The organism is Amycolatopsis acidicola (assembly GCF_007713735.2).
Classification (GTDB): Bacteria; Actinomycetota; Actinomycetes; order Mycobacteriales; family Pseudonocardiaceae; genus Amycolatopsis_E; species Amycolatopsis_E acidicola.
Genome location: NZ_VMNW02000004.1, coordinates 1 through 115,343, shown reverse-complemented (window position 1 = coordinate 115,343; position 115,343 = coordinate 1). Strand labels below are relative to the sequence as shown.

Below are 115,343 nucleotides of genomic sequence, written 5' to 3'. Positions count from 1 at the left end.
CCGCGGTGGCGCGCGGCGTGCTGCGCGAGGCCGATCGCAACGGCCTGCTCGTCATGCTGGCGAACACGTTCCGCGACCGGGAGCGCGAGCTGGAGTACGTCTCGATGCTGCGGGCGCAGCGCGCTTCGGCGATCCTCCTCGTCGGCTCCGGTTACGAGGACAAGGAGTGGGCGCGCGCGATGACGACCGAGCTGGAGCCGTACCGGCGCGGCGGCGGGCAGGTCGCCGTCGTGGGCAGGCATCGCAACCTCAAGGCCGACTCCGCGCAGCCGGAGAACAGGGCGGGCGCGAAAGCGCTTGCGGCGGCGCTGGTCGAACAGGGGCATCGGCGGTTCGCCGTGCTGGCGGGCCCCCTGAACCTGACCACGGTGCTGGACAGGCTGGGCGGGTTCGAGGAGGGCCTCGCCGAAGCCGGGATAGCGCTGTCCGAACGCGATGTGTTCGAGTCCTCCTTCGACCGCGACGGCGGGTACGCGGCGGCGAACGAGCTGCTCGCGGCGAAGCACAAGGCAACCTGTGTGTTCGCTGTGACCGATCTGATGGCGCTCGGCGCGATGACGGCGTTGCGCGAGGCGGGTCGCGCGGTGCCGGAAAACATTTCCGTCGCGGGCTTCGACGACATCCCCCTCGCGAGCGATTTGGCGCCGGCACTCACCACTGTCGCGCTGCCGCTGGAAGAATTGGGCGCGCAGGCGATGGAACTCGCGCTCACGGGTACACGGGGCGGGCGCAGTCGCGTGCGCCGGCTCTCGGGCGAGGTCGTACTTCGGGAAAGCACGGCGAAACCGCGCCGCCGACGCTGACCGGTTTGCACCCGGATTGGCCCAGACCTTTCGCCTCGAGCGGGTTCCTCCGCTTCGCTGAACGAAATTCGGCCATCCGGCGGAAAAAGGTTCTCGCGGAACGAGCAGATGCACGTGCGCGGGAAACCGGATGCGTCCGATCGACTGACAGTGTGCACAGGGTGTCGTAAAACGAAGCAGGGAACTGCTCTTCCGTGCCAACATGTCCGGCATGACTACGGCCTCCGAACCCCGCTGGCGAAGACTCGAGCCCGACGAGCGCAGGGAGCAGATCTTCGTCCGCGCCGCGCGCCTGTTCGGCGAACGCCCCTACGCTGATGTGTCCACTTCGGACATTGCCGCGAAGGCCGGGGTGGCACGTGGTCTGATCAACCACTACTTCGGCACCAAACGGGAGCTCTACCTCGCGGTCATCCGCCGGGCGGTCACGCTGCCCGCGCTCGAACTGCCCAGCCCGCAGGGCTCGGTGTCCGACCGGGCCGACGTCGCCGTCGGCTGGTTCCTCGACATGGTGCTCAGCCAGGGCAAGATGTGGCTGGTCGCCACCTCCGAGGGCATCGGCCACGACGCCGAGGTCGAGCAGATCCTGTTCGAGGCGGAGCGGAAGTCCGCCGACCGCCTCCTCGACGCCTTCGACGTCCCGCGCGACGAACCCGGATGGGACGAACTCAACGCCTTCGTCCGCTCCTTCGCCGGCATGGTGAAGACGGCCGGACGCGAATGGCTGCACCGCGGTGAGCTCAACCGCGACCAGGTGCACACTCTGCTCCACAAATCTCTGGTGACCCTCATCACCGATGTGTTCCCGACGGTCGAAAAGGCCGCGAGCACTCCCGGCTGAGCCGGAATCCCACGCCGGATGTGAGAGGGTTTCTGCCGTCCCGGTACCCCAGCGACGGCGAAACGCGATCATGGAGCAGGAGAAGCAGAGTTTCTCGGGCACGCTCGACCTCGGCCCGCCCCAGGGCCGCCTGCGTCGTCGGCTGCTGCCCGCGCTGCTCGTGGCCGCCTGGCTGGTCCTCGGTTTCCTCACGTTGCCGTTCCTGGGAAAGCTGAGCGAGGTCACGAGCAACGACTCCGCGTCGTTCCTGCCCGGCGGCGCCGAATCCACCGCGGTGCAGCAGCTGCAGGAGAAGTTCGCGCAGAACAAGTTGCTGCCCACGGTGATCGTGTTCGCCCGTGACGGCGGGCTCACGCAGGCCGATTCCGCGGCCATCGCGGCGAAGGCGGCGGAGCTCGCGCACGCGCCGGGCCTGGACGGGCAGGCCACGCCACCGATCCCGGCCGGGGACGGCCAGGCGGCGCAGGTGATCCTGCCGATTTCGGGTCAGGACCCGTTCCGTGCGGGCGAAGACGTCAAGCAGATCCGGCAGACGCTCCACACCGGGCTGCCCGACGGCCTGCGGGCGTACGCGACGGGGCCAGGCGGGTACAACGCGGACTTCGCCGAGGTGTTCGGCGGGATCGACGGGATGCTGCTGCTCGTCACGGCCGGGGTCGTCGCGCTGATCCTGGTGCTGGTGTACCGGAGTCCCCTGCTGCCGTTGGTGGTGCTGATTTCGGCCGGGCTGGCGCTGGGTTCGGCGGCCGCGCTGATCTACTGGCTCACCCGCCAGGGTGTGCTGACGCTGAACGGGCAGACCCAGGGCATCCTGCTGATCCTGGTGTTCGGCGCGGCCACCGACTACGCGCTGCTGCTCGTCGCCCGATACCGGGAAGAACTGCTGCGCACCAAGAGTTCCTGGGACGCCATGAAGATCGCGTGGCGGGCCTCGCTGGAGCCGGTCGGCGCGTCCGGTGGCACCGTGATCCTGGGGATGCTGTGCCTGTTGTTCAGCGAGCTCACGTCGAACCGCAGCCTGGGGCCGGTCGCGTCGATCGGTATCGCCGGCGCGCTGCTGGCCTCGCTGACCTTCCTGCCCGCGGCGCTGGTGCTGCTGGGCCGCGCGGCTTTCTGGCCGTCGAAACCGGTGCCGGTGAAACACCGCCGCGCCTCGCACGGGATCTTCGACGGCATCGCCTCGCTGGTCCGCGGAAAGCCCCGATGGACGTGGATCGTGACGACGCTCGTGCTGGCCGCCGGATTCGCGAACATCGGCGGGCTGTCGGCGAGCGGGACCTCACAGGAAGCCTTGTTCCTCAACGAGGTCGAGGCGGTCACCGGGCAGCACGTGCTCGCCGCGCACTTCCCCGGCGGCACCGGCAGCCCGGCCGTGATCACCGCGAACGCCACTTCGCTGCCGCAGGTCCTCGCGGCCACCACGGGCACCAGCGGGGTCGTGGTCGCCGCGCCCACAATGGACGGCGACCGGGTCAAGACCGTCGACGGAAAGGTGGAAATCTCAGCCACTTTGCGGGATCCGGCGGACTCGGCCGAGGCGTTGTCGGTGGTCGGGAAGCTGCGGGACACCCTGCACGCGATCCCGGGCGCGGACGCCAAAGTGGGCGGGCAGACGGCGCAGCAGGAGGATCTGCTCGCCGCGGCGACCCGTGACCGCGACACGATCATTCCCATCGTGCTGGTCGCGATCTTCGTGATCCTCGCGCTGCTGCTGCGTTCGCTGGTGGCGCCGGTGCTGCTGATGGCCACCGTGGTGCTCTCGTTCGGCGCCACGCTCGGCGTGGGCGCGATCATGTTCGACCACGTCTTCCACTTCCCCGGCGCCGATCCCGCGATTCCCTTGTACGCCTTCGTGTTCCTGGTCGCGCTGGGGATCGACTACAACATCTTCCTGATGACCAGGGCCAGGGAAGAGGCCGAGCGGGCCGGCACCGCCACCGGCACGCTGACCGCGCTGAAGGTGACCGGCGGGGTCATCACGTCGGCCGGCGTCGTACTGGCCGCGACGTTCGCCGCGCTGTCGGTGATCCCGGTGTTGTTCCTGGCGCAGATCGCTTTCCTGGTCGCGTTCGGGGTGCTGCTGGACACCTTCATCGTGCGCTCGCTGCTGGTGCCCGCGCTGGCCGTGGACACCGGCCGGTTCATCTGGTGGCCGGGGAAGCTGGCTCGGCGGCCGGAACCTCCGGAGCCGCCGAGGCAGCGGGCCGCCGCAGGAACAATGCCGCGCCGGCGCCCAGCAGGCTCACACACGCCGCGACGAGCAGCGCGGCCCCCATCCCGTCGAGGAAGGTGAGTTTGCTCAGCACGGAAACGGCGTGCGCCACGGCCGAGCCGACGCTGCCCTCGTCGAATCCGGGCGGAACCAGGCCCTGCGCAAGGAAATCCCGGCCCGACTCCACGTGCTGACCGAACGTCTCCGGCAGCCGGGCTTGTTCGATGCGCGCGGGCAGCGACGAGGAAATCTGCCACGACATGACAATTCCGACGCCCGCGACGCCGAGCACCCCGCCGAGCTGGGAAGCGATCTGCTGCAGGGCCGACGCGGTGCCCGCGGCTTCGTCCGGCACCGCGCCGATGATCGCTTCGGTGGCCGCGATCGTGCACAGTCCCGTGCCGGCGCCGACAAGGGCGCCCGGGTAGAGCAGATCGGTGAAAGTGGAATCGACGTCGAGCAGTGTGAGGCTGGTGAGCCCCGCCGCGACCAGTGCCAGGCCGCCGGAAACCGGCCAGCGCGGCCCGAACCGCTGCGCCAGCAGGCCGCCGACCGGCGCGGCGAGCACCACGACGCAGGTGGGCGCGAGCATCCACGCGCCCGCGGTGACCGGCGGCATGCCGTGCACGTTCTGCAGGTACAGCGTCAGCAGGAACAGCAGGCCGAACACACCGAAGGAACTGACGGCCACCATCGTCGCGCCCAGCCAGACCGGCCTTTTCGCCAGCAGCCCCCGGACGACGCCCTTCGTCCGCTTCGCGGGCCCACGGGATTCGGCGACCGCGAAGTACGTCAGCGCGATGGTGATCACCGCTACCGGAACGTTCAGCGCGAACACCGCGGGCCAGTCCAGGCTCTGCACGATGACGCCGCCGATCACCGGGCCGAGCCCGATGGCGAGCGCGTTCGCCCCGCCCCAGACGCCCAGCGGCAGCCCCAGTTTCTCGACCGGGAAAGCGTTGCGCAGCACGGCGAGCGCGGACGGCTGCAGCAGCGCGCCCGCGATTCCCTGCACGGTACGGAAAATCACGAGCGCCCACACGCTGTGCGACAGGGCGAGCGCCAGCGACGCGGCACCGAACAGGCCGACGCCGAGCACGAACGTGCGGCGGCGCCCGAAGCGGTCGGCCAGTCTCCCCGCCGGCAGGAGAACGATCGCCAGCGCGACGAGATACGCGTTCGCGATCAATTCCAGCTGACCGAGCGAAGCGCCGACGGATTTCGCGATGTAGGGCGCCGCGATGGTGGTGACGGTGCCGTCGAGGCCGACCATCGCGCCGCCGAGCACCGCGGCGAGCAGTGTCGGCCACGGCCGCCCGGTCGTTCCTGGTGCGGATTTCATCCGGCCAAGCATGACAAGGCTTTATACAAGACTCACGGCGGGCTGGGCTAGGCTGCCCCCGCGCACCTTCCACCCCAGTCGAATATTTGTCACTTTCCTGACCGTTCAGCGCTCGCTCGCACGAGGTATGTGGCCAGATCTCCACGGTTGCGAGACAGAGCGTGAGAACACCTTGCGCGCTGTTGCCAGCCTGGCTACCGTAAGGCCCGCTCGTCAGCCGATCGCGTGAGCGCACTAGCCTCACGGACGCTGTCGCCGGGGTTACGCCGATGGTTTCCCCGGTGCAACAAGGCTTCTACGGCAACGGCGCCCGACGCTCCCACGAGCAGTTCCGTGTCGTGAGCACCGCAGGCTCCAACTACTCATTGTGTGGGTGAAAAGCAGATGTCGCTGGTAGAGCGCCGTCCGGGTCAGACGGCGGTTCCGGCCGGGCTCCGGCCGTTGACCACCTATCTGTTCGAGCGCGCGGAGTCCACTCGCCCCGCCTTCACCTTTCTCGACTATGCAACGGATCGTGACGGCACCGAGCACACGCTGACCTGGGCGGAACTCGCCGCGCGGGTGAATTCGGTCGCCGCCGAGCTGAGCCGCGTGACGGCGCGTGGCGCGCGTGTTGCCGTTCTGGCACCGCAGGATCTCACCTATGTGACAGCCTTCCTCGGCGCGTTACACGCGGGATGTGTTGCGGTGCCGCTGTTTGCGCCCGAGGTGAGCCAGCACGGCGGGCGGCTGGTGAATGTACTCGCGGACTGCGCGGCCGAGGTGTGGCTTACGTCACGCGGCGCGCTGGAGGACGTGCGCGCGCTCGCGGAGCAGAACCCGGTGCCGATGCCGAAGCAGATCATCGCGGTGGACGAACTCCCTCAGGCGGAGGATTTCCAGGCGCCGCAAGTGGATCTCGACGATCCGGCGTACCTGCAGTACACCTCGGGCTCCACCAGGGACCCGGCCGGGGCGGTGATCACGCACCGCGGGATCACCGCGAACGCCTGGCAGGCCAAGGCCGGGTTCGGGCTCGACGAGAGCTGGACGTTCGCCGGCTGGATCCCGTTCTTCCACGACATGGGACTGGTCCAGCTGCTGGCCGAGCCGCTCTTCTCCGGCGGGCGCTCGGTGTTCATGACGCCGTTCAGCTTCATCATGCGGCCCGTCCGCTGGCTGCGGCAGATGTCGAATGTCCAAAATGTCCTCTCGGCCGCGCCCAATTTCGCCTTCGACTACGTGGTCAAGAAGGTGAAGGAAGAGGAGCGCGCGGGACTGGACCTCTCCGGCGTGCGCGTCGTCATCAACGGCAGCGAGCCGGTGCGCGACACCACGATCGCCGAGTTCGCCGAGGCTTTCGGGCCGTACGGGTTCGCGCCGGAGGCGCACCGCCCGTCGTTCGGGCTCGCCGAAGCCACCGTGTTCGTCACGAACACCGGTGAAGAAGGCCCCACCGTCACGAGCTTCGACCGCGCCGCGCTGGCCGAGGACAGGGGCGTGACGGTGGAGCCGGGGACGCCGGGCGAGCTGAGGCTTGTCGCGGCGGGCCGTCCGGTCGGTCAGACCGTCCACATAGTTCACCCGATCGAGTGCACTCCGCGCGGCGAGGGTGAGGTCGGCGAAATCTGGGTGAGCGGGCCGAACGTGGCGACCGGCTACTGGCGCCAGCCGGAGCGCACCGAAGAGACCTTCGGCGGCACCCTCGCGGGTGAGGCGGGTACCTTCCTGCGCACCGGTGATCTCGGCCTGGTGCACGACGGCCTGCTCTACATCACCGGCCGGATCAAGGACCTGATCATCATCGACGGCAAGAACCACTACCCGCAGGACATCGAGGCCACGGTGCAGGAAGCGCATCCGGCGATCCGCCGCGACCACGTCGCCGCGTTCGCGATCCGCGACGAGTCCGGTGTGGAGGGTGCCGCGGTGGTGGCGGAGTACTCCCGCAAGGCCGGCGAGGGCGAACTGGACGAAAAGGAGATCTCGCGCGCGGTGCGGCGCGCGGTCTCGGCCACGCACGACGTGAAACTGCGCGGGTTCAAGCTCGTGCCGCCAGGCGGCGTGCTGCGCACATCGAGCGGCAAGGTGGCGAGAGCCGCCACGAAGCAGAAGCATTGGGACGAACCGTGACCGGCGCCGACGAGCTGCGGGACTGGCTCGTCGGGCAGGTGGCCGAAGCCTGCTTCCTCGACGAGGACGAGATCGACCCGGCGCGCCCCCTCGACGAGTACGGACTGTCCTCACGCGACGCCGTGGAGATTTCCGGGGCGCTGGAAGAGTTCCTCGACACCACCCTGCCGACCACGCTGCTGTGGGACCACCCCACCATCGAACGGCTCGTCACCGCGCTGACCGAAGAGTCCCCTGTGGACGAAAAGCCGGAATCGCCCGCCGACGAGTCCGATCCGATCGCCGTGGTCGGCCTCGGCTGCCGGCTGCCCGGCGGCGTGCGCGGCCCGGAGCAGCTCTGGCAGCTGCTCACCGAAGGCAGGCACGCCATCAGCGAGGTGCCGGCGGAACGCTGGGCGGAGTACGGCGACGTGCCCGATGGCACCACCCGCTGGGGCGGCTTCCTCGACGACGTCGCCGGTTTCGACGCGGAGTTCTTCGGGATCGCGCCCCGTGAAGCGGCGCGGATGGACCCGCAGCAGCGGATGCTGCTCGAGGTCGCGTGGGAGGCGCTGGAACACGCCGGAATCCCGCCGGAGTCGCTGCGCGGCAGCGAGACAGGCGTCTTCGTCGGCGTCAGCGGCACCGAGTACGGTGCCCGTTCCATCGCCGATCTGTCCGCTGTGGACCCTTGGGTCGGCACGGGCGCCGCGCTCTCGATAACTGCGAACAGGCTGTCCTACGTGCTGGACCTGCGCGGGCCGAGCATGGCGATCGACACCGCGTGCTCGTCCTCGCTCACGGCCGTGCACCTCGCCGCGCAGAGCCTGCGCTCGGGCGAGAGCGAAGTGGCGCTCGTGGGCGGCGCGAACCTGCTGCTCGGCCCCGGCGTCACGGCCAGCTTCGACGAGATGGGCATCAGCTCGGCCGACGGGCGCTGCAAACCGTTCTCCGCCGACGCGGACGGCATCGCGCGCGCGGAGGGCGCGGGCGTCGTCGTGCTCAAGCGGCTGTCCGACGCGCAGGCGGCGGGCGACCGCGTGCTGGCGCTGATCCGCGGCTCCGCCGGGAACTCCGACGGCCGCTCGAACGGGCTCACCGCGCCGAACTCGGAGGCGCAGCAGGCGCTGCTGCGCACGGCGTACCGCCAGGCCGGAGTCGCTCCGTCCGATGTGGACTACGTCGAGGCGCACGGCACCGGCACCCTGCTCGGCGACCCGATCGAAGCCAGGGCGCTCGGCGCGGTGCTCGGCGCCGGCCGGGAGCGCCCGCTGCTGATCGGTTCGGTCAAGTCCAACCTCGGTCACCTGGAGGCCGCGGCCGGCATCGTCGGGCTGATCAAGACCGTGCTCGCCCTGTGCCACGGCGAGATCCCCGCTTCGATCAACTACACCGCGCCGAACCCGCACATCCCGTTCGAAGACCTGGGGCTGGCGGTCGCGGCCCGGCCGACGCCGTGGCCGGAGAAGGCGCGCCCCTCCATCGCGGGCGTCTCCGGCTTCGGCTTCGGCGGCACCAACGCCCACGTCGTGCTTTCCCAGGCTGCTTCCGAGTCCACTGTGGATTCCCCGGATGGCATCCACCGGTTCCTCCTCGGTGCCGAAAGCGACGAGCGCCTGCACGAGTACGCGGAGCAGCTGGCGAGCTGGGCCGGGACCGGCGCCGGACGACTGGCCGACATCGACGCGACGCTCCGGCGGAGGCTCGGCGGGCGCCGCCGGACGGCCGTGGTGGCGCGCAGCCACGAGGAGCTGGCCCAGGGGCTTCGCGACCTCAAGCCCACGGGCGTGTCCGAAAGTGGCACCGGGACGGTGTTCGTGTTCTCCGGCCACGGTTCGCAGTGGGCGGGAATGGGCCGAAGGCTGCTGGGCGAGGAGCCGGTCTTCGCCGCCGCGATCGACCGCCTCGACCCGCTGATCAAGGCCGAAGCCGGGTTCTCCTTGCGCGCCGATCTCGAAGCCGGGGTCGAGGCGTCCACAATGGACCACGTCCAGCCGCTCGTGTTCGGCATCCAGCTGGCGCTGGCCGATTTGTGGGCGCAGCACGGCGTCCGGCCGGACGCGGTCATCGGGCATTCGTTCGGCGAGGTGGCCGCGGCCGTCGTCGCCGGCGCGCTCACCGAGGCCGACGGCGCCCGCGTGGTCGCGTTGCGCTCGCGGCTGCTGGCTTCGCTGGCGGGCGACGGCGCGATGGCGTTGCTCGAAGTCGGCGCCGAGGAGGCCGCCGCACTGGTCGCGAATCTGTCCGAAGTGGACGTCGCGGTGCTCACCTCCCCCGGCCAGACGGTGATCGCGGGTAACGCCGAGCAGGTCCGCCGAGTCGTGTCCGTTGTGGACTCTCGCGGCAAGCTGGCGAAGCTGATCAAACTCGACGTGGCCGCGCACTCGCCGATCGTCGACGGGGTCACCGGTACGCTCGCCGAGGGACTGGCCGGGCTGAGCGCGAAGCCGCCTTCGATCACGTTCTACAGCACGGTGCTTGACGGCGTTCCCTCCTTCGATCCGGAGTACTGGGCCAAGAACCTGCGGAACCCGGTGCGTTTCTCCGCTGCCGTGGACGCCGCGAAGCACGACGGCTACCGGACTTTCGTCGAGCTGTCGCCGCATCCCGTGCTGCGGCACGCGTTGCACGACAACGTCGCCGGTGCGCTGGTCCTGTCCAGCCTGCGCAACTGCCCGGACGAGACGGCGCATTTCCACGGCCAGCTCGCGGCGTTCGAACTCGCGGGCCAGGCGGACGCGCCACGCACGGGCAAAATCATCGACCTGCCGACAACGCCCTGGCGTCACGTCCGGCATTGGCTCCAGGCGCCGGCCCCCGTCGCCGCCGGGGAACACCCGCTGCTGGGCACGCACGCCGAGCTGCCGGACGACGGAAAGCACCTGTGGCGGGCGGAACTCGGCACGGCCGCGCATCCGTGGCTCGCCGACCATCGCCTCGACGGACGCCCGGTGCTGCCCAGCTCCGCGTACCTGGAAATGGCGTCGGCGGCAGCGCACAGGGTGTTCGAGACAGAGCAGGTCACGCTGCGCGGCGTCACGCTGCACCGGCCGCTGACCCTGCGCGAGCAGACCTCGGTCACCACCACTTTCACCCCGGGCGAGCCCGGCCGTGGCAGCATCCGCGTGCACACCAAGGCGCCCGACGGCACGTGGCAGTTGCACGCCACGGCCGAGGCGGAGGCCGCGCACCCGGTCGGGGCCGAGGACTGTGTGTCCGAAGTGGACGAGGACGAGTTCGCCCCGGTGTCGACCACGGACGTGCACAGCCAGCTCGCCTCGCTCGGCCTGAGCTACGGCCCGGCCTTCTCCGGCATGCGCAACGCGCGCGCCAGCACGCGCGCGGGCGACCACCGGCTGCGCGCGGTCGCCGAGGTGTCTCTGCCGGAGGCGGCGCCGAAGCTTTCGCGGCTGCGGCTGCACCCGGCGTTCGTCGAGTCCTGCCTGCAGGTGTTCGCCGCGGCGCTGTTCGACCCCGATGCCACCGAGGTGCGCATCCCCGTCGAGTACGGCACGGTCCGCTGCGGCGGTGATCCCGCGCGCGGCGTGCTGGTGCACGTGTCGGCCATCGAGCACCCGGATCGCGCCGGCTGGATCGGCGAACTGCACCTCGTCGACGAGCAGGGCCTGGTGCTGCTGGAGATCAACGACGTGTTCGTCCGCGCGGCGGGCCACGACGAGATCGCCGCGCCGCTGACCGGAAAACTCCTCGAAGCGGCCTGGCGCCCGACCCCGCTTCGGGCCGGGGGCAAGCCCACCGGCCCGTTGCTCGTGCTCTCCGAGCAGACCACCCCGCTCGCGGCGGCGCTCGGCGCCATGCAGGGCGGGTACGACGCGGAGATCGGCGCCGAGACGGTGCTGTTCGTGTTGCCCCGGCGCGGAAGTCTCGCCGACGCCGAGCGTGCTGTCCTGGCGGTCGCGAACGCGGTGCGGCGGATGGTCGAAGCCAGGCCGCCGCGCCTACTGCTGGTCACCACCGGCGCGTTTTCGGTCAGTCCTGGCGAAGTCGCCGAACCCGCTTTCGCTTCGCTGCGCGGTCTGGTGCGGGTGCTCGCCTGTGAACACCCCGAACTGCGCGCGGGCATCGTCGATCTCGATCCACTGTGGACGCCCGAAGAGGCCGCCGCCGCGCTGCGGCAGGAGGTCGCCGCCGGCACCGAGGACGAGGTGGCCTGGCGCTCGGGCACCCGGCACGCGCGCCGGCTCGACTGGGTCCCCGAAGCCGCCGCGGGTCCGGCGGTGGTCCGCCCGGACGGCGGGTACGTGATCACCGGCGGCCTCGGCGGGCTGGGGATTTTCCTGGCGGGCTGGCTCGCCGAGCGCGGCGCGGGCAAGATCGTCCTCAATGGACGGTCCGAGCCGAAACCCGCCGCGCGCGAAGCGATCGAGGCCATCACCGGGACCAGGATCGAGGTCGTGCTCGGCGACATCGCCGAGCCGGGCGTGGCCGAAAGGCTCATCGAAGCGGCCGGTCCGAACGTGCGCGGGGTCATCCACGCCGCCGCGGTGCTCGACGACAGGACGACCACCCGGCTCGACGCCGATACCCTGCACAAATCCTGGCTGCCCAAGGCTTACGGCGCCTGGCGGCTGCACGAGGCCACCCGTGACCTCGACCTGGACTGGTGGATCGGCTTCTCCTCCGCCGCCGCGCTGCACGGCTCCCCCGGACAGCCCTCGTACGCGGCAGGGAACGCCTACCTGGACGCGCTCGTGGAAATGCGGCGCGCGCAGGGCCTGCCCGCCACGTCGATCGCCTGGGGCACGTGGGCCGAGATCGGCGCGGCGGCCGCGCTGGACATCCCGTGGCTGCACCCGATCCGCCCGGCCGAGGGCATCGAGGTGCTGACCGCCGCGATGGGCCGTGACCTCGTGCACGTCGGCGCGCTCCGGCTCAACATCCCGCGCCTGGTCACCGCTTTCCCCCAGCTGACGACGATCCCGTTCTTCAGCTCGCTGCTCGGCGACCACGCGCCGGCCACGGACGACTGGCCCGGCGTCGCCCGGCTGCGCAAGCTCCAGCCGGAGGCGGCGCGGGCCACGGCGTCCGCGCAGCTGCGGTCCCGGGTCGCGTCGGTGCTCGGGTTCAGCAAGGAGCGGCTCGACGTCACCTCGCCGCTGTCCGGGCTCGGCGTCGATTCCCTGCTGGCGGTGCGGATTCGCAACGCCGTGCAGCACGACTTCGAGCTCTCCCTGCCGGTTTCGTTGCTGTTGCGCGGCGCGAGCGTGGCGGAGACGGAGCAGTGGCTGTTCGACGAGCTGGGGGTCGGCGGCGGCAGTGTGCCGGTGTCCCCGGCGAAGGTCGGGCCACGCGACGCGGCCGAGCGGCTCGTGGCGAGCGCCTGGCGGGACGTGCTGGGCGAGGAAGTCGGGGTGACACAGGACTTCTACGGTGTCGGCGGTGATCGTAAACGCGCCGAGCGGGTCACCGCGCTGCTGACCGAACGCAGCGGCCGCGAGCTGACGATCTCCGAGCTGTTCGAGCATCCGACCATCGAGCGGATGGCCGCGCACCTGCGCGAGGACGAACACGGCGGCTCGCCGCTGCGCGTGCTGCGCGGACAGGGCAGCAAGGCTCCGCTGTTCTTCTTCCACCCCGGAGGCGGCGACACGGGGGTGTACGCGCAGCTCACCCAGCTGCTCGACCCGGCCGTCCCGGTGTACGGATTCGATCGCCTGGAAGGAATTTCCGCGGTCGAGGACAGGGTGCGCGCGTATCTGCCCGAGCTACGGGAGGTGCAACCGCACGGGCCGTACCGGCTGGCCGGCTGGTCCTTCGGCGGGTTCCTGGCGTTCGAGATGGCGCAGCAGCTGCGCGCGGCGGGCGAGCAGGTCGAAGTGCTGGCGCTGATCGACTCGATCATCCCGCTGCCGAACGAAACCGGACTGTCCGATGTGGAGTTGACCGAACTGCGTTTCGAGCGGTTCGGCGATTTCCTCGAAGCCAGCTACGGGCGCAAGATCGAGCTGCCGTACCAGCTGCTGGCCAGGATGGACGACGAGGGCCAGGTACAGGTCGTCGTGGACACCATGCGCGCCGAGGGGCTGGTGAACGGCGCGGTCAGCGACGCGATCCTGAACCACCAGCGAACGTCGCTTTTGGACACTCGTTCGCTGGAACGGTACACGCCTCGCCGCTACGACGGCCCGGTGTCGTTCTTCAGCGCCGCCGAGCAGACGCCGGGCGGGCTGCGGGACCACCGCTTCGACCGGCGTGACGAGGCCAGGGGCTGGGACGAGGTGTGCCCGGACCTGGATGTGATGTCGGTGCCGGGGCACCATCTGTCGCTGCTCGACCCGCCGCACGTGGACGAGATCGGCAAGCGGCTCAACGGGATCCTGGCCGGTACGAGGCTCGGCGTGGCACGGTGAAGGTGCTCGCCGAGCAGGTCGAGGGACGGCTCCGCGAGCTGCGCCTGCACTCCCCGGCGCTGGGACGCGAGGTCTCGGTTTCGATCTTGACGCCGAGCGGCTGGCGGCCCGAACTGCGGTACCCGGTGCTGTACCTGCTGCACGGTTCCTCGGACGACAACCAATGCTGGACAAAGCACACGGACATCGTCGAGCGGACGGCCGACGCCGGTTTCCTGGTGGTGATGCCCGACGGCGGGCGTCTCGGCTTCTACCACGATTGGCAGGTGCCGGACCGCCAAGGCACCGTGCCGCACTGGGAACGGTTCCACCTCGACGAGCTGATGCCGCACGTGGAAAGCGCTTACCGCGCCTCCGACGTGCGGATGGCGCTCGGCATCTCGATGGGCGGTTTCGGCGCCCTGCGGTACGCGATCCGGCGTCCCGGCCTGTTCCGTGCCGTGGCGTCGTTGAGCGGGCTGGTGCACCTGACGCGGCCCGGGATCGGCGGCCTGCTGGCGCTGCTGTCGATCCGCGAGGGGCTGCTCCCGGGGCGGATCTGGGGCTCCCGCAGGCGGAACTTCGCCAACTGGGAGGCGAACGACCCGTTCCTGCACGCCGCGGAGCTGCGCGGCACGCCGGTGTTCCTGTCGGCGGGCGACGGGAAGAAGCAGCCGGGCGAGGAGACGGTGCCCGGGATGGGGCGGATCGAGCGGAACTCCCGCGCCGCCAATGAGGAGTTCGCGGAGCGGCTGCGCGCGGAAGGTGTGCGGGTGACCACGAACTTCACCGGTGGCACGCATTTCTGGGACACCTGGCGCAGCCATCTCGACACGGTGTGGCCGCACGTGCGGACGGTGCTCAGCGAACCGACCGGATAGGCAGCACCAGCACCGCTCCGGCGAGTGCGATCGCCGCGGCGACGAGGTACAGCACGGTGTAGCTGTGCAGCAAGGAAATCAGCCCGCCCGCGATCAACGGCGCCAGCGCCTGCGACGCCGTGTTCGCCACGTTCAGCACGCCGAGGTCCTTGCCGCGATCGGTCGCCTTGGGCAGCACCTGCGTGATGAGGGCGGCGTCGATCGCCGCGTATACGCCGAAGCCGAGGCCCAGCACGGCCGCGGCGGCGATGGCGGCAGGCCAGGACGGCCAGATCGCGAGAATGAGCATCGCCACCGCGATCACCGCCGAAGCGGTGACGACAAAGGGCTTCCGCCGCCCGCTGCGATCCGACCACCGTCCGGAAAGGACACTCGTGACCAGGATGCCCACGGTGTAGACGACTGTCAGCACGAACACGCCGTCCTCCGGTTTCCCGAGATGCACGGCGTCGCGGAGGAAGTACAGCAGGTACAGGGTGGCGATCGCGTTCGCCAGCTGGATCGCCAGCCGGGAGATCGCGGCCCAGGCGAAATCCGGGTAGCGGCGCGGGCTGATCCAGAATCCGGCGAAGAACCGCTTGAGCCGCAACGGCTCCCGCTCGCTTATCCGAGTGTCCTTTGTGGTCAGGAAGGGCAGCGTGAGCACCACCAGCAGCACCGCGAGCGTCACGTAGCCCGCTGTCTGCCCCGGCACCACCTGCGTCACCAGGAGCACGCCGAGCACCAGCCCGAGCGGCCCGGTCAGCCCGACGAACCCCGAGACCACCCCTCGCTGCCGCACCGGAACCTGGTCCGGCACCGAGGCCGTCAGGCCCGCGAACATCGCGTTCTGCGCCGCCTGCGCGACCATCCAGCACAGCGCGACGCCGAGCACGCTGCCCTGCGCCGCCTGCACGCACAGCACCACCGCGCACACGAGCGAGCCGCCGAGGATCCACGGCTGCCGCCGCCCCAGCCGGGCCGTGGTGCGATCGGAGAACGCGCCCGCGAGCGGGGCGGCCAATACCGAGACGATCGCGGCCGCCGCGGTGACCAGGGCGAGGCTGGATTCCTTGTGCGCCGGGTCGATCCGCTCGATCTGCACGGGCAGCAGCACCTGCACCGGGGCGAGCACGACCACCCAGAAACCCAACACCGCCAGGGAAATCCGCGCGATCCAGCCGCCGCCGACCGGGCTGTCCGGCTCGGCCACCACGCCCGTCGTCATGCGCCAGGAGGGTACCCGGCCGACGACGCACGGGCGACCGCGCCCGGCGCGCACCTTTTCCCGGGGATGGCAGGAAAGGTGCGCGCCACGGTATTTCCTTGTCCTGGAGGGACAATCCCGGACGGCCGGCTCGCGCCCCCCGGGCCAGCCGGACGTCCGGGAAGCTTCAGCGGTAGGTGAGCAACCGGGCCGCACCGCCCTCGAAGTGCGGATGCTCGTTGAACGACAACAGGGTCACCCCGCCGCGGCCGGTGACCAGCTTCGTGATGCCCGCGTTCACGGTCACGCGGTTGAGCTTCAGCAGGCCGGCCTCCGGGGTGCCGAGCAGCACCCCGGCGAGCGTCCCGATGACGCCGCCGGAGGTGAACACCACCGCGTTCTCTCCCTTGCGCAGCACCGAAACCAGCTCGTCCAGCGCGCCGCGCACCCGGCCGAGGAACGCCGGCCAGGTCTCCGCGCAAGGGCTGTCCTCCCCCGCGCCGACCCAGTCCGTGAGCGCCTTGTCCAGCACGGTCTGGTAGCTGCGCGAGTCCATGGCGCTCTGCGGGACGCCGCCGCCATGGTGTCCCACCACGTCGACGTGGTCGTACTCGTTCCAGCGCGGGTCTTCTTTGGCCGGGGTTTCGGTGCCCAGCCAGTCGAGCACCGTCTCGGCCGTCTTGCGCTGCCGGGCCAACGACCCGGAACGCGCTTCGGTGAAGCGGACTCCGCGGCGCAACAGCTCCGCTCCGACCACCGCGCCCTGCTCGACACCGAGCCCGGACAGGCGGTCGTAGTCCGCTTCACCGAAGGAAGCCTGACCGTGTCTGATCAGGTAGATCGCACCCATTCCCGCAGGTTATCCCGCCGAGCCCGTGAAAAGGAGCTTGTTCGGAGTGCCCTCGGTCGCATTCGAGATCTTGTCGGGCGTCGCCGACGAGGTGAGCGCGTCCGAAACCTGCGCGGGCGTGGCGTCCGGGTGGTCGGCCAGGTACAGCGCGGCCGCGCCGGTCACGTGCGGGGTGGCCATCGAGGTACCGCTGATGGTGTTGGTCGCGGTGTCCCCGGTGCCCCAGGACGAGGTGATGTCCACGCCCGGCGCGTACAGGTCCACGACGCTGCCGTAGTTGGAGAAGCTGGCCTGCTTGTCCGTCTTGTCGCTGGCGGCGACGGTGATCGCCTCCGGCACGCGGGCCGGCGAGGAGGTGTCGGCGTCGGCGCCCTCGTTGCCCGCCGCGACGGCGAAGGTGACGCCCTTCGCGATCGCCCCGGACACGGCCTGGTCGAGCGCGTCGTCCTGGCTGCCACCGAGGCTCATGTTGGCGACGGAGGGGCCGCTGTGGTTGTCGGCGACCCAGTCGATGCCGGACACGACCTGCTCGGTGGTGCCGCTGCCGTCGGCGTCGAGCACGCGCACCGGGACGATCTTCACGCCCTTGGCGAGGCCGTACTCGCTGCCGCCGATGGTGCCCGCGACGTGCGTGCCGTGGCCGTTCTCGTCGTTGGGGTCGTCGTCGTTGTCGATGAAGTCCTTGCCACCGGAGACGCGGCCGCCGAAGGTCTCGTGCGTCGAGCGGACGCCGGTGTCGATCACGTACGCGGTGACGTTGTCGGCCTTGGTGCTGTAGGTGTACGACGAGTCGAGCGGCAGGTCGGCCTGGTCGACCCGGTCCTCGCCCCAGGACGGCGGGTTCTGCTGCGTGTCGGAGACGTGGAAGATGTGGTTCTGCACCACGTACGCGACGTTGCTGTCCGCGGCGAGGCGCTTGGCCTCCTGCTCGTCCGCGTGGATCGAGAAGCCGTGCAGCGCGCTGGAGAAGGTCTTCGACAGCTGGGCGCCGTACTTGCCGACCAGGTTCTGCGCCGCGGAGAGGATGTCCGCCTTGACCTCGCTCTTGGGCGTGAAGTCGCGGTTGGTGCCGGTGTCCTTCAGCACGACGAGGTAGCTGTCGGTAACAGCTCCGGCCGTGCCGGCGTCGCGGATCTGGCCCTCCTGGGCCTGCGCGACGGCGGTGCTCGCCCCGGCGATGGCCGCGGCGGCCGCGCCGATCGCGAACAGCTTGCGTGAGTTCCCCATGGACTGTCCTCCCCACACGATCTGGTGACAACAGCTATGCAAACCCGCCGGTAACCAGGGGAGCAATGATTCACAGTTACCAGTACTCACCCAAATGGGCGAGTGGTGACCGGCCTGATCAACTGGCGGCGGACCGCGCGAGACGGGTGGCCGTGACTGGCGGCCGGGTCGGCCATGGTCAACGCAGTATCCTTGTCCGCAGTGGACGGCACCGCTTTCTCCCAGGCTCTCCGTGCCTCGATCGCCCGCAGCGGGCTCAGCCTCGACAGGCTGCAGGCGCGGCTCCAGGCCAACGGCATCCCGATCAGTGTCACGGCCCTGAGCTACTGGCAGTCCGGGAAGCGCCAGCCGGAGCGGCGGAGTTCGCTGTCCGCGGTGCGTGTTCTCGAAGATGTCCTCGGTCTCGCGCCAGGCGAACTGCTCAGCCTCCTGCCTCCACCCAAACCGCGCGGCGCCTCGCGTCGGCGCCCTGGACCCGGCACCGTGAATTTCCCGGCCGAAGCGCTGCAGGCCCTACTGGAGAAAGTAGGCGCCCCGCACGCGCTGGAACAGCAGCACCGGCTGAACCTCATGAGCCTGCACGACTGCTGCGAAATCGCCGACGGCGGCGGGCAGCGCGCGATGACGGCGCGCGCGGTCTTCCAGTCCACTGCGGACGGTCAGGACCGGTGGCTGCTGGTGTACGACCACGGCGGCGCCGAGGCGGGGCCGCCCCGGCTGCACGGGCTGCGCAACTGCCGGACGGGCCGGGTGGAGATCGACACCAAGCACGGGCTGACCGCCGCGGAACTGGTGTTCGACCGGACCCTCGACCGCGGCGAGACGCAGCTGATCGAGTACACGCTGACCAACGGCGGCCCGCCGTACCCGGACAGCGCGAACACCTACTACCGCGAATTCCGCCGCCCGGTGCGGGAATACCTGCTGGAGATCCGGTTCGACAGCACGCCGCAGCGGTGCTGGCAGTACACGCGCACCGGCCCGGAGGCCGGCGAGGACCGGCGCGATCTCCAGCTCGACACGACGGGCGGGGTGCACTCGGTGGCGCTCGACTTCGGGCCCGGCGTCTTCGGCATCGCCTGGGACTGACGTCAGCGGCGAGTGCGGCACAGGTCGTCGAGCACCTTGGCGACGATGAGCACCAGGATCGACACCGCGGTCAGCCACAGCGCGCCGATGGCCGCGAACAACGCCATCGAGACCGCGGCCATCGCGATCACCACCCGCCACGCCCACGGCCGCCTGCCCATCCGCACGGCCAGCCGCGCCGGCGGGACGACCAGCTTCCGCACCGAGGGCGGGGTGAGCCGCTCGGCCTCGGCGAAGAAGTTTTCGTTCAGCACCACCGGCAACCGCGATCCGGGAGTGGCGGCGTCCGAAGGCAGATCGGGTGTCATGGGTGGAGCCACCTCTCTCCGCATGGGTCCGGGTGATCGCCCGCGACATGGGGTGGCCGCGGCTCGGGGCGCAGCGGGGCAGGCCGCGCCCCACCGCGTTCGACGGCATTCTGGCGCGACGCGAGTGTGCGGGGCACGGTGATTCCGGCTTTCAGCGCCGACCGGTCGGAATCGAGCGCCCAACGGTTTTCGGCCGCGATTTCCGCATCGTCTTCGTTCGACAGAACAGCCGCGATCAGGGGTTTTGCCGGGGAACCTCGGCACACTGAGCCACGGATTCAGTCACCGCTCACTCTTTCGAGTGAATGGGTGAATTCCGCTGTTCGATCCCTTTCGCACGGCTCAGGTGAGCTCGTTGCGGAGCACCTTCCCGGTGGCATTGCGGGGCAGCTCGTCGACGAACTCGACATCGCGGGGCACCTTGTAGCGGGCGGTGTGCGCCTTCACGTACGCGCGGACGCCGTCCTCGTCCAGGTCCGAACCCTTGGCCCGCACGACGAACGCCTTCAGCCGCTGCCCGAACTCCTTGTCCGGCACGCCGATCACCGCGGCCTCGAGCACGTCCGGCCGCTCCACGAGGAGGTTCTCCACCTCGATGGGATAGACGTTCTCGCCGCCGGAAACGATCATCTCGTCGTCCCTGCCGTCGATGAACAGCAGGCCGTTCTCGTCGAAATGGCCGACGTCGCCGCTGGAGAGCAGGCCGTCGATGATCTCCTTGTGCCTGCCGTCGGTGTAGCCCTCGAAGCTCAGCCCGCTGCCGACGAACACCCGCCCGGTCACGCCGGGCCGGGTGATCTTGGTGCCGTCCTTGTCGTACAACGCGACCTTGCAGCCGACCGGCGGGCGGCCGACGGTGCCCGGCGCCTTGCGCCAGTCCTCCGGCGTGGCCACGGTCGCGACGGCGACCTCCGTCGAGCCGTACAGGTTGTGGATCACGTCGCCGAACAGCTCCGTGGCGCGGTTGCCGAGGTCAGGGGAAAGGGCCGAGCCCGCGACGAAGATGATCCGCAAGGACGAGGTGTCGTAGCGCCTGATCACCTCGGGATCGAGGTCGACGATGCGCTGCAGCATCGTCGGCACGAGCACCAGCGCCGTGCACCGGTTCTCCTCCACGCCGCGCAGGGTGGCCTCCGGGTCGAAGCGGCGGCGCATCACCACCCGGCTGCCCAGCGCGTAGGACAGGATGAACTGCGAGACGCCGGTGCCGTGGAAGATCGGCGCGCCAAGAAAAGTGGCCTCGCCCGAGCGCAGCGGGACGCGGTCGAGGAACTGCGCGGAGGACATCAGCGAGGTGTGGTCACGCGGCGCACCCTTCGGCGTGCCGGTGGTGCCGCTGGTCAGCAGGACGAACCCGCCGCGACGGGACGGGTACGGCACCGGGCGGTCGTCGCTGCTGGCGATCAGCTCGTCCAGCACCGGGATTTCGTGTCCCGCCAGCGCGTCCTCGTCGTCCACCCAGGCCAGGTAACGCTCGACGGTCCCGGGGATCTTCGAGAGCAGGCCGGTGAACTCCTGGTCGTAGACCAGCACCCGGACCTTCTCCCGCTCGGCCACGTCGGCGAGCTGCGGGGCGCTGAAGCCGGTGTTCATCAGCAGGAGCCGCGCGCCGAGCTTGCCCGCGGCCGACATCGCGACGACCAGGTTGCGGTGGTCGCGGCACATCACGGCGATGACCGTGCCCTGCCCGACCCCGCGCCCCTGCCACCCGCGCACGAGCGCGTTGGACCGCAGGTCGAGCTGTTTGAAGGTGAGCGGGCCGCGCTCGTCGACCAGGCCGACGTCCTTCGGGTGCCTGCGGGCGGCGATCAGGGCGGAGGCGGCGAAGGGGCCGATCCGGCGCATGGCGTAGAGCGCGTGCAGCCCGTCGTCGATGCGCGGAAACGGGATCATCCCCGACTTCCACAGCACCTCCACGCTGCGGACCGTCTCCGTCACCTTGCCGACGAGCATGGCACCTCCGTTGGCCCCGACGTACCGAGGGTATGGATGTTACCGAAGGGTAAGACACCGGTGCCACGCGCGGCCAGGGCCGCACCGGAATTGTCGGTACCAGGAAGCAGAATCAGGGGGTGCACATCTTCGTCGGCCAGGAGGAGGACGGCACCTACGCGCTGCTCGACGAGTCGGGGCGCCGCGGGGTCGGCCTGTCCGAGCTGGCGGAACTGGAGCGGGAGCGGCGGCCGCGCTGGGTGTTCGCCGCCACCGAGCGGATCTACCCGAAGCTGCTGGAGGCGGGCGTCCGGGTGAGCCGCTGCCACGACCTCGCGCTCGCGGAGGGGCTGCTGCTCGCGTACGAGGGGCGCATCGGCGAGCCGCGGGCGCTGGCGGCGGCGCTCGCGCGGGCGCACGGACTCGAGCCCCCGCCCGACGAGCCGACGCACGCCGACGCGCAGCCGGCGTTGTTCACCACGCGCGGCTCGGGTCTGCCGCCTGGGATTTCGGTGGTGGACGCGGCGAAAACCGTGCTGGCGGAACAGGAACGCCGGGTGAAGGCCACCGAGCATCCGGAGCGGATGCGGTTGCTCATCGCGGCGGAGTCGGCGAGTGCGCTGGTCGCGGCGGAGATGGCGCGTGACGGGTTGCCGTGGCGGGCCGACATCCACGACCAGCTGCTGACGGAGCTGCTCGGGCCGCGCGTGCCGGTCGGGCAGCGGCCGAAGAAGCTGGTCGAGCTGGCGGCGAAGGTGAGCGAGGCGTTCGGCGGCAAACCGGTCAACCCGGACAGCCCGGCGACGATCGTGCGCGCGTTCGGCCGGGAGGGGATTTCGGTGCCCTCGGCGCGGGCGCACGTGCTGAAGAAGGTCGACCACCCCGCGGTCGCGCCGCTGGTGGAGTACCGCGAGCTGTCCCGGCTGCATTCCGCGAACGGCTGGGCGTGGCTGGACGAATGGGTTTCCGAAGGGCGGTTCCGGCCGGCGTGGGTCGTGGGCGGGGTGGTGTCCGGGCGGTGGGCGAGTTCCGGTGGCGGGGCGCTGCAGATCCCGAAGACGCTGCGGGTGTGCGTGCGGGCGGACCCGGGCTGGAAGCTCGTGGTGGCGGACGCGGCGCAGCTGGAGCCGCGCGTGCTGACGGCCCTGTCCGGGGACAGACGGCTGGCCGAGGTGTCGGCGTCGACGGACCTGTATGCGCGACTGTCCGAGGCCATGTTCGGGAAGCTGGACGACGAGTCCCGTGGCCGCGCGAAGATCGCCATGTTGTCGGCGATGTACGGCGGCACCGCGGGCGAGGCGGCCTCGCTGCTCGCCTTGCTGCGTCAGCGTTTCCCGGATGCGGTGTCCTATGTGGAGCGTGCGGCGCAGGCCGGTGAACGGGGTGAGCGGGTGCGCTCGCGGCTCGGCCGCACGTCACCCCCGCCGTCGGAGGCGTGGCGCGCCCTGACGGGAGCTTCGGAAGGCGATGATTCGCGTGCGCGGCAGGCTTCGCGGAACTGGGGGCGTTTCACCAGGAACTTCGTCGTGCAGGCGAGCGCGGCGGACTTCACGGCGGTCATGCTGGCCACGCTCCGACAGCGCCTGCCCGAGCGCGCGCAGCTGGTGTTCTTCCAGCACGACGAGGTGATCGTGCACGCGCCGGAGGAGCTGGCGGGCGAGGTACCCGCGCTCATCGAGTCCTCGGTTTCGGAGGCGTCGGCGTTGTTGTTCGGGCCTTCGTGTCCGGTGCACTTTCCGATGCACACAGCGGTGGCCGACACGTACGCGGACGCGAAGTGACGCTCAGCGCACGGGCATCAGCGGCATCGTGGGCGGGTCGAGGCGGTCTCCGTAGAGCGCGCGGTACTCGCCCCGGGCGAGCACGAGTTGGTGGTGCGTACCGACTTCCGCGACGCGGCCATGGCTGAGCACCACGATCTGGTCGGCGTCGGTGGCCAGGTGCAGGTCGTGCGTGATCAGGATCGTGGTGCGCCCGGCCATCAGCCTGCGCAGCGGCCCGAGCACGCGTGACGCGGTCTCGCCGTCGAGGCCCGCGGTCGGTTCGTCGAGCACCAGTACCGGGGTGTCGCGGAGCATGGCCCGGGCGATCGCGATGCGCTGGCGTTGTCCGCCGGAGAGGTTGAGGCCGCGCTGGCTCAGCTCGGTGTCGTAGCCCTCGGGCAGTGCCATGATGAACTTGTGCGCGTCGGCGGCGTATGCGGCAGCTTTGATCTCTTCGTCGGTGGCGTCGGGGCGGCCGTAGCGCAGATTGTCGCGGACGGTGCCGGTGAAGATCGCGGTCTCCTGCGGGAGCAGGGTTATGTTGTCCCGCAACAGGTTCAGGCTGACGTTGCGGATGTCCACACCGTCGAGGCGGATCGTCCCGGCGGCTGGGTCGTAGAAGCGCAGCAGCAGACGGGCGATCGTCGATTTGCCTGCCCCGCTCGCCCCGGTCACCATCACGAACTGGCCTGGCCGCACAACGAACGACACGTCACGCAACGCGGGTTTGCCCTTGGTATAATCGAAACTGACGCGCTGCAGCTCGACCAGCCCGTCCGCGCGACCGGCGACGAGCTGCCTCTTCGGGTCCTGCACGGCGATGGGGGCGTCGAGGAGCTCGGCGATGCGTTCCGCGCTGGCTGTGGCCTGGTTGACGGTGAGCTGGAGTTGGCCCAGCTCCTGCACGTGCGGGTAGAGGTAGCCGAGGTAGCCGGTCAGCGCGATGAGCCCGCCGAGCGTCACCCGCCCCGCCTCGATCTCCCACGCGCCGAACGCGAGCACGCCGAGAGTGCCGATGACCTCGGTGACTCCGACGAGTGGCGTGTACGCGGCGCTCACCCTGGCCTCGGCGAGTTTGGCGCGCAGCCAGGAAACCCCGCGCTCGTGGATGCGATGCTGGTCGAACGATTGCTGGTTGTACGCCTGGACTACGGTGAAATTGGCCAGCCCTTCCTCGACGGCAGAGCTGATCTCCCCGTTCACGTTGCGCTCGTCGCGCGCCGCGACCCGGAGCTTGCCGGAGAACCACTTCGCGACGACGAGGAACAACGGAGCGATGGCGAACGCGGCGAGTGCCAGTTCCCAGCTCATCCACAATGCCGCGGCGGCGAACGCGATCGCGCTCATCAGGGCGACGAAGGTCTCGACCACCCCCGATGCGACGAGGTGTTCCACGGCGTCGATGTCGCCCGAATGCCTGGCCACGAGGTCACCGACCCCGTACCGCTGATGAAAGTCGGGGGCGAGTCGCTGTACATGGGCGTAGACCGTGTCTCTGAGCTTGAGCAAAAACCTCTCGGCGACGCGTGCCGTGAGCATCCTCCCGGCGTAGGCGACAGTGCCGCCCAACAAGGTCATGCCCAGCCACAGCCCGGCGGGCTCCCAGAAACCGTTCAGATTCCCCGCGACCAGCGCGTTGTCGGTAATCTCCGCGAACGTCCAGATCGCCACCAGATCCGATGCGACATTGACCAGCAACAACAGGGCCGCGAATACCAGCAGTTTCCGGTCACCTTTCACATAGGGAAAGAAGCGCCGGAAAACCTGCCGCACCGTCATTTCTGGTATTCCTTCCACGAAAACGGGGAGGCCCAGCGTCCCCCTTGCGGACGCCGGGCCTCCTCCACGCTCTACTACCTGCTCAGCGCAACCCTCAGCGGTGCTTGGGAGCCGGCTTCGGCTGCGGCTTGGGCTTGCGGACCGGCTTCGGGGGGAGCGGGAAGTTCGCCATTTCTGTTACCTCTTTCTTTCGTTTCTTACCGGTATCTCCACCGGCAAGAGCCAACTTACCCCCGATCACGGGTGGATAACTGGGCCGGCACTGTGCAAAAGATATGAATCCGCTATGCGGCCCACGATACGATGAATTCGCCGGTTTTGCGGCGGTTTTTTAAGCCACCCGCGCAAGTTCGCATCTTGGCCCCTCCCGCGCGTGTCTTGGCCCCTCCCGCGCGTGTCTTGGCCCCTGCCGCGCGCATCTTGGCCCCTGCCGCGCGCATCTTGGCCGGGCGACGCTCGGGCGCGGGCGCGAACGGCCAACACACCGACGCCATTGGCCAACACACGCCCGGGGGCGGCGAACACGCCAACGGGAGCGGCAAACACGCCGGTGAGGCGGTCGGGGTCAGGCGACGGCTTCGTCCAAGGCCTTCACTACTCGCTTCACCGAGACGGGGTGCGCCGTGCCCAACGTCTGCGCGAAGAAGCTCACCCGCAGTTCCTCGATCATCCAGCGCACGTCCACCAGCGCGGGCCCCGGTTCGACTCCGGGCGGGAGGGCGCGGACGGCCTCACGATACTCGTCCGACAGCCATTGGACATCGCGCAGCAGCTCCACATCTCGTGCGGCCGCCGTGGCCAGTTTGTCGATCCGGCGCTCGATCGCTCGCAGGTACCGCACGAGGTTCGGCAACCGGTCGAACCCTGTCGCCGTCACGAAACCCTTGTACACCAACGAGTCCAGCTGCTGCCGGATGTCCGCGAGCGACTCCGCGGGGCCACGGGCGTCGGGCAGACGGGCTTCGACGTCGTTCGCCGCGCGGAGGATCTTTTCCACTTCGGACAGGACGACCATGACCGTCGCGTTCAGCGAGCCACGGACCTTCTCGAGGAGGACCGCGAACCCGGCCTCGTCCCAAACCGGGCCACCGTTGTCGGCCATCAGCTTGTCGACCGCACAGTCCACGCAGTCTTCCAGCAGCCCCGCGACCCCGCCGTGCGGATTGCGCCCCAGCACCAGTTTCGACGTATTGCTCAGGTTCCGGTTGATGAACTTCATCGGCGAAGGCAGGTTGAGCCGCAACATCTTCCGCGTGCCGAGCCACATCTGCTGCCGCTGCTCGACCGCCGTGTCCAGCATCCGCACCGCCACCGTCGAACCCTCGTCGACCAGCGCCGGATAAGCCTTGACGTCGTGCCCGCGCCGGTTGCTCTCGAACACGCGCGGCAGGTCACCGAACGCCGGGCTGGTCAGCCCCGACCGTTCGATGCTGTTCGCCGCCTGGGAGATCGTGGCCCGCACCTCGCCGCTCAGCGAACGCTTCAACGCGGCGAGATCCTTGCCCTCGCCCAGTTTCCGGCCCTTGTCGTCGACCACCCGGAATGTGACGCGCAGGTGCTCCGGCACCGCCGTCAGCTGCCACGCGTCCGGCGGCACGGCCACCCCACGCAGCCGCTCCAGCTCACGCGCGAGCACCGTCAACAGCGGCCCGTCACCCGGATTCACGTGGGACAGCACGAACTTCGCGGTGTCCGGCGCCGGCACGAAGTTGCGCCGCAGCTGCTTCGGCAGGGACTTGATCAGCGCCGTGACCAGCTCCTCGCGCAGCCCCGGCACCTGCCAGTCGAACCCGTCCGGGCTCACCTGGTTCAGCACCGGCAACGGGATGTGCACCGTCACGCCGTCGGCATCCGCGCCCGGCTCGAACTGGTACGTCAGCGGGAAACGCAGCGAGCCCTGCACCCACGTGTCGGGGTAGTCGGACTCCAGCACCTCCTCCGCCGAGGCGTTGATGAGCATCGCCTTTTCGAAGTTCAGCAGATCCGGCTGCTCGTGCCGGACCTTCTTCCACCAGGTGTCGAAATGCCGCGAGGACACCACTTCCTCGCCGACGCGCTGGTCGTAGAACTCGAACAACGTCTCGTCGTCGACCATCAGGTCACGGCGGCGGGCCCGGTTCTCCAGATCCTCCACCTCGTCGAGCAACGCCCTGTTCGCGGCGAAGAACTTGTGGCCGGTGTCCCAGTCACCTTCCACGAGCGCGTGCCGGATGAACAGTTCGCGCGCCGTCTCCGGGTCGATCCGCCCGTAGTTCACCTTGCGGCCGGACACCAGCGGAACCCCGTACAGGGTCACGCGTTCGCTCGCCATCACCGCGCCACGTTTGCGTTCCCAGTGCGGCTCCGAGTAGTTGCGCTTCACCAGGTGCCCGGCGAGCGGCTCCACCCACTCCGGCTCGATGCGCGCGTTCACCCGCGCCCACAACCGCGACGTCTCCACCAACTCGGCGGACGCTATCCAGCGCGGCTGTTTCTTGAACAACGCCGAACCGGGGAACACCGCGAACCGCGCGCCGCGCGCGCCGAGGTAGTCGCCCTTCTCCGGATCCTTGAGCCCGATGTGCGACAGCAGACCGGAAAGCAGCGACAGGTGCACACGCTGCGGGTCCGCGGGCTCGCTGTTCAGCGTGACACCCAGCGGTTTCGCGAGCTGGCGCAGCTGGCTGTAGATGTCCTGCCATTCCCGCACCCGCAGGTAGTTCAGGAACTCGTTGCGGCACAGCTTGCGGAACTGGTTGTTGGACAACGACTTCTGCTGTTCCCGCAGGTACTCCCACAGGTTCAGGTACGCCAGGAAGTCGGACGTCTTGTCGGCGAAGCGGGCGTGCTGCTGCTGGGCCGCCTCCTGCTTGTCCGCAGGCCGCTCGCGTGGGTCCTGAATGGACAGTGCGGCGGTGATGATCATTACCTCGCGCACGCAGCCGTTCTTCGCGGCCTCCAGCACCATCCGGCCCAGCCTCGGGTCCACCGGCAGCTGCGCGAGCTGCCTGCCGACCTCGGTGAGCTTGCCGGCGTCCAGCGCGTGCAGCTCCTGTAGCAGCTGCACGCCGTCGCTCACCTGGCGGCGGTCCGGCGGCTCGACGAACGGGAACTCGGCGATCTCCCCGAGGCCGAGCGAAGTCATCTGCAGAATCACCGACGCGAGGTTGGTGCGCAGGATCTCGGGATCGGTGAACTCGGGACGGGACTCGAAGTCCTCCTCCGAGTAGAGGCGGATGCAGATGCCGTCCGACGTCCGGCCGCAGCGGCCCTTGCGCTGGTTCGCCGAGGCCTGTGAAACCGGCTCGATCGGCAGCCGCTGCACCTTCGTGCGATGGCTGTAGCGGGAGATCCGCGCCGTGCCGGGGTCGATGACGTACTTGATGCCCGGCACCGTCAGCGAGGTCTCGGCGACGTTGGTGGCCAGCACGATCCGGCGGCCAGTGTGCCGGGAGAACACGCGATGCTGATCCGCCGCCGACAACCGCGCATACAGCGGGAGCACCTCGGTGTCGCGCAGGTTCTGCTTGTTCAGCGCGTCCGCGGTGTCCCGGATTTCCCGTTCCCCGGAAAGGAAAACGAGGATATCGCCGGGTCCCTCGGCGCACAGCTCGTCCACCGCGTCGCTGATCGCCGTGACCTGGTCACGATCCTTGTCGTCGGGCTGGTCCGGGTCGATCACCGGGCGGTAGCGGACCTCGACGGGGTAAGTACGGCCGGAGACCTCGACGATCGGCGCGTTCCCGAAATGCCGGGAGAACCGCTCGGGGTCGATGGTGGCCGAGGTGATGATCACCTTCAGGTCGGGGCGGCGCGGCAGCAGCTGCTTCAGGTAGCCGAGCAGGAAATCGATGTTGAGGCTGCGCTCGTGCGCCTCGTCGATGATCAGCGTGTCGTAGCGGCGCAGCATCCGGTCGCTGGTGATCTCGGCGAGCAGAATGCCGTCCGTCATCAGCTTGACCAGCGTGTCGTCGCCGCTCTGGTCGGTGAAGCGGACCTTGTAGCCGACCGTGCTGCCCAGCTCCGTCTTCAGCTCGCCGGCGATACGCTCGGCGACCGTGCGCGCGGCGAGACGGCGGGGCTGGGTGTGCCCGATCTGCCCACGCACGCCGAGGCCGAGTTCGAGGCAGATCTTGGGCAGCTGCGTGGTTTTGCCCGAGCCGGTCTCCCCCGCGACGATGACCACCTGGTTGTCCCGGATGGCGGCCGCGATGTCCTCCCGGCGGGCGCTGACCGGCAGCTCGGCCGGGTATTCGATCTTGGGGAGGCTCTCCGCGCGCTGGCGCACGCGCAGCTCCGCCGCGTCGATGTCGGCCGCTATCTGCCTGGCCACCCGCTCCTTGTCCCGCGCCTTGCGGGCACCGTCGAGGCGGCGACGGAGGCGTTGCTCGTCGCGCAGCATCAACCCGGGCAGGCGGGACCGCAGTTCGGAGAGAGGGGGTGGCGTAGACATACAGAGTCCAGTTTAGCCGCCGGAGATCCGGCTGGCCTGCGAATATGCGCTACCCCTCAGCGCGGTGCAGCGCGGCCGGTGAAAGTTCCGCCGGCCTGCGGAAACCGGTCAGCCCCAGCGTGATGTCGGTGTCGGCGAGGAGACTGCGCAGCACGTGCCGCACCCCGGACTCGCCGCCGAGCCCGAGCCCGTACACGTAAGGCCGCCCGAGCAGCACGGCTTTCGCGCCCAGCGCCAGTGCCTTGACCACATCGGAACCGTTGCGCACGCCCGAATCGAACAGCACCTCGGCCCGCCCGTCGACCGCTCGCGCGATGGACGGCAGCATCTCGAGCGAACCGGCCGCGCCGTCGACCTGACGGCCGCCGTGGTTGGACACCACGACGCCGTCCATCCCGGCGTCCACCGCGCGGCGCGCGTCGTCGGCGTGCTGGATGCCCTTGAGCAAAATCGGCCCGTCCCACAGCTCGCGCAGCACGGACAGCTGATCCCAGCTTTTGTCCGTACCGGTGAACAGGTTGATCCAGTGCAGCAACGCCGTCGGCAGATCGTCCTCCGGCATCTTCTCCAGCTGGGACCGGAAAGCCGGGTCCGACATCGGGATCGCGGTGCCCATGTTCTTGATGAACGGCAGGTACGCGCGGTCGAGGTCGCGCGGGCGCCAGGCCAGCGACCACGTGTCGAGCGTGACGACGAGCGCCGTGTACCCCGCCTTGCGGGCGCGCGCGAGGATGCTCGCGCACACGTCCGGGTCGTTGGGCCAGTACAGCTGGAACCAGCGCGGCCCGGCGCCGTTGGCGTCCGCGACCTCTTCGATGGTGTGCGAAGCGGCGGTGGACAGGATCATCGGCAGCTTCAGCGCGGCGGCGGCGCGGGCGGTGGCCAGCTCGCCGTCTTCGTGGACGATCGACTGCACGCCGACCGGCGCGAGGAGCACGGGCGCGGGCAGGACCTCGCCGAACAGGGTGACCGAAAGATCACGTTCGGTGGCGTTGGTGAGCATCCTGGGCACGAGCTGCCAGCGGTCGAAGGCCGCGCGGTTCGCTCGCATCGACGCGCCGGAACCGGCGCCGCCTGCCACGTAACCGAGCGCTTCCGGCGTGAGGACCTCGGCCGCGGCCTGTTCCAGCGCGGTCAGATCGGTCGTGAACTCGGGCTTCGTCCCGGCGAGTCCCCGCAGGTAGATCTCGTTCTGGTAGCCACCGAACCGTTCGGCCACATCCACCTCCTCGTCGATGTGAGCAGCGTACGTGTTTGACCTTCGAGCAGGTCGAGCGCCCAGAATCGCCGCTATGGACGAAACGCTGACGATCAGCGCCTTCGCGAGGCGCGTCGGTCTCGCGCCGAGCGCGCTGCGCTTCTACGACGACTGCGAGGTGCTCAAGCCCGCCCGCGTGGACGACGCGACGGGCTACCGGTACTACAGCCCGGCGCAGGAGGAGCGCGCCCGGCGGCTGCGCGACCTTCGCACGGCGGGGCTGCCGCTGGCCGAGGTGCTGCTCGTGCTGGACGGTTCTCCGGAGCAGGCAAGGAGAACTCTCGCCGCGCACCAACAACGGCTGCGCCGTGAGGCAGCGGCGGCGGCCGAGGCTGTGGACCGCGTACTGCACGGGCTGACCGGCACTTCGGCGCAGGTCGACGGGGTCGAGCTGGCCGGGGCGATCCGGCAGGTGGTGCCCTCGGCGGCCGACAGCGTGTCCGTGGAGTTGGCCGAGGGGGAACTGCGGCTGGTGGCCACGGACCGGTACCGGCTGGCGATCCGGGTGCTGCGACCGGAAAACAGCAGCGGGACGGGCTCGCTGCTGGTGCCGGCGGCGGAACTGCTGGAGCTGGCGCCGGTCGTCGCCCGGCAGCAGCTGGTGTCGATCGACTTCGACGGACGGCGTGTGGCGGACCGGGGACTGACCACTGTGGACGGTGAGTTCCCGGACTACCGGCTGATGCTGGCGAACCTCGCGCCGCCCCGGCACCGGGTGGTGATCGACAGGATGCGGCTGCGCGAGGCGCTCGGGGCGAACCCGACCGTGCTGAAGATGGGCCACGACGAGCTGTTCGTCGACGGGCGGGCGCTGCCCGCGTTGTGCGCGGCGGAGGACCTGACGGTCGGCTTCGACCCCGGCATCCTCGGCCCCGCGCTCGACGACAGCGTCGGGCCGGATGTGCTGCTGGAAACCGCCGGCGCGTGGGAACCGGCGATCGTCCGCTCGGCGACGCAGGGCAGTTTCACGACGCTCGTGATGCCGGTCAAGCTGTCGTGACCCGGAGAACCCGGTGATCAGCCCATGCGGCGAGGGCGAACGGGTCGCCGAGGCGGCGTGGCACAGGACACACCCCGGGAATACTTAGCATTGACAGACAGTTCTCCCGCCCGGAGACGGGAGACTGATGAGTGCGACTGACACCGAACTGACCGCGACGAAAGCACCAGCCAAACCGGGAACCCTGCGTTACGCCCTGATCCTCGGCGGCCTGTCCGCCTTCGGCCCCCTGTCGATCGACATGTACCTGCCGGCGTTGCCGCAGATGACCGGGGCCCTGCACAGCACGAACGGAACACTGCAGCTCACGCTGACCGGGTTCATCATCGGGCTCGCGCTGGGCCAGCTGATCATCGGCCCGCTGTCCGACGCGCTGGGCCGCCGTCGTCCGCTGCTCACTGGGCTCGGGCTCTACGCCGTGGCTTCCGTGCTGTGCGCCGTGAGCCCTTCGGCCGAAATGCTGATCGCCGCGCGGCTTCTGCAGGCCGTCGGCGCCGCGGCCGGCATCGTGATCGCCCGCGCGATCGTGCGCGATCTGTACAGCGGCACCGCGATGACGAAGTTCTTCTCGATGATGATGCTGGTCAGCGGCCTCGGCCCGATTCTCGCGCCGGTGCTCGGGGGCCAGATCCTGCGGCTCATCTCGTGGCGCGGGGTGTTCGTGGTGCTGACCGTGTTCGGCGTGCTGTTACTGATCACCGCCGCGCTCGCGCTGCCCGAACCGCTGCCCGCCGAACGCCGCCGCCCGGCGCGGCTGGGCGCGACACTGCGCACGTACGGGAACCTGCTCGCCGACCGGTCGTTCTTCGGGTACGCGTTCGCCGGTGGGCTCATGTTCGCCGGGCTGTTCGCCTACGTGTCGGCTTCTTCCTTCGTACTGCAGGACGTCTACGGCCTGAGCCCGCAGGGATTCAGCCTCGTCTTCGGCGCGAACGGGGTCGGCATCGTGCTCGCCGGGCAGATCAACGGCAGGCTGGTCGGCCGCTTCCCCGAACGCCGCCTGCTCGCCACCGGGCTCGTGGTCTCCGCGCTCGGCGGGCTCGGGGTGCTGCTGGCCGCGCTGTTCACGCTGCCGCTGGTCGCGCTGCTCGTTCCCTTGCTGCTGCTGGTTTCCAGCATCGGTCTGGTGATGCCGAACGCGTCCTCGCTGGCGCTGGCCGAACACCCGCACAACGCAGGCTCGGCGTCCGCGCTGCTCGGCGTGATGCAGTTCGTGGTCGGCGGCTTCGCCACCCCACTGGTCTCCATCGGCGGCGAGTCGAGTGCCGTGCCGATGGGCACCGTGATGGCCGGCTTCGCCGTCGCCGCGCTCGTGATCTTCGCGACTATGACACGAGCGCGGCAAGATCGGCTTCCCGCAGCTGCTGCGCGGTAACCGCCACCCGGCCATCCACCAGGGCCTTCAACGCATCCCCGTCGTCCCAGGCATTCACGTTCATCGCCGCCGCGACCTTGCCGTCACGAAGCCAGAACGCGATGAACTCCCGCTTCGCCAAATCGCCACGGACGACCAGCTCGTCGGTGTCGGGGTCGGCGAGACCACGGTATTCACAACCCAGGTCGTACTGGTCCGAGAAGAAATACGGGGAGTTCAAATAGGGCTCGGCCTCGCCGATCAGGTTTCCGGCGACGTGCGCGCCCTGGTTCTTCGCGTTCGCCCAGTGCTCGACGCGGACGCGGCGGCCGTAGCGCGGGTGGAAGTGGGACGCGATGTCACCCGCCGCGTACACGTCCGGCGCGGCCGTGCGCAGGCCCGCGTCCACGGCGACACCCCCGTCGTCGGACAGTTCGAGGCCCGCCGCGTGCGCGAGATCGACGCGGGGCGCCGCGCCGACCGCCATCACGACCAGCTCCGCCGGCAACTCCGTCCCGTCGCCGAGCCGCACCGCGCGCACGCCGTCCTCGCCGCCGGCGATTTCCGCGATCTCCGCGTTCAACCGCCACTGGACCCCGTTTTCCGTGTGCAGATCCCGGAAAACCCCGCCGACCTCTTCACCCAGAACCGGCAACAGCGGGGACGAGATGCGGTCCACCACCGTAACCTCGACGCCGTGCCGTCGAGCGGCCGCGGCCGCCTCGGTGCCGATCCAGCCGGCGCCGATGATCACCGCTCGCCCCACTCGGCCGAAGTTTTCGCGCAGGGCAAGGGAATCATCCAGAGTGCGCAAGGTGCGGACACCCGGCAGGCCGGCACCGCCGATCGGCAGCCGGCGCGGCTGCGAGCCCGTGGCCAGCAGCAACCTGTCGTAGCGGTGTTCCGCACCCTCGCCGTCCACCACGACCCGCGCCCCCAGCTCCACGCGCGCGGCCGTGCTGCCCAGCCGGAGATCGATGTCGTGCTCGCGGTAGAAACCCGCTTCGCGCACCCAGTCCGGCTCCTCGGCGTCACCGAGCAGGAGCCCTTTGGACAAAGCAGGCAGTTCATAGGGCTGGTGCGTTTCGTTGCCCAAAACTATGATTTCATCCGAGTAACCGCGGTCGCGCAGACCCGCCGCGGCCGACGCGCCGGCCAGCCCGGCGCCGATGATCACGATTCGCTGTGGTTGGGACATGGGGGCTCCGATCGCCGGTGACACGCGCCACACGCTACCGGCGCCGGAGATTTTCCGCGCGCCGTTCCGTCACGAGCCGCGGCCGGGGGCGTCCCACCGAAGACCACAAGGCGATGGAAGAGGGGAAAGCCAAGTGGCGGCACAGAACGAATGGGCGGTGAGCTGCCGGGATCTCGCCGGCAGGCGCCGTGATCTGACGGTGTTCATCAGCAGCGGCCGGGTCGTTCTCGTGGCCCCGCCCGGAGAAGCGGCGGTGCTGGAACCGCTCGACGTCGGCCGGTTGCGTGCCGCATTGCGGGATGCGGTGGTGGCAGTGGGCAACCAGGCGTCACGCGAATAGGAACTCCATCTCGTCCGGTTCCTCATAAGGGAGCCGGGCCAAATCGGCCACCGCACCGGCCACGTCCAGCCGCGGCACCGGCTGCGGTTCGGCGCACACCGTGAAAGCGGTGGCGCAGTAGTCGTCCACCCGCTCGAAGATTCCGCTGGCGAGCAGAGGGCCACCGCGGTCACGGTCGATCCCGGTACCGGCGACGCGGCCCTGCGCCTCGGCCCGCTCGAGCCGTTCTTCCTGCCCTGGCAGGAAATGGTCCGCGCCGATCTGCTGGATGGTCACCTTCAGCTCGTCGCGGAACATGACCGGGTCCAGCACATGCCAGCGGTAGAAGCCGACGTAGTCCGGTAGCTCGCCGAGCCGCGCGCCGGGTTCGCGCACATCGAGCGGCGCCCCGGCGTACCAGGCGTTGTGTGGCCCCATTCCCCACGCCGAACCGACGTAATCCTCCAGCCCTGTCCCGCAAATCGTCGGCAACTCGTCGTCGCCATCGAGGTAGATCTTCACTTCGCCCTCGCCGTACCAGGTTCCGGGATCGATCGGGCGCACACCGACCACGCAACCGAGGAACCGGCCCGGCCCCCGCAAACCCGCCGCGATCACGAAATCCTCGCGCAGCGTGGTCGGGTTCTGCCGGCGGAAGCTCGCGTGCAACCGACCCGCGTCGCGCTGCATCCCGAGGGTGTAGTCGAGCTGGTAGTACAGCGGCTGGGCGCGGCCGGACGCGTTCACCAGCTCCACCCGGATGCGTGAGCCGAACGCCATCGGCAGATAGCTGGTGAACCCCCGGCCCTGCTGCATGGCTGTCACCGCGCTCGTGAAGGCCACCGGCCTGCCGTGCGGTGAGCCGAAGAAGTCCAGGCAGGGCACGGAAACGCTCGGCTCTTCGAGCTCGTCGTAGAAGACTTCGAGGTACATCGCGCGCATCTGCTCGGGCGGGCCCGGCGGGAAGGTCAGCCAGAGGCGCCGGATCGTGCCCGGCCCGGCGAGATCGGCCAGCAACACCCGTTCGCCCGGTTGGACCATCCTGCTCGGGGCGCCCTTGCGGCCACCGGCCGCAGCGCCGCCCGCGCCGCGTTCACCGGTCGGGTTTTCGAAGGTCACGGAGCGGGAATCGAGGACGGGAGCGATGCGGGTGAGATCAGTGACGTCGAACACTCACCCAAGCTAGTACCGCTCGCAAATCAGCTAGGTTAGCCTAACTTCATGACCGCGATCGCCCAGACGACGACTTCCAGCAGGCTACACGGCGAAGGGCTGACGCTGGCCTACGACGGCCGCACCGTCGCCGAGGATCTCGGGGTGGTCATCCCCGATCAGTCGTTCACCGTGATCGTCGGACCCAACGCCTGCGGCAAGACGACGCTGCTGCGCGCGCTCGCCCGGCTGCTGAAACCGCGAAAGGGCATGGTCTACCTCGACGGCGAGGTGATCACCTCGATGCCGGCCAAACAGGTCGCGCGACGCCTCGGTCTGCTGCCGCAGAGCTCCATCGCGCCGGACGGGATCACGGTGTCGGACCTGGTTTCCCGCGGCCGGTACCCGCACCAGCGCCTGCTTCGCCAGTGGTCGAAGGAGGACGCGGCCGTCGTCGATCGGTCGATGGAGGCAACGGGCGTCTCGGAGCTGTCGGACCGGCTGGTCGACGAACTCTCCGGCGGACAGCGGCAGCGCGTCTGGCTGGCGATGGCGCTCGCGCAGGAGACCGAACTGCTCCTGCTGGACGAGCCCACGACGTTCCTCGACATCTCGCACCAGATGGACATCCTCGACCTGTGCGCGGAACTACACGCCGAACAGGGCCGCACGCTCGTGGCGGTGCTGCACGACCTGAACCACGCCGCCCGCTACGGCACACACCTGATCGCGATGCGCGACGGCGAGGTGATCGCCACCGGCACCCCCGAGGAGGTCGTCACCGCGGAACGCGTCGAGGAGATCTTCGACCTGCCATGCCGGGTCATGCCTGATCCGGAAACCGGGACACCATTGGTGATTCCGAAGGCTCGTCGCTGACCTCCCCTCCACCGCCAACACACGCACCCGAGCCGCCAACACACCAACCCAAGCGGCCAACACACCGACGCGAGCAGCCAACACACCGACGCGCGCGAGTTGGCCGCTCCCGGGCGCGAGTTGGCCGCTCCCGGGCGCGAGTTGGCCGCTCCCGGGTGCGAGTTGGGGATTCGCGGGCGTGGGTTGGGATCGGTGGGCGGGGGTGGTGCTAGGTGAGGAAGGCTCGTAGTAGCGAGGCGGTGCCGTCCAGGTGTTCGGCCATCGCTTGGCGTGCGGCTTGCGCGTTGCCGGTCAGGATGGCGTTGACCACTGCCTCGTGCTGGGTGTTGGAGTGGTCCAGGTTCGGTTCCAGCAACGGGATCTCGTCCAGCAGGCGGTTGACCCGCATCCGCACGTCCGCCACCGCCGACGTGAGCGAAGCCGAGCCGGTCACCTCCGCGATCGCCAGGTGCAGGCGGGAATCCCGGGTCCGGTAGTCGCCAAGGGAAGCCGCCGAGGCGTCCGCCAGGGTGGCCGTCAGGTGCTCTCGCGCGGCCGGTTTCAGGGCCTGCCCCGCCGCGAGTTCCGCGGCGCCCGTCTCCAGTACGTACCGCAGGCTGAGCGTGTCCTCCAGCTCCGGCCGCCGATCCCCCGTCACGGGCTCGGGCAGCGTCGCCATCACGAAAGTGCCGCCATACCGGCCGCGCCTCGACTCCACGTAGTGCGCGTCGGCCAGGGCGCGGAGTGCTTCGCGGAGGGTCACGCGGCTGATGCCCAGACGTTCGGCCAGTTCCCGTTCCGGAGGGAGCCGCTCACCGGCACCCACCACACCCAGCCGGATCGCCTGCAGGAGCCGCTCCACGGTCTCCTCGAAGGCGTTCCCCGCCCGCACGGGCCGGAAAACCGCATCACCAGCACCGGTCATTTCAGCATTCGATCACGTTGACGGCGAGCCCGCCGCGCGCGGTCTCCTTGTACTTGACCTTCATGTCCGCGCCGGTATCCCGCATGGTCTTGATCGCCTTGTCCAGCGTGACCACATGGCTGCCGTCGCCCCGCATCGCGATCCGCGCGGCATGGATGGCCTTCGACGCGCCCACCGCGTTCCGCTCGATGCACGGGATCTGCACGAGCCCGCCCACCGGATCACAGGTCAGCCCGAGATGGTGCTCCACCCCGATTTCGGCCGCGTTTTCCACCTGCCGCGGGCTTCCGCCGAGTACCTCGGTCAGCCCCGCCGCCGCCATCGCGCACGCCGAGCCCACTTCGCCCTGGCAGCCGACCTCCGCGCCCGAGATCGAGCCTGTCGTCTTCAGGATCACGCCGATCGCACCCGCGGTGAGCAGGAAACGCACCACGCCGTCGTCATCACCTTGCACGAAACGCCGGTAGTAGTGCAGCACGGCGGGGATGATCCCGGCCGCCCCGTTCGTCGGAGCCGTCACGACCCGGCCGCCCGCGGCGTTCTCCTCGTTGACCGCCAGCGCGTACAGACTCACCCAGTCCATCGCCAGCAGCGAATCGCCTTCGCTGTCCTCGGCCAACAGCTTGTCCCGCCAGGCTTTCGCACGCCTCGGCACCTTCAGGCCGCCCGGCAGAACGCCATCGTGCTCGCACCCGTTGCGCACGCACTCTGCCATCACGTCCCAGATCCGCAGCAGGCCCGCGCGGATCTCCTCCGCCGTCCGCCACGACAACTCGTTGCGCAGCATGACTTCGCTGACCGGCAACCCCGTCTCCCCACAGTGCGCGAGCAGGTCGGCGCCGGTGGAGAACGGATACGGCAGCTCGGTGCTGTCCTCGACGATCGCCGTCTCGCCCCGCACGAAACCGCCGCCGACCGAATAGTAAGTGCGCTCCGCCAGCAGTTTCTCACCGTAGGCGCGGAACGTCATGCCGTTCGGGTGCTCCGGCAAGGACTTCCGGCGGTGCATCGTCAGGTCTAGCTCGAAATCGTACGAGGGAACGGCATCCAGCGGCACATCTTCGGGACGGTAGCCGGGCAGTCCTAATCGGACAGCCTTGTCGCTCCCGTGCCCGTGCCCCGTCGCGCCGAGCGAGCCGAACAGCTCCGCCTCGACCCGCGTCACCTCCGGTCGCGCGTCGCCCAGCGACTCCAGGAACATCCGCGCCGCCCGCATCGGCCCGACGGTATGCGAGCTCGACGGCCCGATCCCGATCGAGAACAGGTCGAAAACGCTGATGGCCATCTCAGGATCGCCGGTAGAACGGCATCGGAACGACTTCGACCGGTTCCGCCCTGCCGCGGACGTCGACCGTCAGCTCCGCGCCCGGCTCACTCGATTCCCTTGACACGTAAGCCATCGCGATCGGGTAGCCCAGCGTCGGCGACAGCGCCCCGCTGGTCACCTCGCCGACTTCGGTGGAACCGGCGAGCACCTTGTAGCCGTGCCGCGGCGCGCGACGGCCCTGACCCTTGAGACCGACCAGGACCTGCGAAGGCTCCTTCCGGTCTTCGAGCGCTGTCCTGCCGACGAAGTCACCGGGCTTGTCGAACTTGACCACCCGCCCCAGCCCGGCGCTGAACGGCGCCCGCGCACGGGACAACTCGTTGCCGTACAAGGGCATTCCGGCTTCCAGCCGCAGGGTGTCACGGCAGGCGAGCCCGGCCGGCAGCAGCCCGTGCGGCTCACCCGCGTCGGTCAGCAGCCGCCAGACCTCGACGGCTTCCGGAGCCGGAACGTACAGCTCGAAGCCGTCCTCGCCGGTGTATCCGGTGCGCGCCAACAGAACGTCGTGGCCCTTCACGTGCGCCGGCACGCTCGCGTAGTACTTCAGCGACGCGAGATCGGCGTCCGTCACCGAACCGACGATCGCCGGGGAGTTCGGCCCCTGCACGGCGATCAGCGCGGTGTCCGCCGAGCGGTCGGTGACCTCGACGTCGAACCCGGCGGCCCTGGAGACCAGCTCCTCGGCCACCACCGGCGCGTTCCCGGCGTTGGCCACCACCAGATACTGCTCGTCGGCCAGCCGGTACACCACCAGATCGTCGATGACCCCGCCGTCCTCGGCGCACATCATCGTGTAGCGAGCGCGGCCCGGTTTGACGGCGGACAGCTTGCCGACGAACGCGTAGTCCAGCGCCTGCGCCGCCTGCGGCCCGGTCAGCTCGATCTCGCCCATGTGCGAGAGATCGAACAGCCCGGCGGCCTCGCGCACCGCCCGGTGCTCGGCGAGTTCGCTCGAGTAGCGCACCGGCATCTCCCAGCCGGCGAAGTCGGTGAACAGCGCGTTGAGTCCTTTGTGGACGCCATAGAGCGCGGTGTGCATGATCAGCTCCCGTAGGCTTCGATGGGCGGGCACGAGCAGACGAGGTTGCGGTCCCCGTGCGCCCCGTCGATGCGGCGGACCGGCGGCCAGTACTTCGTCTTCGGTGCCACCCCCGCCGGGTACACGGCGAGACGGCGATCGTAGGGCAGATTCCATTCGGCCGTCAGGGTTTCCGCGGTGTGCGGCGCGTTGCGCAGCGGGCTCTCCTCGACCTTCCAGCGGCCGTCGGCCACCTCCTCGATCTCCCGGCGGATCGCGATCATCGCGTCGCAGAACCGGTCGATCTCGCCCACGTCCTCGCTTTCGGTGGGCTCCACCATCAGCGTGCCCGCCACCGGGAACGACATCGTCGGGGCGTGGAAACCGTAGTCCACCAAGCGTTTCGCGACGTCCTCCACCGTGACGCCGGTGCGCTTGGTCAACGCGCGCAGGTCGAGGATGCATTCGTGCGCCACCAACCCGTCGCGGCCGGTGTAGAGCACCGGGTAGTGCGGGGAAAGGCGCGCGGCCACGTAGTTCGCGGCCAGCACGGCGACCTTCGTGGCGCTGGTCAAGCCTTCCGCGCCCATCATCCGCACGTACGCCCAGGAGATCGGCAGGATCGACGCGGAACCGAAGGGGGCGGCCGAGATCGGGCCGACGCCGCTCTCCGGGCCCGCTTCCTCGGACAGCGGGTGGTTCGGCAGGTACGGCGCCAGGTGCGCGCGCACCGCGACCGGGCCGACGCCCGGGCCACCACCGCCATGCGGGATGCAGAAGGTCTTGTGCAGGTTCAGGTGCGACACGTCGCCGCCGAACTCGCCCGGCTTCGCCAGGCCCAGCAACGCGTTCAGGTTCGCGCCGTCGACGTACACCTGGCCGCCGCCGTCGTGCACGATGCGGGCGATCTCGCCGATCCCGTTCTCGTACACGCCGTGCGTGGACGGGTAAGTGACCATGATCGCGGCCAGCGTGTCGTAGTGCTTGTCCACTTTGGCCTGAAGGTCTTCGAGGTCGACGTCGCCGTTTTCCTTGCAGGCCACCACGACCACGCGCATTCCGGCGAGCACCGCGGACGCGGCGTTGGTGCCGTGCGCGGACGACGGGATCAGGCAGACGTCACGCTCCGGCTGCCCGTTCGCCTTGTGGTAGGCACGGATCGCGAGCAGGCCGGCGAACTCGCCCTGGCTGCCCGCGTTGGGCTGCAAGGAAACCTCGTCGTAGCCGGTGACCTCGGCCAGCCAGGCGCACAGCTGCCCGATCAGCTCCCGGTAGCCCGCCGCGTCCTCCGCCGGGGCGAACGGGTGCAGGCCCGCGAACTCGGGCCAGCTGATCGGCTCCATTTCGGCCGTGGCGTTGAGCTTCATGGTGCACGAGCCGAGCGGGATCATGCCGCGGTCGAGCGCGTAGTCCATATCGGACAGTCGACGCAGGTAGCGGAGCATCGCCGTCTCGGACCGGTGGCTGTGGAACACGTCGTGCGTCAGGTATTCGGTCTCCCTGGCGAGGCCGTTCGGCAGCGCGACCGGCCCCGGCTCGGCGTGCGCCTCGCTGTCGAACGCCAGCAGCACGCGGCGCAGCGTGTCCAGCGTGGTGACCTCGTCGCAGGCGACGCGCACGTGGTCGGCGTCCACGGCGCCGAGGTTGATGCCGAAGCGGCGCGCGTCGGCGATGATCTGCTTCGCCCGGCCCGGCACGCGGGCGAGCACCGTGTCGAAGAAGCTCTCGTGCACGACCTCGACGCCGCCCTCGCGAAGCGCCGCGGCCAGCCCGCTCGCGAGCCCGTGCACGCGCTCCGCGATGTCCTTCAGCCCGTCCGGACCGTGGTACACGGCGTACATCGCGGCGAGCACCGCGGGCAGCACCTGGGCGGTGCAGATGTTGGAGGTCGCCTTCTCGCGGCGGATGTGCTGCTCACGGGTCTGTAGCGCGAGCCGGTACGCCGGGTTGCCGTCCGCGTCCTTCGAAACCCCGACGAGACGCCCCGGCAGGGACCGCTCGAGGCCCTTGCGCACAGCCATGTACCCGGCGTGCGGCCCGCCATAACCGAGCGGCACGCCGAAGCGCTGCGTGGTGCCCGTGGCGATGTCGGCCCCGAACTCGCCCGGCGCGGCGATCATCGTCAGCGCCAGCAGGTCGGCCGCCACCGTGTAGAGCGCGCCCGCGTCCTTGGCGACCTTGCCGATCGCCTCGTAGAAACCCTTGCCCCGCAACGCTCCGGAGGCACCCGGATACTGAACGACAACCCCGAAGAAGTCCTCGGGCAGCCCGGCGCCGAGATCCCGCACGTCGACCTCGATGCCCACGGCCGCGGCGCGCGTGCGCACCACCGCGATGGTCTGCGGCAGGCACTCGGCGTCGAGCACCACACGGTCCGACTTGGCCTTCGAGCCGCGGCGCATGAGCATCACGGCCTCGGCGACCGCGGTGGACTCGTCGAGGAGGGAGGCGTTCGCCAGGTCGAGGCCGGTCAGGTCGGAGATCATGGTCTGGAAGTTCAGGAGAGCTTCGAGCCGCCCCTGCGAGATCTCCGGCTGGTAGGGCGTGTACGCCGTGTACCAGGCCGGGCTCTCCAGCACGTTGCGGCGGATCACCGGCGGGGTCACCGTGTCGCTGAAACCGAGGCCGATCATCTGCGTCATCGGCCTGTTCTTCGCCGCCAGCGCCCGCAGCTCGGCGGTGGCCTCACGCTCGCTCGCGGGAGGGAGCAGGTCCAGCTCGCGGGGGTTGCGGATCGCCGCCGGGACCGCAGCCTCGACGAGCGCGTCCAGGCTGCCGTAACCGCATTCGGCCAGCATCTTGGCCTGCTCGTGCCCGGCAGGTCCGATATGCCGATCCGCGAACGTGTGCATGGGGAGCTCCTTCTGCGCTGGTGCGGGAACTCCCCCTCTGTCATCGGCACCTGAGAGTTTCACCGCGGGCGCGCGGCTTTCACCTTGGGTGAGGCGCGGCTGCGCCTGCTTTCCAGAGTGGCCTGGCCCGAGCGGTAACTGGTACCTGAGAGATTGGCGGGGAAATTGCTCCTTCGGCGCCCCGTGCTGCGACGGGGACTCTCCCGCTCCGGCTCATAGCGGCCGTCTTCAGTTGTCGTGGGGTCAGTCTATAGGGCGGGGGTCGGGTGTGCGTGCTGCGTTCGTTCTCGGCTCATTCTGGGGCAGCAACGCTCGGCTTGGGGCAGCAACGGACGCGCGTGGCCGCGCTGTGTGCACCCCACCCCCGCCCCGATCGCGCAGTGTTCAACGGTCGCCGCACCGCGTCAAGGCGGGAAAGATGCCTTGACCCGGCACACCGACCGCTGAAGAGCGCTGGGGATCGGAACGATGGTGGGGTGTGGTCGTGGGACGGCTCGCTTCGCGTTGCCGGGTCCCGGAGCGAAGCGGAGGGGCGCTGGTCGGCCCGGGAGGGAGACTGCCGGGGCGGAGGGGTGCTCGGGTCGGGAGTTGCTGCGGCTAGATGGGTGTGACGTAGGCGCCGCTGATGCCGCCGTCCACCAGGAACTGCGAGGCGGTGATGAAGGACGCATCGTCGCTGGCAAGGAAGGCTACGGCGGCGGCGATTTCCGTCGCCTCGGCGAAGCGGCCCATGGGCACGTGCACCAGGCGCCGCGCGGCGCGTTCCGGGTCCTTCGCGAACAGCTCCCGCAGCAGCGGCGTGTTCACCGGGCCCGGGCACAGCGCGTTGACCCGGATGCCCTCGCGTGCGAACTGCACACCCAGCTCCCGCGTCATCGACAGCACCCCGCCCTTGGACGCCGTATAAGAAATCTGCGACGTGGCGGCACCCATCACCGCCACGAAAGACGCGGTGTTGACGATCGAGCCCTTGCCCTGGCGCTGCATGTGCGGGATCGCGTACTTACAGCACAGGTACACCGAGGTCAGGTTGACCTCCTGCACCTTCTTCCACGCCTCGAGCCCCGTGGTGAGGATCGAATCGTCCTCGGGCGGGGAAATACCGGCGTTGTTGAAGGCGACGTCGACCGACCCGAACCTGTCCACAGTGGTCTGGAACAGCGCCTCGACCTCGGACTCGCTCGTGACGTCCATGGCGACGAACTCGCCGCCCACCTCGTCGGCCGCCGCCTTGCCCGCGGCCGCGTCGACGTCGGCGACGACGATCCGTGCGCCCTCCTCGGCCAGCCGGCGGGCGGTCGCCAGGCCGATCCCACTCCCGCCGCCGGTGATCACCGCGACCCGCCCCGCGAAGCGCTGCATTCATTCCTCCGTACTGATGAAGACGTTCTTGACCTCGGTGAAGGCCCGCACCGCGTCCGGACCCAGCTCGCGGCCGAGCCCGGACTGCTTGAACCCGCCGAACGGGGTCCAGTACCGCACCGAAGAATGCGAGTTCACCGAGAGATTCCCGGCCTCCACCGCCCGCGACACGCGCAGCGCACGGCCGACATCGGAGGTCCAGATCGAGCCCGAGAGCCCGTACTCGGTGTCATTGGCCAGGCGCACCGCGTCAGCCTCGTCAGTGAACGGGACCACGGCGACGACCGGGCCGAAGATCTCCTCCGTCACCAAGGGATCACTCAGCGATCCCGGCGTGACCACCGTGGGCGGGAACCAGAAACCCGGCCCCTCCGGCGCGCTGCCGCGGAAGGCCACCGGCGCGCCATCCGGCAGATACGCCGACACGCGTTCCTTGTGCTGAGCGGAAATCAGCGGCCCCATCTCGCTGGACGTGTCAGCCGGATCACCCACGCGCACGCCCCGTACGGCGGGCTCGAGCAGCTCCATGAACCTGTCGTAGACCGGCGCCTGCACGAGAATCCGCGAACGGGCGCAACAATCCTGGCCCGCGTTGTCGAACACCCCGTACGGCGCCGTCGCCGCGGCCTTCTCGATATCCGCGTCGGCGAAGACGATGTTCGCGTTCTTCCCGCCCAGCTCCAGGGTGACCCGTTTCACCTGTTCCGCGCAGCCCGCCATGATCTGCCTGCCGACCGCGGTGGACCCGGTGAACACCACCTTCCGCACCGCCGGATGGGTCACGAAGCGTTGCCCCACAACGCTTCCCTTCCCGGGCAGCACCTGGAACACACCGTCCGGCAGCCCGGCTTCGCGGCCCAGCTCGGCGAGCCGGAGCGCCGTCAACGGGGTGAGCTCGGCCGGTTTGAGCACCACCGTGTTCCCGGCCGCGAGCGCGGGCGCGAAGCCCCAGCCCGCGATCGGCATCGGGAAGTTCCACGGCACGATCACGCCGACCACGCCGAGCGGCTCGTGGAACGTGACGTTCACCCCGCCCGGCACCGGGATCTGCTGCCCCAGCAGGCGTTCCGGCGCTCCCGCGGAATACTCCAGCAGATCGCGGACGTTGCCGGCCTCCCAGCGCGCGTTGCCGATGGTGTGCCCGGAGTTCGCGACCTCCAGCGCGGCGAGGTGCTCGAGGTCCGCGTCCACGGCCGCGGCGAACCGGCGCAGCAGCCGGGCCCGGTCACCGGGCGCCACGTTTTTCCAGCCGGGCAAGGCTTTCCGCGCCCGCTCGATCGCCGCGTCCGTCTCCTGCCGTGACGTCGGCTCCACCGTCCGCACGACCTTTTCGGTCGCCGGGTTGATCACGTCCATGTGGCCTCCACGAGCGCCCGGAACAGTCGTACGTCGTCCGAATCCTGCTCCGGATGCCACTGCACCCCGAGCACGAACCGCGCACCGGCCAGCTCGACCGCCTCGACCGTGCCGTCCGCGGCCCAGCCGGTGGCTTTCAGCCCCGACCCGAGCCGCGCCAGCGACTGGTGGTGGTAGCACTGCACTTTCGTTTCACTGCCCAGAATTTCCGCCGCCAGGCCCTCAAGCGTGACACGGTTGTGCCCGTACACCGCACGCGCGGGCTGGTGTTCCGCATGCCCGGCCACTTCGGGCAGATGCTGGTGCAGACTGCCGCCCAGCGCGACGTTCAGCACCTGGGCGCCACGACAGACGCCCAGCACCGGCATCCCGAGCCGCAACGCCTCGCGCGCCAGCGCGAACTCGAACCCGTCCCGCTCCGGGCGGCTCACCGTCTTTTCGTGCGCCTGCTCGCCGTAACGCGCCGCGTCCACATCCGCGCCACCGGTGAGGACCAGCGCGTCCACAGCGGACAACGCGGAAACATCCTCCCCCACCGACGGCAGCAACACCGGCACCCCACCGGCCTTCACCACACCGTCCACATAGGACCTGGGCAGCAGCGCCGCCGGCGTGTCCCAGACACCCCAGGCAGCCTGCTCCACATACGTGGACAGGCCGATGAGCGGCCTAGAGCCGTTCGAAGCCACGAATACGCTCCCAATCCGTTACTGCGGCGTCAAAAGCGGCGAGCTCGACGCGGGCGGCATTGAGGTAGTGTTCGATGACCTCGGCACCGAACGCCTCCTTCGCCATCTTACTGTCCGCGAGCAGTGCCGCGGCATCCCTCAATGTGCTGGGAACGGCGGGCTTGTCGGAGCCATAGGCGTTGCCGTGGAACTCCGGCTCCAGCGGCAGTTCCCGCTCGATCCCGTACAGCCCCGCCGCCACCAGCGCGGCCACGGCGAGGTACGGGTTCACGTCGCCGCCCGGCACCCTGTTCTCCACCCGCAGCGACTCACCGTGCCCGACCACACGCAGCGCGCAAGTGCGATTGTCGGTGCCCCAGGCGACAGCGGTGGGCGCGAAGCTGCCGGGCGCGAAACGCTTGTAGGAGTTGATGTTCGGCGCGAAGAAGTAGGTCAGCTCGCGCAGGCAGGCCAGCTGCCCGGCCAGGAAATGCCGCATCAGCGGGGAATGTCCGTGCCCGTCGGCGAGCACCGGATCACCGCCGGTCGAGCGGAGGCTGATGTGGATATGGCAGGAGTTTCCCTCGCGCTCGTTGTACTTCGCCATGAAGGTCAGGCTCTTGCCCAGCTGCGCGGCGATCTCCTTGGCCCCGGTCTTGTAGATCACGTGATTGTCGCAAGTGGACAGTGCGTCGGTGTAGCGGAAGGCGATCTCGTGCTGGCCGGGGTTGCACTCGCCCTTCGCCGACTCGACGTACATCCCGGCGCCGCCCATGTCGTTGCGGATCCGGCGCAGCAACGGCTCCAGCCGCGCGGTGCCCAGCATCGAATAGTCCACGTTGTACTGGTTCGCGGGCCGCAGCTCGCGGTAGCCGCGGCGCCAGGCATCCTCGTAGGTGTCGTCGAAGACGATGAACTCCAGCTCCGTGCCGACGTACGCGGCGAGCCCGCGCTCGGCCAGCCTGTCCAGCTGACGGCGCAGGATCTGGCGCGGGGAAGCCGGAACTTCGCCGCCCTCCACCCATTCGACGTCGGCGAGCACGAGCGCCGTGCCCTCGTGCCACGGGATGCGACGCAACGTGGACAGGTCGGGGCGCAGCACGAAATCCCCGTAGCCGCGCTCCCACGAAGACATCTCGTAGCCGTCGACGGTGTTCATGTCGACGTCCACCGCGAGCAGGTAGTTGCACGCCTCGGTGGCCTGCGGGACGACCTCGTTCAGGAAGTAGTCGACCGCGCATCGCTTGCCCTGCAAGCGGCCCTGCATATCGGTCAGCGCGACGAGCACGGTGTCGATCTCACGGGTTCCGGCGAGCGCGCGCAGCTCTTCGACGGTGAGCATGCCCCGGGCACTGTTCATTGGACCAATACCAGCCCAATGCTTCCGCCCTGTCAAGGCGGGCCGGCGGGGCTAATCTCCTCGGTGTGGCCGAGGAGATCATCGACGTCTGGATGCAGCAGCCGAACCAGCGCTTCATGGAACAGCGCTGGCTGGAACCGCTCCTGCGCTGGACGGACATGGAACCGGTCGCGCCCAGCGTGACCACGACGCTGGCGGCGATGGACCAGGCGGGCGTGCACCTCGGCCTGCTCTCGGCGTGGCACGGCCCGCACGGCGCGCTCGTCACCAACGACGAAGTCGCCGCGCTGGTGGCGAAGCACCCCGGCCGGTTCGCCGGGGTCGCCTCGGTCGACCTGACCGACCCGATCGGCGCGGTGCGGGAGATCCGGCGCTGCGTAAGGGATCTCGGCTTCGTCGGCGTGCGCGTGGTGCCGTGGCTGTGGAACCTGCCGCCCAACGACCGCCGCTACTACCCGGTGTACGTGGCGTGCGTCGAGGAGGACGTGCCGTTCTGCACGCAGATCGGGCACACCGGGCCGCTGTGCCCGTCGGAGCCGGGCCGCCCGATCCCGTACCTGGACGAGGTGTTGCTGGACTTCCCGCAGCTGGTCGTCGTCGGCGGGCACGTGGGCTATCCGTGGTTGCCGGAGGTGTTCTCGCTGGCGCGGAAGTACCCGAACTTCTACGTCGACACCTCGGCCTACGCCGTGCACCGGCTGCCGGCCGAACTCGTGGAGTTCATGCGCGGCGAGGGGCGCAGGCGCGTGCTGTTCGGCAGCAACTACCCCATGCTCACGCCCGCGCAGTGCCTCAAGCGACTGCCGGAGCTGGGGCTCGGCGCGGAGGCGACGGAGCTCTTCCTCGGAGGCAACGCGCGCCGCGTGTTCTCACTGCCGTTCTAGCAACTGCCGGATCTCGTGCACCGCCGAGCGGCCGGCCCGGTTCGCCCCGACAGTGCTCGCGGACGGGCCATACCCGACGAGATGCAGCCGCGGCTCGTCGACCACGCGCGTGCCGTCCATCCGGATCCCGCCGCCGTGCGTGCGCAGGTGCAGCGGGGCGAGATGATCCAGCGCCGCACGGAAACCGGTGGCCCACAGGATGACGTCCGCGCGCTGTTTCGTGCCGTCCGCCCAGACCACGCCGTCCGGCACGATCCGCTCGAACATCGGCTTGCGGTCGAGGATCCCCTGTTCACGGGCCTTGCGCAGCTCCGGCGTGAGCACCAGGCCGGTCACGCTCACAACGCTCTCGGGCGGCAACCCCTCGCGCACCCGGCGATCGACCTTCGCGACCGATTCACGGCCGTGTTCCTGGGTGAAGTCGCCCTCGTGGAACTCCGGCGGACGCCGCGTGACCCACGTCGTCCCGCTCGCGACCTCCGCGATTTCGACGAGCAGCTGCGTGCCCGACGCGCCCCCGCCGACGACGACCACATGCTTGCCGCGGAACTCCTCGGCGCTCTGGAACTCCGCCGTATGCAACTGCCTGCCGCGGAACGTCTCCTGGCCCGGGTAACGCGGCCAGAACGGCCTGTCCCACGTGCCGGTAGCGCTGATCACCGCGCGGGCCGACCATTCGTCGAGCGTGCTCGCGACCAGCAGCCTGTCGCCTTCGCGGGAAACGGACTGGACTTCGACCGGCCGGTGCACGGGCAGATCGAAGGTCCGCTCGAACCGGCCGAAATACTCGGAGACGACTTCCGAGGCCGGTTTCCCCAGGTCGGGATGACCGAGGGCTAGTCCGGGGAGGTCATAGATGCCGTGCACCTTGCCGAGGCGCAGCGAGGGCCAGCGGTACTGCCACGCGCCACCCGGACGTTTGCCGTGATCCAGCACGACGAACCCGGTCTCGTTGCGGAAACCGGCGCGGCGCAGATGGTAGGCGGCGGAGAGCCCTGCTTGGCCCGCGCCGATCACTACCACGTCTGTGGTGGTGTGCACGGTTGGTGCAACGCGGGCGGGCTGCTCAAGCTTCCGCCGGGTGGTTGTTGCGTTGCGGCGGCAACGGACGCGCGTGGCCGCGCTGTGTGACACCCCTCCACCGCCGTGGAGGGGTGTGGTCGGTGGGGTGGCTCGCTTCGCGTTGCCGGGCGGCGGGCGGCGGTTGGTTGTTTTTTTACTTCTTGCGCCTGATCAGCCTGATGATCGTGACGATCACCAGTAGGCCTGCCACGCCTGCGATGACCGGGGCCAGGCGCTTGGCGACGGAGCTGCCCGCGTAGTCGAAGAGGTCGATCGCCTCGGCTTCTTTGGGGGCGGGCTTGACCGACTCCAGCTTCGGCTTGGGTTCCGTGGCGTCCGCCGACTTCTCTTCGGTGGCCGCGGTTGCCGCTGGTTCCTCGCTCGCGGTGAGCTTCTCCGCCAGGTTCTGCGCGAACTGGTCCAGGATCTTGCCGCCCACCTCGGAGATCATCCCGCGGCCGAACTGCGCCGGGCGGCCGGTCACGTTCAGGTCGGTCTCGACCTTGCCCTTGGTGCCAGTGCCCTCCGCGGACAGCGTGACCGTGACGGTGGCAGCCGCCGTGCCCGCGCCTCGCGAGTCCTTGCCGGAGGCCTTGATGACGATCTTCCGCGCGCTCTCGTCCTTCTCCAGGAACTCCCCGGAACCCTTGTACAGCAAGGAAATCGGGCCGAGCTTGACCTTCACGTTGCCGGTGAAGCTGTCACCCTCGACCTTCGTCAGCGTGGCACCCGGCATACAGGGCGCGACGCTTTCCGGATCGGTGACCTCCCGCCACACCTGGTCGGGCGGCGCCGGAACGGTGAACTCGTGGTCAAGCCGCACGGCTCGACCTCCCTTCGTCGTCGTCGGGGCTGTGCCCGGAAGGGCACCCGCCCGGAACTTTACGCCGTGCGGGTGCCCTTTCGGCTAGGCGCTGACTGCGGCCGACACCGCGCGACCGGTCAGCACCCTGGCCAGCTCCTGCCGGTACTCGATGTCCGCGTTGCCGTCCGGCGTCGGGTTGGTGCCTTCGGCGGCGTGCGCGGCCGCCGAACGGATGCGCTCCGCTGTCGCGGCCTGGCCGACCAGCGCGTTTTCCACGGCCGAAGCCCGCACCGGCACCGACGACATGTTCGTCAGCGCGATCCTGGCTTCGGCGATGGTGTCGCCCTCGGTGCGCACCGTCACCGCGACGGCGACCATCGACCAGGCCTGCGCGACCCGGTTGAACTTCTCGTAATGCGCCCGCCAGCCGGTGTGTTTCGGCACCCGGACTTCGACCAGGATCTCGTTCGGCGCCAGCGTGGTCGTGAAGAAGTCCTGGAAGAACTCCGCCGCGGGCACCGTGCGGCGGCCGCCTGCCCCGGCGACCACCATCTCCGCGCCGAGCGCCAGCGCGGGCGCGAGCAGATCGCCCGCCGGGTCGGCGTGCGCGATGGCGCCGCCGAACGTGCCGCGATGCCGCACCTGCGGATCGGCCACCGTGTCGGTCGCCCTGGCCAGCAGCGCGGCGTGCTCGGCGACCAGGTGATCGCGCTGCACGTCGTAATGCGTGGTCATGGAGCCGATCACCAGCGCGTCACCCTCGTCGCGCACGCCGCGCAGCTCGGCGATCTTGCCGAGATCCACGATCGTGGTCGGCGCGGCCAGCCGCATCCGCAGCACCGGCAGCAGGCTCTGCCCACCCGCGAGGACCTTGGCGTCCTCACCCGCGTCGGTCAGCGCCCGCACTGCTTCGTCCACAGTGGACGGAGCGGCGTAGTCGAAAGCAGCGGGGATCACTGCGCACCTCCAGAAGCGTCGATGGAACCCAGCCCGCCGCCTGCCTCGCCGCCAGGCCCGCCGGCATCCTTTTCACCACGATGGATCGCGGCCCACACCCGCATCGGCGAGCACGGCATCTCGATGTCGTTCACCCCGAGGTGCCGCACCGCGTCGACCACCGCATTCACCACCGCCGGCGTGGACGCGATGGTGCCCGCCTCGCCGACTCCCTTGACACCCAAGGGATTCGTCGTCGAGGGCGTCTCCGTGCGATCGGTGGTGAAGCTCGGCAGGTCCATCGCCGAGGGCAGCAGGTAGTCGGCGAAGGTGCCGGTCGTGAGTGTGCCGCTCTCGTCGAACACGGCCTCCTCGAACAACGCCTGCGCGATACCCTGCGCGAGCCCGCCGTGCACCTGGCCCTCCACGATCAGCGGGTTGACCACGGCGCCGACATCGTCCACGCAGACGTACTTCCGCAGTGTCACGCGCCCGGTCTCGGTGTCCACCTCGGCCGCGCACAGGTGCGTGCCGTGCGGGAACGAGAAGTTCTCCGGGTCGTACACCGCGTCGGAGTCCAGCGAGGGCTCGACGCCGTCGGGCAGGTTGTGCGCCATGAACGTCGCGAACACGACGTCCTGGATGGTGGTCGCCTTGTCGGTGCCGCGGACGGTGAACTTGCCCTCGGCGAACTCGAGGTCGTCCGGCGAGCATTCCATCAGGTGCGCGGCGATGGTGCGGGCCTTCGCCACCACCTTCTCCGCGGCCTTCACCACCGCGATGCCGCCCACCGCAAGCGATCGCGAACCATAGGTGTCGAGGCCCTTCGAGGAACTCTGGGTGTCCCCGTGGATGACCTCGACATCCTCGAACGGGACGCCCAGCTGATCGGCCACGATCTGGCTCCACGCCGTCTCGTGTCCCTGACCGTGCGCCGACGCACCGGTGATCACCTCGACCTTGCCGGTCGGCAGCATCCGCACCGACGCCGCCTCCCAGCCGCCGGCGCCGTAGTCGAGCGAACCGAGCACGCGCGACGGAGCCAGCCCGCACATCTCGGTGAACGTCGAGATGCCGATGCCCAGCTGCACCGGGTCATTCCGGTCCCGCCGCTCCTGCTGCTCCCGCCGCAGGCCTTCGTAGTCGAACAGCTGCATGGCCTTGTCGGTCGCGGCCTCGTAGTTGCCCGAGTCGTAGGTGAGCGTGGAAACCGTGGTGTACGGGAACTCGTCGTGCTTGATCCAGTTCTTCCGGCGCAGCTCCATCGGCTCCATGCCGAGCTCGGCGGCGAGCTCGTCCATGATCCGCTCGATGGCGAACGTGGCCTCCGGCCTGCCGGCGCCGCGGTACGCGTCGGTCAGCGTGGTGTTGGTGAACACGTTGGTGCAGGCGAAGTGGTACGCCGGGATCTTGTAGATCGCGTTGAACATGAACGCGCCCAGTATCGGCACGCCCGGCCCGACGAGGCCGTTGTAGGCACCGAGGTCGGCGAGCAGCTCGACCTTCAGCCCGGTGACGGTGCCGTCGCGGTTCGCCGAGATGGTGAGGTCCTGGATCTGGTCGCGGCCGTGATGCGCGGCGAGCATCGTCTCCGACCGGGATTCCGTCCACTTCACCGGTTTGCCCAGTTTCTGGGCCACCAGCAACGACATCGTCTCCTCGGGCAGCACCCCGATCTTGCCGCCGAACCCGCCGCCGACGTCCGGCGCGATCACCCGCAGCTTGTGCTCGGGGATGCCCAGCGTCAGCGCGGCCATCGTCTTGAGGATGTGCGGGATCTGGGTGGCCGACCACATCACGATCTGCGTGCCGGTCGGATCCACCACGCAGGAGCGCGGCTCCATGAACGCCGGGATCAGCCGCTGCTGCCGGAAGCGCCGCTTGACCACGACTTCCGCGCTGGAGATGGCTTCCTCGACGTTGCCGCCCGAGCCGGCCTCGGCGGAGTCGAAGATCCACAGCGCGTTCTTGTTGGTGCCCAGCTCTTCGTGCACGAGCGGAGCGCCCTCGGCGAGCGCGTTCTCCAACCCGAGCACGACGGGCAGCTCGTCGTAGTCCACCTCGATCGCTTCGAGCGCGTCGTGCGCTTCGGCCGAGCTGCGCGCGACGACGACCGCCACGCCTTCGCCCGCGAAGTTGACCTGTTTGTCGGCTAGCACGGGGCGGCGCGGGGCCTTCATGTCCGGCGTGATCGGCCACGCGCACGGCATCCCGATGGCGCCTTCGGGGTCGAGGTCGGTGGCCGTGAACACCGCGACCACACCCGGGCAGCGCTTCGCCTCCGACACGTCGATGCTGTTGATCCGTGCGTGCGCCAAGGGGCTGCGCAGCACGGCCAGGTGCAGCAGGCCGGGCAACGTCGTGTTGTCGGTCCAGCGGGTGCGGCCGGTGATCAGCCGCGCGTCCTCCTTGCGGGTGCGGGCCTTGCCGACCTCGGGCTCGATCGTGGAGGTCATCTCACTCGCCTCCGCCCGCGATGGCGCTCGGCGCCCGGCTGACGTCGTCGGACATCCGCTCCGCCTCGGGGCCCGCGCCCGGGCTCATGTGCTGCGCCGCGTCGCGCACCGCGCGCACGATGTTCTGGTAACCCGTGCAGCGGCACAGGTTTCCTTCCAGCCCTTCGCGCACGGCCTGCTCGTCCGGGTCCGGGTTGTCGGCGAGGAGGTCGATCGACTGCATGATCATGCCGGGGGTGCAGAACCCGCACTGCAGCGCGTGGTTGTCGTGGAACGCCTGCTGCACGGGGTGCAGCTGCCCGTCCCGCGCCAGGCCCTCGATGGTCGTGACCTCACAGCCGTCGGCCTGCACCGCGAGCACGGAACAGGATTTGACGCTGTGCCCGTTCAGGTGAACGGTGCACGCCCCGCAGTTGCTGGTGTCACAACCGATTACAGTGCCGACTTTGCCCAAAGTCTCCCGAAGGTAGTGAACGAGCAACGTGCGAGGCTCGACCTCGTCGGTGTACTGGGTGCCGTCGACGGTGACGGTGATGCGCATGAGGCCTCCAGTGTGGTGGGAGCTGGTGATCGGCTTCACAGGCGAGCCTGCTACTTCTGTCGCGATCGGACAAGTCCTGGTCAGCGGGGGTGCGGCGACAGTTCCGCAGGTGCGCGTGAACTCCCTGCTTTTCCCCGAATCTGCGGACCCGTGCCGCGAATGGAACCCCGCTGTTCGCCCGGCCGTCACACGAACCGTGGAACGGGTGCTGATGGGAGAAGGGCGGCCGGGCGAGCCGGCGGAACTGACCGAAGGTCTGCGGATCGCCTTGGCCACCGGGCAGATCCGCTTCCCGCTGCGCGAAACCCTGCGCCCGCTGCTCGCTTCGCTGGTGCGCGGCGGCTACGAGCTGAACGGCCCCGCGCCGCTGTACGACGAAAGCCGCCTCGTGGCCACGCGAAGCTGGCCCGCCGCGGACGACGGCCGGGTCGCCTACTACCGGCGCGCGGTCCGCTCCGGACTGCGGCCGGTCGCGGTGGTGTTGTGTGGCCCGGCCGGGGAACGGGTCCTCGACGGACACCACAAGATCGTTGCGTACCAGGCGGAACGGCTCGCCCCGATGGTGATCCGGATCGTCGAGCTCAGCCGTGGATCCGGCCGGACAGCTCGGCCAGCCGGCGGCCGCCACCACCCCACCGCAACGCGATGATCTCCGCGGCGATCGACACCGCCGTCTCCTCCGGGGTGCGCGCGCCGAGGTCCAGCCCGATCGGCGAGGCCAGCCGGGACAGCTCCTCCTCGGTCATCCCGATTTCCCGCAGCCGGTCCAGCCGGTCTTCGTGCGTGCGCCGGGAACCCATCGCGCCGATGTAGCCGATGTCGAGGCGCAGCGCGACCTCGAGCAGCGGCACGTCGAACTTCGGGTCGTGGGTGAGCACGGCGACCACCGTGCGGCGGTCGATGCGGCCCGCTGCGGCCTCGGCCTTCAGGTAGCGGTGCGGCCAGTCCACGACCACCTCGTCGGCGTCGGGAAACCGGCTGGCGGTGGCGAAAACCGGGCGCGCGTCGCACACCGTGACCTGGAAACCCAGGTAGGACCCCATCTTCGCCATCGCGGCCGCGAAGTCGATCGCGCCGAAGACGAGCATGCGCGGTGGGGGCTCGAAGGAGTTGACGAACACCGCCATGCCCTCGCCGCGGCGTTCGCCGTCGAGGCCGTAGTGCAGGGTCGCGGTGCGGCCGGTGGCGAGCAGGCCGCGGGCGTCGTCGACTACGGCGTCGTCGATGCGGGCCCGGCCGAGCGTGCCCTCGGTGCGGTCCGTCCAGACGATCATGTGCCTGCCGACCAGCGCGGGGTCGTCGTGCTCGATCACCGTGACCACGGCGACCGGCTGTCCTCTGTGGACGGAGTCGACGACCTCGCCCAGTTCGGGCATGGTCTGCTTGTCGACGCGCTCGACGTAGATGTCGATGATCCCGCCACAGGTGAGGCCGACGGCGAAGGCGTCGTCGTCGCTCACGCCGTAGCGCTGCAGCACGGGCCGTTGATCGGCGACGACTTCCTTCGCCAGCTCGTAAACCGCGCCCTCGACGCAGCCGCCGGACACGCTGCCCACGACTTCGCCGTCCTCGCCGACGAGCATCGCCGCGCCGGGCGCGCGGGGCGCGGAGGAGAAGGTGGACACCACGGTGCCCAGCCCTGTCGCTTCCCCGTTCGACCAGCGTTTGTAGAGCTCGTCAAGTACGTCATGCATCGCGTATCTCCACCAGCAGTCGTTCCAGGGTGGCCAGGCTGTGCCCGGCCAGCAGGCGATCGATGTGCGGGAGCGCGGCAGCGATGCCTGACTGCACCGGAGCGTAGCCGTCGCGGCCCGCGTGGGGATTGACCCAGAACACAGCGTGCGCCAGCCTGCGCAGGCGCGCCAGCTGCTCGCCGAGGAGGCTCGGGTCGCCGCGCTCCCAGCCGTCGGAAAAGATCGTGACCACCGCCCGGCGGGCGATTCCGCGCTGGCCCCAGCGGTCGAGGAACACGCGCAACGTCTCGCCGAGGCGCGTGCCGCCCGCGAAGTCCGGCACCGCCGCGCCCGCCGCGAGCATCGCGCGCTCGGGGTCGCGCTGGCGGAGCTGGCGGGAGACGCGGGTGAGGCGCGTGCCCAGCGTGAACACCTCGACACTGCCCGGCGCCCGCCGCACCACGACGTGCGCGAAGCGGAGCAGGGAGTCGGCGTAGGGGCTCATCGACCCGGAAACGTCAAGGAGGAGAACGGTTTTCCGCGGCCTCGTCGACTTGCGCCGATGCGCGAGCCGCACCGGCTCGCCGCCTCCCGCGAGCATCCGGCGCAGCGTGCGGCCGGGGTCGAGCGCGCCGGTCTTGGCGGGCTTCTGGCGGAGCGATTTGCGCGTCGGCGGCACCGGCTTGAGCACCGCGAGCAGCTCCCGCAGGTGGCGGCGTTCGGCCGCGGTCAGCTCCGCGAGGTCGCGCTGGCGCAAGAGCTCGGCGTCCGTTGCCGCGACGCGCAGCTCCTCGGACTCGACCTGGGTGTCGCCGCCCTGGCGGTCCTCGCCCGACATCGCCGCCATCCGGGCGCGCTTCTCGCGCGACACCGTGGCGGGCTTCGGCGGCGGCTCGGCCGTGAACCACTGGGCGAAGGCGTCGTCGTAACGGGGCAGGTCGTCGGGGTCGGCGCAGAGCGTGACGCGGCCCGCCCAGTACAACTGGCCCACGTCGGCGACGTCGACCCGCCGGACCGCGTCGAGGTACGCCTGCACCCGCTGCGGGCCCGCCGGGACCCCGGCCTCCCGCAACGCCGTCGCGAAGCCGACCAGACCGGGCAAGGGGTCGTTCATACCTCCATTGTGACTCGCGTCGCGACGGGTATGGAGAACTTTCGCCGCGGGCTGGGGTCGGGGCGGTGTCTCGGCGGCGTCTCGGTTGCGCCGTTAACACTGTTAGCGCAGTTCAGGGCGTGGATCTTCGGCAATATCACTCCATGCCGATGGGGCCTTCCGCTAGGCTCCAGCGTCAGAGGGTCACGGTCCGGTAGCGGGGAGGCAACAGTGGTCGAGGCTAACGACAGTGGGGGCGGGTTCTGGTCGGATGTCCGCCAGCCGCAGGGGTCGTACCAGGTCTATGGCCAGAACAAGACGGTCGGCGCGGCACTCGCGGCCACCGGCGCCAGCGGCGGCTTCGAATTCCCCAGCGTCGACGAGATGAACGCGGTACTGGCCATGTGGAAAGAACGCCAGGCGAGCATCAGCGCGAAGAAAAACCTGATCGAACGTGCTCGGGGAAACCTCACGCAGCTGGCGGACGACACGGAAAGCCAGGGGTACCTATCACAGATGCGGGATTCGCTGGACCTACTCTCCAACCAGCATGACTCGATGCTCCAATACGTCGAGAACTACATACAGAAGCTGACCGATGCCACCGGCGCCAAGCAAGCGAACGAAGAGGCGAACACCGCGGCTCTCAAGAGCGGCCAGGAGAACCAGGGCTGATGACGCGTAAGTACCGGCTGCTCATGACGGCGTTGCTGGCCGCCTCGGCCGCAGCGGTTTCTGCATGTTCCAGTACCACAGATGGCGCGCCGAGCACGTCCACCAGTGGTGCCTCGTCCTCGGCCCCCGGATCGGAGCAGCCCACCAAAGTGGACCACCCGCTGGACCCCTCCGCCTATCTTGACAAGCCGTGTGACCTTGTCCCGCAAACACTGGTCGGCCAGCTCGGCTTCTCGAACCCCGAGCCCACCGGTGCTGACAGCGCCTTCGGTCCCGGCTGCGGCTGGATTGACGTACGAACCAGCCACAGCAGGAATTTCAACGTCAATATTCAGGTACTCAAGGGCAAACGGAACGGCGGATTGGCCAGCGTCTACAAGACCCGAGATGCCGGTGGATACGATTTCGCCGAACCGACGGATGTCTCCGGCTATCCGGCTGCTTTCGCGGACACGCAGGACCGCCGCACGGAAGGCAAATGCAGCGTATATGTCGGAATTGCCGACGACCTGACGTTCTCGGCGGGAGTAGACGGTTACGACAACGCCCAGGATTCATGCGATGCCGCCAAGCGAATCGCGGCTGCTGTCATTACCACTCTGCAGGGGGGCTCGTGATATGGACGGCACGCAGATCTACAACAACTTCAACGCCGGTGATTCCCAGCAACTCCAGGCCGCTTCGGAAGCAGTCAACCAGCTGGCGACGGGCTATAACGACGAACACGAGGCCATCAAGAACCTCCAGACGCGGATGAACGCATCCTGGACCGGCAGTTCCGGAGACGCTGCAAATGCTGGGGCGAGCCCCCTCGCACAAGCTTTCGATGATTCGCTCGGTCCCCTTGTCAAGACCCAAGGCTCCATGCAGGCCCAATCCGACGTCTTCGAAGCCTCGAAGTCCAAGGTCGTACCCGTCCCACCTGCGCCGGAGAAGCCGAGTGGGTGGTCGGTGGGGCTCAAGGCCGCGATCCCGATCGTCGGGCCGTCGCTGGCGGTGAGTGACGTGAAGTCCTACCAGGACGGTGTCGCGAAGACCAATGCCGCCAACGAGAACAACGTCCGGGTGATGGACCAGTACAGCTCGGTCACCGGCGACACCAAGGGAATCATCCCGATGGATTACCAGACGCTCCCCAGCGACGGGGCCACCATCGGGCTCAAGTCGGCATCCGTGGGCAGCGTCGGGTCGGTCGAGTCCCAGTACAACGACCACACGAACGCCTCATCCGCCACCGTGAACCAGCCCGTCGGCGGCACTGGCGGCGGCCCGGTCAGCGCGGCGCCGAACCTCAACGGGCCCAGCTCGGTCACCTCCTCGACCCCGACCACGGGCGGCACGAGCGGCAGCGTGAGTCCGTTGCCGAACCTCCCGGGCGGCACGTCGGGCACGACAGGCGGCAGCACGAACTCCAGCAACTTCGTCCCGGGAGTCGGCCCCGGTTATGGCGGCGGCACGGGCGACACGGAGCGCACGACAGGCCGCACGGCCAACCGCGGCCCGTCCGCTTCCAGCAGCAGCGCGGCGAGTCGCTTGTACGGCAGTCAGTCCGAGGGCGGCCCCGGGCGCCGCGGTAGCGCGGCGAAGGAAAGCATCGGCCGTGGTGGCAGTGCCGCGAAGGAGAGCCTGGGCCGCGGCGCCGCCGCCAGCGAGAGCGCACGCGAGCTGGGCGCCGGCAAGAACACCGGGGCAGGCAGGCCCGGCAGCGCGGCGGCAGCCGAAGAAGCGGCGGCGAGCCGGAGCGCGTCGAAGAGCGGCTCGGGCTCCCCGATGGGCGCAGCAGGTCAACGCGGCAAGGGCGAGGAGGACGACGAGCACCAGCGCCCCGACTACCTCCTCGAGGCCGACCCGGACGCGGTCTTCGGCAGCGACGTGAGAGCCACGCCGCCCGTCATCGGCGAGTAAACGCATGTCCGTGGTAGGAACCGGTTATCTCTCACTCCCACTCACGGCGCTGGCGGGCGCCGTCGAGCAGGCGAGGGCAGGCACCCTGCACATCGTGCTGCGCCCGGAACCCGTTTGGCTCAGCGCGGACGAGAAGCTCGCGGCCCAGCAGGAGCTGCAGGAATCCTTGCAGGAAGCGGGTTTGGTTGACAGGCGCGGCAGGCTCGAGGTCGACTTCCTCGACTGGCTCCCCCTGCTGACCACCGCGTCGGTCGAGTACTACGGCTGGGTCAACGACGGCCGCCGCACCTACGGCATCCTCGCCGCAGGCCGCGGGCTGCAGGGCATCGTCGCGATCCGCGTGGACGACGGGATCGCGCTGAAGCCCGTCCACCGCGATCAACTGGCCGAGGCGCTCATCGCGGAACTACCCGACGTGCGCCCCGGCGGCGGCCGCCCGCTGACCATCCGCGTGGCCGACCTGGAGGCCGTCACCCGCGAAGACCGGATACCTCGCTGGGACGTCCGCGACCTCGTGAATGTCCTGCAGCGCCCGGTCACCGGCACCGGCGAGCTGTACGCGGCCCGCCGGGACGAGTTGAACCGCTACCACCAGCTCGAGCTCCCGCTGCACTACGCGGACACGGATTGGGGCCGGTACCTCAACTACACGACCGGCTCCGGGAGCGACGCCGAGGTCCACCTCGCCCCCGGCGACCCGGCCGCAATCGTTGAGCACCTGCTCCGGCTCGAACGGACCCTGCCGAGCTAGAGCCTTCTAATCTCCGGCTCACGGGATCGATCGGGTGGCCCTTGTGCGGGAGTGGGATGTTTCCTCCCTTCGGAAAGGGGCTCTCCGATCACCTCGTACTCCCCGCCGGACCTGGACGTGATCGAAGAGCAGTGCCCGCCGAGCTGCCGATCGATGAGGTGCGCATACTACTGCTGAAACGACGGACGAGCTGGGTCACCAAGGATGCGGTGTGGCGGGAACTGATCCGGCGGGCCCACGCGACACCGGAACCGTGGACGACGATCGCCGCCGCGATGATGATGCCCGGACTCAAGCACATCGGGGCCAAACTCGGTGACCGGTTCCCCGGCGACCGCAACGACCTGGACTCAGAGATTCTCGAGGGTTTCCTGCAGGCGCTCGACCTCGCCGACCCGCAAGCTCCGAAGGTGTACGGCCAGCTTTATTGGGCCGCGTTCCGGCGCGGCCACGAAGTATGCAACGCCGAAAAGCGACGGGCGATGACCCAGTCGGAACTCACTGAAACCACAACGAATCTCCGTTCGGCAAGTGGCCATCCCGATCTCGTACTCGCCGACGCCTTGCTCTCCGGTGTCGTCACACGCCAGCAAGCGGACCTCGTGTCCGACGTTCTGCTCGATCACAAAGACCGAACAACCGCAGGCAAACGCCTCGGCATGAGCCGGTTCCAGGTCGCCGCCGCGCTGAACTCCGCCTCTCGCCACATCACCGACTACCTGCTCGCCGGCCGCACCCCGCAGGCCGCGTGATCACGGACCGGGAGCGGGCAGGGCTGCTCACCGCAACCACCATGGAATGACCATCCACTGGCGACCAGCGTGCGCGTGAGGGCCAGCCTGCGCGCACGCTGGACGCGAAACACACCCCCTAAAACCACGTAGCCAGGGACTGCTCCAGCCCCTCCACACCACCGTCGCTGGCCCAAGCCACATGGCCATCCGGACGGACCAGCACGCCGGTCAGCTTCGGGTCGCTGACGCATTGCCGGGTAACCACGCGCACGCGGGAGGCGCGATTTCCCACCGCAGCACGGAGTTCCGCCGAATCCGCCAGGTCGAGCAGCACCGCGAGCCCCTCTTGGCAGTACTCCCCGAACCGGGTTCCGTCGGAGAATTCGAAGTCCGGCGCGCCCAGGCCGGTCAGCTCGTGCGCGCCGTCGATCGGATAGCGGTGCAGCACACCGGAAAGCTTCTTCGCCAGATAATTCTGACCGTCCCCTGTGGACAGTAGATCACCGACGACCGCGCGCAACGCCTTCGTCCTGGGGTCCGGGCGCATGACGGCCACCTGCGCGCGCGTCCAGTCCAGCACCCACTCACCGATCGGATGCCGCTCCAGGTCGTACGTGTCCAGCAGCCCCTGCGGCGCCCATCCGTTGATCGTCGCCGCCAGTTTCCAGCCCAGGTTCATCGCATCGCCGATCCCGAGGTTCAGCCCCTGCCCACCGAACGGCGAGTGCACGTGCGCCGCGTCGCCGGCCAGCAACACCCTGCCCTTCCGGTACGTCGACGCCTGCCGCGCGTTGTCGGTGAAACGCGTGGCCGTGTGGACGGCCGTGATCGTGACCTCCACGCCCGACACGCGCCGGAGACTGCCCTGCAGCTCCTCCGCCGTGATCGGCGCTTCGCGGTCCTCGGGCGGGCCGAACTCGACCGTCAGGATCCGCCCCGGCATCGGGCCGTTCACGAACAGGCCCGTGTCCGTGCGATTCCACCCTCGGGGCAACGACTCCGCGCCCGTCATCTCCACCAGCGCCTGCCGCCCGGTGATTTCCGGGTCCGTGCCAGGGAAATCGAACCCCGCGAGCTTGCGCACGAGGCTGCGTCCCCCGTCGCAGCCCACCAGCCAGCCCGCCCGCACCGACTCGTCACCCAGCCGCACCGTCACACCGTCCTCGTCGGCGTCGAACCCCGTCACCTCGACACCGCGCCGCAGCACAACCCCCAGTTCGGCGGCGCGCGAGGACAGCACCTCCTCCACCGCCTGCTGCCCGACCACGGTGATCGACGCCGCCGGACCCGGATCGCGGAAACCCGGACTGTCGAAGTCGACCAACTCGCCCGCGACCATGATCCCGCCGAAATGCCCGGCGAGCTTGGGTGGCCGGACCGGCGCGCCCCCGCCCTGCTGCTTGAAGAACTCCTGCATCCGCGCGAACGCTTGGCGCTTGTGCTCCTCCAGCGCGCCGTACATCCCGCGCCGGTAGAACGCCTCCGCCGTGGGCAGGTTGATCGACCCCGCCTTGATCGTCGGGTCTATTTCGGACAGTCGCTCGACGACGAGCACGTCCACGCCCGCGAGCCGCAGCTCGCAGGCCAGCATCAGACCGACCGGGCCGCCGCCGGCCACCACCACTGGGAAATCCATGCCACCCAGCATGCACGCAAAACGTGTACCGAGTCAATATTTTTATCCGGTATACAATCTCCGCCATGGGTCTTCGGGAGCAGAAGAAACAGCTGACCAGGCGGCACATCGCCGACATCGCCACCGGGATGTTCTTCGAGCGCGGCTTCGACAACGTGACCGTCGCCGAGGTCGCCGAGGCGGCCGGGGTGTCCAAAATGACCGTCTTCAACTACTTCCCGCGCAAGGAGGACCTCTTCCTGGACCGGCACGCCGACCGCCTCGCCGAGGTCGAGCAGGTGCTGCGCGAGCGCGGCCCCGGGAAATCGGTCGCCGCGGCCCTGCGCGAATACCACCAAAAACTCGTCGCGGACCGGCATCCGCTGTCGGCCACCGTGCCCGGCGCCGGCTTCTTCCTCCGCGCCGTCCACGAAAGCCCGGCGCTGGTCAACCGCACCTACGAGCAGTCGCGGGAGATCGTGGACAAGATGGCCGATGTCCTCATGGCAGAGGGCGAACAGCCGGGACAAGCGCGGCTGATCGCGGCCATGACCGGTGCCACGGTCGACGCCGTCTACGAGTACGCCGCGAACAGGATGATCGCCGGCGAGGACCCCGACCTGGTGCACGCCGAACAGGCCGCCTACATCGACAAGGCCTTCGACCTGCTCGAAACCGGCATCGGCGACTACGGCTCAGGCGAGTAGCGCGTCCAGTTTCGCGCGCACGCGGTCCATGTCCTCGGTGTACTTGAGCACGGCGCCGAGCGTACGGGCCGCCGTCTCGGCGTCGAGCTCGTCGCGGTCGAGCGCCAGCAACGCCTGCGCCCAGTCGAGCGACTCCGCCACGCCCGGCGGCTTGAGCAGCTCCAGCTCCCGCAACCGCCGCACAGCCACCGAAATCTGCGTGGCCAACGCCTCCCCGACGCCCGGCACGCGACGCCGCAGGATCGCGACTTCCCTTGCCAGATCAGGATGTTCGAGCCAGTGATACAGACAGCGGCGCTTGAGCGCGTCGTGCACTTCGCGGGTCCGGTTGGACGTCAGGATCACCAGCGGCGGCTGCTCGGCCCGCACCTCCCCGAACTCCGGGATGGTCACCGCGTTCTCGTCGAGCAGCTGCAGCAGGAACGCCTCGAACTCGTCGTCCGCGCGGTCGATCTCGTCCACCAGCAGCAGGCACGGCGCCTCTTTCAACGCCTGCAGCAGGGGCCTCGCGAGCAGGAAACGCTCGGTGTAGAGGGACTGCTCCGCCGCGTCGACGTCGAGCTGCCCGCTGCCTGCTTCGAGCGCCCGCAGGTGCAGCAGCTGGCGCGGGAAATCCCATTCGTACAGCGCCTGCGCCGCGTCGATGCCCTCGTGGCACTGCAACCGGATCAGCGGCAGCTGCAGCGACTGCGACAACGCCACCGCCAGTGAGGTCTTCCCGGTGCCGGGCTCCCCCTCGCAGAACAACGGCCGCTGCATGCGCAGGGCGAGGAACGCGGCTGTGGCCACGCCGTCGTCGGCGAGATAGCCGGCGCTCTCGAGCGTCGTGGCCAGTTCTTCGGGCGAGTTGACCATCACACACCCACCCTAAGGGTTCAGGTCCGCCGGCGTGTCCACGTCGGTCCCGCTGCCCAGCTCCGAACAGTCGACCAGCCGCACATCTTCCCTGGTCTTCAGCCAGTCGCGGGCCCCGCGGTCACCGTTCGCGGACTCCGCGATCGCCGGCCACCAGCGGCGCCCGAAAAGCACGGGATGGCCCGGTTTTCCCTCGTAGGCGGCCCGCGCGACGACCTCCGGCGACGACCACTCCAGCATCCGCCGGACGACCTCCGGCGTCACCCCCGGCAGGTCGACCAGGTGCACCAGCACGGCGTCGGCCGGCGGCAGCGCACGCAACCCCGCCCGCAGCGAGGCGCCCATGCCCGCGGCCCAGTCCTCGGCGTACACGGCTATCGACGGGTCCGGCAGCAATGCCCGCGCGTCCTCCGCCTGCGCGCCAAGCACCACTCGGACCGGCCCGCACCCGCCCTCGGTGAGCACCCGCAAAGCACGGCGCACCAACGGTTCCCCGTCCAGCTCGACCAGTGCTTTGGGACGTCCGAAGCGGCGCCCGGCGCCCGCGGCGAGGAGCAGCCCGGCCGTCTCAGCCACGACGCGCCTGCGCCGGCGCGACCGCCAGATCGTCCTCGATCCGCTTCGCCGCGGCGAGCAACGGGGGCAGCATCTCGTCCCGCACCGACTCGCGCGTCGTGCGGCTGGCGTGTGTGGACACGTTCATCGCGGCGACCACGGCGCCGGTGCGATCCCGCACAGGAGCGGCGACCGAACGCAGCCCCTCCTCCAGCTCCTGGTCCACCAGCGCCCAACCCTGCCGGCGCACCTTCTCCAGCTCCTCGCGCAGGGTGTCGGGCGAGGTCAGGGTGTTCGCGGTGAGCCTGTCCAGCGCCGCGTTTTCGAGGTACCGCGAGAGCCCGTCCTCGTCGAGGCCCGCGAGCAGCACGTGCCCCATCGACGTGGCGTGCGCGGGAAACCGCGTGCCGAGGCTGATCGTCACCGTCATGATCCGCGAGACCGCGACGCGGGCGACGTACACGATGTCGGTGCCCTCCAGCACCGAAACCGAGCACGATTCACGCACCTCGGCGGACAGCCGTTCCAGGTGCGGCTGCGCCACTTCGGGCAGGGTCATGCTGGACAGGAACGCGTACCCCAGCTCCAGCACGCGCGCGGTGAGCGAGAAGTACTTGCCGTCCGTGCGAACGTAGCCGAGGTCCACGAGCGTGAGCAGGAAGCGCCGGGCCGCCGCCCGGGTCAGCCCGGTCACCCTGGCCACGTCGGACAGCGTCAGCTCCGGCGCACCGGAGCTGAACGCCTTGATGACCGCCAGCCCCCGTTCCAGGGACTGGACGTGGTGTGCCCCGCGCTCGTCCATATCGCGGTGATCCTACTTGTCGTCCAATTCGGCGAGAGTCCGCTGTGCCAGCGCGAAGGCCGCGTTGGCGGCGGGAACGCCCGCGTACACGCCCGCGTGCAGCAGTACTTCGCCGATCTCGTCCGGGGTGAGGCCGTTGGTGATCGCGGCCCGCACGTGCATCGGAATCTCGTTCTCGCAGTGGAGGGCGGTCAACACGGCGAGCGTGATGCAGCTTCGCGTTTTCCGGTCGAGGCCGTCCCTCGTCCACACCGAGCCCCAGGCCGAACGCGTGATGTAGTCCTGGAATTTCTGGGTGAACTCGGTGGTGTTGGCGACCGCGCGGTCCACGTGCGCGTCGCCGAGCACCTCCCGCCGGACCTTCATGCCGGCTTCGTAGACCTCGTCGCTCACGCCGCCTCCTTCAGGTGCTCGATGATCAGTTCGCTGAACCGCGCGGGCTGTTCGTAGTTGCCGAGGTGCGCGGCCTGGTCGACGACCTCGAACCGGGCGCCGTGCACGCCGTCGGCGATCACCCGGCCGTGGTCCGGCGGCAGCGCCTTGTCCTGCGCGCCCGCGATCACCAGCGTGGGCGCGGTGATCTTGGGCAGCTCCGGCACGAGGTCGAGGTCCGCGATGGCCTGGCAGCACGACGCGTACCCCTCGGCCGGGGTGTTCGCCGTCATGTCGCGCAGTTCCTTCGCCTGCCGGGGGTTCGCGTCGATCCAGGACTGGGTGAACCAGCGGCCGATGCTGCCGTCGGCGATCGGGCCCATGCCGTCGGCGCGCACCTGCTTGACCCGGTCGAGCCACATCTGGGTGTTGCCGGGCTGCGCGGAGGTGCAGCACACGACCAGGCCCCGGATCCGCTGCGGCGCGTTTTCGGCGAGCCACAGCCCGGTCATCCCGCCCAGCGACAACCCCACGAAATGTGCGGACTCGACGCCGAGCGTGTCCAGCAGGGCGAGCACGTCGCCGCCGAGGTCGTCGATGCCGTACGGCCCGTCCGGCACCGGCGACCGGCCGTGCCCGCGCGTGTCGTAGCGGACCACCCGGAAACCGTTGTCCACCAAGGGTTTGACCTGCGGGTCCCACATGTGCAGAGTGCTGCCGATCGAATTGCTCAGCACGACGACGGGCCCGTCGGCCGGGCCTTCGATCTCGTGGTGCACGGCGGTGGTCACGCGTTGTCCTTTCGGTTGGCGTGTGCGGTCAGCGCGCGCTCGACGAACACCGCGGCGCTGCCGAGATACTCCGCCGGATCGAGCAACGCCGCGATCCGGTCCCGGTCCAGTTGCTTGCCCACCAAGGGATCCTCGGCGAGGAGGTCGGCCAGCTCGCCTTCCCCGGCCAATGCGCGTTTGGTGCACGCCGTGACCGCGTCGTGGGCCGCGAGGCGACCGGTTTCCTTGGCCAGCTCGGTGGTGACGCGCTCGGAAAGCAGGGCGCCGCCGGTGATGTCGAGGTTGCGCCGCATCCGGTCCGGATCGACCTGGAGCCGTTCGAAGCTCGTGCGCAGCCAGTGCACGGCGGAACCCGTGCCGCGGAACAGTTCCGTGAACGGGCGCCATTCCGCGTGCCACGACCCGGCGGCGCGCTGATGCTCGTGCGCCATCGCGCCGAGCAGCGTGCCGACGAGCCCGGGCGCCTGCTGCGCGGCCGCCTGCGCGGCGACCGCGGCGACCGGATTTCGCTTGTGCGGCATGGTGGACGAGCCACCACTACCCTCCGCGACCTCGGCCAGCTCGCCGACCTCGGTCTGCGCGAGCAGCATGATGGTGCGGGTGATCCCGGCGATCACGCCGGACAGTTCGCCCAGCGCCCCGGCCAGCTCGGCGATCCGGCTGCGTTCGGTGTGCCACGGCAGCGCAGGCTCAGCCAAGCCGAGCCTGCGACTGAACGCGGCGAGCACCGCGGGCCCATCGGCTCCCAGCGACGCCAGTGTGCCGGTGGCGCCGCCGAGCTGCGCGGAAAGCCGTTGTGTACCAAGGCGTTCCGCGGCGGCGTCCAAACCGGACAGCCAGCCTGCCGCGGTGAACCCGAAGGTCACCGGCAATGCCTGCTGCAACAGCGTCCGTCCTGCTTGGACAGTCGAGACGTGCTCCCTGGCGAACCGCGCCGCCAGCTCCGCACACTCCTCGACGCCCTCCAGCAAAGGCTCCAACGCACGCTTCGCGACGAGCATGGCGGCGCTGTCCATCACGTCCTGGCTGGTGGCACCGAAATGCACGAACCGGCCGGCCTCGGCGCCTGCCTGCGCGGTCAGTTCCCGGACCAGCGGCGCGGCCGGATTGCCGATGCCGACGGATTTCGCGCCTATCTCGGCCACGTCGAAATCGCCCTCACGGGCCACTTCGGCGATGCGTTCGGCGTGCTCGCGCGGGACGAGCCCGGCGTCGGCCTCCGCGCCGGCGAGCGCCGCCTCCACGTCGAGGAGAGCGCGCAGCCACGCCGCGTCGCTCACCTCGTCGTGCACCGGGCCCGCCGCGAGGACGGGATCGAACAGCTCAGACATCGAAGAAGACTGTCTCGCCTTCGCCCTGCAAACGCACGTCGAAGCGGTAGCCGTCCTCGGTCTTCGTGGCGATCAGCGTGTGCCGGCGCTCCTCCGGCACCGACGCCAGCACCTGGTCGGCGGCGTTGGCCTCGGTGTTCTCCGGGAAGTAGATCCGGGTGACCACCCTGTCCAGCATCCCGCGGCCGAACACCGAGACGTCGATGTGCGGCGCCTGCATGCGGCCGCCGGTGCCCGGGATCGCGCCCGGCAGCAGGGTGAGGATGTGGTAGGTGCCCTCGGAATCGGTGGGGCAGCGGCCGAACCCGCGGAAGCCGGAGACCCGGCCGCGCGGGTCGTCGGGGTGGTCGAAGCGGCCGTCCGGGTCCGCCTGCCAGGTCTCGATCATCGCGTCCGGCACCGGGACGCCCTTGCCGTCGAAGACGAGGCCGGTGATCCGGACCGCGCCCGGGGTGCCCTCGGGCACCACCGTGGGGCCGTCTTCCCATGGCAGGCCGATCGCCAGGTACGGGCCGACTGTCTGCGAGGGGGTGGTCATCAGTCCTCGTCCTCCTCTTCCTCGAAGACCGAGGCTTCCCGGCCGCGCACCACGATGTCGAACTCGAAGCCGAGCGCCCAGTGGTCCGTCGTGCGGTTCATGTCGAACTTCGAGATCATCCGCTGCCGCGCCTTCTCGTCGGGCACCGAGTTGTAGATCGGGTCCTGGAAGAACAGCGGGTCGTCCGGGAAGTACATCTGGGTGACCAGGCGCTGGGTGAACGCGTGCCCGAACACCGAGAAGTGGATGTGCGCGGGGCGCCACGCGTTGTCGTGGTTCTTCCACGGGTACGCGCCGGGCTTGATCGTGGTGAACTCGTAGTGGCCGTTCGAGTCGGTCAGCGTGCGGCCCACCCCGGTGAAGTTGGGGTCGAGCGGGCCGGGCCACTGGTCGCCGATGTGGCGGTAGCGGCCGGACGCGTTGGCCTGCCAGATCTCGATCAGCGAGTCCGGGATCGGCCGCCCGTCGCCGTCGAGCAGCCTGCCGTGCACGATGATCCGCTGCCCGATCGGCTCGCCCTCGTGCTGCACCGTCAGGTCGTTGTCGTGCTCGCCGAGCCTGCCCGGCCCGAGGAGCGGGCCGGTGACCTCGGTGAGCATCTGCGGCAGCAGGAGCAGCTGCTGCTTCGGATGCCGCAGCTCGGTGGACCGGTAGTGCGCCGAGTTCATCGGCGGATGCGTGCCCTCGGGGTCCCGCCGGTACTGCGGCAGGATCAGTTTGTCGCTCGTCGGTGCTGCCATAGCACGCCCCTTTCCTATGCTTCGAGAACCACGGCCAGGCCCTGGCCGACGCCGATGCAGATGGCGGCCAGGCCCCAGCCACCACCGCGGCGGCGCAGCTCGTGTGCCAGCGTGCCCAGGATGCGGCCGCCGGAAGCGCCCAGCGGGTGCCCGATCGCGATCGCGCCGCCGTGGATGTTCACGATCGAGCGGTCCAGTTTGGGCCAGTCGGCGAAGCACGCCAGCGACTGCGCGGCGAAAGCCTCGTTCAGCTCCACCGCCGCGAGGTCGTCCCAGCCGATCCCGGCGCGCTCCAGCGCGATCTCCGCCGCGCGGACCGGGCCGATGCCGAACACGTCCGGATCCACGCCCGCCGCGCCACGGCCCGCGATGCGCGCGAGCGGCGTCTTGCCGAGCCGGTCGGCCGCCCGCTGGTCACCCAGCAGGACCGCGGAAGCGCCGTCGTTGAGCGGGGAGGCGTTGCCAGCCGTCACCGTGCCTTCCTTGCGGAAGGCGGGCTTGAGCTTGCCGAGCTTGTCCAAAGTGGAGTCCGCGCGGATGCACTCGTCGCGGGTGAGATCCGTGCCGGGCACCGGGATCACGTGGCTGTCGTAGAAACCCTCGTCCCACGCCTTCGCCGCGTTCTGGTGGCTGCGCAAGGCGAACTCGTCCTGCGCCTCACGCGTGATCCCGTACTTCTCGGCGAGCTGCTCGGTGCTCTCGCCGAGCGAGATCGTCCACTGCTCGGGCATCTCCGGGTTGACCATGCGCCAGCCCAGCGTACTGGAGTGCAGGGTCTGGTTTCCCGCCGCGAACGGCTTTTCGGTCTTCTGCAGGATCAGCGGCGCGCGACTCATCGACTCCACGCCACCGGCGACGACGAGCGACGCGTCCCCGGTGGCGATGGCGCGGCTGGCCTGCATCGCGGCGTCGAGGCCGGAGCCGCAGAGCCGGTTCACGGTGGTGCCGGGCACGGACGTCGGCCAGCCCGCGAGCAGCGCGCCCATCCTGGCCACGTTGCGGTTGTCCTCACCGGCCTGGTTCGCGTCGCCGAACACCACTTCGTCCACAGTGGACGGGTCGAGTTCGTTGCGGGAGCCCAGTTCCCGCAGCACGTGCGCGGCAAGGTCGTCGGGGCGGACCTTGGCCAGCGCCCCGCCGTAGCGGCCGAACGGGGTGCGGATGGCGTCGAGTACGAATGCGTCGGTCCCTGTTGTGGATGTCACTTCGCCGCCTTGAGTTCACGCAGGGTCTGCAGTTCGGCTTCGGTCGGGATGGGCGTGGTGCCCAGCTCCGGGGCGACCTTCAGGTCCCAGCCCGTGGCCTCGCGCACCTGCTCGACCGTGATGCCGTCGTGCACCTCGGTCAGCACCAGCTCGCCCGTCTCGTCGGGCCGGAAGACGCCGAGGTCGGTGATCACCAGCGTCGGGCCGGCGCCGCGCAGGCCGAGCTTTTCCCGCTCCCCCTTGCCTTCCCCGTGCCCGAAGGACGTGATGAAGTCGACCTTCTCCACGAAGCTGCGCTTGCTCTGGCGCACCACCACGAAAACCTCGTGGCAGGACGCGGCGATCTCCGGCGCGCCACCGGCGCCCGGCAGGCGCACCTTCGGGTTGGCGTAGTCGTCGCCGATGACGGTGGTGTTGATGTTGCCGAACTTGTCCAGCTGGGCGGCGCCGAGGAAGCCGACGTCGATCCGGCCGGGCTGCAGCCAGTAGTTGAACACCTCGGGCACGCTGATCACCGCGTCGGCGGTCTCGGCGAGGATCCCGTCGCCGATCGACGCGGGCAGGCGGCCCGGCTTCGAGCCGAGCGTGCCGGATTCGTAGATCAGCACCAGGTCCGGCGCGTGCGTGCGGCGCGCGAGGTTCGCGGCGGTGGAGGGCAGGCCGATCCCGACGAAGCACTTCTGCCCGCCGGACAGGGCCCTGGCCGCGGCGATCGACATCATCTCGTCGGACGTGTACGTCCGTTCCGCGGTCGCAGTCACTTCGCTCCCTCCATACCGAACACCTTGTCGTTCAACCACTCTTGGAACGAGTCCCGATTCCGGCCAATGGAATCCCAATAGGCGTAGTACTCGTTGTCGCGGTCGTAGTACCCCTGTGCGTAGGAAGGATGCGCGCCGTGCGGCGCTTCCGCCACGGCGGTGACGGCCCACGACGGCAGGATCACCTGTCCCGGCACGGGTTCCAGCTCGTCCACCACTTCCTCGACGGTGACGATGCTGCGCTTCGCGGCGAGCACGGCTTCCTTCTGCACGCCGACCAGGCCCCACATCTGCACGTTCCCGGCGCGGTCCGCGCGCTGCGCGTGGATGACCGAGACGTCCGGGTTGATCGCCGGTACCGCGGCGAGCTGCTCGCCGGTGAAGGGGCAGGTGATCTGCTTGATGGTGTCGGTGTAGTTCGGCAGATCCGTGCCCGTGTACCCGCGCAGTACCGCGAACGGCAGCCCGGAGGCGCCGGCGACGTAGCGGTTGGCCATCCCGGCGTGGCTGTGCTCCTCGATTTCGAGCGGGACCGGCCACGAGTTCTGCACCGCGTCGCGGAAGCGGTGCAACGAGCCGACGCCCGGGTTGCCACCCCAGGAAAAGATCAGTTTGCGCGCGCAACCGGCCCCGATGAGCTGGTCGTACACGATGTCCGGCGTCATCCGCACCAGCGTGAGGTCCTTACGCCGCTGGCGGATGATCTCCTGCCCCGCGGCGTGCGGGATCAGGTGGGTGAAGCCCTCGAGGGCCACTGTGTCGCCGTCGTGCACAAGCCGTGCGACGGCGTCCTGGAGTGACAGTATCTCAGCCATTGAGTCGTCCTGTTCGCATCACGCACACAAGTTCTCCATAAGAACTTACGCGGGGGCGGTGGAGGTGGCAAGAGAGGAAGGAGGGTGGTCACACCACCAAGCCACCCTCGCAAGCCAGGCCACCCCGGCACATTGACCACCCCGCCGCGCGTATTGGCTGCCCCAGCGCGCATGTTGGCCGCCACCGTGCACGAGTTGGCCGCCCCGGCGCACGTGTTGGCCGCCACCGTGCACGAGTTGGCCGCCCCGGCGCACGTGTTGGCCGCCACCGTGCACGAGTTGGCCGCCCCGGCGCACGTGTTGGCCACCGCCGTGCACGAGTTGGCCACCGCCGCGCACGTGTTGGCCGCCCCGGCGCACGCGTTGGACCTCCCGCGACAACCAGCCACGCGGCGGCCCACCATCGATAGCCACCACATCACCCGGAGCGACCAACACACCAACGGGAGCGGCCAACACGCCAACCGGAGGGGCCAACATGCCAACGGGAGGGGCCAACATGGCCGGAGGGGTGAACGGGCCGAAAAAACCGGTTCCCCAGCACTCTGGTACGCCAGTACAGTTTCCGCGTGCGGCACACCGACCAGATCCTGATCTTCGACGCGGACGACACCCTCTGGGAGAACAACGTCGTCTTCGAGCAAGTGGTGCGAGACTTCCTCGGCTGGCTCGACCATCCGACGCTGGACCGCACGGAACTGCGCGCCATCCTCAACGACATCGAGCGCGCGAACTCCGCGGCGCACGGCTACGGCAGCCGGGTCTTCTTGCGCAGCCTGCACGACTGCGTCGAAAAGCTCCGGCGGCGTCCGGCCACCGAAACCGAGCGGCAGCAGATCCTCGAGCTCGCGCGGGCGCTGATCAACTACGAGGTGGAGCTGATCCCGGGCGTCGCCGAGACGCTCGCGGAGCTGGGCGGGCGGCACCGGCTTCTGTTGCTCACCAAGGGAGACACCGAGGAGCAACAGCGCAAGATCGACGCTTCCGGGCTGCACCACCATTTCGGCAGCGTGCACATCGTGGCGGAGAAGCACGCCGGCACGTATCTCACACTCGCCGAGCAGCACACGCTCTCCCCGGAACGCGCCTGGATGATCGGCAACTCACCGAAGTCCGACATCAACCCCGCGCGTCACGCCGGGATGAACGCGGTATTCATCCCCAACAAGCACACGTGGGCGCTGGAGCACGACGAAGTCGACCCGGCCGACGACCGGGTACTGCACCTGACCCGCTTCCCCGAACTACTCGAGCACTTCTGAAACCCGCTCGAATGCAGAACAGCCGGCCCTTTCACACCGAAAGGGCCGGCTGTCCGCGGACGACGCTCAGGCCGTCGGCTGGTCCGGCTGCGGCATCACGGCGAAGTTCAGCTGCCCCTGCTCGTCCTGCTGGACGTCGAGCACCTTGTCGTCGAGGAACTGCGCGGCCTCCGGCTCCAGGAAAACCTTGGCACCCCCATCGGAACCGAGCACCTGGTCCCCCGCTTCGGGCTGCTCGGCGACCGAAAGCGCGAGCTGCGCCCCCTGCTCCTGCTGGGCCTGCACCGCGAAGCGCAGCCCACCGTTCTCCTGCTTGCCCTCCTGAGCGGTCAGCGCACTGATCGCCTCTGCGGCGGCATCTGTCAAAGCGAGCATGGATGTTCATCCCTTCGGTTTCGTGCGCTCGTCCCCCCGACCGTAGGGGGCCCGGCATGATCACGCCGGGTGACACCTGGTCCGGGCGCACAAAACAGTGGTTTGAGCTGGTCACGTCCACCGTGACCCAGATCACGCCCGATTCGGCGGAGTTCGGAGCGCGTCCGCGACCGAGCCACCGGCCCGGTCAGCCTGCTCTTCCTCGGGCGAGGACGAGATGTCCACGGTGTTCTCGCGGACGATCGGCTCGTCGTCCGCCGGCAGGTCTTCGATGGACTCGTCGAGCTCGTCGGCAGGCGTGACCGCGATCGGGCGGTCGGGGATCCGGTCCGGCTGGACGTCGGCACGTTCCTGGTCCAGCCGGGAGTCCAGCGGTTCGCCTTCGTACTCCTCCCGCGGAGTGGTGCCGAAGCCGTCGGAGTGGGCATAGCGCTCCGGTGGTTCCACTCCCTCCTCCAGCGGATCCACCCGGAGCCGGTCCTCGTCGAGGTCCTCGCTGCTGTTCAGCGCCGCCGGATCCGTTTCCGCGGCATCGGGAATCGGTTCACCGTGTGCCTCACTCATGGACTCGACCTACCCGGGCCGCCGTGGCGGCAAACCGGAGAGCAAGGTCACTCGGTTGTATCCAGCAAGAAGTTGCTGACGGCATGTAAATTTTAGATATGACCACCGCGCAGTGGACCCGGCGAGAAGCCGAGCGCAGGCACACGCCCGCGCACCGGCCGCTGTCCGCGCACCCGATCGTCTGGTACGTGGTGGCCGGCGCCGTCACGACCGGTCTGCAGGAGCTCATCTTCCTCGGCGCCCGGCCCGTGCTCGGTTCGGTGGCCTCGAACGTCGTCGCCATCGCGCTGACGACGGTGGCGAACACGGAGTTCCAGCGCCGGGTCACGTTCGCCGGAATGCGGCCCTCGCCACTGAAGCTGCATCTGCAGTCACTCGGCACTTTCGCCTTCTACGCCTTCTACGGTTCCGTCGTACTGGTCACCTTGCAGGCGCTGGTCGGATCGCCGTCCGCGACGCTCGAAGCGGTGGTTCTCGCGATCACCAGCACCGTCGGCGGAATCTTGCGGTTCGTGGTCCTTCGTTGGTGGGTCTTCACCACTCGATAGCAGGACACCTGCGACACGTGTTTTCGGACTGTCACTTCTGCTCGAAACTGCTCGGAACTGCTCGCAGTGACCGCTCCTGACGCGCGTGTGATCGGCCTGCTACGGCAAACGGGGTATCTCTAGTTGAATTCTGGACTGCCGCGTGCGCACCGCATACGATTACGCACAGTCGCATCGGAAGCGGGTCGGCAGGGACCTTCAGGGAGTGTCCGCTCACCGATTGTGACTATGAGTGGGGCCCCGACCGCGACCGGTCGCAGGGTCACCATTGTCGTTGGGGAGCCGACTATGAGAACACGAGTCCCGCCGAGCACTCCTGTGCGCACAGAGCCCACGGAGCCGGGATTCACCACCCCGCAGTCGTTTCCGCGAGGCCCGTCCTCGCGGCTGACGAAGGAAGAGCTCGACCCCGTGGTCAAGGAGGCGGCGACCGGGGACCCCGCCGCCGTGGCCAGGCTGATTTCCATGATCACCCCGGTCGCCGTGCGATATTGCCGCGCCCGCTTAGGCGGCCGGGACCTCTCGTACCTCTCCGCCGACGACGTCGCGCAAGAGGTGTGCCTCGCGGTGTTGCACGCGTTGCCGAACTACCAGGACCGGGGCGGCTCGTTCCTCTACCTGGTGCACGCGATCGCGTCCAACAAGGTGGCCGACGCCTACCGGCTGGTGTCCCGCGACCGCTCGGATCCCGTTGCCGAGCTGCCGGAACGCCCGCTGGCGGACAACGAGCCGGAGAAACACGTGCTCGACGGTGACCTCGGCAGCAGGCTGGCGAAGCTGATAGCCACGCTGCCCGCGCTGCAGCAGGAGATCCTCACGCTGCGGTTGATCGTCGGCCTGTCGGCCAACGAAACCGCCGAGGCACTGGACATCTCGGCCGGCAACGTCCGGGTCACCCAGCACCGGGCGCTGTCCAAACTGCGGAACATGATCACCCGCGACGGCGATCTCGTTCCCGGCACCGAACCGTAGCTCCCTGATCAGCGCCGGCGGCCCGCACCCGCCGACGCCGATCGTGCTCCGCCACCTCAGGTGGCCGAAGCCAGTTCCTTCTCGTCGAGCAACTGCTTGCGGTGGTTGATCGCCGCGCGCCGCTCCGTTTCGTCGAGGCCACCCCAGACCCCGAACGGCTCCTCCGCCGTGAGCGCGTGGTGCCTGCACTCCACGATCACCGGGCAGGACATGCAGACCCGCTTCGCCCTGGCAATGCGGTCGGCTCGCGCGAACCCGCGTTCTCCGTCAGGATGGAAGAAGACCGAGCTGTCGAGGTTCCGGCAATTACCGTTGCGCTGCCATTCCCAGGTCTCCGCGACGGGGGTGGGCAACCGGGACGTGTCCGCCATCATGACTCCTCCGCGACGTGCTTGCGCGGACGGACTACCCATGTTCGATTCGCGCTACACCTGTGGTGAGAGTGACTTTTCGAAGCAGTGGTCGACGTAGGGCCCCGTGGTGTAATGCGGCGTCTCGCGGTAGCCGTGTTTGGCGTAGAGGGACCGCGCTTCGGTGAGATCGGTCCGGGTGTCCAAACGCATCACCCCGGCGCCGAGCCCGCGCGCCGCTTCTTCCGCCGCACGCAAGAGTTCCTCGCCCAGCCCCTGGCCGCGGAAGGCGGGCTGGACGAAGAGCCGGTTCAGCTCGGCGACGCGCTCGTCGACCGAATGCACGCCGACGCAGCCCGCGGCACTGCCGTCCACGACAGCCATCAGGAACAGCCCGCCCGGCGGCTGAAGATGATCACTCGGCTCGTCGGCGAGCGCCTGCTCGATCTCGGCCTCGGTGGCCGGGCGGCCGTAATAGCGGCCGGCGATGTCGCCGATGTAGGCACGGAGGACCGCCACGGCATCGGGGTGTCCGACCGGGACCGGCGTGATGGTGCGCATGGCACCATCCTCGCCGCCCGGTCCACCTTTACGGCCGCCGCGAAAGGAAGTTGAGCGCGATCGCCTGGAAGACGCGCTCACCGTCCTGATTGAACAGCTCGATCCGGCTGTGCACGAGACCGCGGTCGGGCTTGGACTTCGACGGCCGCGCCTCCAGCACTGTCACCCGCACTCGCAGTTCGTCGCCGGGCCGGACCGGTTTGAGCCAGCGCAGCTCGTCGATCCCGGGGCTGCCGAGGCTCGCGACCTTGGACAGGTAGTTGTCCGCCAGCAGCCGCATCATCAGGCTCGCGGTGTGCCAGCCGCTCGCGATCAGCCCGCCGTACGGGCTCTCCGCGGCGGCGGCCGGGTCGATGTGGAACGGCTGCGGATCGTACTTCGTGGCGAACTCGAGGATCTCCGCCTCGGTCACCTTGATCGTCCCGAACTCGTGCGTCGTGCCCGGGACGTAGTCCTCGAAGTACTCGAAGGTGCGGTCTGCCATACCGCGAGCCTGCCATGAAAGTCCTTCGATCCGGGGCGGGCCGGGATCTACTGGCGAGTACATACTCCCGGTATGGTGGCCCGCATGGCAGAGCAGCGCGGCTACGACCTGGTCCTGTTCGGCGCGACCGGCTTCACCGGCGGGCTGACCGCGGAGTACCTCGCCAGAAACGCGCCCGAGTCGTGCCGGTGGGCATTGGCCGGGCGCGACCCGGCGAAGCTGGAGGCGCTCCGCGAGAAACTCGCGGCGATCGAGCCCCGGTGCGCGGAGCTCGACCTGCTGCAGGCCGACATCACGAAGCCGGACTCGCTTCGCGACGTGGCCCGGGCCGCTCGGGTCGTCATCACCACCGTCGGGCCCTACGTCGAATACGGCGAGCCGCTCGTCGCGGCCTGCGCGGACGCGGGCACGGACTACCTCGACCTGTGCGGCGAGCCGGAGTTCTTCGACAAGATGTACGTCCGCTACCACGCCAAGGCCCAGCAGACCGGCGCGCGGATCATCCACGCCGCGGGGTTCGACTCCATCCCCTACGACCTCGGCGTCTTCTACACGCTCAAACACCTGCCGAAGGACACCCCGATCCGGATCAGCGGGCACGTCCGGGTGGGCGGCACCTTCTCCGGCGGCACCTACAACTCCGCGCTGACAGCCGCCGCGCGCCTGCTGCCGATGGCTCGCGCGGCGCGGGAACGGGCGAAGGCCGAGCCGAAACCGGCGGGCCGCCGGGTGCGCGCGATCATCGGGAAACCGCACCGCGACGCCAAAGACGGCCGCTGGCAGGTACCGCTGACCACCATCGACCCGCAGATCGTCGCGCGCTCGGCCGCGCTGCTGGATGCCTACGGGCCTGACTTCTCCTACCGCCACTTCGCCTCGGTGAAGCGCTTACCGACGGTCATCGGCGCGGCCGCGGGACTGGCCGCCATCGTCGTACTGGCCCAGGTGCCGCCCGCCCGCCGGGCGCTGGCCAACATCCGCAAACCCGGTGAGGGCCCGACCGAGGAGGAGCGTGAGCGCGCCTGGTTCAAGGTGCGCTTCCTCGGCGAGGGCGGCGGGAAACGCGTGGTCACCGAAGTGGCCGGCGGCGACCCCGGCTACGGCGAGACGGCGAAGATGCTCGGCGAATCCGGACTGTGCCTGGCTTTCGACGACCTCAAGCCGATCGCCGGGCAGGTCACCACCGCCGCCGCGATGGGTGACGCGCTGCTGGCCCGGCTCGTCGACGCCGGGATGATGTTCCGCGTCGCGCCCTGAGCGCGCCGGGGCGATCAGCGCCGCGGCAGGCCGTGCAACTCTACGTCGGTCAGCTCGCCGCGTTCGATCGACGCGGTCAGGTACGTGCACTCCGGCTGCCGCCTGCGGTCGGTCGGCGAACCAGGGTTGAGCAGGCGCAAACCGTTGTCCGCCACCGTGTCCCACGGGATGTGACTGTGCCCGAACACGAGCACGTCGGCGTCCGGGAACTGCTCCGCGCAGCGCTTCTCCCGGCCCGTCGCCGCGCCGGTCTCATGCACCACGGCCAGCCGCAGCCCGTCCAGCTCCGCCCGCGCGACCTCGGGCAGCCGGGCTCGCAGCTCCGGGCCGTCGTTGTTGCCGTAGACGCCGATCAGGCGTTTCGAGCGGGCCTCGAACTCGTCCAGCAGCGACAGTTCGACCCAGTCGCCCGCGTGCACGACGACGTCGGCGGATTCGGCGTGGCGCCAGACCTCGTCCGGCAGCGCGCGGGCGCGCTTGGGCACGTGCGTGTCCGCGACGATCAGTAACCGCATGCCCACAGGTCTACCCGAATCGGGCCGCGGTGCACCGCGCACGTAACCTTCATCCCGGTTGTCCGTTTCCCGGACCTGGAGGAAGAGCCGTGCCGCACGAGCCTGGGTGGCCCACGACCGATCCCGAGCAGACCGACCTCCTCGAGCCCGTCACCGAGGTCCTGCCGAAGGTCGAGCCCGACCCCGCGCCGAAGCGCCCGAACCGCACGCTGCGCCGGGCCGCCATCATCGCGGGCTCCGTGCTGGGCGTGTTCGTCGCGCTCTACGCCGTGGATCTGCTGGTCAGCCAGGGCAACGTCCCGCGGGGGGTGACGGTGGCCGGGGTCGACGTCGGCGGGCTCAAGCGGGCCGACGCCGAGGAGCGGCTGCGCGAGCAGATCGGCCCGCGGCTTTCCCAGCCGGTGGCGGTCACGGCCGGGGACGTGCACACCACGGTCGAACCGGCACGCGCCGGGCTGTCACTGGACTGGGCGTCCACTTTGGACCAGGCGGGCGCGCAGCCCGCGAACCCGTTCACCCGGATCACGTCGTTCTTCACCAGCCGCGAGGTCGGCGTGGTCACCCAGGGCGATCGCGCCCAGCTGGCCAACACGCTGGAAAACCTGCGCGCCAAGGTGGACCGCGAACCCGCCGAGGGCGGGATCCGCTTCGAGGGCGCGAAACCCCTTGCGGTGGAACCGAAACAGGGCCAGGTCCTGAACGTCGACGCGGCCACCGGCGCGATGCTCGAACACTGGGCCTCGGGCCGTCCGGTGGAGCTGCCGGTGCAGCAGACCCCGGTGACGATCACGTCGGAGGTCGTGCAGAAGGCATTGCACGAGTACGCCGAGCCCGCCGTGTCCGGCCCCGTGCTGATCCACGGCGAGGGCGCGGACGCGAAGGTGGCACCGGCCGCGATCGCCACCGCGCTGCGGTTCGAGCCCGTCGACGGTGCGCTGGTGCCCAAAGTGGACAATGCGAAAATCGTCGAAGCCGCGGCGCCGCAACTGAAATCCACCGAGAAACAGGGCAAGGACGCGCAGGTCGTGTTCTCCGGCGGCAAACCGTCGGTGGAGCCCTCGGTGGACGGCAAGGGCGTGGACTGGGATCCGACGCTGCAACCGCTCCCGGATCTGCTGAAGCAGGGCGGGCAGCGTGAGCTGACGGCGAAGTACGTCAACGCGCCCGCGAAGGTCACCACCGAGCAGGCCAACGGGCTCGGCATCAAGGAAGTGGTCGGCGAGTTCACCACCGGCGGCTTCGCGGCCGACTCCGGGGTGAACATCCGCACGGTGGCGGCGAAGGTGAACGGCGCCATCGTCAAACCGGGGGAAACCTTCAGCCTCAACGGGTTCACCGGCCCGCGCGGGGCGCCGCAGGGCTACGTCGAAGCGGGCGTGATCGAGAACGGCGCGCCGGGGCGCGAGGTCGGCGGCGGGATCTCCCAGTTCGCCACCACGCTGTACAACGCGGCGTACTTCGGCGGGATGAAGGACGCCGGGCACAAGGAGCACAGCTACTACATCAGCCGGTACCCGGCGGCGCGCGAGGCGACGGTCTTCCAGAACCCGGACGGCTCCAGCGTGATCGACTTGAAGTTCACCAACGACTCCGACACCGGGATCGCCATCCAGACGATCTGGTCGCCGTCGTCGATCACCGTGAAGCTGTGGGGCACCAAGCGTTACACGGTCGAATCCGTGCCGGGGCAACGGGTCAACCCCGTCGACCCGACGGAGAAGCCGGGCCCAGCCCAGAACTGCCACGCGTCGAACGGGGCGCCGGGCTTCACCACCACCGACACCCGGGTGCTGCGCGACGCGGCCACGGGCCGGGAAGTGAAGCGCGAAACCCGGACGGTGCGGTACAACCCGCAGCCCAAGATCACCTGTCCTTGACCACGGCCAGCCTCGCGGCGACGCCGTCGAGGCAGCGCTCCATCGCGAACTGGAAGAGGTCGCCGAAGTAGTTCTCCCGGATGGCCGGGTCGGTGGTCAGCTCGTGCACGGACTGGCTCATCGCGGCCATCCCGGGCAGCTCGGCGTTGTCGCGGTATCCGCTCCACTCGGCGATGTTGCGGGCGATCACTTCCGGCTGGCTCCGCTGGTCGTCCTCGACCGAGACGAACAGGCAGACGGCGTTGGACAGGAAGCGGTAGACCACCGGGCTGTCGTGGCCGAACCCGGCCGCCTGCAGCACCCGGACACCGCGGTCCACGGTCTCGGCCGCGGCGTGCACCGTCGGGCCCGCGACCGACAATCTCCTTGCCACGCCGGGATACTGGGTCAGCACGGCACGCAGCTCGGTGAACAGCGTGCGGAACCACTCGCGCCAGTGCAGCTCCGCCGGCGGCACCGGATACATCCCGATCACCCGGTCCACGACGGCGGTGACCACGGCCTCGCGGTCGCCGACGTGGTGGTAGATCACCGCCGGGTAGGCCTCCACAGCCCCGGCCAGCTGACGAAGCGTCCAGTTGGAGAGGCCGTGCCGCGCGGTCAGCTCCAGCGCCGCATCGATGATGCGGGCCGGGGTGACGGCGGGCAGCCCCGCCGCGTCCCGCGAACGCGGGCGGCCGGGCAGCGCAGCAGAGTTCGCCATGGCGGTAACACTAGCCTTTCTCTCGCCGGTTACTGGCAGGCTGCCAGTTTCTCCGCGGTGTGGCGAAATCGACTCGCCAAGCGGTCGCCGTCGTGCCAGGCTGAGCGGGTCTTGCGCACCCTGGAGGCCGACATGCCCGATACTCCGCCCCCGTCCGGCGATCCCGAGGACGATCTCAAACGAAAGTTCCGCGCGGCACTGGAACGTAAGCAGGCACACAACCGTTCCGGCAACCCGCACGAGGACGGCGGCGCCAAGAACCAGCACGCGCAAGGGCCGGCGGCCAACAAGCGCACGTTCCGCCGTAAGTCCGGATAGGACGTTTCACTTCCGCTGACGCGGCGGGAAAGCCGCTACGGATCCGCATCCGCGGATCGCGATCTTGTTGCGCGGCAGGGACTTCCCACCGCTTGACCGATATTCAAGAACACCGCGAACGGTTGCGGCGCCGGGAAAGCCAGGCGCCGCAACCGTTCGGGGATCAGGGCAGCAGGATGCTCCGCAGCCTGCCGACCTCGGACATCCGCCGTTCGGCGAGCCTGTCCGCCGCCGTGGCAGGCGGCACGCCCTCCGCGTCGCCGAGCGCGAACACGGCCTTCGTGGTGTCGAAGATGGCGGTGGCCTTGCGTTTCGCGCGGGCGAAGTCGAACCCGTGCAGCTCGTCGCTCACCTGGATCACGCCGCCCGCGTTCACCAGGTAGTCGGGCGCGTAGAGGATCCCGCGATCCACGAGCTGCTTCTCCACACCCGGATGCGCCAGCTGGTTGTTCGCCGCTCCGCAAACGATTTCCGTTGCCAGCACCGGGACCGTCTCGTCGTTCAGCGCGCCGCCGAGCGCGCACGGGGCGAAGACGTCCAGCGGGGTGCGGACCAGCGTTTCCGCGTCCGGCACCACCTCGACGCCGGGATGCGCCGCCCTGACCCTGTCGATCGCCGCGCCGGACACGTCGGTGACCACCACGTGCGCGCCCGCGTCCACGAGGTGCCCGACGAGGATGAACCCGACCTTGCCGACGCCGGAGACACCGACCCGCCTGCCCGCCAGGTCCGTGGTGCCCCACCGGTGCCCGGCCGCCGCGCGCATGCCCTGGAAGACGCCGAAAGCGGTGAGCACGGAGGAATCGCCGGCGCCGCCGTCGTCGGGGGAACGGCCGGTGACGTACTTCGTCTCGCGCGCCACCACGTCCATGTCGGCCACGTAGGTGCCCACGTCGCAGGCCGTGATGTAGCGGCCGCCGAGCGACTGCACGAACCGGCCGTAGGCGCGCAGCAGCGCCTCGCTCTTGTCCTTGGCGGGATCTCCGATGATGACGGCCTTGCCGCCGCCGAGGTCGAGCCCGGCGAGCGCGTTCTTGTAGGCCATGCCCTTCGACAGCGCGAGCACGTCGGTCAGCGCGTCTTCCTCACGGGCGTACGGGTAGAACCTGGTGCCGCCGAGCGCGGGGCCCAGCGCGGTGGAGTAGACGGCGATGATCGCCTTCAGGCCGGTCACCGGATCCTGGCAGTGCACGACCTGCTCATGGCCGGTTTCCCGGCCGAATACACCTTCGGTCAAGGTGGTGGCTCCCTTTCGGATCGGGCAGGACGCTTGTGGCGCCTGACCGTGGATGGAGTTGTCGGCGGGCGACGGGAAGATCATCCCCGCGTCGGTGCCCTACCGGTAGCGTCCCACACTCACAGGTCCGCCCGCACCGCCCAGAGTTCCGCGAAAACGGGCCGGAACAACGTTTCCCGCAGGTAGCCGGCGCCGGAGGAACCGCCGGTGCCGGACTTGTCACCGATCGTGCGCTCCACCATCTTGACGTGCCGGTAGCGCCATTCCTGGATCCCCTCGTCGAGGTCCACGAGATGCTCCGCGACCACCGCCGGACCCGCATCGTCGCGGTAGACGCGAAGCAGCAGCTGACGCCTGTCGCCCGCGATGTCGTACCCCTCGCCCGCGAGGTAGGTCAGGAACGAGTCGAACAGCGAGGGCCTGGACATGGCGGCCTCGATCCGGGCCCTGGCCTGCGGGTCCGCCGGGAAGTGCGCGAAAGAGCGCCGCCCCAGCACCGCTTCCAGCTCACGGAACTGCGCGGACTGGAAGCCACTCGCCGCGTCGAGCCGTGCTCGGAAGCTGGTGAACTGGCCGGGCGTCATCGTCTCCAGTACGTCGATCTGCGCCACCACCACCTTGAGCACGGTCAGGATCCGGCGCAGGGTGCGGATGGCGTGGGCGGTGTCGCCGTCGGCGAGGCAGCGCTGCAGGAAGGCCAGCTCGTGCAGGAGCTGTTTGAACCACAGCTCGTAGACCTGGTGGATGACGATGAACAGCATCTCGTCGTGCTCGGCCGAACGCGGCCGCTGCGCGCCGAGAATTTCGTTCAGCGCCAAGTACGACGTGTACGTCAGCGACGGATCTTCGCTCATGGCACGAGCACCGCCGCGCCCGTGACGCGCCCGCCCGCCAGATCGGCCAGCGCCGTGTCGGCGGCCTTCAGCGAGTACGGCCGCGTGGTGATCCGGAGCCGGTGGCGTGCGGCGAAGTCCAGGAAGCCGCGGCCGTCCTCGCGGGTGTTCGAGGCGACGCTGCGCAGCTGACGTTCCTGGAACAGGTGCCGCTGGTAGTTCAGCACCGGCACGTCGGACAGATGGATACCCGCCACCGCAAGGGTTCCGCCCCGATCGAGCGCCTCCAACGCGGGCGGCACGAGCTCGCCCGCGGGCGCGAACAGGACGGCCGAGTCGAGCGAGCCCGGCTCGGCCACCGAACCCGCCGAGGCGGCCCCGAGTTCCAGCGCCAGCTCACGGGCCTTGGCGCTGCGCGTGAACACGTGCACCTCGGCGCCTTCCGCGATCGCGACCTGCGCGGCCAGGTGCGCGCTGGCGCCGAAGCCGTAGATGCCGAGCCGCCCGCCCTCGGGCAGCGCGGCGCGGCGCAGCGCGCGGTAGCCGATGATGCCCGCGCACAACAGCGGCGCCAGCTCGACGTCGGAATAGCCCTCGGGCAACGGATACGCGTACGCCTCCGGGACCACGGCGTACTCGGCGTAGCCGCCATCGGCGTCCCAACCCGTGTAGCGCGACTCGGGGCACAGGTTTTCCGCGCCACGGCGGCAGAAGCGGCACACCCCGCAGGTGTACCGCAGCCACGCGATGCCGACCCGCTCGCCGGTCCCGACGACCTCGCCGACCACCTCGTGCCCCGGCACGACCGCCGGCCGGTGCGTCGGCAGATCGCCCTCCGTCACGTGCAGATCCGTCCGGCAGACCCCGCACGCGAGCACCTTCACCAGCAGCTCGCCCTCGCCCGGCTCGGGGACGGGCTCGTCCTCCTCCCGCAGCCCGGGCCGGGACACTCTCCAGGCGCGCATCACCCGGCCGGGACGCTCGCGAGCGCCTCCGCCAGCACGGAATCCGGCAGCTCGTTGTCCACCATGTCGCCGGACAGGTACGCCGCATACGCGGGCAGGTCGAGGTGCGCGTGCCCGCAGAGCGCGGTCAGTATCACCTTCTCCTCCCCGGTTTCCTTGCAGCGCAACGCCTCTCGCACGCACGCGGCGAGCGCGTGCGTCGGCTCCGGCGCCGGGATGATGCCCTCGCTGCGGGCGAAGCGGACCCCGGCGGCGAAGCATTCCTGCTGCGGGATCGCGACCGCGCCGATCAGGCCCAGCTCGTAGATGTGCGACAGCAGCGGCGACATCCCGTGGTAGCGCAGGCCACCGGCGTGGATCGGGTCCGGGATGAACTCGTGGCCGAGGGTGTGCATCTTCAGCAGCGGGGTGAGCCCGGCGGTGTCGCCGAAGTCGTAGGCGTACTTGCCCCTCGTCAGCGACGGGCACGCCGAGGGCTCGACCGCGAGGATCTCCGGCGCGATCCGGCCGGCGAGTTTCTCCCGCAGGAACGGGAAAGCGAGCCCGCCGAAGTTCGACCCGCCGCCGGTGCAGCCGACGATCAGGTCCGGCGTGTCCTCCGCCAGCTCGAACTGCTTGAGCGCCTCCTCGCCGATCACCGTCTGGTGCAGCAGCACGTGGTTGAGCACGCTGCCCAGCGCGTAGCGGGCGTCCGGGTCGGCCGCCGCCTTCTCCACCGCCTCGCTGATCGCGATGCCGAGGCTGCCCGTGGAGTCCGGGTGCTCGGCCAGCACCGCGCGGCCGGACGCCGTCTCCTCCGACGGGCTCGGGTGCAGCTTCGCGCCGAAGGTCTCCATCATGATCTTGCGGTAGGGCTTCTGGTCGTAGGAGGCACGCACCTGCCAGACCTCGCACTCGAGCCCGAAGGTGGCGGACGCGAACGCGAGCGCGCTGCCCCACTGCCCGGCGCCGGTCTCCGTCGTCAGCCGCCGCACGCCCTCGGCCGCGTTGTAGAAAGCCTGTGGCACGGCGGTGTTCGGCTTGTGCGAGCCGACCGGGCTGACGCCCTCGTACTTGTAGTAGATCCGCGCCGGGGTGCCGAGCGCCTTCTCCAGCCTGCGCGCCCTGTACAGCGGCGACGGGCGCCAGAGGCGGTAGACGTCGAGCACCTCTTCGGGGATATCGACATAACGATCCGCAGTGACCTCCTGCGCGATGAGCGCCTGGGGGAACAGCGGGGCGAGGTCGTCGGGCCCGACCGGTTCACCGGTGCCGGGGTGCAGGGGCGGGGGCGGCGGCTCGGCGAGGTCCGCGACGACGTTGTACCAGCGCGTCGGGAGGTCCGCTTCGTCCAGCAGATACTTCGTACGACCGGTCATCGAACCACGCTAAGCCCCGGCGGGGCCGCCGTCGAGTTCAATGGGGAGCATGCAGCGAACCATCGACTGGGCCGACGGCGCCGTGGTGATCATCGACCAGACCGCGCTGCCACGGGAGTTCCGGCTGCTGCGGCTGGAGACCGTGGACGAGCTGATTTCCGCGATCCAGCGGCTCGCCGTGCGCGGCGCCCCGGCGCTGGGCGCGGCCGGAGCGCTCGGTGTCGCGCTGTCGGCGTTGCGGCACGGCGGAGACGTCGGCGCGGTGGAGGCCGACGCGGAGCGGGTCGCGCGCGCCAGGCCCACGGCGGTCAACCTCGGGTGGGGCGTGCGGCGGGCGCTGGCGAAACTGCCCGGCGGGCCGGAAAGCGTGCTGGCTGAGGCGAAAGCCGTACTCGACGAAGACGAACGGACCAACCGGCAGGCGTCCGCGAACGCCGCCGAACTGATCCTCGCCCGCTGCCCGCGGCGCCCGCTCCGGCTGCTGACGCACTGCAACGCGGGCAGGCTCGCGACGGTCGGCTGGGGCACCGCGCTCGGTGTGGTCTGGCATCTCCACGAAGCGGGGCAGATCGAGTACGTGCTCGCCGACGAAACCCGCCCGCTGCTGCAGGGTTCCCGGCTCACGGCGTGGGAACTGGCCGAGGCCGGGGTGCCGTACCGGGTGCTGCCCGACTCCGCCGCGGCGTCGGCGATCGCGCGCGGGATGGTGGACTGCGTCGTCGTCGGGGCGGACCGGATCGCCGCGAACGGGGACGTGGCCAACAAGATCGGGACGTACCCGCTCGCGCTGGCCGCCGACCGGCACGGCGTCCCGTTCGTCGTCGTGGCACCACAGTCCACTGTGGACGCCGAGCTGCCGGACGGCGCCGGGATCGTCCTCGAGGAGCGGGCCGACGCGGAGGTGACCTCCGCCGGGGGTACCCCGGTCGCGCCCGCGGGCGCGAAGGCGTTCAATCCGGCCTTCGACGTCACGCCAGCGGAACTGGTGTTAGCGGTGGTCACGGAGCACGGCCGTTTCCCATAGGCACGATTTGCCCGGTTCCCGACTAAGTGGGGGAACCGGACTTTTCTGTCCACCGTCGCGGAATTCCCCTTCTTTCGTCAGTTTTTTCTTCCCTCAGGCGAATAACCGGCCTAATCTCCTCGCAGTTCCGCCCTACATTGGCAGAGGGGAAGCCTCCAGTGCGAAGAGCTCTGACCCTGTTCGTTTCGCTCGCCCTCGCGGGCGGTGTGACCGCGGCGGTGCCGGCGACGGCGTCCGCGCAGGGACGCGCGGTGATCCCGTTGTCCCATCCGCGGTGGGCCGTTCCGCAGGCGAAGGTCGCCGACGCGGCGCCGTCGTCGAAGCTGAACTTCCGCGTGTACCTGACGATGCGCGACCAGGCTGGCGCCGAGGCCGCCGCGCAGGCGGTCAGCGACCCGTCGAGCAAGACGTACCAGCAGTACCTGAGCACGGACCAGGTGCGAAACCAGTTCGCCGCCGACGACTCCACCGTGAGCGCGGTGCGCGACTGGCTCGCCGGCAGCGGGTTCGCGATCGGCGAGGTGCCTTCGAACAAGGCCTACGTCGAAGCGACCGGCACGACCGACCAGGTGGAGAAGGCGTTCAGCGTCGAGCTCGCCAAGTACAAGGTCGAAGGCCAGACGCTGCGTGCCGCGGACAAGGAGCTGTCGGTGCCCACCGCGCTGGCGGCCGACGTGCTCGGCGTCGTCGGCGTGGACCAGGCCACCAACCTGCTCCAGCCCTCGCACACCGACGGCACGCCGAACGACGTGCCGCCCTCGGACGGGTTCCGCAACGCCCCGCCGTGCAGCACGTACTACGGGGAGAAGACCGACACCACGGACCCGGCCTACGGCGGCAAGAACCTGCCGTACGCGCCCTGCGGCTACACCCCGTCGCAGCTGCGTTCGGCTTACGGGGTGGACAAGGCCGGCGCCAACGGCAGCGGCGCGACCGTCGCGATCGTGGACGCCTTCGCCTCGCCGACGCTCTACGCGGACGCGGCCGAGTACGCCAAGCGGAACGACCCGAGCAACCCGCTGAAGAAGTCCCAGTTCTCGGAGAAGATCTTCCCGACGAACCCGGACATGGAGCCGCCGGACCAGTGTGACGCCGCCGGCTGGTACGGCGAGCAGACCCTCGACGTCGAGGCCGTGCACGCCATGGCCCCTGGCGCGAACATCCTCTACGTCGGTGCCTCCGACTGCCAGGACGCTTCGCTGGACGAGTCGCTGAACTGGATCGTCGCCGGGCACAAGGCCGACATCGTGTCCAACTCCTATGGCGACGCGGGTGAGGACATCCCGGCCTCCGAGGTCCGGGTGTGGAACCAGATCGCGCTGCAGGCCGTGCTGGAAGGCATCGGCGTGTACTTCTCGTCCGGTGACAGCGGGGACGAGGCCGCCAACCTCGGGCACCCGTCGGCCGACTTCCCGGCTTCGGACCCGTGGGTGACGGCGGTCGGCGGCACCTCGCTGGCGGTCGGCAAGGACGGCAGGCAGATCTTCGAAACCGGCTGGGAGACCGGCAAGAGCACGCTGACCAACGGCGCGTACGTGCCCGGTCCGCCCGGTGCGTTCACCTCCGGTGCCGGTGGTGGTACCAGCGTGCTGTTCGATCAGCCGTTCTACCAGCGGGGCGTGGTGCCGGACGCGCTGTCGACGCAAAACCAGCACGGGAAGGCCAAGGGCCGCGTGGTGCCCGACGTGTCGGCGGTGGCCGACCCGAACACCGGGTTCCTGATCGGCCAGACGCAGACCTTCCCCGACGGCGTGTACTACGACCAGTACCGCATCGGCGGGACGAGCCTCGCCTCGCCGGTGATCGCGGGTGTCATGGCTGTCTCGGACAGCCTGTCGCATTCGCGTCACGGGTTCATCAACCCGCTGGCCTACCAGGTCGCTTCGCGTACGCCCGCCATCAACGACGTGCGGCACGTGGACGGTGCCGTGCAGCGGGTGGACTACGCCAACCTGGTGGACGCTTCGGGTGGGTTGATCACCTCGGCCAGGACGTTCGACTACCCGAGCCTGTCGATCCACACGACGGCCGGGTACGACAACGTCACCGGCCTGGGTTCGCCGAACGGCCGGGCGTTCCTCGCGCTGCCGTAGTCAGTGGCCGGAAGAGCCGGGTCCGCCGTCTTGGCGGGCCCGGCTTTTTCGTGCCGGTGAGCGGGACGGGCGGGTTGCGCCGGAGGGGCAGGGCAGCCAAGGTCTCGGGTATGGAATCTGCTGTGGTGCGCGAGGTTGCTGATCGGTTGCTGCTGGCCTATGCCAAGGGTGAGCCGACGGCGCCGGTGATCGACTCCCAGCCCGGGGCGACGGTCGAGGACGCGTACCGGATCCAGCAGGAGCAGGTGCGCACCTGGGTGGAGCGCGGGCAGATCATCAAGGGCCACAAGGTCGGGCTGGCCTCGCGGGCGATGCAGGAGCAGATGGGTGTCGACCAGCCGGACTACGGGCATCTGCTGAGCGACATGTTCCACCTCGAGCACCACCCGATCCCCGCCGGCGCGTACCTGCAGCCACGCATCGAGCCCGAGATCGCCTTCGTACTGGGCAAGAAGCTCTCGGGCCCCGGCGTCACGGTGGCCGACGCGATCCGTGCTACGGAGTTCGTCGTCCCCGCGCTGGAGATCGTGGACTCGCGGATCACCGACTGGAAAATCTCGATCGTCGACACCATCGCCGACAACGCCTCCTCGGGCGGTGTCGTGCTGGGCAGCAAGCCGACCGCACTGTCCGATGTGGACCTGCGGCTGACGGGCTGCACCCTGCAACTGGGCGGTGAGCTCGTAGCGACCGGCGCGGGCGCGGCGGTCCTTGGCTCGCCCGTGAACGCCCTGGTGTGGCTGGCGAACACGGTCGGCCCGCTCGGCATCGATCTGGAACCAGGCCACGTCATCCTGCCCGGCTCGATGACCCGCGCATTCCCGGTCAAGCCAGGCGACACGGTCTTCGCGAACATGGGTGACCTAGGCGGCGTGACAGCGGTCTTCGGTAGCTGAGCGCGCCACCTCCCGTCCGCGTGTTGGCCCCTCCCGCGCGCGAGTTGGCCCCCGGCGTCGATGTGTTGGCCGGTAGCTGGTTCCCGGCGATGCAACGCGAGCCACCCCACGACCGCCCCACACCAACCGTCACCCGGCAGCGAAAGCCGGGCACTCCCGATGACCACCCCGGAACCGTCACCCGGCAACGCGAAGCGAGCCGTCCCGACGACCACACCCCTCCGCCGCTCCGATCCCCAGCCTGCTTTTGCGGTTCCGGGGGTTTGTCAAGGCGGGAAAGAGTACCTTGACAAACCCCCGGAACCGCAAATACTCCGAGATCGGGGCGGCGGAGGGGTCCCCTAGCGCGCCCTGCGCGCGTCCGTTGCTGTCCCAAGCCGAGCCAAAGCAAAGCCGAGGGGAAAAGACAAAGAAGCCCCTCGCCGGGGAGGCTGGCTCCGGGATAACAAGGGGTTTCGCAGATCCACTCACCGCAAGTGGGTGGTTGCGTCGGTGGTCATCCCGTCGCCTGCGGTAGCGGTATGAGGGCCAGGGCAGGCGACGGGATGACCACCAACTCGGTCGGGTTCAAAGACCCCCGCTTCGCTACGCGGGTTCCTCGTGGCCCAGCTTTGTCAGCCACAAACGGAAAAGCTTGTGCAGCGACTCCGCGCCGACCAGCTCGCCCGGTGACTCGAACTCGCGCGGGTAGATCAGGAAACCCCGTTCCTGCGGGCCACCGAAACCGCCATGCGAACCGACATGTGGTTCGAAGGGGGAAGCCTCGTCGGTCTCCGGGTCGTAGCGGCTGTTGATCATGATGTCCGCGCAGTGCGGGAACGTGTCGACGCGCTTGATGAGGTCCGCCGCGTGCGGGTTCAGGTGCGCGATCGGATCGTCCCCGACCACGAAACCCGTTGCCAGCCGGTGCAAACCATCGCGCCCCAGCACGACCGGCCCGAACTCCTTGCTGCGCACCAGCATGAAGCCCACGCCGGCGTGATCCACCAGCGCGGGCAACAACTCTGGGTACTCGCGCTCGATCGTTTCCAGTTCCACCCGGCCTTCGTGGTCGGTGAAGGAGACCATCGCGACATGCCCCGAGACCGTCACGACCACCCCGGGCGCCACGCGTTTGACCTCGCTCGGCCCGGTGCGGTCCAGGGACGGCTTGTGCTCGATGCGTCCGGCGCGCCGTGACCGGTCACGTAGACGTTGCGCGATCAGCCCGCCCGAGGGCGGGCTTTCGGCCTCCGATCCGCACAGCCGCCCGACGCACTCCTCGATCGACTCACCGAACCTGTCGGCGAACGCCCAGCCCTGCGTCTGCCCGTGATCCGACAAGACGACGAGGTGGTACCGCCGCGGCGCGAGCCTGCTGGCCCTGTGCAGCCGCCCGATCTGCTGGTCGATCGCGCGCAGCACGGCCAGTGAATCGAACCGCTCGATGCCCGAGTGGTGGGCCACCTCGTCGTAGCCGAGGAAGTCCGCGTACACCACGGAACGGCCGGAAAGCATGTCCTCCAGCACTGCCGACACCGTGACGTCGCGGGCGATGACCGTGGTTCCCGGGCGCGCCAAGGGGTAGATCCCGCCGCGCTTGACTCGCGGGTGCACCCGGGCCCGCCGTTGCCTTGCGGCTGCGGAGAGTTCGCGGCCCACGTCCACCAGCGCCGACAACAGGGTGTGCACAGCGTTCACCGGATTGGCGAAGTACGCGTAGTATCCGGCGCCGATCCGGTCCATCCGGCGGCGGCGCAAACCCTTGGGCAGCAACACCGAAACCGCGCTCATCGTGAGGCTGTAGTGCGGGGCGTCGCCGGTGAACAGGTTCCCGTGACTCGCCCCGTCCACCGCCAGCAGCCCGCGCCCGTCGGAATGCCGCCGCTCGATCTCGGCCGCGTCCTTCGGGTGCGCGCACGCCATCACATGGTCGCGATCCTTTTCGTACCAACGGAAACCGAGGATGTCGTAGTTCGACCCGTGCAGGATGCCGGACACGCTCGCGCCGGTCTGCGAGCTCCAGTCGGTCTGCCACTGGGTCAGGTTGTGGGTGTCCCGCGCCAGCCACCGGGCCAGCGTCGGCATGTCCCCGTCCCGCACCGCGCGGCGCACGACGTCGTAGCCGAGGCCGTCCACCTGCAGGAAGATGACGCCGGGAGGCACGTCACCGGCCAGCTCGGGCCGACGCCGTTTACTGCTGCGCGCGGCACGCCGGAAGAAGATCTCGTCCTCGTCGATCGCGAGCACGCTGCTGACCACGACGTTGACCGCCGAGATCCCGACCACGACCAGCACCGCCGTGCGCAGCCCGTCGACTTCGACGCCGGGCACCGCGGCCAGCGCGGCGAACGCGCCCGCGCCCAGCACGAGGAAACTGCCGATGCCGAGGGTGAACAGCGCCAGCGGCAACGCGATCCGCAGCACCAGCGGCCACACCACACTGGTCAGCACACCCAGCAGCAGCGCGCACACGATCGGCTGCCACCACTGCGGCATCGAGAAGCCGTCGAGCCACAGGTCCAGCCCGTGCAGGGAAAGCGCGACGGTGAGCCACACCAGGACCACCCGTGCGGCCGTCCGCCCACGCCGCAGGAGACGGCCCCGCTCCGCTTCCGTCATGACCCCACCTTCGTTTCCCCCTGACGCTCCTTCGCCTTGTCACGACGCCGTTTCGCCACCAGGTTCACCACACCCGTCACGGCCAGCACCAGCACGGCGGCCAGCAGCGTCGCGATCAGCGGCGAGTCGAAGATGCCACCACTGACCACCCCCAGCAACGCGTACGCGACCGCCCACAGCACGCAGGCCGCCAGCGTGGCGGGCACCAGTCTGCGCCAGGGATACGACACCGCGCCGGCGGCGAGCAGTACCGGGATCCGCCCAGCCGGGATGAGCCTGCCGACGACGATGAGCTGCCAGCCCTTGCGGCGAAAGCGCTCTCTCGCGCCGGCCAGCCTGTCCTCCCGCTGCCCTCGCGCGAGCCAGCGCACGGCCGCGTCGCCGCCGAGCCGCGCGATCGCGAACGTGATCAGGTCGCCACCGGCCGCGCCGAGCGTGGCGAGCAGCAGGACCAGCGGCAGAGTCAGGTGCGGGGTGGTCATCGCCACCGCGGCCGCCGCGCCGACGACCGCGCCCGTGGGCACGATCGGCACGATCGATCCGATGAGGACACCGAGGAACAGGGTGGGGTAGCCGATCGACGCCGGGTCGGTCCAGTTCACTCGCCCACCTCGGTGCCCTCGCGCAGCGCCACTCGATCACCCGGCTCCGTCACGAGCACCTCCGTCTCCCCGGCCGCGGCCGCGGCGAACCGGCGCGGCGGGGTCACCAGCAGCTCCCGCATCCGGCGGGTGCGCGCGATCCCCGGCACCGCAAGGGTTCCCCAGTGCACCGGCACCGTCACCTTCGGTCGCAGCAGCCGGACGGCTTCGGCCGCGCGCTCGGGATCGAGGTGCCCCGGCCCGAGGTTCGGCCCCCAGCCCCAAACCGGCAGCAGCGCGACGTCGAGCGGGCCGAACCCGGCCATGTCGTCGAAGAGGTCGGTGTCCCCCGAGTTGTAGACGCGGACCCCGCCGGCCTCCACGAGGTGCCCGATCGCGGGCGCCTGCGGGCCGTGCGTGAACCGCGGGCCCCACCGGTGCCCGGAGTGCTTCGCGGGCACCGCGGTGACCTTCAGCCCGGCCTCGGTCACCGTTTCACCGAGACCGATCTCACGGACGGCGGAGAAACCTCGGCGCCGCAACCAATCCCCGGCCCCGCGCGGGACGACGACCGGCACGTCCCGGCCGAGCTTGCGCAACGAAGGCAGGTGCAGGTGGTCGCCGTGGAGATGGGAGATCAGCACGAGATCCACGCCCGCCCAGGTCTCGCGCGGCAGCGGCGCGGCGACCCGGGTGAGCCCACCGACGCTGTGAGTGAGCACGGGGTCGGTGAGCACGACTCGCCCCGCCAGCTCCATCCGGACCGTCGAGTGCCCGAGAAAGCGCATCAGCAGTCCGTTCACAGCGTCATTATCCAGGCAAGATCGCGCGCTAGCAGGCGCGCAACACGCTAGGTGAGAGACATTCCGCACAAAATCCGGGACCTGGGGTGAACCGGGAGTTTTAATCGAGGGCGAGAACCACGAGGAGTCGACATGCCCCCGGACCCGAGCGAACTGAACCACCGCGAACTGGCCCTGCTGCGTGCCGTGGCCTCCGGCCGCGCCGAAATCACCTGCAGCAGTGAGCCGGATCTCTTCTTCGACGGACTCGCCTGCTGCGACCAGGCGTGCGCGCGAACTCTGGCCACTCGCGGATTCATCGCTCCGGCGCGCTCCGGAGAACCCTGGGAACGCGTTCCGGCGGCACTAACTCCTGCCGGAGAAGCATTGTTACTCCCCCGTACGGCGGCAGCTTGAGTAACACTCCGGTTACCGGGTACTGCCAGGAAGATGACCCGGTGAATCGATCACGCCGACCTCGCTGACCCCCGTTTGACCTGGTCAGCCCCGCGACTCCGGGGCAGGTACGGACAGTGGTGCGGAGTCAACGCGGACGTGGCATTTCCCACGCGGTGCGATCGACGTATATCGATAACGGCTCATTCACACTACTGTCATAAGACCGGCGAACCCGGGAGTAACAACCACGCCGTAACGGTGCTCTCACCACTTCGAGCGCCAAGCCGGCGAAAACCGAGCAAAACGCCCAACGACGTGCACCAAGAACGACGGCCACACAGTGACGTGCGGCCGGGCGATGGCTCCTGCCCGAGTGCAGCGCACCTCGCCGAATTCCTCTCGACTGACCATCGCGGTCCGGGACAACCGTGTTAGCCAGGCCGGAAAAGGCCTGCACGATCGGGTGAACCCTGGCCGCCGAACGCCCGAGGAGGCGGCCAGCCGTGACCCGCCACAGCACGAGCAAGCCGGCAGGCTTGTATGACGACCAATACGAACACGACGCCTGCGGCGTCGCCTTCGTCGCCGATCTCGCCGGGCGGCGAGATCACGAGATCGTGCGGAAGGCCCTGGTCGCGCTGCGAAATCTCGAACATCGGGGCGCCCGTGGAGCGGAGCCCGACACGGGCGACGGCGCGGGCATCCTGATCCAGGTCCCCGACGCGTTCTACCGCGAGGTCGTCGATTTCGACCTTCCCGAGGCCGGCGCGTACGCCGTGGGCACGGCTTTCCTGCCCACCGACGAAACTTCGCGCGGCCGGGCGATGAGCGCGATCGAAAGCATCGCGGCCGAAGAGGGCATGAAGGTGCTCGGCTGGCGTGAACTGCCGATCGACGACGAGCACGTCGGCCCGACGGCGAAGTCCGTCATGCCGCATTTCACCCAGCTCTTCCTCGCCTCGCGCGAGGAAGGTGTCACCGATCTGGCGCTGGAGCGCGCGGCCTTCTGCGTGCGCAAACGCGCCGAGCACGCGCTGGAGCCGGAAGGCGTGTACTTCCCGAGCCTTTCCTCGCGCACGATCGTCTACAAAGGAATGCTCACCGAGCCTCAGGTGGAGCGGTTCTTCCCCGATCTCACCGACGCGCGCGTCACCAGCGCCATCGGGCTCGTGCACTCCCGCTTCTCCACCAACACCTTCCCGTCGTGGCCGCTGGCGCACCCGTACCGGTACGTCGCGCACAACGGCGAGATCAACACGCTGCGCGGCAACCGGAACTGGATGGACGCGCGCGAGTCGATGCTCGCCACCGACCTGATCCCCGGTGACCTCAAGCGGATCTACCCCGTGATCACGCGCGGGGCGAGCGACTCGGCGTCCTTCGACGAGGTGCTGGAGCTGCTGCACCTCGGCGGGCGCAAGCTGCCGCACGCGGTGCTGATGATGATCCCGGAGGCGTGGGAGAACCACGAGGAAATGGACCCGGCCCGCCGGGCCTTCTACGAGTTCCACTCCGCGCTGATGGAGCCTTGGGACGGGCCGGCGCTCGTCTCGTTCACCGACGGCACCCAGATCGGCGCGGTCCTCGACCGCAACGGCCTGCGTCCCGCGCGGTACTGGGTGACCGAGGACGGGCTCGTCGTGCTGGCCAGTGAGGTCGGCGTGCTGGAGCTGGACCAGTCGAGCATCGTACGCAAGGGCAGGCTCGAGCCGGGCCGGATGTTCCTCGTGGACACCGCCGAAGGGCGGATCATCGACGACGAGGAGATCAAGGGCCAGCTCGCCGCGCAGCACCCGTACGACGAGTGGACCGCGAACGGCATCCTCAACCTCGAGGAGCTGCCGGAGCGTGACCGCGAGGTCCCGACGCACGCTTCGCTCGTGCGGCGGCAGCAGTCCTTCGGCTACACCCAAGAAGAGCTGGAGACGCTGCTCGAACCGATGGCCCGCACCGGTGCGGAGCCGATCGGCTCGATGGGCAACGACTCGCCGCTGGCGAGCCTGTCCAGCAAGCCGCGGCAGATCTTCGACTACTTCACCCAGCTGTTCGCGCAGGTGACCAACCCGCCGCTGGACGCCATCCGCGAGGAGCTGGTCACCTCGCTGGGCACCCAGCTGGGCGCGGAGTCCAACCTGCTCGACGCCGGGCCGGAGCACTGCCGCAAGGTCGTGCTGCCGTTCCCGGTGCTGGACAACGACGAGCTCGCGAAGCTCGTGCACATCAACGACGACGGCGATCTGCCGGAGTTCCAGGCCGTGACCGTGCTCGGCCGGTACGACGTGCACGGTGGGGGCAAGGCGCTCGTGCAGCGCCTCGACGAGATCTGCGCCGAGGTGTCCGAGGCCATCGAGGACGGCGCGCGGCTGATCGTGCTGTCCGACCGCGGCGTGGACGCGAACCACGCGGCGATCCCGTCGCTGCTGCTCACCGGCGCGGTGCACCACCACCTGGTGCGGCAGAAGACGCGCACTCAGGTCGGCCTCATCGTCGAGGCCGGTGACGCGCGCGAGGTGCACCACATCGCGCTGCTGATCGGGTACGGCGTCGCCGCGGTGAACCCGTACCTGGCGATGGCGACCGTCGAGGAAATGGCCCAGCAGGGCCGGATCCCGGGCATCACGCCGAAGCTCGCCACCCGGAACCTGATCAAGGCGCTGGGCAAGGGCGTGCGCAAGACGATGTCGAAGATGGGAGTGTCCACAGTGGCCTCCTACACCGGCGCGCAGATCTTCGAGGCGATCGGGCTCGGCGCGGAGGTCATCGACACCTGCTTCGCGGGCACCACTTCGCGTCTCGGCGGCGTCGGCTTCGACACGCTGGCCGAAGAAGTCGGGCAGCGGCACAAGTACGCGTTCCCGCGCGACGACATGCATGCCAGCCACCGCGAGCTGGAGACCGGCGCGGACTACCAGTGGCGGCGCGAGGGCGAGCCGCACCTGTTCAACCCGCAGACGGTGTTCAAGCTGCAGCACTCCACGCGCTCCGGGAAGTACGAGATCTTCAAGGAGTACACGCGGGCGGTCGACGACCAGGCCGAGAAGCTGATGACCCTGCGCGGGCTCTTCGACTTCAAGGAGGGCGAGCGCGAGCCGGTGCCGATCGAGGAGGTCGAGCCGGTCTCCGAGATCGTCAAGCGGTTCGCCACCGGCGCCATCTCCTACGGCTCGATCTCGATGGAGATGCACCAGACGCTGGCGATCGCGATGAACCGCCTCGGCGGCAAGTCCAACACCGGTGAGGGCGGCGAAGACGCCGAGCGCCTGTACGACCCCGAGCGCCGCTCCGCGGTGAAGCAGGTCGCGAGTGGCCGGTTCGGCGTGACGAGCGAGTACCTGGTCAACGCCGACGACATCCAGATCAAGATGGCGCAGGGCGCGAAGCCCGGCGAGGGCGGGCAGCTGCCCGGCGGCAAGGTGTACCCGTGGATCGCGAAGACGCGGTACTCGACGCCGGGAGTCGGGCTCATTTCCCCGCCGCCGCACCACGACATCTATTCGATCGAGGACCTGGCGCAGCTGATCCACGACCTGAAGAACGCCAACCCGGCGGCCCGCATCCACGTGAAGCTGGTGTCCGAGGTCGGCGTCGGCACGGTCGCGGCCGGCGTGTCCAAGGCGCACGCCGACGTGGTGCTCATCTCCGGGCACGACGGCGGTACCGGCGCCTCGCCGCTTTCGTCGATCAAGCACGCGGGCGGCCCGTGGGAGCTCGGCCTCGCCGAGACGCAGCAGACGTTGCTGGCCAACAGGTTGCGGGACCGGATCGTGGTGCAGACCGACGGTCAGCTCAAGACCGGCCGCGACGTCGTGATCGCCGCGCTGCTCGGTGCCGAGGAGTTCGGCTTCGCCACCGCGCCCCTCGTGGTGTCGGGCTGCATCATGATGCGGGTCTGTCACCTCGACACCTGCCCGGTGGGCGTGGCGACCCAGAACCCGAAGCTGCGCGAGAAGTTCAGCGGCAAGGCCGAGTACGTGGTGAACTTCTTCGAGTTCATCGCCCAGGAAGTGCGGGAGTACCTGGCGCGGCTGGGTTTCCGGTCGATCGAGGAAGCCGTCGGGCACGCCGAGATGCTGGACAAGCGGCGCGCCGTCGAGCACTGGAAGGCCGCGGGTCTCGACCTGGAGCCGGTCTTCCACGTGCCCGACCTCGAGCCGCGCGCGGCCCGGCACCAGGTCGTGGCGCAGGACCACGGGCTGGACAAGGCGCTCGACAACACGCTCATCCAGCTGGCCGAGGGCGCGCTGTCCTCGGGTGACCGGGTGAAACTGGAACTGCCGGTGCGCAACGTCAACCGGACCGTGGGCACCATGCTCGGCTCGGAGCTGACGAAGAAGTGGGGCGGCGAGGGCCTTCCCGACGACACGATCGACGTGACCTTCACCGGCACCGCGGGCCAGTCCTTCGGCGCGTTCGTGCCGAAGGGGATCACGCTGCGGCTCGTCGGTGACGGCAACGACTACGTCGGCAAGGGCCTCTCCGGTGGGCGGATCATCGTCCGGCCGCCGAAGGAGGCGCAGTTCGCCGCGGAAGAGCACATCATCGCGGGCAACGTGATCGGCTACGGCGCGACCGCGGGCGAGATCTTCTTGCGCGGCAAGGTCGGCGAGCGGTTCTGCGTGCGCAACTCGGGTGCGCTGGCTGTCGTCGAGGGCGTCGGCGACCACGGCTGCGAGTACATGACCGGCGGGCGCGTGGTGGTGCTCGGCGGGATCGGGCGGAACTTCGCGGCGGGCATGTCGGGCGGGGTCGCCTACGTGCTCGACCTGACGCCGCTGCGCGTCAACCGCGAGATGGTCGACCTCGACCCGCTCGACGACGAGGACACCGAGTTCCTCCGCGACGCGGTGGAAAGGCATTACGTGGAAACGGAATCCGCCGTCGCGCACGCGCTGCTGGCAGACTGGGACGTCGCCGTGGAGCGGTTCGGCAAGGTCATGCCGAAGGACTACAAGCGGGTTCTGCAGGCACAGGCCGCGGCCGAACGCGACGGCCGCGACGTGAACGAGGCGATCATGGAGGCCGCTCATGGCTGACCCCAAGGGCTTTCTGACCACCAAACGGGAAACCCCGAAGAGCAGGCCGGTCGACATCCGGATCCGGGACTGGCGCGAGGTCTACGAGGACTTCGCCTCCACGAAACTGGAGAAGCAGGCCGGGCGCTGTATGGACTGCGGCATCCCGTTCTGTCACCAGGGCTGTCCGCTCGGGAACCTGATCCCGGAGTGGAACACGCTGGCGTGGAACCAGGACTGGCAGGAAGCGATCGAGCGGCTGCACGCGACGAACAACTTCCCGGAGTTCACCGGGACGCTGTGCCCCGCCCCGTGTGAAACCGCCTGTGTGCTCGGCATCAACGACGATCCGGTCACCATCAAGCGGGTCGAGATCTCGATCATCGACCGGGCCTGGGAGGAAGGCTGGGTCACCCCGCAGCCGCCGAAGACCAAGACGGGCAAGAAGGTCGCTGTCGTCGGCTCGGGCCCGTCCGGGCTGGCCGCCGCCCAGCAGCTGACCCGCGCCGGGCACGACGTGGTCGTGTTCGAGCGGGCCGATGCCCCTGGTGGGTTGCTGCGGTACGGGATCCCGGCGTTCAAAATGGAAAAATGGCGGCTCGACCGCCGGCTGGACCAGATGCGCGCCGAGGGCACGGAATTCCGCACCAGCGTGAACGTCGGCGTGGACGTCACCGTGGACGAGCTGCACTCGGCGTACGACGCGGTCGTCCTGGCCGGCGGCGCGACGGCGTGGCGTGACCTGCCGATCACCGGCCGGGAGACGACCGGCGTGTACCAGGCGATGGAGTTCCTGCCGCTGGCCAACCGGGTCGCCGCCGGCACCCTGGACGAGACGCCGATCAGCGCCGAAGGCAAGCACGTCGTGGTCATCGGCGGCGGTGACACGGGCGCGGACTGCGTCGGCACCTCACACCGCCAGGGCGCCGCTTCCGTGACGCAGCTGGAGATCATGCCGAAGCCGCCCGAGTCGCGTTCGGACGCGCACCCGTGGCCGACCTACCCGATGATCTACCGGGTCTCGTCGGCTCACGAGGAGGGTGGCGAACGGCTCTACTCGGTCAACACGCAGGAGTTCCTCGCGGACGACGAGGGCAACCTGCGTGCGCTGCGGCTGGTCGAGGTGCGCAACGAGGACGGCAAGTTCGTGCCGGTCGAAGGCACCGAGCAGGAACTGCCCGCACAGCTCGTGCTGCTGGCGATGGGCTTCGTCGGCCCGCAGCGTGAAGGGCTGCTGACGGAGCTGGGCGTGGACCTGGACCAGCGCGGGAACGTGGCGCGGGACAAGGACTTCCGGACCAGCGTGGACAACGTGTTCGTGGCCGGGGACATGGGCCGCGGCCAGTCGCTCATCGTGTGGGCCATCGCCGAAGGCCGTTCGGCGGCTGCCGCCGTGGACAGGTACCTGGTGCCGGATCGGGACCTGCTGCCCGCCCCCATCGCCCCCACGGACCGCCCGCTCACGTAGGGACGGCAAAGACTGGGCGCCCGCACGGCAATGGAGCCGTCGCGGGCGCCTTTCTTTGCGTAGCGGAGCGGGTTTCTTTGCGTAGCAGAGCGGGTTTCTTCGCGTAGCGGAGCGGGGGTCTTTGAACCCGACCGAGTTGGTGGTCATCCCGTCGCCTGCCCTGGCCCTCATACCGCTACCGCAGGCGACGGGATGACCACCGACGCAACCACCCACTTGCGGTGAGTGGATCTGCAAAACCCCCTGTTATCCCGGAGCCAGCCTCCCCGGCGAGGGGCTTCTTTGTCTTTTCCCCTCGGCCTTGCTTTGGCTCAGCTTGGGACAGCAACGGACGCGCGCAGGGCGCGCTAGGGGACCCCTCCGCCGCCCCGATCGGTGAGTGTTTGCGATCTTGGGGCTGGGGATCGGAGCGGCGGAGGGGTGTGGTCGTCGGGACGGCTCGCTTCGCGTTGCCGGGCGGCGGATGAGTGGGTGGGAAGGGCGATCAGGCGGGGGGCGGCTTTTTCCCTTGATCACTACGACGTTCGGGTGAAAAAGGGTGCTGGATGCATTTGCCCGAGCGAATCGGCTCCTTAAAAGGGAGGCGGTTTACCGGGGGCGGCCTCGTGAGTCCACCGAGGAGGGGCACCGATGCCCGTTGACCTGTCCACGCAGCTGAGCTGGCGCACGACGACCGGCGACGCCGCGGACATGCTCGACGAACTGCAGCCGAACATCCTGAAGGCCCACGTCCGCGACCACCTGCAGGTGCTGCTACTCGAATTCCGCGATGGTGCGGAGGCGCGTGCGTTCCTCAGCTCCGTGGCGCGCCTCATGAAATCCGCTCGTGCGCAGCTGGAAGAGGTCGCGGCCTTCAAGGCCACCAAGACTCCTGGCACCCCGTACATCGGCCTCGGCCTGACCGCCGGCGGGTACGCCACGCTCGGCATCGCGACCGCGCCCACCGACAGCGCTTTCCTTGGCGGCGCGAAGAAAGCCGCACCCAAGCTCGCGGACCCGCCGGTACAGGACTGGGACGAACCGTACCGCCAGGCGATCGACGCGATACTGCTGATCGGGGACGCGCGGCCCGGGCCGGTGTGGGCCTTGCGGGACCGGATCGATGCGCTGCGGCCGGAGTCCGTCCGGGTGCTCGGCGAGGAGACCGGGCACGGGATGACCAACGAGAACGGGGACGGCATCGAGCATTTCGGGTACGTCGACGGGCGTAGCCAGCCGCTGTTCCTGACCGAGGACCACGAGTGTGCCACCGGTGAATGGGATCCGGCCGCCCCGTTGAGCCAGGTGCTGGTTTCCGACACCGCGGCACCCGATCCCGGCGTGCATTTCGGCAGCTACTTCGTCTTCCGCAAGCTGGAACAGAACGTCCGCCTGTTCAAGGAAACAGAGAAAAGGCTCGACGATTCCGGGCAGCCCGGCGCGACGCTGATCGGCCGTTTCCCCGACGGGACCCCGCTCGTTTCCCCCGACGCCAACGATTTTACCTACGACAACGACAAGCTGGGCCGCAAATGCCCATTCCACGCCCACATCCGCAAAACCAACCCACGCGGATCAGGTGGAGCCGAGCCGCCCGAGCGAGAACGGCTGCACCTCATGGCACGGCGCGGGCAAACCTACGGCAGGAGGCTGGACGACCCCGGCACCGACCTGCCACCCATTTTGCGCCCCACCTCAGGCGTCGGGCTGTTGTTCATGGCATTCAACAGCAATCTCGGCAACCAGTTCGAGTTCACCCAGCGCCTGTGGGCCAATGACACCGGATTCCCGATCACCCCGGACGGATCACGCCCGGGCCGGGATCCGCTGATCGGCCAGTGCACTGCACCGGAATGGGGCCGCAACGGCGTAACGGCCGCCGATCCGGTATCGCGGATGGTCACGCTGAAGGGCGGCGAATACTTTTTCATGCCATCGCTCGCCTTCCTGCGTGCATTGTGAGCGAAAAGCCAACAGCCTGCCGGGTGATCCCCGGCGTACCACACGGCAACCGATTTCCTTCTCGCCGAGAAAGCGGGTAGTAGTTAGGCGTGGATCGACACGAACGCCTGAACACGTTGCTCGAAATGGTCGGGCAGCGCGACAGGATCGAAGTCGAGCAGACCGCGAAGGAGCTCCAGGTTTCGCCGGCCACGATCCGGCGCGATCTGGACCACCTCGCAGGCCGGCAACTGCTGACGCGCACCAGGGGCGGCGCCGTCGCCGGGAATGTCGCGTATGACCTTCCCCTGCGCCACAAGGCGGCCACACACTCCGCCGAAAAGCAACGGATCGGGGCGGCCGCGGCGAAACTCGTGCAGCGCGGGATGGTCATCGGGCTCAACGGGGGCACCACGGCCACCGAGGTGAGCCGCGCGATAGCCACGCGCCCCGAGTTCAACAACACCGACAACGCGCCGGCGCTCACGGTGGTCACGAACGCGCTGAACATCGCGCACGAACTCACGGTGCGCCAGTCCATCAAGATCGTCGCCACCGGCGGGGTCGCGCGCGCCCGGTCGTTCGAGTTGACGGGGCCGCTCGCCGAACTCATCCTGCACGAGGTCAGCCTCGACCTCGCGCTGATCGGGGTGGACGCGGTGGATCCGTTGCGCGGACTGTATTCCCACCACGAGGCGGAGGCGAGCGTGAACCGGTTGCTGGCCGCCCGCGCCCGGCAAGTGGTCGTGGTGGCGGACAGCTCGAAGCTCGGCGGCTACGCGTTCGCCCGCATCTGCGCCACGATGGACGCGCACGTGCTGGTCACCGACACGGACGCGAACCAGAGCCTCGTGCAGGCCTTCGAACTGGAGGGCGTGCAGGTCATCATGGCCTGATCAGCCGCAGCAACGCCGTGGTGTCGAGGTGCTCGTCGATCGCGTCGGCGAGCCTGTCCAGCATGGACTCCCGCAGGCTCGCGAAGCCCGGCGCGCCGGGGCTCGGCGCCCAGTCCGCTCCGCACTGCGCGGCCGCTTCGGCGAGCCAGGCGCGACGGAAGCCGTCGTTGTCGAGCGTGCCGTGCCACGTGGTGCCCCACACCGAACCCACGCGCCAGCCGTCGAGGAAAGGTTCCGCTTCGCCGTGCGCGCTGGCAACGCCGTGGTGGATCTCGTACGCGTCGACCTCGTGCCCGCGCCACTCCCCGACCGGACGGCCGAGCACCTTCTCCTCCGCGAAAGACACAGTGGTCGGCAGCAGCCCCAGCCCGTCCACGGCACCAGCGCCGGATTCCACGTCGTCCTCGATCTTCCCGGCCAGCATCTGGTAACCGCCACAGATCCCGAGCACCGGCCTGCCCGCCGCGGCCCGTTCGGCCAGCGCGCGGTCGAGGCCGCGCGAGCGCAGCCACCCCAGATCGTCCACAGTGGCGCGAGTGCCGGGCAGCACCACGATGTCGCTGGCGCGCACCACATCCGGCTCCGCGGTCAGCTGCACCGTCACGCCGGGTTCCGCGGCGAGGGCGTCCACGTCGGTCGCGTTGGAGGCGCGCGGAAACCGCACCACGGCAACGCCTAGCGAACCTCGCTGCGGCTCACGCGCCCAGCCCGCCGCGGCGAGCGCGTCCTCCGAGTCGATCCATACCCCGTCCAGCCACGGCAGCACACCCAGCACCGGCCGCTCGGTCAGCTCCGCGATCTTGTCCAGGCCCGGCCGCAACAACCCCACGTCGCCCCGGAACTTGTTCACGATCCAGCCCGCCAGCAGCGCCTGATCCTCCGGCTCCAGCAAGGCTTTCGTGCCGTACATGGCGGCCAGCACCCCGCCGCGATCGATGTCGCCGACCACCAGCACGGGCAGGTCGAACCGCCGCGCCAGCCCCATGTTCACGTAGTCGCCCGCGCGCAGGTTGATCTCCGCCGGGCTGCCCGCGCCCTCGCACACCACCACGTCGAACCGCGTGCGCAGCTCCGCGAAAGTGTCGAAAGCCAGTTGTGCCAAGGCTTTCCGGCCGGTCGCGTACTCGCCCGCTTCGAGCGTGCCGAACGGTTTGCCGAGCGCGACGATGTGCGAACGGTGGTCGCTGCCCGGTTTCAGCAGCACCGGGTTCATCGCCGCCTCCGGCTCGACCCCGGCGGCACGCGCCTGGAGCCATTGCGCGCGGCCGATCTCCGCGCCGTCCGCGCAGACCATCGAGTTGTTCGACATGTTCTGCGACTTGAACGGCGCGACGCTGATCCCCTGCCGCGCCAGCCAGCGACAAATCCCAGCGGTGACAAGGCTTTTCCCGGCGTCCGAGGTGGTCCCGGCGATCAGCACGCTCATCGCGCCACCGCCACGGCCAGCGCGGCGAGCCCGACCAGCCGCGACAATCGCACCGAGCGCCGAAGGTCCGCCGCCTCGGGCGTGACCCCGTCGCCGAGCGTGCCGCGATCCTCGGTCACGCCGCCGTAGGTGTTGATGCCGCCGAGCTGAATGTCCAGCGCCCCGGCGAAAGCGGCCTCGACCTGTCCGGCGTTCGGGCTCGGGTGCTGCCCCGCGTCCCGCCGCCACACCCGCCAGGCGCGGCGAGGGCTCCCGCCGAGCAGCGGCGCGCAGCAGGCGGCGGCGAGCGCGGCCAGCCGGGCGGGGACGAGGTTGGCGACGTCGTCGGCGCGCGCGGCGGCCCAGCCGAACCGTTCGTACCGGGACGAGCGGTGGCCGACCATGGCGTCCAAAGTGTTCAGTGCGCGGTAGCCGAGCAGGCCGGGCAACCCGGCCACGGCGCCCCACACCAGCGGGGCGACCACGGCGTCGGAAGTGTTCTCGGCAATGGACTCCGTCGCCGCGCGGGCGATCTCTTTCGTGTCCAGATTCGTGGCGTCCCGCCCGCACAGATGCCCGAGGCGGACGCGGGCCGCGGGCAGATCTTCGGCTTCGAGCAGCCCGGCCATCACGTCACCCTCGCGGGCGAGGCCGCGACCGCCGAGCACAGCCCACGTGGCGATGGCCGTGACCGCGAAGCGCGCGAAAGGCTTCCGGGCAAACGTTTGCGCCACCGCGCCAAGACCGGCCGCAGCTCCGACGCAGGTGACGGCGTACGCGGCGCCGCGCGGTCGCGAGTCGGCCCACATCCGGCGTTCCAGCGCGCCCGCCACCCGGCCGAACGCGGCCACCGGATGCCCGCGACGCGGGTCACCGACCGCCGAATCCAGTGCGTAGCCGGCCGCGAGACCCAGCGCGGTCAACGATCTTGCATACACCACGAACGTGACGGTAGCCGGTGCACGAGAATGCCGGGTATGACCAAGCTGACCCAGCGGCTCGCCACGTCGCTCGAGTTCGCCGCCCGGCAGCTCCGCCGGTACGGGCGCGACGAGGACAAGGTGCTCGTCCTCGGCGGGGTGCGCTCGGGCAAGTCCCGCCACGCCGAGCGGCTGATGAACAGCCACCCCGAGGTCGTGTACGTGGCCCCCGGCTATCCGGCCTCCGAAGACGATCCGGAATGGGCCGCGAGAGTGGCCCTGCACCAGGCCCGCCGCCCGGCGAACTGGCGCACGGTCGAGGCCGAGGACCTGGCAGCCACCGTGCGGAAGGCGTCGAGACCGCTGCTCATCGACTGCCTCGGCACCTGGGTGAGCCGGGTGCTGGGCGAGGTCGGCGCGTGGGACCAGGCCGAGGGCTGGGAGCTGCGCCTCGACGAGCGCATGGAGGATTTCCTCGACGCCTGGCGGGAAGCGCACGTCCCGATCGTCGCGGTCACCAACGAGGTCGGCATGGGTGTGGTGCCCGCGACGGTGTCCGGGCGCGTGTTTCGTGATGTGCTGGGGGCGCTCAACAACCGGGTCGCCGCGGAATCGGACAGCGTCCAGCTCGTGGTGGCCGGGCGTGTACTGCACCTCGGCGAAAGGGCGCTGCTGTGATCGACATTCCGCTGCCGGACTCCGATGCCCGTGAGGAAGCGCTGACCAGGCTGGACGCGCTGGTCAAACCGCTCGGCGCGCTGGGCAGGCTGGAGGAACTGGCCGCCTGGCTGAGCGCCGCGCACGGCATGGTGCCGCCGCGCCCGCTGGACGACGTGCGCGTGGTGGTCTTCGCCGGTGACCACGGGGTCTCCGGGGTTTCGGCGTACCCGCGCGAGATCACGGCCGCGATGGTGCGTGTGTTCCTCGCGGGCAAGAGCGGGGTCAACGTGCTGGCCCGGCAGGTCGGCGCCAAGGTGCGGGTGCTGGACATCGCGGTGGACGACGAGCTGGCCGACGTGCCCGAGGAGGTGCGGCAGTACAAGATCCGCCGCGGCTCGGGTTCGATCGACTTCACCGACGCGCTGGAGCCGGGCGAAGCCGAGCGTGCCTTCGACGCGGGCCGCCTGGTCGCGAACGCGGAGATCGCGGCGGGTGCGGACCTGCTGATCCCCGGGGACATGGGTATCGGCAACACCACGGTCGCCGCCGCGCTGGTCGCCGCGGTGCTCGGGGTGCCCGCCGAGGAGGTCGTCGGCACCGGCACGGGCGTGGACGAGGAAGGCCGGGCGCGCAAGGTCGCCGTGGTCGAGCGCGCGCTCGCGCGGCCGCGCGGATCGGATCCGTTCGCGGTGCTCACGGCGTTGGGAAGCGCTTGCGCCGCGGCGACGGCGGGTTTCCTGGTGCAGGGCGCGGCGCGCGGTGTGCCGGTGCTGTTGGACGGTGTTTTCTCCGGCGCGGCAGCACTGGTGGCGCGGGAGATCGCGCCGGACGCCGTGCACTGGTGGCTCGCCGGGCATCGCTCCACCGAGCCGTCCCAGGCGTACGCGCTCAAGGCGCTCGGGCTGGAGCCGATCCTCGACCTCGGGTTGAGGCTCGGCGAAGGCAGCGGCGCGGTCCAGGCGGTGACGACGTTGCGCGCGGCGCAGGCGATCATCTCCGACATGGGGCTGCTGGCCGATCTTGCTTGATTCGCTGCGGATGGCGGTCGGCACGCTGACCGCCCTTCCGGTCCCACCGCCGCGCCGCATCGACGGCCGGGTCGCGGGCGGCGCCATGTTGCTCGCCCCGGTCGCGGTGATCCCGTTGGCGGCGCTGGCCGGTCTGGTGATGTGGGGCGGGAACGCACTCGGCCTGCCGGGGCTCGCGTCGGCGGGGCTGGCTGTCGGCCTGGTCGCGCTCGGCAGTCGTGGCCTGCACCTGGACGGGCTCTCCGACACGGCCGACGGGCTCGGCGCGTCGTACGACCGCGAACGCGCGCTGGAGATCATGCGGCGCGGGGATTCCGGGCCCACCGGGGTGGCCACGCTGGTCCTGGTGCTGATCGTCCAATGTGGAGCGTTGTCGGCCGGCGGGGTGGCCGCCGCCATGGCGGGCGTGCTGGCCGGGCGGTGCGTGCTGTCGCTGTGTTGCGCGCGGGGCGTGCCCTCGGCGCGGCCGTCCGGGCTCGGGGCGACGGTGGCGGGTTCGGTGCCGATCCCGTTGGCAGTGCTGGTCTTCGTGGTGGCCGCGGGGCTGGCCGTGCTGATCCCAGGGCTGCCTTGGTGGCGCGGGCCGCTGGCGGTGGTGATCGGCTACCTCGCGGCGGGCGTCGTGCTGTGGCGCTGCACGCGGCGGCTGGGCGGAATCACCGGCGACGTGCTCGGCGCGTGCGTGGAGGTCGCCACCGCCGGGGTTTTCCTCGCGCTCGGCTGATCCTTGCGCCGGGCCGGATCGCGGGGCAACGGCTGCCTTGAGCGCCGTTCAAGCGCGGCCCACGGCCCGCCGCACCTCGTGTTCGGAGACGCTGAAGTGTTCCGACGCGACGATCGCCGCGGTGTCGGGGTCGCTGCCGGTGATCGCGTCCACCAGCGCCCGGTGTTGTGCCAGCGCCACTTCGTGTTGCGGCGCGGTGAAGGGCTCGTGGCTGATGCCGAGGCTGACCTGCGCCAGCAGGCGCCTGCTGAGATCCGCCAACAACGGGTTGTGCGCCGCGGCCGCGACGCAGCGGTGCAGATCCACGTCGGCCGAGCGGGCACCCGTGCCGGTATTCGCCTGCTCGTACCGTTTCACCGCACCGAGAAGCGCCGCGTCGTCCTCCAGGGTGTGGCGCTCGGCCGCCGTCCTGGCGACGAGCGACTCGACCAGCCGCCGCAGGTCGAAGAGCTGTTCCAGCTGCGACCAGTCCTTGCTCAGCCGCTCCCGCACCTCGTCGGCCGTCCGCTCGGCCCAGTCCCCGCGCACGAACGAGCCGCCGGTGCGCCCGCGCCGGATCTCCACGTACCCGGCCTTGCGCAGTTCCGCCAGCGCCGCCCGCACCGTCACCCGGCTGACTTCGAGCATCTCGGCGAGCTCGCGTTCGGCCGGGAGCCGCGCGCCCGCCGAGTAGTCGCCGACCGCGATCGCGGCGATCAGCCGATCCGCGACCGCCTTGGCCGCCGAGACCGGCTGTACGGGTGTCGACAACTCCCGCTCATCTGTCACTCGGCCATCGTAAGTTGCGCAGCGCCCGGAGGAAGCCTTCTGTCACTTCCGGCGACCGCACGGCAACGCGAAGGTGATCTGTGCTCAGCCCGGGGAAAGTGTCCCCGCGGCGAACGGCGTAACCGGCTTCCCGCAGGCGCAGGCGCAGGGTGTCGGCGCCGGGTGTCTCGACAAGGACGAACGGCGCCCGGGGTGCCCCGAGCACTTTGATGCCGAGTTCTTCCAGGCCCACGACCAGATTTTCGCGGTCCCGCTCGGCGTCGAGGGCAAGCCGCCCGGCTTCTTCGAGCGCGGCCGGACGACAGCAGGCGACGACAGCGCGGGCGGCCAGCGTGGAAACCGACCATGGCGGTTGAACGGCCGACAACCGCTCGATCACGGATGGTTCCGCGAGAACGTACCCCGCGCGCAGTCCGGCGATCCCCCACGTCTTGGTCAGGCTCCGGATCACGGCCACACCCGGAACCGCCTCCCCGGCAAGGGATTCCGGCTCGCCTGGCACGGCGTCAAGGAAGGCTTCATCGACCACGACCAACCGGCCGGGCCGGGCCAGCGCGCGCAACGCCGACGCGCGATGCAGTACGGACGTCGGGTTCGTGGGGTTGCCGACGAACACCAGCTCGGCGTCCTCGGGAACGAGCGTGGGATCGAGTTCGTAGTCACCGGAGAGCAGCACGCGGCGCACGTCGTGCCCCGCCGCCCGCAGCGCCGCCTCGGGTTCGGTGAACTGCGGATGCACGACCACGGCCTTGAGCGAACGGAAAGCCGTTGCCAGCAAAGTGAAAGCCTCCGCGGCCCCCGCCGTCACGAGCACGTCCCGGACAGCGCGGCCATGCCTCGCCGCCACCGCGGCCGTCGCCTCGCTCGCGTCCGGATACGCCGCGAGGTCCGTGAGCGCGTCCGCCAATTCCTTGTGGAGCCACGCCGGCGGCTCGGGCAGCCGGACGTTCACGGCCAGATCCACCAGCCCGCCGCCGACTTCGACATCGCCGTGGTGGTGCAGATCGTAGTCAGCCATGGGCGTGCACCGCAGCCGCGAACCGGCTCGCCAGCGCGGGATGCCCGGCCCAGTGGACATGCAGGTAGGACGCGTGCAGCGTCCGCGAAGCGAACCCCTCGGCCTCGCCGTCCCACTCCCAGGCTGGCGTTTTCCCTTGCCTGGGAAGGACTTCCGTGCGGTGGAACTCGTGCCCGGTGACCTGCTCACCGGGCGTCGCGAGCAGGTGCTCCGCCGGAGCCGTCGCACGCCGGTAGCCGAGCGCACCGCGTTTCCTCATCCGCGCCACGGCGTCGAGCGCGCCGATCATCGGCAGGCCGTCGATCTCCTTGCACAGATACAACAACCCCGCGCATTCCGCGACGACCGGAAGTCCATTGTGGATCGCGTCCGCCAGCTCCTCGCGCAGCGGGAGGTTCGCCGACAGCTCCTCGGCGTGCACCTCGGGGAAGCCGCCACCGAAGTACAGTCCGGCACAGTCATCGGGCAACGTCTTGTCCCGCAACGGATCCAGCTCGACGACGTCGAGGCCTTGCGCGGCAAGGAGTTCGTCGGTCTCGGTGTAGCGGAACGTGAACGCGGGCCCGGCCGCCGCGGCCACCACCCGCCTCCTGCCCGACCACGAACCCGCGGGCTGCCAAGGCTTTCCCGTCAACGCGGGCGCGCCTCGCGCCACCCGCACCACGGCTTCGAGATCCACGCCTTGCGCGATCCACTCCGCGAGCTTCGGCAACAGCCGCTGCGACTCCGCCGCCCGCTCGGCCGCGGGCACGAGCCCGAGATGCCGGCTCGGCGCGTGGATGTCCTCGCTGCGGCGCAACGCCCCGAGCACCGGGATCCCCGTCGGCGCGAGCGCGGCACGAATCTCGTCCTCGTGGCGCTGCGAGCCGAGTTTGTTGAGGATCACGCCCGCCAGCTCGATGCGCCTGTCGTACTGCGCGAACCCCAGCACCGTCGCGGCGACGCTGCGACTGGCCGCGCTCGCGTCCACCACCAGCACCACCGGCGCGCCGAGCAGCCGTGCGACGTGCGCCGTGGAGGCGTAGCCCTCGGTGCCGAGCGCGCCGTCGAACAGGCCCATCACGCCCTCGATCACGGCCAGCTCCGCGGCGCCGTGCAACAGCAGCGGCACGAGCAGTTCTTCGCTCTGCAGAAAGGGATCCAGGTTGCGCGGCGGCATCCCGGTGGCCAGCGCGTGATAGCTCGGGTCGATGAAATCCGGGCCGACCTTGTGCCCCGAAACCCTGATCCCGCGCGCCCGCATCGCCGCCATCAGCCCGGCGGCGATGGTGGTCTTGCCGTGTCCGGAGCCCGGGGCCGCGATGACGACCCTGGCTACCACTCGATCCCCCGCTGGCCCTTTTGCCCGGCGTCCATCGGATGCTTGATCTTCGTCATCTCGGTGACGAGATCCGCGGCCTCGATCAGCTCGGCGGGCGCGTCGCGGCCCGTGATCACGACGTGCTGGCGGCCCGGCCTGTTCGTGATCGCCTCGACCACGTCGGCGACCTCGATCCAGCCCCATTTCAGCGGGTACGTGAACTCGTCGAGCACGTAGAACCCGTGCGTCTCGGCGGCGAGCCGGCGTTTGATCTCCGCCCAGCCCTCACGCGCGTTCGCGGCGTGGTCCTCGTCCGTGCCCGCCTTGCGCGACCAGCTCCAGCCTTCGCCCATCTTGTGCCACTCCACCGGCCCACCTTCGCCGGTCTCGTCGTGGAGCCTGCCGAGCGCGCGGAACGCGGATTCCTCGCCCACCCGCCATTTCGCGGATTTGACGAACTGGAACACGCCCACCGACCAGCCCTGGTTCCAGGCGCGCAGCGCCATCCCGAAGGCGGCGGTGGACTTGCCCTTCATCACGCCGGTGTGCACGGCGAACACCGGCCGGTTGCGGCGCTGGCGCGTGGTGAGCCCGTCGTCGGGGACGACCTCGGGTTTGCCCTGTGGCATCAGGCGGCCCTCCGCAGCCGGGATTTCACTTCTCCCGCAAGGGAATCCGCCGCGACCTCGCCGAGCGGCACGTGCTCCGCGCCGAGGTGCTCCGCCAGCTCCGCGGCCAGCCCGAGGCGCATCCGCCCGGTCTCGCAGTCCATCACCAGCGACGTGACGCCCTCGAACAACCCGGCCGCCGCCTGCGCGCGGCGCACCGCGTCCGGCCCGCTCGTGGCGCGGCCATCGGTGACCACGACCAGCAACGGGCGGCGGCGCGGATCGCGGATCGACTCCACGCGCAACACCCGTGCCGCTTCGAGCAAACCTTCGGCCAGCGGGGTCCGCCCGCCGGTGGGCAGCGCTTCGAGCCGGGAGGCCGCGGCTTCGACGCTGATCGTCGGCGGCAGCGACAACTCGGCCGCGCCCGCGCGGAAAGTCACCAGCCCGACCTTGTCCCGGCGCTGATAGGCGTCCAGCAGCAGGGAAAGCACGGCGGCCTTGACCTCGCGCATCCGCGCCCGCGCGCCCATCGACCCGGACGCGTCCACGCAGAACAGGACGAGGTTGCCTTCGTTGCCCTCACGCAGCGCGTAGCGCAGATCTCCCTTGCGCAGCACCAATCCCGCCCCGCCGCGGCCGCGGCCGCGCTGGTGCGGAGCCGCCGCGCGGAGTGTCGCGACGAGGTGCGGTTTGCCTTCACGCACGCTCGACGGCTGGACGCCGACCGTCCGGCCGCTGTCGGTGATCGCCTTCGAGCGGCGGCCACGCTCGCCCTCGCCGACCCCGGCGACCTTGAACAGCCTTGCCCGGTAAGGCTTTCCGGCACCCGCGTGCTGGGTCCCGGAGTCCGACGGCTGCCCGCCCGCGTCCGGCTGCCGCTGGTGGCCCTGGTCGCCGTCCGGCTGCGGACCATCCTCGGACGACGGCGCGTCGGAACCCGAGCCGGGGCCGTCGTCGTCCGGGCCGGGGCCTTCCGGCTCCGCGTCCTGCAACGCCTGCTCGAGCTGTTCCTCGTCGATTCCCGGCGCGTCGAACGGGTTCCGCCTGCGACGGTGCGGCAGCGCGAGCCTCGCCGCCACGCGAATGTCCTCAGTGGACACTTCGGCGCGGCCGCTCCACGCGGCGTGCGCGACCGCCGTGCGGGCCGTGACGATGTCCGCGCGCATCCCGTCCACCTCGAAGGACGCGCACACCTCGGCGATCTGGCGCAAGGCTTCGTCGGTCAGCACGACCGAGGGCAGCAACTCCTGTGCCGCCTGGATTTCCTTCGCCAGCTCGGCGTCCTCCGCCGAGTAGCGGGCGGCGAACGAGTCCGGATCCGCCTCGTAGGCAAGGCGGCGGCGGACGACCTCCGCGCGCAGCTCCGGGTCTCGGCTCGACGCCACCTCGACGGTCAGCCCGAACCTGTCCAGCAGCTGCGGCCGGAGCTCGCCCTCCTCCGGGTTCATCGTGCCGATCAGCACGAACCTCGCCGCGTGCGAGACCGACACGCCCTCACGCTCGACCGTCGCGCGGCCCATCGCCGCCGCGTCCAGGAGCGTGTCCACGAGGTGGTCGTGCAGCAGGTTGACCTCGTCCACGTAGAGCAGGCCGCGGTGCGCCGCCGCGAGCAGACCGGGCTGGTAGTCCGTGACGCCTTCGGCCAGCGCGCGCTCCAGGTTCAGCGAACCGACCACGCGGTCTTCCGCCGCGCCGACCGGCAACTCGACCAGCCGAGCCGGGCGTTGCACGGCGGGGCCGTCGTGCGGGCCGTCGGGGCAGGCCGGGTCCGGCGCCGCGGGGTCGCAGGAGAACCGGCAGCCGCGCACGACCTCGACCTCGGGCAGCAGCCCGGCGAGCGCGCGCACCATCGTGGATTTCGCCGTGCCCTTCTCGCCGCGCACGAGCACGCCGCCGATCGCGGGTGAGATGGCCGACAGGACGAGCGCCAGCCGAAGATCCGGCATCCCGACGACAGCGGTGAACGGATACGGCCGCATCGCACTCCTCTGGCTCGTGGCGGGTCCGCGCCCACCTGATCTGGCCGCGTGCCTGGCGAAAAAGCACGCAACGACGCCGAAGCTCTGGCTCCCGGCCGTTGCCGGCCGGTCACAGTGGCGGGACCGCCCCGGTCTTGCACCGGGTTCCACGACGACCGTCGCCAGGCATCATCGCATACGGTTTCGCTTCGTGACGATCGTTGTGACGGGGATCGGGGCCGACGGCTGGGCCGGTCTGCCGGAGCACGCGCGGGCCGCCATCGGCGGCTGCGACGTGCTGTTCGGCAGCGCGCGGCAGCTGGACCTGGTGCCGCTCGACCTGCCGAAAGTGCCGTGGCCGAGCCCGCTGCTGCCCGCGCTCGACGGGCTGGTCGCCGAGTACGCCGGGCGGCGGATCGGCGTACTGGCCAGCGGCGACCCGATGCTGTCGGGCATCGGCACGACGCTCGTGCGGCGGTTCGAGGACGTCGAAATCGTGCCTGCCGTGTCGTCCGTCACCCTGGCCCGCGCGCGGCTCGGCTGGTCCGCGGAGGAGACCGAAGTCGTCAGCGTCGTGGGGCGGAACGTGCACCGGCTGGCGCGGGCGCTGAGCTCGGGCGCGCGGGTGCTGGCGCTCAGCTCGGACGCGTCGACCCCGGCGACGATCGCGGAACTGCTGACGGCGCAAGGGTTCGGCGAGAGCCGGATGACGGTGCTGGAGGAGCTCGGCGGCCCGGCGGAACGCCGTGTCGAGGCGCTCGCCGGCGCGTGGTCGGCCGAGGTGGGGCCGCTCAACGTCGTCGCGATCGAGTGCGTCGGGCGTGGGCTGTCGACCGTCGCGGGCCTGCCGGACGACGCCTTCGAGCACGACGGCCAGCTCACCAAACGCGACCTGCGCGCGCTCGCCCTCGCCCGCCTCGCGCCCGCGCCCGGGGAGCTGCTGTGGGACGTCGGCGCCGGTGCCGGGAGCGTGGCCGTCGAGTGGTCGCGGGTGCATCCGCGGAACCGGGCGATCGCGATCGAGCGCGTGCCGGAGCGGGCCGCACGGATCGCCCGGAACGCGGAAAACCTTGGTGTACCGGACATCCGCGTCGTCACCGGCGCGGCGCCGCAAGCGCTTGCGGACCTCCCCGCGCCCGACGCGGTGTTCCTCGGCGGCGGCCTTTCGGCGTGGCCCGCGTGCTGGGCCGCGCTCGCCCCCGGCGGCCGGCTCGTCGCGCACGCCGTGACGCTGGAGTCCGAACAAACCCTCGCCACGGCCTACGCCGAGCACGGCGGCGAACTCGTCCGGGTCGCCGTCGAACACGCCGCCCCACTCGGCGGATTCACCGGCTGGACACCCGCCCGGACCGTCACGCAATGGAGCCTGCAGAAATGACCACGCCCCCACCGCCCTCCTCCAGCC

Annotated in this window: 96 protein-coding genes, 1 pseudogene and 3 riboswitches (1 of these 100 running past the window's edge); of the genes and pseudogenes, 38 read left to right on the top strand and 59 right to left on the bottom strand. The window is 69.8% G+C overall.

Annotated elements, in window-relative coordinates:
• The 3 genes from FPZ12_RS04725 to FPZ12_RS04715 all read left to right on the top strand — a co-directional run.
• A protein-coding gene (locus tag FPZ12_RS04725) for a LacI family DNA-binding transcriptional regulator (RefSeq protein WP_144745710.1) crosses the window boundary here: on the top strand, positions 1-803 show its 3' portion. Its footprint begins 238 nt before the window's first position; only the last 803 of its 1,041 coding nucleotides appear in the window; its start codon lies off the left edge, out of view; the stop codon is at positions 801-803.
• A gap of 211 nt (positions 804-1,014) precedes the next feature.
• The gene (locus tag FPZ12_RS04720) at positions 1,015-1,644 is read left to right on the top strand and encodes a TetR/AcrR family transcriptional regulator (protein WP_144745709.1); all 630 of its coding nucleotides are present in this window, start codon (positions 1,015-1,017) and stop codon (positions 1,642-1,644) included.
• Between the two features lie 70 nt (positions 1,645-1,714).
• Positions 1,715-3,937 (top strand): MMPL family transporter, encoded by a 2,223-nt coding sequence (locus tag FPZ12_RS04715; RefSeq protein ID WP_243769670.1) that lies wholly within the window; start codon positions 1,715-1,717, stop codon positions 3,935-3,937.
• 214 nt (positions 3,938-4,151) lie between these two features.
• On the opposite strand, the pseudogene FPZ12_RS04710 reads toward FPZ12_RS04715, so the two are convergent.
• Positions 4,152-5,198: pseudogene (locus tag FPZ12_RS04710) on the bottom strand (MFS transporter); the annotation flags it as partial.
• A gap of 384 nt (positions 5,199-5,582) precedes the next feature.
• On the opposite strand from FPZ12_RS04710, the gene FPZ12_RS04705 reads away from it, so the two are divergent.
• The 3 genes from FPZ12_RS04705 to FPZ12_RS04695 are packed head-to-tail and all read left to right on the top strand — an operon-like array spanning position 5,583 to position 14,520.
• Positions 5,583-7,310, top strand: a complete 1,728-nt coding sequence (locus FPZ12_RS04705; RefSeq protein ID WP_144745707.1) for a fatty acyl-AMP ligase — start codon at positions 5,583-5,585, stop codon at positions 7,308-7,310.
• On the top strand, positions 7,295-13,660 hold the full coding sequence (locus FPZ12_RS04700; RefSeq protein ID WP_243769669.1) for a type I polyketide synthase: 6,366 nt from the start codon (positions 7,295-7,297) through the stop codon (positions 13,658-13,660). The genes FPZ12_RS04705 and FPZ12_RS04700 overlap by 16 nt, the downstream gene beginning before the upstream one ends.
• Complete coding sequence (locus FPZ12_RS04695) at positions 13,657-14,520, top strand: alpha/beta hydrolase (RefSeq protein WP_166462571.1); 864 nt, start codon at positions 13,657-13,659, stop codon at positions 14,518-14,520. The genes FPZ12_RS04700 and FPZ12_RS04695 overlap by 4 nt, the downstream gene beginning before the upstream one ends.
• Here FPZ12_RS04695 and FPZ12_RS04690 read toward each other — a convergent pair.
• The 3 genes from FPZ12_RS04690 to FPZ12_RS04680 all read right to left on the bottom strand — a co-directional run bounded on the left by FPZ12_RS04690 (position 14,501) and on the right by FPZ12_RS04680 (position 17,783).
• Positions 14,501-15,727: an MFS transporter gene (locus FPZ12_RS04690; protein WP_144745705.1), complete on the bottom strand. Its 1,227-nt coding sequence runs from the start codon at positions 15,725-15,727 to the stop codon at positions 14,501-14,503. The two genes, FPZ12_RS04695 and FPZ12_RS04690, sit on opposite strands and share 20 nt — an antisense overlap.
• A gap of 166 nt (positions 15,728-15,893) precedes the next feature.
• Positions 15,894-16,556 (bottom strand): histidine phosphatase family protein, encoded by a 663-nt coding sequence (locus FPZ12_RS04685; RefSeq protein WP_144745704.1) that lies wholly within the window; start codon positions 16,554-16,556, stop codon positions 15,894-15,896.
• Positions 16,557-16,565: 9 nt separating this feature from the next.
• Positions 16,566-17,783: a S8 family peptidase gene (locus tag FPZ12_RS04680; RefSeq protein ID WP_144745703.1), complete on the bottom strand. Its 1,218-nt coding sequence runs from the start codon at positions 17,781-17,783 to the stop codon at positions 16,566-16,568.
• A gap of 174 nt (positions 17,784-17,957) precedes the next feature.
• Between FPZ12_RS04680 and FPZ12_RS04675 the strand changes: the two genes are divergently transcribed.
• On the top strand, positions 17,958-18,872 hold the full coding sequence (locus tag FPZ12_RS04675) for a hypothetical protein (protein ID WP_144745702.1): 915 nt from the start codon (positions 17,958-17,960) through the stop codon (positions 18,870-18,872).
• A 2-nt stretch (positions 18,873-18,874) separates the two neighbouring features.
• Here the strand turns inward: FPZ12_RS04675 and FPZ12_RS04670 are convergent, their stop codons facing one another.
• Together FPZ12_RS04670 and FPZ12_RS04665 are read right to left on the bottom strand one after the other, a co-directional pair.
• Complete coding sequence (locus tag FPZ12_RS04670; protein WP_144745701.1) at positions 18,875-19,180, bottom strand: hypothetical protein; 306 nt, start codon at positions 19,178-19,180, stop codon at positions 18,875-18,877.
• A gap of 342 nt (positions 19,181-19,522) precedes the next feature.
• Positions 19,523-21,133: an acyl-CoA synthetase gene (locus FPZ12_RS04665; RefSeq protein WP_144745700.1), complete on the bottom strand. Its 1,611-nt coding sequence runs from the start codon at positions 21,131-21,133 to the stop codon at positions 19,523-19,525.
• Between the two features lie 161 nt (positions 21,134-21,294).
• On the opposite strand from FPZ12_RS04665, the gene FPZ12_RS04660 reads away from it, so the two are divergent.
• The gene (locus FPZ12_RS04660) at positions 21,295-22,893 is read left to right on the top strand and encodes a bifunctional 3'-5' exonuclease/DNA polymerase (RefSeq protein ID WP_424923570.1); all 1,599 of its coding nucleotides are present in this window, start codon (positions 21,295-21,297) and stop codon (positions 22,891-22,893) included.
• 3 nt (positions 22,894-22,896) lie between these two features.
• Here the strand turns inward: FPZ12_RS04660 and FPZ12_RS04655 are convergent, their stop codons facing one another.
• From FPZ12_RS04655 to FPZ12_RS04645, 3 genes are all read right to left on the bottom strand, one after another.
• On the bottom strand, positions 22,897-24,654 hold the full coding sequence (locus FPZ12_RS04655; RefSeq protein ID WP_144745698.1) for an ABC transporter ATP-binding protein: 1,758 nt from the start codon (positions 24,652-24,654) through the stop codon (positions 22,897-22,899).
• A gap of 565 nt (positions 24,655-25,219) precedes the next feature.
• A complete protein-coding gene (gene hrpA, locus FPZ12_RS04650) occupies positions 25,220-29,035 on the bottom strand; it encodes an ATP-dependent RNA helicase HrpA (RefSeq protein WP_243769677.1) in 3,816 nt (1,271 codons plus the stop codon).
• 100 nt (positions 29,036-29,135) lie between these two features.
• Positions 29,136-30,305, bottom strand: coding sequence for a lactate 2-monooxygenase (locus FPZ12_RS04645; RefSeq protein ID WP_144745696.1), 1,170 nt, complete (start codon positions 30,303-30,305; stop codon positions 29,136-29,138).
• Positions 30,306-30,378: 73 nt separating this feature from the next.
• Between FPZ12_RS04645 and FPZ12_RS04640 the strand changes: the two genes are divergently transcribed.
• Both FPZ12_RS04640 and FPZ12_RS04635 read left to right on the top strand, forming a co-directional pair.
• Positions 30,379-31,344: a DNA polymerase III subunit beta family protein gene (locus FPZ12_RS04640; RefSeq protein ID WP_144745695.1), complete on the top strand. Its 966-nt coding sequence runs from the start codon at positions 30,379-30,381 to the stop codon at positions 31,342-31,344.
• 127 nt (positions 31,345-31,471) lie between these two features.
• On the top strand, positions 31,472-32,719 hold the full coding sequence (locus tag FPZ12_RS04635) for a Bcr/CflA family multidrug efflux MFS transporter (protein ID WP_144745694.1): 1,248 nt from the start codon (positions 31,472-31,474) through the stop codon (positions 32,717-32,719).
• Here FPZ12_RS04635 and FPZ12_RS04630 read toward each other — a convergent pair.
• A complete protein-coding gene (locus FPZ12_RS04630) occupies positions 32,670-33,896 on the bottom strand; it encodes an NAD(P)/FAD-dependent oxidoreductase (protein WP_144745693.1) in 1,227 nt (408 codons plus the stop codon). The genes FPZ12_RS04635 and FPZ12_RS04630 overlap by 50 nt on opposite strands.
• A gap of 133 nt (positions 33,897-34,029) precedes the next feature.
• On the opposite strand from FPZ12_RS04630, the gene FPZ12_RS04625 reads away from it, so the two are divergent.
• On the top strand, positions 34,030-34,236 hold the full coding sequence (locus tag FPZ12_RS04625) for a hypothetical protein (RefSeq protein WP_144745692.1): 207 nt from the start codon (positions 34,030-34,032) through the stop codon (positions 34,234-34,236).
• On the opposite strand, the gene FPZ12_RS04620 is transcribed toward FPZ12_RS04625, so the two are convergent.
• Positions 34,225-35,388: a glycoside hydrolase family 172 protein gene (locus FPZ12_RS04620; RefSeq protein ID WP_208025741.1), complete on the bottom strand. Its 1,164-nt coding sequence runs from the start codon at positions 35,386-35,388 to the stop codon at positions 34,225-34,227. The two genes, FPZ12_RS04625 and FPZ12_RS04620, sit on opposite strands and share 12 nt — an antisense overlap.
• Positions 35,389-35,436: 48 nt before the next feature.
• On the opposite strand from FPZ12_RS04620, the gene FPZ12_RS04615 reads away from it, so the two are divergent.
• Positions 35,437-36,246 carry an ABC transporter ATP-binding protein gene (locus tag FPZ12_RS04615; RefSeq protein WP_144745691.1) on the top strand — a complete coding sequence of 270 codons (810 nt, stop codon included), beginning with the start codon at positions 35,437-35,439 and terminating at the stop codon, positions 36,244-36,246.
• 208 nt (positions 36,247-36,454) lie between these two features.
• Here FPZ12_RS04615 and FPZ12_RS04610 read toward each other — a convergent pair whose 3' ends face one another.
• The 8 genes from FPZ12_RS04610 to FPZ12_RS04575 form a co-directional block, all read right to left on the bottom strand.
• Positions 36,455-37,150 carry a FadR/GntR family transcriptional regulator gene (locus FPZ12_RS04610; RefSeq protein ID WP_144745690.1) on the bottom strand — a complete coding sequence of 232 codons (696 nt, stop codon included), beginning with the start codon at positions 37,148-37,150 and terminating at the stop codon, positions 36,455-36,457.
• Between the two features lies 1 nt (position 37,151).
• Entirely contained in the window at positions 37,152-38,435 is a 1,284-nt protein-coding gene (locus FPZ12_RS04605; protein ID WP_144745689.1) for an L-serine ammonia-lyase, read from the bottom strand.
• Position 38,436: 1 nt separating this feature from the next.
• A complete protein-coding gene (gene gcvT / locus FPZ12_RS04600) occupies positions 38,437-39,516 on the bottom strand; it encodes a glycine cleavage system aminomethyltransferase GcvT (protein WP_424923569.1) in 1,080 nt (359 codons plus the stop codon).
• Positions 39,517-39,518: 2 nt separating this feature from the next.
• On the bottom strand, positions 39,519-42,347 hold the full coding sequence (gcvP, locus tag FPZ12_RS04595; RefSeq protein WP_144745688.1) for an aminomethyl-transferring glycine dehydrogenase: 2,829 nt from the start codon (positions 42,345-42,347) through the stop codon (positions 39,519-39,521).
• A 30-nt stretch (positions 42,348-42,377) separates the two neighbouring features.
• A riboswitch (glycine riboswitch) is annotated at positions 42,378-42,468 on the bottom strand.
• A 1-nt stretch (position 42,469) separates the two neighbouring features.
• A riboswitch (glycine riboswitch) is annotated at positions 42,470-42,563 on the bottom strand.
• A gap of 381 nt (positions 42,564-42,944) precedes the next feature.
• Positions 42,945-43,709, bottom strand: coding sequence for a 3-oxoacyl-ACP reductase (locus tag FPZ12_RS04590; protein WP_144745687.1), 765 nt, complete (start codon positions 43,707-43,709; stop codon positions 42,945-42,947).
• Positions 43,710-45,065 (bottom strand): aldehyde dehydrogenase family protein, encoded by a 1,356-nt coding sequence (locus FPZ12_RS04585; RefSeq protein WP_144745686.1) that lies wholly within the window; start codon positions 45,063-45,065, stop codon positions 43,710-43,712.
• The gene (locus FPZ12_RS04580; protein WP_144745685.1) at positions 45,056-45,754 is read right to left on the bottom strand and encodes a gamma-glutamyl-gamma-aminobutyrate hydrolase family protein; all 699 of its coding nucleotides are present in this window, start codon (positions 45,752-45,754) and stop codon (positions 45,056-45,058) included. Before FPZ12_RS04580 ends, FPZ12_RS04585 begins: the two co-directional genes overlap by 10 nt.
• Complete coding sequence (locus FPZ12_RS04575) at positions 45,735-47,093, bottom strand: glutamine synthetase family protein (protein WP_166462570.1); 1,359 nt, start codon at positions 47,091-47,093, stop codon at positions 45,735-45,737. The genes FPZ12_RS04580 and FPZ12_RS04575 overlap by 20 nt, the downstream gene beginning before the upstream one ends.
• Before the next feature lie 65 nt (positions 47,094-47,158).
• On the opposite strand from FPZ12_RS04575, the gene FPZ12_RS04570 reads away from it, so the two are divergent.
• Entirely contained in the window at positions 47,159-47,977 is an 819-nt protein-coding gene (locus tag FPZ12_RS04570) for an amidohydrolase family protein (protein ID WP_243769667.1), read from the top strand.
• Here FPZ12_RS04570 and FPZ12_RS04565 read toward each other — a convergent pair.
• The 5 genes from FPZ12_RS04565 to FPZ12_RS04545 form a co-directional block, all read right to left on the bottom strand.
• Positions 47,963-49,018, bottom strand: coding sequence for an NAD(P)-binding domain-containing protein (locus FPZ12_RS04565; RefSeq protein ID WP_144745684.1), 1,056 nt, complete (start codon positions 49,016-49,018; stop codon positions 47,963-47,965). The two genes, FPZ12_RS04570 and FPZ12_RS04565, sit on opposite strands and share 15 nt — an antisense overlap.
• A gap of 175 nt (positions 49,019-49,193) precedes the next feature.
• On the bottom strand, positions 49,194-49,862 hold the full coding sequence (locus tag FPZ12_RS04560) for an SRPBCC family protein (RefSeq protein ID WP_144745683.1): 669 nt from the start codon (positions 49,860-49,862) through the stop codon (positions 49,194-49,196).
• Between the two features lie 84 nt (positions 49,863-49,946).
• On the bottom strand, positions 49,947-50,801 hold the full coding sequence (locus FPZ12_RS04555) for an FAD binding domain-containing protein (RefSeq protein ID WP_144745682.1): 855 nt from the start codon (positions 50,799-50,801) through the stop codon (positions 49,947-49,949).
• Positions 50,798-53,236, bottom strand: coding sequence for a xanthine dehydrogenase family protein molybdopterin-binding subunit (locus FPZ12_RS04550; RefSeq protein ID WP_144745681.1), 2,439 nt, complete (start codon positions 53,234-53,236; stop codon positions 50,798-50,800). The genes FPZ12_RS04555 and FPZ12_RS04550 overlap by 4 nt, the downstream gene beginning before the upstream one ends.
• A 1-nt stretch (position 53,237) precedes the next feature.
• Positions 53,238-53,777, bottom strand: coding sequence for a (2Fe-2S)-binding protein (locus tag FPZ12_RS04545; protein ID WP_144745680.1), 540 nt, complete (start codon positions 53,775-53,777; stop codon positions 53,238-53,240).
• Between the two features lie 211 nt (positions 53,778-53,988).
• Here FPZ12_RS04545 and FPZ12_RS04540 point away from each other — a divergent pair, with 211 nt between their 5' ends.
• Positions 53,989-54,426: a hypothetical protein gene (locus FPZ12_RS04540; protein WP_144745772.1), complete on the top strand. Its 438-nt coding sequence runs from the start codon at positions 53,989-53,991 to the stop codon at positions 54,424-54,426.
• Here FPZ12_RS04540 and FPZ12_RS04535 read toward each other — a convergent pair.
• Together FPZ12_RS04535 and FPZ12_RS04530 are read right to left on the bottom strand one after the other, a co-directional pair.
• Positions 54,359-55,471 (bottom strand): XdhC family protein, encoded by a 1,113-nt coding sequence (locus FPZ12_RS04535; protein WP_144745679.1) that lies wholly within the window; start codon positions 55,469-55,471, stop codon positions 54,359-54,361. The genes FPZ12_RS04540 and FPZ12_RS04535 overlap by 68 nt on opposite strands.
• Positions 55,464-56,564, bottom strand: a complete 1,101-nt coding sequence (locus tag FPZ12_RS04530; RefSeq protein WP_144745678.1) for a vWA domain-containing protein — start codon at positions 56,562-56,564, stop codon at positions 55,464-55,466. The genes FPZ12_RS04535 and FPZ12_RS04530 overlap by 8 nt, the downstream gene beginning before the upstream one ends.
• A gap of 210 nt (positions 56,565-56,774) precedes the next feature.
• Here FPZ12_RS04530 and FPZ12_RS04525 point away from each other — a divergent pair, with 210 nt between their 5' ends.
• The 5 genes from FPZ12_RS04525 (at position 56,775) to FPZ12_RS04505 (ending at position 60,626) form a co-directional block, all read left to right on the top strand.
• Positions 56,775-57,218, top strand: a complete 444-nt coding sequence (locus FPZ12_RS04525) for a hypothetical protein (RefSeq protein WP_144745677.1) — start codon at positions 56,775-56,777, stop codon at positions 57,216-57,218.
• Positions 57,218-57,835, top strand: coding sequence for a DUF3558 domain-containing protein (locus tag FPZ12_RS04520; RefSeq protein WP_144745676.1), 618 nt, complete (start codon positions 57,218-57,220; stop codon positions 57,833-57,835). The genes FPZ12_RS04525 and FPZ12_RS04520 overlap by 1 nt, the downstream gene beginning before the upstream one ends.
• A 1-nt stretch (position 57,836) precedes the next feature.
• A complete protein-coding gene (locus FPZ12_RS04515) occupies positions 57,837-59,123 on the top strand; it encodes a WXG100 family type VII secretion target (RefSeq protein ID WP_144745675.1) in 1,287 nt (428 codons plus the stop codon).
• A 4-nt stretch (positions 59,124-59,127) separates the two neighbouring features.
• On the top strand, positions 59,128-59,874 hold the full coding sequence (locus FPZ12_RS04510) for an ESX secretion-associated protein EspG (RefSeq protein WP_144745674.1): 747 nt from the start codon (positions 59,128-59,130) through the stop codon (positions 59,872-59,874).
• Between the two features lie 131 nt (positions 59,875-60,005).
• On the top strand, positions 60,006-60,626 hold the full coding sequence (locus FPZ12_RS04505) for a hypothetical protein (RefSeq protein WP_144745673.1): 621 nt from the start codon (positions 60,006-60,008) through the stop codon (positions 60,624-60,626).
• A gap of 118 nt (positions 60,627-60,744) precedes the next feature.
• On the opposite strand, the gene FPZ12_RS04500 is transcribed toward FPZ12_RS04505, so the two are convergent.
• Entirely contained in the window at positions 60,745-62,244 is a 1,500-nt protein-coding gene (locus FPZ12_RS04500; RefSeq protein ID WP_144745672.1) for an FAD-dependent monooxygenase, read from the bottom strand.
• 65 nt (positions 62,245-62,309) lie between these two features.
• On the opposite strand from FPZ12_RS04500, the gene FPZ12_RS04495 reads away from it, so the two are divergent.
• Positions 62,310-62,930 carry a TetR/AcrR family transcriptional regulator gene (locus FPZ12_RS04495; protein ID WP_144745671.1) on the top strand — a complete coding sequence of 207 codons (621 nt, stop codon included), beginning with the start codon at positions 62,310-62,312 and terminating at the stop codon, positions 62,928-62,930.
• On the opposite strand, the gene FPZ12_RS04490 is transcribed toward FPZ12_RS04495, so the two are convergent.
• From FPZ12_RS04490 to FPZ12_RS04440, 11 genes are read right to left on the bottom strand one after another with little or no spacing between them, the layout of a single operon-like run.
• Positions 62,919-63,785 (bottom strand): AAA family ATPase, encoded by an 867-nt coding sequence (locus FPZ12_RS04490; protein ID WP_144745670.1) that lies wholly within the window; start codon positions 63,783-63,785, stop codon positions 62,919-62,921. The two genes, FPZ12_RS04495 and FPZ12_RS04490, sit on opposite strands and share 12 nt — an antisense overlap.
• Before the next feature lie 12 nt (positions 63,786-63,797).
• Positions 63,798-64,361, bottom strand: a complete 564-nt coding sequence (locus tag FPZ12_RS04485) for a nucleotidyltransferase family protein (protein ID WP_144745669.1) — start codon at positions 64,359-64,361, stop codon at positions 63,798-63,800.
• Positions 64,354-65,142, bottom strand: coding sequence for an IclR family transcriptional regulator (locus FPZ12_RS04480; protein ID WP_144745668.1), 789 nt, complete (start codon positions 65,140-65,142; stop codon positions 64,354-64,356). The genes FPZ12_RS04485 and FPZ12_RS04480 overlap by 8 nt, the downstream gene beginning before the upstream one ends.
• A gap of 12 nt (positions 65,143-65,154) precedes the next feature.
• Positions 65,155-65,535 (bottom strand): 4-carboxymuconolactone decarboxylase, encoded by a 381-nt coding sequence (gene pcaC, locus FPZ12_RS04475; RefSeq protein WP_144745667.1) that lies wholly within the window; start codon positions 65,533-65,535, stop codon positions 65,155-65,157.
• Positions 65,532-66,305, bottom strand: a complete 774-nt coding sequence (gene pcaD, locus FPZ12_RS04470; RefSeq protein WP_144745666.1) for a 3-oxoadipate enol-lactonase — start codon at positions 66,303-66,305, stop codon at positions 65,532-65,534. Before pcaD ends, pcaC begins: the two co-directional genes overlap by 4 nt.
• Positions 66,302-67,636: a class-II fumarase/aspartase family protein gene (locus FPZ12_RS45980; RefSeq protein WP_144745665.1), complete on the bottom strand. Its 1,335-nt coding sequence runs from the start codon at positions 67,634-67,636 to the stop codon at positions 66,302-66,304. The genes pcaD and FPZ12_RS45980 overlap by 4 nt, the downstream gene beginning before the upstream one ends.
• Entirely contained in the window at positions 67,629-68,174 is a 546-nt protein-coding gene (gene pcaG, locus FPZ12_RS04460; protein WP_144745664.1) for a protocatechuate 3,4-dioxygenase subunit alpha, read from the bottom strand. Before pcaG ends, FPZ12_RS45980 begins: the two co-directional genes overlap by 8 nt.
• The gene (pcaH, locus tag FPZ12_RS04455) at positions 68,174-68,914 is read right to left on the bottom strand and encodes a protocatechuate 3,4-dioxygenase subunit beta (RefSeq protein ID WP_144745663.1); all 741 of its coding nucleotides are present in this window, start codon (positions 68,912-68,914) and stop codon (positions 68,174-68,176) included. The genes pcaG and pcaH overlap by 1 nt, the downstream gene beginning before the upstream one ends.
• Before the next feature lie 14 nt (positions 68,915-68,928).
• Complete coding sequence (locus tag FPZ12_RS04450; protein WP_144745662.1) at positions 68,929-70,119, bottom strand: thiolase family protein; 1,191 nt, start codon at positions 70,117-70,119, stop codon at positions 68,929-68,931.
• On the bottom strand, positions 70,116-70,841 hold the full coding sequence (locus tag FPZ12_RS04445; RefSeq protein ID WP_144745770.1) for a CoA-transferase subunit beta: 726 nt from the start codon (positions 70,839-70,841) through the stop codon (positions 70,116-70,118). Before FPZ12_RS04445 ends, FPZ12_RS04450 begins: the two co-directional genes overlap by 4 nt.
• 35 nt (positions 70,842-70,876) lie before the next feature.
• Positions 70,877-71,695 (bottom strand): CoA transferase subunit A, encoded by an 819-nt coding sequence (locus FPZ12_RS04440; RefSeq protein ID WP_144745661.1) that lies wholly within the window; start codon positions 71,693-71,695, stop codon positions 70,877-70,879.
• A gap of 569 nt (positions 71,696-72,264) precedes the next feature.
• Between FPZ12_RS04440 and FPZ12_RS04435 the strand changes: the two genes are divergently transcribed.
• Positions 72,265-72,957, top strand: coding sequence for an HAD-IA family hydrolase (locus tag FPZ12_RS04435; protein WP_144745660.1), 693 nt, complete (start codon positions 72,265-72,267; stop codon positions 72,955-72,957).
• A 66-nt stretch (positions 72,958-73,023) separates the two neighbouring features.
• Here the strand turns inward: FPZ12_RS04435 and FPZ12_RS04430 are convergent, their stop codons facing one another.
• Together FPZ12_RS04430 and FPZ12_RS04425 are read right to left on the bottom strand one after the other, a co-directional pair.
• Complete coding sequence (locus FPZ12_RS04430; RefSeq protein ID WP_144745659.1) at positions 73,024-73,332, bottom strand: HesB/IscA family protein; 309 nt, start codon at positions 73,330-73,332, stop codon at positions 73,024-73,026.
• Positions 73,333-73,464: 132 nt separating this feature from the next.
• Complete coding sequence (locus tag FPZ12_RS04425; RefSeq protein WP_144745658.1) at positions 73,465-73,896, bottom strand: hypothetical protein; 432 nt, start codon at positions 73,894-73,896, stop codon at positions 73,465-73,467.
• 98 nt (positions 73,897-73,994) lie between these two features.
• Here FPZ12_RS04425 and FPZ12_RS04420 point away from each other — a divergent pair, with 98 nt between their 5' ends.
• Both FPZ12_RS04420 and shbA read left to right on the top strand, forming a co-directional pair.
• Positions 73,995-74,444, top strand: coding sequence for a GtrA domain-containing protein (locus FPZ12_RS04420; protein ID WP_144745657.1), 450 nt, complete (start codon positions 73,995-73,997; stop codon positions 74,442-74,444).
• A 288-nt stretch (positions 74,445-74,732) separates the two neighbouring features.
• Positions 74,733-75,416 (top strand): RNA polymerase sigma factor ShbA, encoded by a 684-nt coding sequence (gene shbA / locus FPZ12_RS04415; RefSeq protein WP_208025740.1) that lies wholly within the window; start codon positions 74,733-74,735, stop codon positions 75,414-75,416.
• 56 nt (positions 75,417-75,472) lie between these two features.
• On the opposite strand, the gene FPZ12_RS04410 is transcribed toward shbA, so the two are convergent.
• Genes FPZ12_RS04410 through FPZ12_RS04400 form a run of 3 tightly spaced genes read right to left on the bottom strand, consistent with a single transcriptional unit; the run spans position 75,473 to position 76,811 of the window.
• A complete protein-coding gene (locus FPZ12_RS04410; protein ID WP_144745656.1) occupies positions 75,473-75,787 on the bottom strand; it encodes a WhiB family transcriptional regulator in 315 nt (104 codons plus the stop codon).
• Positions 75,788-75,841: 54 nt separating this feature from the next.
• Complete coding sequence (locus FPZ12_RS04405) at positions 75,842-76,327, bottom strand: GNAT family N-acetyltransferase (protein ID WP_144745655.1); 486 nt, start codon at positions 76,325-76,327, stop codon at positions 75,842-75,844.
• Positions 76,328-76,355: 28 nt separating this feature from the next.
• Positions 76,356-76,811: a MaoC family dehydratase gene (locus FPZ12_RS04400; RefSeq protein ID WP_144745654.1), complete on the bottom strand. Its 456-nt coding sequence runs from the start codon at positions 76,809-76,811 to the stop codon at positions 76,356-76,358.
• Between the two features lie 84 nt (positions 76,812-76,895).
• Between FPZ12_RS04400 and FPZ12_RS04395 the strand changes: the two genes are divergently transcribed.
• Positions 76,896-78,068 (top strand): saccharopine dehydrogenase family protein, encoded by a 1,173-nt coding sequence (locus FPZ12_RS04395; protein WP_144745653.1) that lies wholly within the window; start codon positions 76,896-76,898, stop codon positions 78,066-78,068.
• A gap of 14 nt (positions 78,069-78,082) precedes the next feature.
• On the opposite strand, the gene FPZ12_RS04390 is transcribed toward FPZ12_RS04395, so the two are convergent.
• A complete protein-coding gene (locus tag FPZ12_RS04390) occupies positions 78,083-78,583 on the bottom strand; it encodes a metallophosphoesterase family protein (protein ID WP_144745652.1) in 501 nt (166 codons plus the stop codon).
• Positions 78,584-78,672: 89 nt separating this feature from the next.
• On the opposite strand from FPZ12_RS04390, the gene FPZ12_RS04385 reads away from it, so the two are divergent.
• Positions 78,673-80,460 (top strand): VanW family protein, encoded by a 1,788-nt coding sequence (locus FPZ12_RS04385; protein ID WP_144745651.1) that lies wholly within the window; start codon positions 78,673-78,675, stop codon positions 80,458-80,460.
• On the opposite strand, the gene FPZ12_RS04380 is transcribed toward FPZ12_RS04385, so the two are convergent.
• Positions 80,447-81,163: a TetR/AcrR family transcriptional regulator gene (locus FPZ12_RS04380; protein ID WP_144745650.1), complete on the bottom strand. Its 717-nt coding sequence runs from the start codon at positions 81,161-81,163 to the stop codon at positions 80,447-80,449. The genes FPZ12_RS04385 and FPZ12_RS04380 overlap by 14 nt on opposite strands.
• Before the next feature lie 132 nt (positions 81,164-81,295).
• Between FPZ12_RS04380 and FPZ12_RS04375 the strand changes: the two genes are divergently transcribed.
• A complete protein-coding gene (locus tag FPZ12_RS04375) occupies positions 81,296-81,481 on the top strand; it encodes a DUF5302 domain-containing protein (RefSeq protein ID WP_144745649.1) in 186 nt (61 codons plus the stop codon).
• Positions 81,482-81,644: 163 nt separating this feature from the next.
• Here FPZ12_RS04375 and FPZ12_RS04370 read toward each other — a convergent pair whose 3' ends face one another.
• From FPZ12_RS04370 to FPZ12_RS04355, 4 genes are all read right to left on the bottom strand, one after another.
• Positions 81,645-82,718 (bottom strand): Glu/Leu/Phe/Val family dehydrogenase, encoded by a 1,074-nt coding sequence (locus FPZ12_RS04370; protein ID WP_144745648.1) that lies wholly within the window; start codon positions 82,716-82,718, stop codon positions 81,645-81,647.
• 119 nt (positions 82,719-82,837) lie between these two features.
• Complete coding sequence (locus FPZ12_RS04365) at positions 82,838-83,572, bottom strand: tryptophan 2,3-dioxygenase (protein WP_144745647.1); 735 nt, start codon at positions 83,570-83,572, stop codon at positions 82,838-82,840.
• Positions 83,569-84,516 carry a zinc-binding alcohol dehydrogenase family protein gene (locus FPZ12_RS04360; RefSeq protein WP_144745646.1) on the bottom strand — a complete coding sequence of 316 codons (948 nt, stop codon included), beginning with the start codon at positions 84,514-84,516 and terminating at the stop codon, positions 83,569-83,571. The genes FPZ12_RS04365 and FPZ12_RS04360 overlap by 4 nt, the downstream gene beginning before the upstream one ends.
• Positions 84,516-85,874: a TrpB-like pyridoxal phosphate-dependent enzyme gene (locus tag FPZ12_RS04355; protein ID WP_144745645.1), complete on the bottom strand. Its 1,359-nt coding sequence runs from the start codon at positions 85,872-85,874 to the stop codon at positions 84,516-84,518. Before FPZ12_RS04355 ends, FPZ12_RS04360 begins: the two co-directional genes overlap by 1 nt.
• Positions 85,875-85,923: 49 nt before the next feature.
• On the opposite strand from FPZ12_RS04355, the gene mtnA reads away from it, so the two are divergent.
• The 3 genes from mtnA to FPZ12_RS04340 all read left to right on the top strand — a co-directional run bounded on the left by mtnA (position 85,924) and on the right by FPZ12_RS04340 (position 89,887).
• On the top strand, positions 85,924-86,898 hold the full coding sequence (gene mtnA / locus FPZ12_RS04350) for an S-methyl-5-thioribose-1-phosphate isomerase (protein ID WP_166462568.1): 975 nt from the start codon (positions 85,924-85,926) through the stop codon (positions 86,896-86,898).
• 158 nt (positions 86,899-87,056) lie between these two features.
• Positions 87,057-88,991: a S53 family peptidase gene (locus FPZ12_RS04345; RefSeq protein ID WP_144745643.1), complete on the top strand. Its 1,935-nt coding sequence runs from the start codon at positions 87,057-87,059 to the stop codon at positions 88,989-88,991.
• A gap of 110 nt (positions 88,992-89,101) precedes the next feature.
• Positions 89,102-89,887 carry a 2-keto-4-pentenoate hydratase gene (locus FPZ12_RS04340; RefSeq protein WP_144745642.1) on the top strand — a complete coding sequence of 262 codons (786 nt, stop codon included), beginning with the start codon at positions 89,102-89,104 and terminating at the stop codon, positions 89,885-89,887.
• Positions 89,888-90,472: 585 nt separating this feature from the next.
• Here FPZ12_RS04340 and FPZ12_RS04335 read toward each other — a convergent pair.
• From FPZ12_RS04335 to FPZ12_RS04325, 3 genes are read right to left on the bottom strand one after another with little or no spacing between them, the layout of a single operon-like run.
• Positions 90,473-92,488: a phage holin family protein gene (locus tag FPZ12_RS04335; protein WP_144760873.1), complete on the bottom strand. Its 2,016-nt coding sequence runs from the start codon at positions 92,486-92,488 to the stop codon at positions 90,473-90,475.
• Complete coding sequence (locus FPZ12_RS04330; RefSeq protein WP_144760876.1) at positions 92,485-93,090, bottom strand: DedA family protein; 606 nt, start codon at positions 93,088-93,090, stop codon at positions 92,485-92,487. Before FPZ12_RS04330 ends, FPZ12_RS04335 begins: the two co-directional genes overlap by 4 nt.
• Positions 93,087-93,872, bottom strand: coding sequence for an MBL fold metallo-hydrolase (locus FPZ12_RS04325; RefSeq protein WP_144760879.1), 786 nt, complete (start codon positions 93,870-93,872; stop codon positions 93,087-93,089). The genes FPZ12_RS04330 and FPZ12_RS04325 overlap by 4 nt, the downstream gene beginning before the upstream one ends.
• A gap of 132 nt (positions 93,873-94,004) precedes the next feature.
• On the opposite strand from FPZ12_RS04325, the gene FPZ12_RS46280 reads away from it, so the two are divergent.
• From FPZ12_RS46280 to FPZ12_RS04300, 5 genes are all read left to right on the top strand, one after another.
• Positions 94,005-94,268: a hypothetical protein gene (locus FPZ12_RS46280; protein ID WP_144760882.1), complete on the top strand. Its 264-nt coding sequence runs from the start codon at positions 94,005-94,007 to the stop codon at positions 94,266-94,268.
• 485 nt (positions 94,269-94,753) lie between these two features.
• Positions 94,754-99,283: a glutamate synthase large subunit gene (gene gltB / locus FPZ12_RS04315; protein ID WP_144760885.1), complete on the top strand. Its 4,530-nt coding sequence runs from the start codon at positions 94,754-94,756 to the stop codon at positions 99,281-99,283.
• Entirely contained in the window at positions 99,276-100,730 is a 1,455-nt protein-coding gene (locus tag FPZ12_RS04310) for a glutamate synthase subunit beta (protein WP_144760888.1), read from the top strand. The genes gltB and FPZ12_RS04310 overlap by 8 nt, the downstream gene beginning before the upstream one ends.
• A 630-nt stretch (positions 100,731-101,360) precedes the next feature.
• Positions 101,361-102,671 carry a Dyp-type peroxidase gene (locus FPZ12_RS04305; protein ID WP_144759264.1) on the top strand — a complete coding sequence of 437 codons (1,311 nt, stop codon included), beginning with the start codon at positions 101,361-101,363 and terminating at the stop codon, positions 102,669-102,671.
• Positions 102,672-102,760: 89 nt separating this feature from the next.
• The gene (locus FPZ12_RS04300) at positions 102,761-103,546 is read left to right on the top strand and encodes a DeoR/GlpR family DNA-binding transcription regulator (protein WP_144759267.1); all 786 of its coding nucleotides are present in this window, start codon (positions 102,761-102,763) and stop codon (positions 103,544-103,546) included.
• On the opposite strand, the gene FPZ12_RS04295 is transcribed toward FPZ12_RS04300, so the two are convergent.
• Both FPZ12_RS04295 and FPZ12_RS04290 read right to left on the bottom strand, forming a co-directional pair.
• The gene (locus FPZ12_RS04295; RefSeq protein ID WP_144759270.1) at positions 103,536-104,972 is read right to left on the bottom strand and encodes a cobyric acid synthase; all 1,437 of its coding nucleotides are present in this window, start codon (positions 104,970-104,972) and stop codon (positions 103,536-103,538) included. The genes FPZ12_RS04300 and FPZ12_RS04295 overlap by 11 nt on opposite strands.
• On the bottom strand, positions 104,969-105,892 hold the full coding sequence (locus FPZ12_RS04290) for a cobalamin biosynthesis protein (RefSeq protein ID WP_144759273.1): 924 nt from the start codon (positions 105,890-105,892) through the stop codon (positions 104,969-104,971). The genes FPZ12_RS04295 and FPZ12_RS04290 overlap by 4 nt, the downstream gene beginning before the upstream one ends.
• Before the next feature lie 36 nt (positions 105,893-105,928).
• On the opposite strand from FPZ12_RS04290, the gene cobU reads away from it, so the two are divergent.
• From cobU to FPZ12_RS04275, 3 genes are read left to right on the top strand one after another with little or no spacing between them, the layout of a single operon-like run.
• A complete protein-coding gene (cobU, locus tag FPZ12_RS04285; protein ID WP_144759276.1) occupies positions 105,929-106,549 on the top strand; it encodes a bifunctional adenosylcobinamide kinase/adenosylcobinamide-phosphate guanylyltransferase in 621 nt (206 codons plus the stop codon).
• On the top strand, positions 106,546-107,559 hold the full coding sequence (gene cobT, locus FPZ12_RS04280; RefSeq protein ID WP_144759279.1) for a nicotinate-nucleotide--dimethylbenzimidazole phosphoribosyltransferase: 1,014 nt from the start codon (positions 106,546-106,548) through the stop codon (positions 107,557-107,559). Before cobU ends, cobT begins: the two co-directional genes overlap by 4 nt.
• A 10-nt stretch (positions 107,560-107,569) precedes the next feature.
• Positions 107,570-108,283: an adenosylcobinamide-GDP ribazoletransferase gene (locus tag FPZ12_RS04275; RefSeq protein ID WP_144759282.1), complete on the top strand. Its 714-nt coding sequence runs from the start codon at positions 107,570-107,572 to the stop codon at positions 108,281-108,283.
• 48 nt (positions 108,284-108,331) lie between these two features.
• Here the strand turns inward: FPZ12_RS04275 and FPZ12_RS04270 are convergent, their stop codons facing one another.
• Genes FPZ12_RS04270 through FPZ12_RS04250 form a run of 5 tightly spaced genes read right to left on the bottom strand, consistent with a single transcriptional unit; the run spans position 108,332 to position 113,959 of the window.
• Positions 108,332-109,051 (bottom strand): FadR/GntR family transcriptional regulator, encoded by a 720-nt coding sequence (locus tag FPZ12_RS04270; protein ID WP_144759285.1) that lies wholly within the window; start codon positions 109,049-109,051, stop codon positions 108,332-108,334.
• Positions 109,041-110,069 (bottom strand): Rv2231c family histidinol phosphate aminotransferase CobC, encoded by a 1,029-nt coding sequence (gene cobC / locus FPZ12_RS04265; RefSeq protein WP_144759289.1) that lies wholly within the window; start codon positions 110,067-110,069, stop codon positions 109,041-109,043. The genes FPZ12_RS04270 and cobC overlap by 11 nt, the downstream gene beginning before the upstream one ends.
• Positions 110,062-111,390, bottom strand: coding sequence for a cobyrinic acid a,c-diamide synthase CobB (locus FPZ12_RS04260; RefSeq protein ID WP_144759292.1), 1,329 nt, complete (start codon positions 111,388-111,390; stop codon positions 110,062-110,064). The genes cobC and FPZ12_RS04260 overlap by 8 nt, the downstream gene beginning before the upstream one ends.
• The gene (gene cobO / locus FPZ12_RS04255) at positions 111,384-111,998 is read right to left on the bottom strand and encodes a cob(I)yrinic acid a,c-diamide adenosyltransferase (protein WP_144759295.1); all 615 of its coding nucleotides are present in this window, start codon (positions 111,996-111,998) and stop codon (positions 111,384-111,386) included. The genes FPZ12_RS04260 and cobO overlap by 7 nt, the downstream gene beginning before the upstream one ends.
• On the bottom strand, positions 111,998-113,959 hold the full coding sequence (locus FPZ12_RS04250) for a putative cobaltochelatase (RefSeq protein ID WP_144759298.1): 1,962 nt from the start codon (positions 113,957-113,959) through the stop codon (positions 111,998-112,000). The genes cobO and FPZ12_RS04250 overlap by 1 nt, the downstream gene beginning before the upstream one ends.
• A 58-nt stretch (positions 113,960-114,017) precedes the next feature.
• Positions 114,018-114,144: riboswitch (cobalamin riboswitch) on the bottom strand.
• Between the two features lie 5 nt (positions 114,145-114,149).
• Between FPZ12_RS04250 and cbiE the strand changes: the two genes are divergently transcribed.
• Positions 114,150-115,316: a precorrin-6y C5,15-methyltransferase (decarboxylating) subunit CbiE gene (cbiE, locus tag FPZ12_RS04245; protein ID WP_243769666.1), complete on the top strand. Its 1,167-nt coding sequence runs from the start codon at positions 114,150-114,152 to the stop codon at positions 115,314-115,316.
• Positions 115,317-115,343: the final 27 nt, after the last annotated feature.

Coding starts and splice junctions, on each gene's coding strand:
- FPZ12_RS04365 (WP_144745647.1), bottom strand. CDS start 83,572: ATGAGCGAAGATCCGTCGCTGACGTACACGTCGTACTTGGCGCTGAAC.
- FPZ12_RS04420 (WP_144745657.1), top strand. CDS start 73,995: ATGACCACCGCGCAGTGGACCCGGCGAGAAGCCGAGCGCAGGCACACG.
- FPZ12_RS04430 (WP_144745659.1), bottom strand. CDS start 73,332: ATGCTCGCTTTGACAGATGCCGCCGCAGAGGCGATCAGTGCGCTGACC.
- FPZ12_RS04670 (WP_144745701.1), bottom strand. CDS start 19,180: ATGACACCCGATCTGCCTTCGGACGCCGCCACTCCCGGATCGCGGTTG.
- FPZ12_RS46280 (WP_144760882.1), top strand. CDS start 94,005: ATGCCCCCGGACCCGAGCGAACTGAACCACCGCGAACTGGCCCTGCTG.
- FPZ12_RS04405 (WP_144745655.1), bottom strand. CDS start 76,327: ATGCGCACCATCACGCCGGTCCCGGTCGGACACCCCGATGCCGTGGCG.
- FPZ12_RS04640 (WP_144745695.1), top strand. CDS start 30,379: ATGGACGAAACGCTGACGATCAGCGCCTTCGCGAGGCGCGTCGGTCTC.
- pcaG (WP_144745664.1), bottom strand. CDS start 68,174: ATGACCACCCCCTCGCAGACAGTCGGCCCGTACCTGGCGATCGGCCTG.
- FPZ12_RS04585 (WP_144745686.1), bottom strand. CDS start 45,065: ATGGACGTGATCAACCCGGCGACCGAAAAGGTCGTGCGGACGGTGGAG.
- FPZ12_RS04605 (WP_144745689.1), bottom strand. CDS start 38,435: ATGGCCATCAGCGTTTTCGACCTGTTCTCGATCGGGATCGGGCCGTCG.
- cobU (WP_144759276.1), top strand. CDS start 105,929: ATGACCAAGCTGACCCAGCGGCTCGCCACGTCGCTCGAGTTCGCCGCC.
- FPZ12_RS04490 (WP_144745670.1), bottom strand. CDS start 63,785: ATGGTCAACTCGCCCGAAGAACTGGCCACGACGCTCGAGAGCGCCGGC.
- FPZ12_RS04390 (WP_144745652.1), bottom strand. CDS start 78,583: ATGCGGTTACTGATCGTCGCGGACACGCACGTGCCCAAGCGCGCCCGC.
- FPZ12_RS04495 (WP_144745671.1), top strand. CDS start 62,310: ATGGGTCTTCGGGAGCAGAAGAAACAGCTGACCAGGCGGCACATCGCC.
- FPZ12_RS04575 (WP_166462570.1), bottom strand. CDS start 47,093: ATGAACAGTGCCCGGGGCATGCTCACCGTCGAAGAGCTGCGCGCGCTC.
- FPZ12_RS04480 (WP_144745668.1), bottom strand. CDS start 65,142: ATGGACGAGCGCGGGGCACACCACGTCCAGTCCCTGGAACGGGGGCTG.
- FPZ12_RS04500 (WP_144745672.1), bottom strand. CDS start 62,244: ATGGATTTCCCAGTGGTGGTGGCCGGCGGCGGCCCGGTCGGTCTGATG.
- FPZ12_RS04305 (WP_144759264.1), top strand. CDS start 101,361: ATGCCCGTTGACCTGTCCACGCAGCTGAGCTGGCGCACGACGACCGGC.
- FPZ12_RS04610 (WP_144745690.1), bottom strand. CDS start 37,150: ATGACCGGTGCTGGTGATGCGGTTTTCCGGCCCGTGCGGGCGGGGAAC.
- FPZ12_RS04680 (WP_144745703.1), bottom strand. CDS start 17,783: ATGGGGAACTCACGCAAGCTGTTCGCGATCGGCGCGGCCGCCGCGGCC.
- FPZ12_RS04380 (WP_144745650.1), bottom strand. CDS start 81,163: ATGGCGAACTCTGCTGCGCTGCCCGGCCGCCCGCGTTCGCGGGACGCG.
- cobC (WP_144759289.1), bottom strand. CDS start 110,069: ATGGCTGACTACGATCTGCACCACCACGGCGATGTCGAAGTCGGCGGC.
- FPZ12_RS04550 (WP_144745681.1), bottom strand. CDS start 53,236: ATGACCTCCACGATCGAGCCCGAGGTCGGCAAGGCCCGCACCCGCAAG.
- cobO (WP_144759295.1), bottom strand. CDS start 111,998: ATGCCACAGGGCAAACCCGAGGTCGTCCCCGACGACGGGCTCACCACG.
- FPZ12_RS04510 (WP_144745674.1), top strand. CDS start 59,128: ATGTCCGTGGTAGGAACCGGTTATCTCTCACTCCCACTCACGGCGCTG.
- FPZ12_RS04545 (WP_144745680.1), bottom strand. CDS start 53,777: ATGCGCATCACCGTCACCGTCGACGGCACCCAGTACACCGACGAGGTC.
- FPZ12_RS04635 (WP_144745694.1), top strand. CDS start 31,472: ATGAGTGCGACTGACACCGAACTGACCGCGACGAAAGCACCAGCCAAA.
- FPZ12_RS04520 (WP_144745676.1), top strand. CDS start 57,218: ATGACGCGTAAGTACCGGCTGCTCATGACGGCGTTGCTGGCCGCCTCG.
- FPZ12_RS04515 (WP_144745675.1), top strand. CDS start 57,837: ATGGACGGCACGCAGATCTACAACAACTTCAACGCCGGTGATTCCCAG.
- FPZ12_RS04400 (WP_144745654.1), bottom strand. CDS start 76,811: ATGGCAGACCGCACCTTCGAGTACTTCGAGGACTACGTCCCGGGCACG.
- FPZ12_RS04425 (WP_144745658.1), bottom strand. CDS start 73,896: ATGAGTGAGGCACACGGTGAACCGATTCCCGATGCCGCGGAAACGGAT.
- FPZ12_RS04410 (WP_144745656.1), bottom strand. CDS start 75,787: ATGGCGGACACGTCCCGGTTGCCCACCCCCGTCGCGGAGACCTGGGAA.
- FPZ12_RS04340 (WP_144745642.1), top strand. CDS start 89,102: ATGGAATCTGCTGTGGTGCGCGAGGTTGCTGATCGGTTGCTGCTGGCC.
- FPZ12_RS04630 (WP_144745693.1), bottom strand. CDS start 33,896: ATGTCCCAACCACAGCGAATCGTGATCATCGGCGCCGGGCTGGCCGGC.
- gcvT (WP_424923569.1), bottom strand. CDS start 39,516: ATGCACACCGCGCTCTATGGCGTCCACAAAGGACTCAACGCGCTGTTC.
- FPZ12_RS04590 (WP_144745687.1), bottom strand. CDS start 43,709: ATGCAGCGCTTCGCGGGGCGGGTCGCGGTGATCACCGGCGGCGGGAGT.
- FPZ12_RS04685 (WP_144745704.1), bottom strand. CDS start 16,556: ATGGGTGCGATCTACCTGATCAGACACGGTCAGGCTTCCTTCGGTGAA.
- shbA (WP_208025740.1), top strand. CDS start 74,733: ATGAGAACACGAGTCCCGCCGAGCACTCCTGTGCGCACAGAGCCCACG.
- FPZ12_RS04250 (WP_144759298.1), bottom strand. CDS start 113,959: ATGCGGCCGTATCCGTTCACCGCTGTCGTCGGGATGCCGGATCTTCGG.
- FPZ12_RS04530 (WP_144745678.1), bottom strand. CDS start 56,564: ATGAACGACCCCTTGCCCGGTCTGGTCGGCTTCGCGACGGCGTTGCGG.
- FPZ12_RS04395 (WP_144745653.1), top strand. CDS start 76,896: ATGGCAGAGCAGCGCGGCTACGACCTGGTCCTGTTCGGCGCGACCGGC.
- FPZ12_RS04675 (WP_144745702.1), top strand. CDS start 17,958: ATGGTCAACGCAGTATCCTTGTCCGCAGTGGACGGCACCGCTTTCTCC.
- FPZ12_RS04720 (WP_144745709.1), top strand. CDS start 1,015: ATGACTACGGCCTCCGAACCCCGCTGGCGAAGACTCGAGCCCGACGAG.
- FPZ12_RS04355 (WP_144745645.1), bottom strand. CDS start 85,874: ATGACCGGTCGTACGAAGTATCTGCTGGACGAAGCGGACCTCCCGACG.
- FPZ12_RS04705 (WP_144745707.1), top strand. CDS start 5,583: ATGTCGCTGGTAGAGCGCCGTCCGGGTCAGACGGCGGTTCCGGCCGGG.
- FPZ12_RS04690 (WP_144745705.1), bottom strand. CDS start 15,727: ATGACGACGGGCGTGGTGGCCGAGCCGGACAGCCCGGTCGGCGGCGGC.
- FPZ12_RS04275 (WP_144759282.1), top strand. CDS start 107,570: ATGGCGGTCGGCACGCTGACCGCCCTTCCGGTCCCACCGCCGCGCCGC.
- mtnA (WP_166462568.1), top strand. CDS start 85,924: ATGCAGCGAACCATCGACTGGGCCGACGGCGCCGTGGTGATCATCGAC.
- FPZ12_RS04535 (WP_144745679.1), bottom strand. CDS start 55,471: ATGCATGACGTACTTGACGAGCTCTACAAACGCTGGTCGAACGGGGAA.
- FPZ12_RS04440 (WP_144745661.1), bottom strand. CDS start 71,695: ATGGCTGAGATACTGTCACTCCAGGACGCCGTCGCACGGCTTGTGCAC.
- hrpA (WP_243769677.1), bottom strand. CDS start 29,035: ATGCTGCGCGACGAGCAACGCCTCCGTCGCCGCCTCGACGGTGCCCGC.
- FPZ12_RS04375 (WP_144745649.1), top strand. CDS start 81,296: ATGCCCGATACTCCGCCCCCGTCCGGCGATCCCGAGGACGATCTCAAA.
- FPZ12_RS04615 (WP_144745691.1), top strand. CDS start 35,437: ATGACCGCGATCGCCCAGACGACGACTTCCAGCAGGCTACACGGCGAA.
- FPZ12_RS04540 (WP_144745772.1), top strand. CDS start 53,989: ATGGGAGAAGGGCGGCCGGGCGAGCCGGCGGAACTGACCGAAGGTCTG.
- FPZ12_RS04715 (WP_243769670.1), top strand. CDS start 1,715: ATGGAGCAGGAGAAGCAGAGTTTCTCGGGCACGCTCGACCTCGGCCCG.
- FPZ12_RS04665 (WP_144745700.1), bottom strand. CDS start 21,133: ATGCTCGTCGGCAAGGTGACGGAGACGGTCCGCAGCGTGGAGGTGCTG.
- FPZ12_RS04310 (WP_144760888.1), top strand. CDS start 99,276: ATGGCTGACCCCAAGGGCTTTCTGACCACCAAACGGGAAACCCCGAAG.
- FPZ12_RS04295 (WP_144759270.1), bottom strand. CDS start 104,972: ATGAGCGTGCTGATCGCCGGGACCACCTCGGACGCCGGGAAAAGCCTT.
- FPZ12_RS04335 (WP_144760873.1), bottom strand. CDS start 92,488: ATGACGGAAGCGGAGCGGGGCCGTCTCCTGCGGCGTGGGCGGACGGCC.
- FPZ12_RS04445 (WP_144745770.1), bottom strand. CDS start 70,841: ATGATGTCGATCGCCGCGGCCAGGGCCCTGTCCGGCGGGCAGAAGTGC.
- gcvP (WP_144745688.1), bottom strand. CDS start 42,347: ATGCACACGTTCGCGGATCGGCATATCGGACCTGCCGGGCACGAGCAG.
- FPZ12_RS04360 (WP_144745646.1), bottom strand. CDS start 84,516: ATGCGCGCCTGGAGAGTGTCCCGGCCCGGGCTGCGGGAGGAGGACGAG.
- FPZ12_RS04655 (WP_144745698.1), bottom strand. CDS start 24,654: ATGACGGTGCGGCAGGTTTTCCGGCGCTTCTTTCCCTATGTGAAAGGT.
- FPZ12_RS45980 (WP_144745665.1), bottom strand. CDS start 67,636: ATGTCTGAGCTGTTCGATCCCGTCCTCGCGGCGGGCCCGGTGCACGAC.
- pcaH (WP_144745663.1), bottom strand. CDS start 68,914: ATGGCAGCACCGACGAGCGACAAACTGATCCTGCCGCAGTACCGGCGG.